Source organism: Citrobacter sp. RHBSTW-00986 (genome assembly GCF_013783065.1).
In the GTDB taxonomy this organism is placed as follows: Bacteria; Pseudomonadota; Gammaproteobacteria; order Enterobacterales; family Enterobacteriaceae; genus Citrobacter; species Citrobacter braakii.
This window is the reverse complement of the sequence record NZ_CP056200.1, coordinates 3048980-3164322: the sequence shown is the minus strand read 5'-3', so window position 1 is coordinate 3164322 and position 115343 is coordinate 3048980. Positions and strand designations below refer to the sequence as shown.

Genomic DNA, 115343 nt, shown 5'->3' with positions numbered 1-115343 from the left:
CAGGACAAGCTGCCAAAGGCTGAAATCGCCAGCCGGGTGAGTGAGATGCTAGGACTCGTGCATATGCAGGAGTTCGCCAAACGTAAGCCGCATCAGCTTTCTGGCGGTCAGCGTCAGCGCGTGGCGTTGGCGCGTAGCCTGGCGAAACGCCCGAAGCTGCTGCTGCTGGATGAGCCGATGGGGGCGCTGGATAAAAAGCTCCGTGACCGCATGCAACTGGAAGTGGTGGATATCCTTGAACGTGTCGGCGTGACCTGCGTGATGGTGACGCACGATCAGGAAGAAGCCATGACGATGGCGGGCCGCATTGCGATCATGAACCGTGGAAAATTTGTCCAGATCGGCGAGCCTGAAGAGATCTACGAGCATCCGACTACGCGTTACAGTGCAGAATTTATCGGTTCGGTTAACGTCTTTGAGGGGCTGCTGAAAGAACGTCAGGAAGATGGTCTGGTTATTGAGTCTCCAGGACTGGTACATCCGCTGAAAGTGGACGCAGACGCTTCCGTTGTCGATAACGTCCCGGTGTATGTTGCGCTGCGCCCGGAAAAAATCATGCTCTGCGAAGCCCCTCCGCCAGAGGGATATAACTTCGCGGTAGGCGAAGTGGTGCACATTGCCTATCTGGGTGATTTGTCGGTGTACCACGTACGCTTGAAAAGTGGCCAGATGCTGAGCGCTCAGTTACAAAATGAACATCGTTATCGCAAGGGATTACCAACCTGGGGTGACGAAGTCCGTTTATGTTGGGATGCGGACAGCTGTGTGGTGTTGACGGTTTAAGGAGCGAAGATGAGTACACTTGAACCTCCGGCGCGCGTGGATAACGTGGGGCGTTTCACGCTGTTTATGTCGCGACTGCAAATGAAGCACGGGCGCAAGCTGGTCATCGCGCTGCCGTATGTGTGGCTGATGCTCCTGTTTCTGCTGCCGTTTCTGATCGTCTTCAAAATCAGTTTGGCTGAAATGGCGCGGGCTATTCCGCCGTATACCGACCTCATTTCATGGGCTGACGATCAGTTATCCATCACCCTCAATTTAGGCAATTTCCTGCAACTGACGGACGATCCGCTCTATTTTGATGCGTATCTGCAATCTTTGCAGGTAGCGGGGATTTCGACTGTCTGTTGCCTGCTGTTGGGATATCCGCTGGCATGGGCGGTCGCGCACAGCAAACCCTCGACACGCAATATTCTGTTGCTGCTGGTGATCCTGCCGTCCTGGACGTCATTTTTGATTCGCGTATACGCCTGGATGGGGATCCTGAAAAATAACGGTGTCCTGAACAACGTTCTGATGTGGCTGGGCGTTATCGACCAACCGTTGACGATTCTGCACACCAATCTGGCGGTCTATATCGGTATTGTTTACGCCTATTTGCCCTTTATGGTGCTGCCGATTTATACCGCGCTGACGCGTATTGATTACTCGCTGGTGGAAGCGGCGCTGGATTTAGGTGCCCGACCGTTGAAAACCTTCTTTAGCGTGATCGTGCCGTTGACCAAGGGCGGGATTATCGCCGGGTCAATGTTGGTGTTTATCCCGGCGGTTGGGGAGTTTGTGATCCCGGAACTGCTGGGCGGCCCGGACAGCATCATGATTGGGCGTGTGCTTTGGCAGGAGTTTTTCAATAACCGTGACTGGCCGGTGGCTTCTGCCGTCGCCATTATTATGCTGCTGTTACTGATTGTGCCGATCATGTGGTTTCATAAATATCAGCAAAAAAGCGTGGGGGAACACGGATGAATAACTTACCGGTCGTTCGCTCGCCGTGGCGTATTTTTATCCTGGTACTGGGTTTTACCTTCCTGTACGCGCCGATGCTGATGTTGGTTATCTACTCGTTTAACAGCTCCAAACTGGTGACGGTCTGGGCGGGGTGGTCAACGCGTTGGTATGGTGAGCTTTTCCACGATAGCGCGATGATAAGCGCCGTCGGCATGAGCTTAACGATTGCCGCCTGTGCTGCGACGATGGCGGCAATTCTCGGTACCATCGCCGCCGTGGTGATGGTGCGCTTTGGTCGTTTTCGTGGATCAAATGGTTTCGCCTTTATGATCACCGCACCGCTGGTGATGCCGGATGTCATTACCGGTTTGTCGCTGCTTCTGCTGTTTGTGGCTTTGGCGCACGCCATCGGCTGGCCAGCGGATCGCGGTATGTTGACCATCTGGCTGGCGCACGTCACATTCTGTACAGCGTACGTGGCGGTAGTGATTTCCTCGCGTTTACGCGAACTGGATCACTCCATTGAGGAAGCGGCGATGGATCTTGGTGCCACGCCGCTGAAGGTTTTTTTCGTCATCACGCTGCCGATGATTATGCCGGCGGTGATCTCAGGGTGGTTACTGGCCTTTACGCTGTCGCTTGATGATCTGGTCATTGCCAGTTTTGTCTCTGGTCCTGGCGCCACAACGTTACCCATGCTGGTGTTCTCCAGCGTACGTATGGGGGTCAATCCGGAGATCAACGCGCTGGCGACGTTGATACTTGGCGTGGTAGGAATTATCGGATTTATCGCGTGGTATCTGATGGCGCGAACAGAAAAACAACGGATTCGCGATATCCAACGTGCAAGACGCGGCTGAAAAAACTAAAATCTGCCAACCTGTCTATACGGCGCAGCTGCGGTGGCTGCGCCGTTTTCATGGAAGACGACGCGTTGGGATTTTTTAAGAAATCATCCACATCACATGCCCGTTTAAACGTCCCTACTTTAGTGCAGGTGGCGGCGCTGGCTATTATCATGATCCGCTGTCTCGATCTGTTGATGATTTTTAATACGCTCGGGTTTCGCGGAACCAGCGAGTTTATTCATCGCAGCGTCCAGACCTGGAATTTGACGCTGGTGTTTCTGGGTAGCCTGGTGCTGCTGTTTATCGAAATTTACTGCGCATTTTCGCTGGTTAAAGGTCGGAACTGGGCACGCTGGGTCTATCTACTGACCCAGATTATCGCCAGCGTCTATCTGTGGGCGGCCTCATTGGGCTATGGATATCCGGAACTGTTCAGTATTGCGGGAGAGTCCAGACGTGAAATCCTGCATACGCTGGTGATGCAAAAATTGCCGGATATGCTGGTGTTGCTACTGCTGTTTGTTCCTGCGTCCAGCAGGCGGTTCTTCCGCTTGCAATAACGTGTATAATCTTCGCCCCCTGTTAATTTGTAGGTTTTTGTATGCAGTGCGCACTTTATGAGGCCGAACGCTGCCGCTCTTGTCAGTGGATAACGCAGCCTGTCGCCGATCAACTCTTCGCCAAAACAGCCGATCTGCAGAATCTGCTGGCCGATTATCCGGTCGGAGAATGGTGCGCGCCGGTCAGCGGCCCGGAGAGCGCTTTTCGTAATAAAGCCAAAATGGTGGTCAGCGGCAGCGTGGAAAAACCGCTGCTGGGGATGCTGCATCGTGACGGTACGCCGGAGGATTTGTGCGAGTGTCCGCTCTATCCTGAGTCTTTTGCGCCGGTGTTTGCCGCACTAAAACCGTTTATCGCCCGTGCGGGGTTGACGCCCTATAACGTGGCGCGCAAACGCGGGGAGCTGAAATATCTGCTGTTAACGGAAAGCCGGTTTGATGGCGGTATGATGCTGCGTTTTGTTCTGCGCTCCGATGCGAAACTGGCACAACTGCGTACGGCGCTGCCATGGTTACAGGCGCAGCTTCCGCAGTTAAAAGTGATCACCGCCAATATTCAACCTGTGCATATGGCGATTATGGAAGGGGAGAGCGAAATCTTCCTGACGGAACAACAGGCGCTGGCTGAACGCTTTAACGATGTGCCATTGTGGATACGCCCACAGAGCTTCTTCCAGACCAACCCCGTGGTGGCTGGGTATTTATATGCCACGGCGCGCGACTGGGTGCGTCAGCTTCCGGTTAATCACATGTGGGATCTGTTTTGCGGCGTCGGGGGTTTTGGTTTGCACTGCGCCACGCCGCAGATGAAACTGACGGGTATTGAAATTGCGCCAGAGGCCATTACCTGCGCGAAACAGTCGGCGCAGGAGCTTGGGTTGCAGAATCTGCATTTTCAGGCGCTGGATTCAACCCAGTTTGCTACCGCGCAGGGAGAAGTGCCGGACCTGGTGCTGGTGAATCCGCCTCGTCGGGGGATTGGGAAGCCGCTGTGCGATTTTCTCTCCCGCATGGCACCGCGTTTTATCGTTTACTCCAGCTGTAATGCACAAACCATGGCGAAGGATATCCGCGAGTTGCCTGGATATCGCATTGAACGCGTCCAACTTTTTGATATGTTCCCACATACCGCGCATTACGAAGTGTTAACACTGCTCAGCCGACAATAACCGACATGCCTGATGGCGCTACGCTTATCAGGCTACGCAGAGATGTTGAAATGTAGGCCGGATAAGGCGCATGCGCTGCATCCGGCAAATGCAACATGCGAAAAAAAAGCCCGTACTTGCGTACGAGCTCTTTCTCGAATATGGCGGTGAGGGGGGGATTGACTCGCTTCGCTCGCCCTTCGGGCAGCCTGTTCGCTGCGCTCTCAGTCTGTCCAACTGGCTACGCCAGTTGTCGACCCCCGGTCGGGGCTTCTCATCCCCCCGCAGGCGTGCAACATGCGAAAAAAAAGCCCGTACTTGCGTACGAGCTCTTTCTTGAATATGGCGGTGAGGGGGGGATTCGAACCCCCGATACGTTGCCGTATACACACTTTCCAGGCGTGCTCCTTCAGCCACTCGGACACCTCACCATATTGTATTGCTGCCTGACCGCTTGGGGGGCAGCGGGGCGCTACTATAGGGAGTTGCGCTAAAACGGTCAAGCAGAATTTACGTGTTAACTCTCGTTTGGTTACGCAATGTACATATTCCTCAGCCCGGACAGGCGCGGAGAATATGATTAGCGTTGCGAGTCCAGTTTTTCGCCGTTGGTCACGACTTCCTGGGCCTTGCTATAGCTCTCGATCAGCAACTGATAAGCCGGGAAGATTTTGGTATACACTTCCGCCCATTCAGCGGCGTCTTCACGGTTCCATGTCCCCTGAATTTCAGAAGCGACGGCGGCGGTATCCATCGGTATCACGCCAGCCTGAACAACACGTGCCAGGGTGATTTCCTGTGCCATTTTGCTGTAAGTACCGGAAGCGTCGATCACTGCGAAGACCTTGTAGCCCTCCGCAACCGCGCTGATGGCCGGGAAAGCCATGCACACGCTGGTGATCGTACCGGCGATAATCAGCGTCTTACGACCCGTAGCTTTGACCGCTTTCACGAAGTCTTCGTTATCCCAGGCGTTGATTTCGCCTTTACGTGCTACGTATTGAGCATGTGGCGCATTGGCATGGATCTCTGGGATCAACGGGCCGTTAGGCCCCTGCGGTACCGATGCCGTGGTAATTACCGGCATCTTCGCCAGGGTTGCTATTTTAGCCAGCGCGGCGGCACGCGCACGCAGTTCCGGCATTGGCATATCGCCGACGGTCTGGAACAGCCCACTCTGATGATCGATAAGCAGCATGACGGAATCATTCACATCGATGACCGGACGTGAACCATTAAAGTTTGCAGGACTGGACATATTCTTCTCCTTCGATTCAGATTTGGCCAAAGCGGCCGGAGTTAAAATCGCGGACGGCTTCAGCGATTTCTTGTTTCGTATTCATCACAAACGGACCGTAACCTACAATCTGCTCGTTCAACGGTTCGCCAGACAGCAGTAGCACGCTGGCGTCGCTGGTGGCTTCAATGTGTAGCGTTTTCCCCTGCTGGCTTAGCACTACCAGTTGTGCTTCGCTGGCAGGCGTGGTGCCGTTTACGGTGATATTCCCTTTTAATACCACCAGAGCGGTGCTCCACCCTTCAGACTGGGACAACGTCAGCGGATGATTACGTTGCAGGCGCATATCCCAGACGTTCAGCGGTGAAAAGGTATGTGCCGGGCCTTTCGTATCCTGATAGCTGCCCGCAATCACGCGAACGCTGCCTGCATCATCGGGCAAGGCGACGGTGGGAATAACATCGCTGCTGATGCCCTGATAACCCGGTACGGCCATTTTGTCTTTTGCCGGCAGATTGACCCACAGTTGCACCATTTCCAGTTCACCGCCCTGACGGGTAAATTCCGGGGAGTGGAACTCTTCGTGTAATATTCCTGCACCAGCGGTCATCCACTGCACATCGCCAGGGCCGATAATGCCGCCGCGACCGGTTGAATCACGGTGTTCAACTTCGCCGCTGTAAACGATAGTCACCGTCTCAAAACCGCGGTGAGGGTGTTCACCTACGCCGCGTTTTTCGTTACCCGGCGTGAACGTATGCGGACCCGCGTAATCAAGCAGCAGGAACGGGCTTAATTGCTCAGCATGAGACTGGTAAGAGAACATCGAGCGAACCGGAAATCCATCGCCAACCCAGTGTGGGCGAGGTGCGGTGTAGACGCCTGTTACTTGTTTCATATGTGTCTCCTCAGTGGCGTTGTTTTGATGTGAATAAGCTTATATTCATGACAGCGAGGTGAGTAGTAGCTAAAATAGCTCTCACTGTCTCAAAAATAGGACAATGAAATGGCAAGGCCGGATCTCAATGATTTTGCATGGTTTGTGCATGTTGTAGAGGAAGGGGGATTCGCGGCGGCGGGTCGGGCGCTTGATGAACCAAAATCAAAACTGAGCCGACGGATAGCGCAACTTGAAGAGAGGCTGGGGGTACGGCTGATTCAGCGAACCACCCGGCAATTTAACGTGACTGAAGTCGGGCAAACCTTTTACGAACACTGTAAGGCGATGCTGGTGGAGGCGCAGGCGGCGCAGGATGCCATTGCCGCGTTACAGGTTGAACCGCGTGGCGTTGTGAAGCTGACTTGTCCTGTTACGTTGCTGCATGTGCATATCGGGCCAATGCTTGCCCGTTTTATGGCACGTTATCCTGACGTATCAGTACAACTGGAGGCCACTAACCGCCGTGTTGACGTCGTTGGAGAAGGTCTGGATGTGGCGATTCGCGTCAGACCTCGGCCATTTGAGGATAGCGACCTGGTGATGCGCGTCCTGGCGGACAGAGGACATCGCTTATATGCCAGCCCGCAGTTAATTGAGCAGATGGGGGCGCTACACTCTCCGGCAGAGCTGACACTTTGGCCAGGTTTGAGTCTGGCCTCTGGTAAACATGTGCATCGTTGGGAGTTATTCGGCCCGCAGGGCGCGCGGGCGGAGGTGCATTTCACGCCGCGTATGATCACCACCGATATGCTGGCGTTACGCGAAGCCGCAGTCGCCGGCGTAGGTGTTGTTCAACTTCCACAGTTGATGGTAAAAGATCAATTAGCTGCGGGTGAGTTGGTGGCGTTGCTCGACGGTTGGGAACCTAAGCGAGAAATTATTCACGCAGTCTTTCCATCACGCAGGGGATTATTACCGTCAGTGCGCGCATTAGTGGATTTCTTAACGGAAGAATATGCGCGGATGATTGAGGATTAAATACCAGGCTTCAGCCCACAAAAAAGGCCGGTTAAACCGACCTTTTATTATCTGGACGCCATTCGGGCGTTAAAAACAATCAGCGACTACGGAAGACAATGCGGCCTTTGCTCAGGTCGTACGGGGTCAGCTCAACAGTCACTTTGTCGCCCGTCAGGATGCGGATATAGTTTTTACGCATTTTACCGGAGATGTGTGCAGTAACCACGTGACCGTTTTCTAACTCTACGCGGAACATGGTATTAGGTAACGTATCGAGAACGGTACCCTGCATTTCAATATTGTCTTCTTTGGCCATCTAATCCTCTGGGGTATCACTACCGTAATTTGAACCGGCAAGATAATGCCGAAGTTCTTTTAATAAGTAAAGATTTGTGCGTTTAAAACACAGCAAATCGGGTTTGGCGCATTACTCTATCCACACACGGCAAAGCCGCACTTAAAGCGCAACGTGTAAGGGAACGAGGAGATAAACGATAGGCGTTGCCTGACGCGAACTGTTCCTTAACGGCGGCGGGGTAATGGGCTAAACCAACTCTGCGCGACAATTATAACACCCCGACAAAAAATGTGCCGAAAACATTCACTCCTGAGGTGAAAATAACATCCTGGGAATCCAGAAATGGCTCGGTAGCCGCTGCTGGCGCAGTCTGCTCAGGTGCTCAAGGTACTCCCGACGCGGTGTTTCGACGGCGCCCAGCGAGGCTGTGTGGCTATTTAATACCTGGCAGTCGATTAATTTTCCGCCCTGACGGATAAATTCAGCGCAAAAAACAAGCAGTGCGGTTTTGGACGCATTTTCCTGACGGCTGAACATCGATTCGCCACAAAACAGCGTACCTTGCGCCACGCCATACATACCGCCCACTAATTCATTTTGTCGCCACACCTCAATTGAGTGGGCATGCCCCAGTTCGTGCAGGCGATGGTAAGCATCCACCACATCATGCGTTATCCAGGTGCCTTCTTCCCGGTCATTCGCGCAGCCTTCAATCACCTGACCAAACGCGTAATTGAGCGTCACGCGATAAGGCGAATTTTTATGAAAGCGTTTCATGCTGCGGCTGAGGTGAAATTTCTCGGGCCAAAGAATGGCGCGCGGATCGGGCGACCACCAAAGGATGGGGTCGCCAGGTGAAAACCATGGGAAAATACCGCGCTGATAGGCCATCAGCAGGCGGGCAGGGCTGAGATCACCGCCAAGCGCCAACAAACCGTTAGGCTCGCGTAAAGCGCCTTCCGGTGACGGGAAGGCTATGGAATGGCGGGACAGTTGCACCAGGCGCATGACAGCGAAACTCCACTACGCGAGTTTGATCGTTCAATAATAGCTTACAGACGTTGCTTAAACTGGTAATAACGCCCCTGCCTGGCTAACAGATCTGCGTGATTACCTTGCTCAATAATTTGTCCGTTGTCCATTACTATTATTTGATCAAAACGTGACAGCCCACGCAGACGATGTGTAACCATTAATACGGTTTTGTTGCGCATGACATCGCTAATTAATTCAAGCATTTGACTTTCCGTTGTGGCATCCAACCCTTCGGTAGGTTCATCCAGCAGCATCAGCGGAGCATCGTGCAATAAGGCGCGGGCGATAGCCAGACGACGGAGCTCGCCGCCAGAAAGCTGACGACCGCCTTCGCCCAGCCAGGCGTTGAGTCCATCATCCTCAAGCAGTTTGTCCAGACCGACGCGGCACAACATCGCGGTTAAGGCGTCATCGCCGGCGTGCGGTGCCGCCAGCAACAGGTTATCGCGAAGCGTAGCGCTGAACAGATGCACGCGCTGTGGCACGACGCTGATACTCTGGCGCAGCGTGGCTTCACTAAGGGTCGCAATCGGCTGTTCGTTAATCAGGATCTCGCCACTCTGCGGATCCCATGCGCGGGTTAACAATTGCAATAACGTTGACTTACCACAGCCGGTGCGACCGAGAATCGCAATGTGTTCACCGGGGGTGGCCTGCAGGGAAAGTGTATCGAGCGCCTTTTGCGCCTGTCCTGGATAGCTGAACGACACATCGCGTAGCGTAAGGGTTACCTGCTCTGAAACCGAGGAACCCGCATCCGGGAAGGTCACTTCTGGCTGCTGTTCGGTCAGTTCGGTGATGCGCAGCGCAGAGGCAATAACCTGGCCGAGATGCTGAAACGCGCCGGTGACAGGCGCTAACGCTTCGAACGCGGCTAGTGCACAGAAGACAAACAGCGCGATCAGTGCGCCTGGCTGGGTGTTACCGCCCACGCCGCCTGAGGCCATCCATAGCATCATAATCACTGCCAGCGCGCCGACTAACAGCATGACCGCCTGCGACAACGCCGTTAATTCAGACTGGCGTCTCTGGGCTTCGTGCCACTGCAGCTCGGTGGCTTCCATTTGAGCGCGGTAGCGTTCACTGGCGCCAAAAATGGTCAATTCAGCCTGGCCCTGTAGCCAGGAGGTTAACTGCTGACGATATTGCCCACGCAGATGCGTCAGACTTTGTCCGGTGCTTTTGCCTGCATGATAAAAGAGCGGGGGCAGAATAAATAAGGTCAGCAGCATAATACCGCCGAGGGTGATAGCCAGCGTGAAATCGAGAACGCTTAGACCCAGCGTGACCACCATGATGACCACAAAAGCCCCTACCAGCGGGGAGATCACGCGCAAGTACAGATGATCGAGCGTGTCGACATCAGCCACCACGCGGTTAAGTAATTCACCCTGTCCATAACGGGACAGGCCCGCAGGAGAGAGCGGCAGTAGTTTGCTGAAGGTATAAATACGCAAATGCTGCAGCACACGGAACGTTGCGTCATGGCTGACCAGTCGTTCGAAATAACGCCCCGCGGTGCGGGTGATCGCTGCGCCGCGTACGCCTGCGGCAGGGAGCATATAGTTAAAGCTGTAAATCCCGGTGACGCCAACCACCGCAGAAGCCGACAGGAACCAACCTGAAAGCGTCAGTAAGCCAATACTTGCCAGCAGCGTGACGATCGCCAGAACGATCCCCAGCGTTAACATCCATTTGTGACGTTTATACAGCGTCAGATAAGGTAGCAAAGCGCGCATTTAGATGTCCTCCTGACGGTGAGCCAGTAATGTCGCAAAAGCCCCGTTGGCTGAGCTAAGTTCGGTCCAGGTACCTTGTTCAACGATCTGTCCGTCCTGCATCACCCAGATAGCGTCCCAGTCAGCAAGATCTTCCAACTGGTGCGTCACCATCAGCGTGGTCTGGCGGCGAGATGCCGCGTTCAACGCCTGCATCACGCGTTGTTCGCTGTGCGCATCAAGGCTGGCGGCGGGTTCGTCCAGCAGCAGTAACTGACAAGGATTGAGTAAGGCACGAGCAACGGCAACGCGCTGCGCTTGCCCGACGGAAAGTCGGGCCGCCTGATCGCCGACTGGCGTATCCACGCCCTGCGGCAGCAGCGGTAAAAACTCGCTGACCCAGGCGCTGTCGAGTGCGGCTTGTAGCTGTTCTTCGCTGGCATCGGGGCGAGCCAGCAGAACGTTTTCGCGTAACGTGGCGGCAGGAAGCTGCGGATTTTGCCCGACCCATGACAGCTGTTTACGCCAGGAATCAGGTGACAGGTCGCGAAGTTCAAAGCCGTTAATTCGCAGCGATCCCCGATAAGAGAGGAAACCGGACAGGACATTAAGCAGCGAACTTTTACCGGAACCGCTGCGTCCAACCAGCACTGCGCGTTGACCGGCTGCCAGGGTAAAGTTGAGCGGGCCGGCCAGCACTTTACCTTCCGGCGAAGTGATAATCAGATCGTGTGCCTCAATTGAAGCGGCGTCTTTCGTCGCCAGCTCAATGTCGCCACGCTCTGGATGAGCCAGCGGGGTTTCCATGAAAGTTTTCAGACTATCAGCTGCACCAACGGCTTGCGCTTTGGCGTGATAAAACGTGCCCAGATCGCGCAGGGGCTGGAAAAACTCCGGCGCCAGAATGAGCGCGAGGAAGCCTGCTGCCAGCGTGACGCCCGTCCCGTAGTGGCCGAAATCGAGCTCTCCGAGGTAGGAAAAACCGAAGTAAACCGCCACCAGCGCAATAGACAGAGAGGTAAAGAACTCAAGGACACCGGATGACAGGAACGCCAGGCGCAGGACTTCCATGGTGCGCTGGCGGAAATCTTGCGACGCAGCGCGGATGCTTTCCGTTTCGGCTTCACCGCGACCAAATATTCTTAGCGTTTCCATGCCCCGCAGACGATCGAGGAAATGACCGCTGAGGCGGGCAAGAGCCTGAAAATTGCGGCGGTTAGCATCGGCAGCGCCCATACCGACCATTGCCATAAATAACGGGATCAGCGGGGCTGTTCCGAGCAGAATAAGGGCGGCTACCCAGTTTGACGGGAATACCGCCGCCACAATCAATAATGGGACGCATACGGCCAGCGCCATTTGCGGCAGATAACGTGCATAATAATCATGCATATCGTCAATCTGTTCCAGGATCAGCGTGGCCCAGCTTCCGGCCGGTTTGCCCTGTATCCAGGCCGGACCAGCCTGTTGCAGACGGTCAAGCACCTGGCGGCGAATTTCAAAGCGAATATGTTGCCCTGCGTGAAACCCGACCCGTTCGCGTAACCAGACGACCCATGCCCGCAGGATGAAAATCAATACCAGCACGATGAACGGAAGCAGCAGCGCCTCTCGGGGAATATTGGCCATGATCATATGGTCCAGAATGCGGGCCATGAGCCAGGCCTGAGCGACGATTAACAGACCACTCACGAACCCCAACAGGCGTGAAATGTTCAGCCATCGTTGGGAAATTACACTTTGCTGTTTTAACCAGCGGGTCAGCTCTTTTTGACGGGTTTTATTCATTGCACGCTTAGCAGGTGAGTTATTGGAATTTTTGGGCAGGGCAATGTTACAACGAGGCAAAAATAAAGGCGACTTATAGTCGCCTTTTTTACTTTTGTTACTGATTTGTAAAACTTATTTGCAAGCGTCCGCCAGACCGTCGAGATAACGTTCTGCATCAAGCGCGGCCATACAGCCTGTGCCCGCAGAGGTGATCGCCTGGCGATAAATATGATCCATCACGTCACCGGCTGCGAAGACCCCCGGAATGCTGGTTTGTGTGGCATTACCGTGAATACCGGACTGAACTTTGATGTAGCCGTTTTCCAGTTCAAGCTGACCGTCGAAAATGGCAGTATTCGGGCTGTGACCGATAGCGACAAACAATCCGGCAACGTCAAGTGACTCCACATTGTCAGTGTTTTGCGTATCGCGCAGGCGCAGCCCGGTTACGCCCATTTGATCACCGGTTACTTCTTCCAGCGTGCGGTGGGTGTGCAGCACGATGTTGCCGTTTTCAACTTTATCCATCAAACGCTTGATGAGAATTTTCTCAGCGCGGAAACTGTCGCGACGGTGAATCAAATGCACTTCAGATGCGATATTCGCCAGATACAGTGCTTCTTCAACCGCAGTGTTGCCACCGCCAATCACCGCAACTTTTTGGTTACGGTAGAAGAAACCGTCGCAGGTTGCGCAGGCGGAAACGCCGCGGCCTTTGAATGCTTCTTCTGAAGGCAGGCCCAGGTAACGTGCTGATGCGCCGGTAGCGATGATCAGTGCGTCACAGGTGTACTCTCCGCTATCGCCGGTCAGACGGAAAGGGCGGTTTTGCAGATCAACTTTGCTGATGTGATCAAAAATGATTTCTGTATCAAATTTGGTCGCATGTTCGTGCATACGCTCCATCAGCAGCGGGCCAGTGAGATCGTGCGGATCGCCAGGCCAGTTTTCCACTTCTGTTGTTGTGGTCAGTTGACCACCTTTTTCCATACCGGTAATCAGTACCGGTTGCAGGTTAGCGCGTGCAGCGTAGACCGCAGCGGTATATCCCGCAGGGCCTGAGCCCAGAATAAGAAGTTTACTGTGTTTGGTTGCGCCCATGAGATCCCCATTGTTGTTGGCAGGCAATGAGCAGGATTGTAGGGAATTTACAGGCGTAAAAAAAGAGTATGGCGATTTTGTTAACAATATGTGTAATAGAAGAAACCGATGAGCGGGGGAATTAGTCGTAATACTATAACGATTTCTACTAAAAATCGGTCAGTTATAAGGTGATAAAATGACGATTTTCCATCACTGCGAATGAATAACTGGCATGTTGTACTAAAAATCGATGTTTTGCTTTGACAATCACCTGCTGTTTTGCGAAAACAGTCAAGGAAGAAAAAAAATGTGTCATGTATGTGCTGCATAATCATGCATGTAGATACCATGTTTACCGTGTTAGCGAAATCTACGCATGGTGTGGACAGATGCCATTCGTGATGTCGATAGCCGCCGACAGGCAACGGTCTTCTCACCATAAGCCCAGGCATTACAAACCGAAAATCCCTCTGGGTTGCGGTTTATTTTGATGGGTAGCGACTCTGAACAGTGATGTTGGTAGAGTCAGGCAGGAGTAGGGAAGGAATACAGAGAGACAATAATAATGGTAGATAGTAAGAAGCGCCCTGGCAAAGATCTCGACCGTATCGATCGTAACATTCTTAATGAGCTGCAAAAGGATGGGCGTATTTCTAACGTCGAGCTTTCTAAACGTGTGGGACTTTCACCAACGCCCTGCCTTGAGCGTGTGCGTCGGTTGGAAAGACAGGGTTTTATTCAGGGCTATACAGCGCTGTTAAACCCGCATTATCTGGATGCATCACTTCTGGTTTTTGTTGAGATTACTCTGAATCGTGGCGCCCCGGATGTGTTTGAGCAATTTAACTCTGCAGTACAAAAACTTGAAGAAATTCAAGAGTGTCATTTGGTTTCCGGTGATTTCGACTATTTGTTGAAAACACGCGTACCGGATATGTCGGCGTACCGTAAGCTGTTGGGGGAAACCCTGCTGCGTCTGCCGGGCGTGAATGACACACGTACTTATGTCGTAATGGAAGAAGTCAAACAGAGCAATCGTCTGGTAATTAAGACGCGCTAACACGGAACAGGTGCAAAATCGACGCAGTTTGATTACACTCCTGTTAATCCATACAGCAACAGTGCCGGGGCAACCCGGTGCTGTTGTCCGTTTTAGCATCGGGCAGGAAAAGCCTGAAACCTGGAGAGCCGTTTTTGAGCCAGGAATACACTGAAGACAAAGACGTCACATTGACGAAGTTAAGCAGCGGGCGCCGACTCCTGGAAGCGCTACTGATCCTTATTGCCCTTTTTGCCGTCTGGTTGATGGCTGCCTTACTCAGCTTTAACCCTTCGGATCCCAGTTGGTCGCAAACCGCGTGGCACGAACCTATCCATAATCTGGGGGGAATACCCGGAGCATGGCTGGCAGACACACTGTTCTTTATTTTTGGCGTCATGGCCTACACCATTCCCGTCATCATTGTCGGCGGCTGCTGGTTTGCATGGCGACACCAGGCCAGCGACGAATACGTCGATTATTTTGCCGTTTCGCTGCGTATTATTGGCGTTCTGGCGCTGATCCTTACCTCCTGCGGGCTTGCCGCAATCAATGCCGATGACATTTGGTATTTCGCCTCTGGCGGCGTGATCGGCAGCCTGCTCAGCACCACGTTGCAACCATTACTGCACAGTAGCGGCGGTACGCTGACGCTATTGTGCATTTGGGCTGCGGGATTAACGTTGTTTACCGGCTGGTCATGGGTGAGCATTGCGGAAAAACTGGGTGGCTGGTTACTCAATATCCTGACGTTTGCCAGCAACCGTACCCGCCGCGACGATACCTGGGTCGATGACGAAGAATATGAAGATGAAGATGAGTCTTTCGACGCCGCTGATGGCAAACCTCATGAATCGCGTCGGGCGCGTATTCTGCGCGGTGCGTTAGCGCGCCGTAAGCGTCTGGCGGAGAAATTTACCAACCCGCTTGGCCGTCATACTGATGCTGCGCTGTTTTCCGGCAAACGCATGGATGATGAAGACGAAATTGAATACAGCGCTCGTGGCGTTGTTGCCGATCCTAACGATGTGCTGTTCTCCGGTAATCGTGCGACGCTGCCTGAATATGACGAACTTGACCCACTGCTGAATGGCCATTCGGTGACAGAGCCAGTTGCCGTCGCAGCGGCAGCGACAACGGCAGCTCAGGCCTGGAGCGCACCGGTTGATCCGCTGCTGCAAACATCGCCAGTGACCAATACGGTTATGGAACAACCGGCCCCAGCCGTAGCCTGGCAAGCCGTGCCTGGTCCGCAAACCGGTGATGCGGTGATTGCGCCAGCGCCTGAGGGTTATCCTCAGCCAGCTCACTACGCACAGCCACCGGTGCAGCAGCAGTATGAACCATGGCAGCAGCCGGTTGTGGAAGAAAGTCCGCAGCCGCAGGAATTTACCGCGGAGCACAACTGGCAGCCGGAACCTGCATATCAGCCGGATCCCGTGCAGCCGCCTGTTTATCAGCCGGAATCAACCTTTCAACAAAACGCCGCGTTCCAGCAGCCTGCGGTTGAACAACCGCCTGTAGTGGAACCTGAGCCGGTAGTTGAAGAGGTTAAACCGACTCGTCCGCCACTCTACTATTTTGAAGAAGTTGAAGAGAAACGTGCACGTGAGCGCGAGCAACTGGCCGCCTGGTATCAGCCGATTCCAGAGCCTGTTCAGGAGCCTGAACGTGTTAAGCCGTCTATGCCGACGGCAGCATCCATACCGCCCGTTGAGTCAGTTGCTGCCGTTGCGCCGCTTGCCGCCGGGGTGAAAAACGCCGCTTTAGGGGCGGGTGCGGCTGCCGCAGCACCTGTCTTTAGTCTTGCAGGTAGCGGTGCGCCGCGTCCACAGGTAAAAGAGGGGATTGGTCCGCAGTTACCGCGTCCGAATCGTGTGCGCGTGCCTACTCGTCGGGAGCTGGCGTCGTATGGCATAAAACTGCCGTCACAACGTATGGCTGAAGAGAAAGCGCGCGAAGAGCATCTTGATACAGATGCGTACAGTGACGAAGAAATTGACGCAATGCAGCAAGATGAGCTGGCGCGTCAGTTCGCCCAGTCGCAGCAGCACCGCTATGGCGACGAGTATCAGGATGATGCCAGTCAGACTGATGATGATTCAGCCGCAGAAGCGGAACTGGCTCGCCAGTTTGCCTCTTCCCAGCAGCAGCGCTATTCCGGTGAACAGCCTGCCGGGGCGAATCCGTTCTCGCTTGATGACTTTGAATTCTCTCCAATGAAAACGCTGGTGGATGATGGTCCGCATGAGCCGCTATTTACTCCAGGCGTAATGCCGGAGTCTGCACCGCAGTACCAGCAGCCTGTCGCACCACAACAGCATTACCAGCAACCGGCGCAGCCTGTCGCACCACAGCAGCATTATCAGCAGTCAGCGCAGCCAGTCGCACCGCAGCAGCATTATCAGCAACCGGCGCAGCCTGTCGCACCGCAGCAGCATTATCAGCAACCGGCGCAGCCTGTCGCACCGCAGCAGCATTATCAGCAACCGGCGCAGCCTGTTACACCGCCGCCGCAGGATAGTCTGATCCATCCGCTCCTGATGCGTAATGGCGACAGTCGTCCGGCGCACCGTCCAAGTACGCCGTTGCCATCGTTGGATCTGCTCACGCCGCCGCCGAGTGAGGTTGAGCCGATAGATACTTTTGCTCTGGAGCAAATGGCTCGTCTGGTGGAGGCTCGTCTGGCGGACTTCCGCATTAAAGCCGATGTGGTGAACTACTCACCTGGTCCGGTTATTACTCGCTTTGAGCTTAATCTTGCTCCTGGAGTTAAAGCGGCGCGAATTTCCAACCTGTCGCGAGATCTGGCGCGTTCATTGTCGACCGCAGCGGTACGCGTGGTCGAGGTCATTCCGGGCAAACCGTATGTCGGGCTGGAGTTACCCAACAAAAAACGTCAAACCGTTTATCTGCGCGAAGTGTTGGATAACGCCAAATTCCGTGATAACTCATCTCCGCTGACCGTGGTACTGGGTAAAGATATTGCGGGCGAACCGGTGGTTGCCGATCTGGCGAAAATGCCGCACCTGCTGGTGGCAGGGACAACCGGTTCCGGTAAGTCGGTTGGGGTGAACGCCATGATCCTCAGCATGTTATACAAGGCGCAGCCGGAAGACGTTCGCTTTATCATGATTGACCCGAAAATGCTGGAACTGTCGGTTTATGAAGGCATTCCGCATTTGCTGACTGAAGTTGTGACCGACATGAAAGATGCTGCCAACGCCCTGCGCTGGAGCGTCAATGAAATGGAACGTCGCTACAAGCTGATGTCGGCGCTTGGCGTACGTAACCTTGCCGGTTATAACGAAAAAATTGCTGAAGCCGCCCGTATGGGGCGTCCGATTCCGGACCCGTACTGGAAGCCGGGCGACAGTATGGATGTTCAGCATCCGGTGCTGGAAAAACTGCCGTATATCGTTGTGCTGGTGGATGAATTCGCCGACCTGATGATGACCGTGGGTAAAAAGGTGGAAGAACTGATTGCTCGTCTGGCGCAAAAAGCGCGTGCGGCGGGGATCCACCTGGTGCTGGCGACCCAGCGACCGTCGGTTGACGTTATCACTGGTCTGATTAAAGCGAACATCCCAACGCGTATCGCCTTTACTGTGTCCAGTAAAATTGACTCGCGTACCATCCTTGACCAGGGCGGAGCGGAATCGCTGTTGGGTATGGGTGACATGCTTTATTCCGCACCAAACTCAACGATCCCTGTGCGTGTACACGGCGCCTTTGTACGTGATGAAGAAGTTCACGCTGTGGTTCAGGACTGGAAAGCGCGCGGTCGTCCACAATACGTTGACGGCATTACGTCTGACAGCGAAAGCGAAGGCGGCGGTGGCGGCTTTGATGGTGGCGAAGAGTTAGATCCGCTGTTCGATCAGGCGGTAAACTTTGTCACTCAGAAACGCAAAGCCTCAATCTCCGGCGTCCAGCGTCAGTTCCGTATCGGTTACAACCGAGCGGCGCGTATCATCGAACAGATGGAAGCGCAGGGAATTGTCAGCGAGCAAGGGCATAATGGTAATCGTGAAGTGCTGGCTCCACCGCCCTTCGAATGATTGCAAAGTTAAGTAATTCAGTATTTTCTACTTTCCTCATGCTGATTTTTGGCCTGAAATGGATAGCAGAGGGATCTCCCCGTTGGGAGTGACGTATTTTGAGGAATAACGATGAAAAGAATCGCAATCACCTGTGCATTATTGTCGAGCTTTGTGGTGAGCAGCGTCTGGGCAGATGCTGCCAGCGACCTGAAAAGCCGCCTGGATAAAGTCAGTAGCTTCCATGCCAGCTTTACTCAGAAGGTCACGGACGGTAGCGGTGCGGCGGTGCAGGAAGGTCAGGGTGACTTATGGGTTAAACGTCCTAATCTGTTTAACTGGCATATGACGCAGCCTGACGAGAGCATCCTGGTTTCCGATGGTAAAACACTGTGGTTCTTTAACCCGTTTGTTGAGCAGGCGACTGCGACATGGCTGAAAGACGCCACGGGCAACACGCCGTTCATGCTGATTGCGCGTAACCAGGCCAGCGACTGGCAGCAGTACAATATTAAGCAAAATGGCGATGATTTCGTGCTGACACCAAAAACCAGCAGCGGTAACCTTAAGCAGTTTACTATCAATGTTGGGCGTGACGGGACGATCCACCAGTTCAGCGCCGTTGAACAAGACGATCAGCGCAGCAGCTATCAGCTGAAATCTCAGCAGAATGGTGCGATTGAACCCTCTAAATTCACCTTTACCCCGCCGCAAGGTGTAACGGTTGACGATCAACGTAAGTAGAGGCGTGTGAGTGAGCAATCTGTCGCTCGACTTTTCTGATAATACTTTTCAGCCGCTGGCCGCGCGTATGCGGCCAGAAAATTTAGCGCAGTATATCGGCCAGCAGCATCTGCTGGCTGCGGGCAAACCCTTGCCGCGCGCCATCGAGGCCGGGCATCTGCACTCCATGATTTTATGGGGACCGCCGGGGACCGGGAAAACGACGCTTGCCGAAGTTATTGCCCGTTACGCTAACGCCGATGTCGAACGAATTTCGGCAGTTACGTCTGGCGTTAAAGAAATTCGTGAAGCGATTGAGCGTGCGCGTCAGAACCGTAACGCGGGTCGACGCACGATCCTGTTCGTGGACGAAGTTCACCGTTTTAATAAAAGCCAACAGGATGCGTTTTTACCGCATATTGAAGACGGTACCATTACGTTTATTGGCGCCACCACTGAAAACCCCTCGTTTGAGCTCAACTCGGCGCTGTTGTCGCGTGCACGCGTTTATCTACTGAAATCGTTAACTTCCGATGACATTGAACAGGTGCTGGACCAGGCGATGTCAGACAAAGCGCGTGGTTATGGCGGCCAGGATATTGTTCTGCCGCCAGAAACGCGTCGGGCTATTGCCGAACTGGTTAATGGTGACGCGCGGCGGGCGCTGAATACGCTGGAAATGATGGCCGATATGGCCGAAGTTGATGATTCCGGCAAGCGCGTATTGAAACCAGAATTGCTCACCGAAATTGCCGGTGAACGTAGTGCGCGTTTCGATAATAAAGGCGATCGTTTTTACGATCTCATCTCCGCATTACACAAGTCGGTACGTGGAAGCGCCCCAGATGCGGCGCTTTATTGGTATGCGCGAATTATTACCGCTGGTGGCGATCCGCTGTACGTTGCCCGTCGCTGTCTGGCGATTGCCTCAGAAGATGTCGGCAATGCCGATCCCCGCGCCATGCAGGTGGCGATTTCCGCATGGGACTGTTTTACCCGCGTGGGACCCGCGGAAGGCGAACGCGCGATTGCTCAGGCGATTGTTTATCTGGCCTGTGCGCCTAAGAGTAATGCGGTTTACACCGCCTTCAAAGCCGCGCTGTCTGATGCCCGCGAACGTCCGGATTACGACGTGCCGGTTCACCTGCGCAATGCGCCGACTAAGCTGATGAAAGAGATGGGCTACGGTCAGGAGTATCGTTATGCCCATGATGAGCCTAATGCCTATGCCGCCGGAGAAGAGTACTTCCCGCAGGAAATGGCACAAACGCGCTATTATCGCCCCACAAACAGAGGTCTTGAAGGCAAGATTGGCGAAAAGCTCGCCTGGCTCGCCGGACAGGATCAAAATAGCCCTATAAAACGCTACCGTTAGTGTTATCGTTGCGGTAATGTTGTCTCTGTATCCCTGTGACCGCAGGCTGTGGTCACTTTCTCCTATTTTAATTCGATAAGCACAGGATAAGCATGCTCGATCCCAATCTGCTGCGTAATGAGCCAGACGCAGTCGCAGAAAAACTGGCAAGCCGGGGCTTTAAGCTGGATGTAGATAAGCTGCGCGCTCTTGAAGAGCGTCGTAAAGTTCTGCAGGTACAAACTGAAAACCTGCAGGCAGAGCGTAACTCGCGATCGAAATCCATCGGCCAGGCAAAAGCGCGCGGGGAAGATATCGAGTCTTTACGTCTGGAAGTGAACAAACTGGGCGAAGAGCTGGATGCCGCGAAAGCTGAACTTGATACCTTACAGGCCGAGATCCGCGACATTGCGCTGACTATTCCTAACCTGCCAGCGGACGATGTTCCGGTGGGTAAAGATGAAAATGACAACGTCGAAGTCAGCCGCTGGGGTACTCCGCGTGAGTTTGATTTCGAAGTGCGCGATCACGTTACCCTGGGTGAAATGCACACGGGTCTTGATTTCGCCGCTGCGGTTAAGCTGACCGGCTCTCGTTTCGTGGTCATGAAAGGGCAGATTGCGCGTATGCACCGTGCGCTGTCTCAGTTCATGCTGGATCTGCATACTGAACAGCATGGCTATAGCGAAAACTACGTCCCGTATCTGGTTAACCATGACACGCTGTACGGTACAGGCCAACTGCCGAAATTCGCTGGCGATCTGTTCCATACCCGTCCGCTGGATGAAGAAGCTGATAGCAGCAACTATGCGCTGATCCCAACGGCAGAAGTTCCGCTGACCAACCTGGTGCGCGACGAAATCATCGATGAAGATGCGCTGCCGATCAAAATGACTGCGCATACGCCGTGCTTCCGTTCTGAAGCAGGTTCTTACGGTCGTGACACGCGTGGTCTGATCCGTATGCACCAGTTCGATAAAGTTGAGATGGTGCAGATTGTTCGCCCGGAAGATTCGATGGACGCGCTGGAAGAGATGACCGGCCATGCCGAGAAGGTCCTGCAACTACTGGGGCTGCCGTATCGCAAAATTATCCTGTGCACTGGCGACATGGGCTTCGGCGCATGCAAAACTTACGATCTGGAAGTGTGGATCCCGGCGCAGAACACCTATCGCGAAATCTCCTCTTGCTCCAACGTGTGGGATTTCCAGGCTCGTCGTATGCAGGCGCGTTGCCGCAGCAAATCCGACAAAAAGACTCGTTTAGTGCATACTCTGAACGGTTCCGGTCTGGCGGTTGGGCGTACGCTGGTTGCGGTGATGGAAAACTATCAGCAGGTTGATGGCCGCATTCAGGTTCCGGAAGTATTACGTCCGTACATGAATGGCCTAGAATTCATCGGTTAAGCTACCTTTCTCTGCTAAAAAAGCGCCTCAGGGCGCTTTTTTTATGCCCGCTTGACGTCGGACAATAACGACTACTCCCATAGGGGTAATACTGACTTCGAATGAAAGTCAGTATTTTTCTCTGTCTTTTAGCAAATTCAGTTTCTACCAGCCCGTATATCGATATTAACGTTATATAAAAAACTATACATCGAATATTTGTATTTTGTTTATTGTGAGCAGCAGAGTGAGCCACTATGAAAACTAAGATCCCCGATGCCGTGCTGGCAGCTGAGGTTACTCGCCGCGGTTTGGTGAAAACGACGGCGATAGGCGGACTGGCGGTGGCCAGTAGCGCGTTTACCCTGCCATTTACCCGTATTGCAAATGCTGCAGAAGCCCTTAATCCGACACCGATTAATGAGAAAGTGATCTGGAGCGCGTGTACGGTAAACTGCGGCAGCCGCTGCCCGCTGCGTATGCATGTGGTCGACGGTGAAATAAAGTATGTCGAAACCGACAACACCGGCGATGACAACTATGACGGTCTGCACCAGGTACGCGCCTGTCTGCGTGGTCGATCCATGCGTCGCCGAGTCTATAATCCCGATCGTCTGAAATACCCGATGAAACGCGTTGGTAAGCGTGGCGAAGGAAAATTTGAGCGCATCAGTTGGGATGAAGCCTACGACATCATTGCCAGCAATATGCAGCGTCTTATCAAAGACTACGGCAATGAGTCTATCTACCTGAACTACGGTACCGGTACGCTGGGTGGCACTATGACGCGCTCGTGGCCGCCGGGTAAAACTCTGGTGGCACGGTTGATGAACTGCTGCGGCGGCTATCTTAATCACTACGGTGACTACTCTTCAGCGCAAATCGCTGCCGGGTTGAACTATACCTACGGCGGCTGGGCTGACGGTAACAGCCCGTCCGACATTGAAAACAGCAAGCTGGTGGTTCTGTTCGGTAATAACCCTGGTGAAACCCGTATGAGCGGGGGTGGGGTAACTTATTACCTTGAACAGGCGCGACAGAAATCCAATGCCCGCATGATCATTATCGATCCCCGTTATACGGATACCGGTGCGGGGGCGTGAAGATGAATGGATCCCGATCCGTCCTGGTACTGATGCGGCGCTGGTCAATGGTCTGGCGTATGTCCTGATCACCGAAAACATGGTTGACCAACCGTTCCTCGACAAATACTGCGTGGGTTACGACGAGAAAACCTTACCGGCCGACGCGCCGAAGAACGGTCACTATAAGGCGTATATTCTTGGGCAGGGTAAGGATGGCATTGCCAAGACCCCGGAGTGGGCGGCGCAGATTACCGGTATTCCCGCTGAACGTATCGTCAAACTGGCGCGTGAAATAGGTAGCGCTAAACCGGCATACATCAGCCAGGGGTGGGGGCCGCAGCGTCATGCTAACGGTGAAATAGCGACCCGCGCCATTTCTATGCTCGCTATCCTGACCGGTAACGTTGGGATCAACGGCGGCAACAGCGGGGCGCGTGAGGGCTCATACAGTTTGCCGTTTGAGCGTATGCCAACGCTGGAAAACCCTGTTGAAACCAGCATCTCGATGTTCATGTGGACGGACGCGATTGAGCGAGGCCCGGAGATGACGGCCCTGCGCGACGGCGTACGCGGCAAAGACAAGCTCGATGTTCCTATTAAGATGATCTGGAACTATGCCGGTAACTGTCTGATTAACCAACACTCTGATATTAACCGCACGCATGAAATCCTCCAGGACGAGAAGAAGTGCGAGATGATCGTCGTCATCGACTGTCATATGACTTCCTCGGCGAAATACGCAGACATTTTGCTGCCGGACTGCACTGCCTCCGAACAGATGGATTTTGCGCTGGATGCCTCATGCGGGAACATGTCCTATGTGATTTTCACCGATCAGGCGATCAAACCACGCTTCGAATGCAAGACTATCTACCAGATGACCAGCGAGCTGGCGAAGCGCCTTGGCGTTGAGCAGCAGTTTACAGAAGGTCGTACTCAGGAAGAGTGGATGCGCCATCTGTATGAGCAGTCGCGCAAAGCGATTCCTGAACTGCCTACATTTGAAGAATTCCGTCAGCAAGGGATCTTTAAACAGCGCGATCCGCAAGGGCATCATGTGGCGTATAAGGCGTTCCGAGAAGATCCTAAAGCCAATCCGCTGACCACGCCGTCAGGTAAGATCGAAATTTATTCGCAGCAGCTTGCCGAGATCGCGGCAACCTGGGAACTGCCGGAAGGTGATGTAATCGATCCGCTACCGATTTATACCCCAGGCTTTGAAAGCTTAAACGATCCGCTGGTGGAGAAATTCCCTTTGCAGCTGACCGGCTTCCACTATAAGTCTCGCGTTCACTCGACCTATGGCAACGTCGATGTCCTGAAAGCATCCTGCCGCCAGGAAATGTGGATCAACCCGATGGATGCGCAGCGACGCGGTATTAACAACGGCGACAAGGTACGTATCTTTAACGATCGTGGTGAAGTGCATATCGAGGCGAAAGTGACGCCACGTATGATGCCCGGCGTGGTGGCATTGGGCGAAGGGGCCTGGTATGACCCGGATGCAAAACGCGTGGATCAGGGCGGTTGTATTAACGTCCTGACGACCCAGCGTCCGTCTCCTCTCGCAAAGGGGAATCCGTCACACACGAACCTTGTTCAGGTTGAAAAAGCGTAAGGAGTAACCGATGACAACCCAGTATGGATTTTTTATTGATTCCAGCCGTTGCACCGGTTGCAAAACCTGCGAACTGTAGATTCAATTGGTCAACGCAACAGTTATGTGAAAACATGGGGTTGCGGAGGTTTTTTGAATGAGACGAACATTTACAGCAGAGGAAAAAGCCTCTGTTTTTGAACTATGGAAGAACGGAACAGGCTTCAGTGAAATAGCGAATATCCTGGGTTCAAAACCCGGAACGATCTTCACTATGTTAAGGGATACTGGCGGCATAAAACCCCATGAGCGTAAGCGGGCTGTAGCTCACCTGACACTGTCTGAGCGCGAGGAGATACGAGCTGGTTTGTCAGCCAAAATGAGCATTCGTGCGATAGCTACTGCGCTGAATCGCAGTCCTTCGACGATCTCACGTGAAGTTCAGCGTAATCGGGGCAGACGCTATTACAAAGCTGTTGATGCTAATAACCGAGCCAACAGAATGGCGAAAAGGCCAAAACCGTGCTTACTGGATCAAAATTTGCCATTGCGAAAGCTTGTTCTGGAAAAGCTGGAGATGAAATGGTCTCCAGAGCAAATATCAGGATGGTTAAGGCGAACAAAACCACGTCAAAAAACGCTGCGAATATCACCTGAGACAATTTATAAAACGCTGTACTTTCGTAGCCGTGAAGCGCTACACCACCTGAATATACAGCATCTGCGACGGTCGCATAGCCTTCGCCATGGCAGGCGTCATACCCGCAAAGGCGAAAGAGGTACGATTAACATAGTGAACGGAACACCAATTCACGAACGTTCCCGAAATATCGATAACAGACGCTCTCTGGGGCATTGGGAGGGCGATTTAGTCTCAGGTACAAAAAACTCTCATATAGCCACACTTGTAGACCGAAAATCACGTTATACGATCATCCTTAGACTCAGGGGCAAAGATTCTGTCTCAGTAAATCAGGCTCTTACCGACAAATTCCTGAGTTTACCGTCAGAACTCAGAAAATCACTGACATGGGACAGAGGAATGGAACTGGCCAGACATCTAGAATTTACTGTCAGCACCGGCGTTAAAGTTTACTTCTGCGATCCTCAGAGTCCTTGGCAGCGGGGAACAAATGAGAACACAAATGGGCTAATTCGGCAGTACTTTCCTAAAAAGACATGTCTTGCCCAATATACTCAACATGAACTAGATCTGGTTGCTGCTCAGCTAAACAACAGACCGAGAAAGACACTGAAGTTCAAAACACCGAAAGAGATAATTGAAAGGGGTGTTGCATTGACAGATTGAATCTACAACGCTCAATTTTGCCTTTTTGATGCAGCATGGCGTACTGAGCAGCAACCGCATGACCTTTGCTCATGACCACGCGAGCGCGAGGGGCGCAGGAGAAGTCCACCTCTTGATCGTAAATCCAGGTCAGAATGTCGATGATGGACAATGCACCGCCAGGATGGCCAATGCCTGATTCATAAATCATGGTGACAATATCCCGGCGAGCAGCCAGTGCATGGGATTTCAATTCGTCAATATTCATGTTCATTCCTTATCAGGGCAACATTTTGCCGATGTAATAAACCACTAAGCCGAGGGCGACAAAATCTGTCTCAGGGAAGCTAGTACCGGACAATCCCACCGATTCCATGATGGGATAGATGAGTGCCGGGCCAATACCAATTAATATGCCAGTGACAAAGCTACCGGCGATGGCCCCTTTCCAGCCTCCTGACGCATTACCGAAGACGGCGGCGGTAGCACCAATGAAGAAGTAGGGGATGGCGACGGGGATAATGACCGTTTGCCCAATTAATGCGAGTACCCCCATAACCACCAATCCACCCACAAAGGAAGAGATGAAACCTAAAACGGTGGCGGTTGGGGCATACGGAAAGACGACTGGGCAATCCAGTGCGGGTTTGGCGTTCGGGATAAATTTTTCAGAGATGCCCAGAAATGCCGGGACTATTTCTGACAACAGCAAGCGAACGCCGGTGATGATGATATAAAGCGATGCGGTAAACGTGAGTGACTGGAATAGCGGATAAACCAGCCAATGCATTCCACCGGCGGCGGCCGTTACCGCTTCTTCGCCTGCGGCAAGCGCCGCGATGTAATAGAAAATACTGACAGAGATGGACACGGAGACGATGTAGTCTTTAAAAATCCCCAACCATCCGGGAAGATTTAGCTTTTCTGTTGACTGCTTAGGATCACCCACTTTCGAACCGATCCATCCCGATAGCGCGTAGGCCAGAGTAACGTAATGACCCATCGCGATTTCATCATTACCGGTAATCTTACGCATCCACGGCTGAGCGATAGCTGGATAGACACAGGCCGCAAGCCCCAGCAGTATGGAGCCGACGATAATTGTTGTTACATCGCTGTAGCCAAGCGCCTTAAGCGTAACGGTTAAGAGGGCAGACAGATACAGATTATGTTGACCCGTTAGGAAGATGTATTTGAACGGCGTTACGCGGGCAAAAAACAAGTTCCAGCCGAAACCAACGACCATGATGAGTGAAACGCACATGGCAAACTTGGTTTGTGCCAGCCCTGTTAACGCTTCGGCTAACGGCATCACTCCTTTCAGACCGAATCCATCGCTGAATAAGGTCTGAAAATTACCTAAGGATGTCACCGCAATCCCTGCTCCGCCGGCAAATACCAGAAATCCGACGATGGTTTTAAAGGTACCAGAAAGCACTTTTTCGATGGGTTTACGCTGGATAAGCAAACCAATTAGCGCAATAAAGCCAACTAAAAGTGGGGTTACACCCAAAATGTCGAATACAATGAACTTTAGGAGATCCATATTTCCCCCGGAGAGGTTAGTTGTTTTGAACAACGCTAGTGAGCGCAGATTCCATTTCTTCGCTGTTCATCAGATCGGTGATACCGATTGCTCTGAACCCGGCGGCTTCTACCTCATCGGTCAGGTCGCTCATGGTGATCACGAAGTCGATGTTTTGCCAGGTTCGTAGCCCTGACAGGACATCGTGTTCAAGATCGATATCCCAGCCATGTTTATCGATGACTTTTTGGGCTTTGATTTTCAGCATTAGCGAACTGCCCATACCGGTACGACAGACGATTAGACCTTTCATTAGACGTTCTCCTGTTTGTAAAAATAATTATTTTTAATTATCATTGGTGCGATAAAAATTATTATCGCAAAGCCGGGCAAAGTATGTGACAGCATTTGCATTTTGTGCAAAAAGGCGAAAAATGAGTCAGATAGATACTAATTTATTGATTAACATAAGAAATGGGGCTTCAGAGCTTAGTCCGATCCTGGAAAAGGTAGGGCGTTTTATCACTGAAAATCCTGATTTTGTGATGCGGCATACGATAACCGAGCTGGCCGATTCTATTGATACCAGTGAGGGGAGCATCACTCGTTTTTGCCGCGCCTTTGGTTTTAAGGGGTTTTCTGATTTCAGAACGGCTCTTGCACTGGAGCAAGGAGCTGCACGGCCGAATGATGGAGGAAGTGAGGAGACGGCGGCGGTACTGGCGAGCGTTTGTGACAGTAATGCCATCATCGACAGCAAAGAGTTGCAGGCGGTTGCGACCTGGTTAAATCAGCTCAGTAATATTGCAATTTATTCGGTAGGTACTGCGGTGCCGGTGGCGTTATTCCTGCAAATCAATCTGGTGCAGATGGGGAAAATAGCCAGTTATATCGACCGATTTTATCCGGCGGCTATCTCTCCGTTGGCGGACAGCCAAAAAACAGGGATTATCGTTATTCATACAGAACAAGTCTCTACCGATATGATGCAGTCGCTGACGCTAGCGAAGGAACAAGGCATAAAAATTCTCTCGTTAACTCGCGGATCGTTTGCGCCATTAAATCGGCTTTCTGACTGGAATTTGCAGGCGGCGGTTGCGTTACAGGGGGAAGGTGAGTCTGGTTTTGCTGAAATTGCTGGTGCGATGATGGTGGCGGATCGCATACTCAGTGCTCTGGAAGAGCAGGATGAGCGTTACGTGCAGTGTCGTAAAGCACACCAGAAACGTATTTTCTCTATTGAAAGCGTGACCAATAAACTTTCAGAATATTTTATGTCGTAGGCATCGAACGTTGGCGTCGCGCTACTCAAGCAGAGCGCTGCGACGCCGTGGTCGTCATACCTTAGTACATTACTTTATGACCATACTGCTCAAGAATGCCTTTCACGCGCTCCATGGTCTCTTTCTTCGGTGGCTTAACACCGTCAAGTTTGTACTCTTCACCCATTGCCACCCATTTGTGTTTGCCCAGCTCATGGTATGGCAGCAGTTCGATTTTCTCTACGTTGCCCATATCGCGGGTAAACTCGCCCAGGCGGTGCGCGGAGTCGTCATCGTCAGACCAGCCAGGCACAACGACGTAGCGGATCCACACCTTGATGTCTTTATTGGACAGGTAACGTGCGAACTCAAGCGTACGATGGTTAGATACGCCCACCAGATTCTGATGGATTTCATCATTCATCTGTTTGAGATCGAGCATCACCAGGTCAGTGACTTCCAGCAATTCATCAATCACCGGATCGTAGCGGCGAACAAAACCGTTGGTATCCAGACAGGTATGAATACCTTCTTTTTTACAGGCACGAAACCAGTCGCGTACAAATTCAGCTTGCAGGATAGCTTCGCCACCGGACGCTGTCACACCGCCACCGGAGGCGTTCATAAAGTGGCGGTAGGTCACGACCTCTTTCATTAACTCGTCGACGGTGACTTCTTTGCCGCCGTGCGTATCCCATGTGTCACGGTTATGACAATACAGGCAGCGCATCAGGCAGCCCTGGAAGAAGGTAATAAAACGGATGCCCGGGCCATCAACAGTGCCACAGGATTCAAAGGAGTGAATGCGACCAATAACTGACATTGCGGTGTTTCTCCAGGTGTGGCCCATCCGGGGCCAGTGTTAGTGCACAGTTATTAACTGTGTCGAGTCTGTTTTGGCTGCTATCCATAAGTATAGATAGCTGACAAAGCAGGCTATTAAAAAGGCCCCACTTACGTGGAGCCTTTATTGTACGCTTTTTAAAGTACGATTTCAGTCAAAACCAATTACATGGTCTGAGTGAAGGTACGAGTAATAACGTCCTGCTGCTGTTCTTTAGTCAGGGAGTTAAAACGTACTGCGTAGCCAGAAACACGGATGGTCAGCTGCGGATATTTTTCCGGATGTTCCATCGCATCCAGCAGCATTTCACGGTTCATGACGTTCACGTTCAGGTGCTGACCACCTTCGATGGACGCTTCGTGGTGGAAGTAACCATCCATCAGACCAGCCAGGTTGGTCTTACGAACTTCGTCATCTTTACCCAGTGCGTTCGGAACGATAGAGAAGGTGTAAGAGATACCATCTTTAGCGTAAGCAAACGGCAGTTTAGCAACGGAAGTCAGAGAGGCAACAGCACCTTTCTGGTCACGACCGTGCATTGGGTTAGCACCCGGTCCAAACGGCGCGCCAGCACGACGACCATCTGGGGTGTTACCGGTTTTCTTACCATAAACCACGTTAGAGGTAATGGTCAGAACAGACTGAGTCGGGATAGCGTTACGATAAGTAGTCAGTTTCTGAATTTTCTTCATGAAACGTTCTACCAGGTCAACCGCCATGTCATCAACGCGAGAGTCGTTGTTACCAAACTGCGGGTATTCGCCTTCGATTTCGAAGTCGACAGCCAGACCGTCTTCGTCACGAATCGGTTTAACTTTCGCATATTTGATTGCAGACAGGGAGTCAGCAGCAACGGACAGACCAGCGATACCACACGCCATGGTGCGGATAACGTCACGGTCGTGCAGCGCCATCAGAGAGGCTTCGTAGCTGTACTTGTCGTGCATGTAGTGGATAACGTTCAGTGCAGTGACGTACTGTTTAGCCAGCCAGTCCATGAAGTGATCCATGCGCTCCATAACTTCGTCGAAGTTCAGAACGTCGCCTTTGATCGGTTCAGATTTAGGACCAACCTGCATTTTCAGTTTTTCATCAACGCCGCCGTTGATTGCGTACAGCATGGTTTTCGCCAGGTTTGCACGCGCACCGAAGAACTGCATTTGTTTACCAACAACCATCGGGCTTACGCAGCAAGCGATAGCGTAGTCGTCGTTGTTGAAGTCCGGACGCATCAGGTCATCGTTCTCGTACTGCAGAGAAGAGGTGTCGATGGACACTTTAGCGGCGAATTTCTTGAAGTTCAGAGGCAGTTTCTCAGACCACAGAACGGTGATGTTCGGCTCCGGAGAAGGACCCATGGTGTACAGGGTATTCAGGAAGCGGAAGCTGTTTTTGGTAACCAGAGTACGGCCATCAACGCCCATACCACCGATAGATTCAGTTGCCCAAATCGGGTCACCGGAGAACAGTTCATCATATTCAGGGGTACGCAGGAAACGAACCATACGCAGTTTCATGACCAGGTGGTCAATCATTTCCTGAGCGTCTTGCTCGGTGATTTTGCCCGCTTTGATATCACGTTCGATGTAGGCATCCAGGAAGGTGGATACGCGACCGAAGGACATTGCTGCGCCGTTCTGAGATTTAACCGCGGCCAGGTAGCCGAAGTAAGTCCACTGGATAGCTTCCTGAGCGTTGGTTGCCGGACCAGAGATATCGCAGCCATATTTAGCAGCCATTTCTTTGATCTGACCCAGTGCGCGGTGCTGTTCAGCAATTTCTTCACGCAGACGGATAGTGGCTTCCAGGTTTACGCCGTTTTCCAGATCGGACTGCAGAGAGACGAACTGAGCGTATTTGTCTTTCATCAGGTAGTCGATACCGTACAGCGCAACGCGACGGTAGTCACCGATGATACGGCCACGGCCATAGGCATCTGGCAGACCAGTCAGAACACCGGATTTACGGCAGTTCAGAATGTCTTTGGTGTAAACATCGAATACGCCCTGGTTGTGGGTTTTGCGGTATTCGGTGAAGATTTTTTTCAGCATCGGGTCCAGTTCGCGATTGTACGCTTTGCAGGAACCTTCAACCATTTTGATGCCGCCAAACGGAATGATCGCACGTTTCAGCGGAGCTTCAGTCTGCAGACCAACAATTTTCTCGAGCGCTTTGTTGATGTAGCCAGCGTCGTGAGAAGTGATGGTAGAAGCAACGGAGGTGTCAAAGTCAACAGGCGCGTGAGTGCGGTTTTCCTGTTTAACGCCTTCCATCACGCTGTCCCACAGTGCAGTGGTCGCATCAGTTGCGCCAGCCAGGAAGGACTCGTCACCCTCATACGGAGTGTAGTTTTTCTGAATGAAGTCACGGACGTTTACTTCATTCTGCCAATCACCTTTGGTAAAACCTTCCCAGGCTGTGGCTAACTTTTCATTAAGCTCGGACATGTAACACCTACCTTCTTAAGTGGATTTTTTATTTACTGCGTGTAATGGGCATCATCAGATTAATGATGATCGTTACCACGCAGATAAATGACCCAGTATGTCAACCCGACCAACAAACCGCCGCCGATAATGTTGCCGATCGTAACCGGAATCAGGTTATCGGTGATGAAATTCATCACGGTCAGGTGAGAAAAATTCTCCGGAGAAGACCCAACAGCGGTCCAGAATTCCGGGGTGGCGAAATCGCGAATTACAATACCCATAGGGATCATAAACATGTTTGCGATACTGTGCTCAAAACCGCTGGCAACAAACATTGCGACCGGTAATACCATGATAAACGCTTTGTCCATCAGGCTGCGACCCGAATAGCTCATCCATACTGCCAGACACACCATCAGGTTCGCCAGGATGCCAAGACTTACCGCCTCAACAAAAGTATGGTGCACTTTGTGGTCGGCTGTTTGCAGGACGTTGAGACCCCACGCGCCGTTAGCGGTCATATACTCGCCAGAAAGCCACATGAGTAACACGAAGATCAGGGCGCCAATCAGGTTGCCGACATAAACGTTAAGCCAGTTTTTAGCCAATTGGCCCCAGGTGATGCGACCACTGGCTTTCGCTACGACAATCAGTACGGTTGAGGTGAAGAGGTCTGCACCGCAGACAACGCAGAGAATCAGCCCCAGGGAAAAGCAGATACCACCTACTAGCTTCGCCATGCCGAAAGGCATTGTGCCGGTACCGGTTGTGGCGGTGATATAGAAAACAAAGGCAATTGAAATGAATACACCGGCAGTAATTGCCAGATAGAACGTCTTAAGCGGATGTTTCGTTGCTTTATAGACGCCTGCTTCTTCGGCAACTTTGGCCATTGCAGCAGGAAGAATAAGATCAAAAGGGTTGTCAGCTTTCACACTAACTCTCTCTTTATTAAGTCGGCGACGAGATACTAACAAAGCATTATAGATGAGAATTTGATATAGATCATATCTCGCCTGGCTTATAGGCCCGTAAGGCGCATGGTTTTTATGCGATTACGGTGTAACTTGTTGATTATCCAAATAAAAATAAATTTTAAAAATTATAAAGTGAGTTGAATTTTTTCTTTCTGTCTCCTCTGGGGCGGTTAATTAAAATGGAGTAATTGAGATAAAAAACCACATTAATAAGCTAATTTTCTTAATATCAACTACTAATATTTAACCTTGTTTTTACATTTATTTTTTGATTTGACCAAAATAAAAAACAGGGCGCATTAAGCGCCCCGTAATATAGCCCAGACAATACCTTTAGCCTACTCAGCGCAGGCTGATTGTCACTATTTTGACCAATGTGCTGCTTTCGCGCGCTGCAGTTTTTCGTAAGCTTTCAGCAGAGACTGATGCGCCGGGAAAGCCTGCAGATCGCTATCAACAGTTTGAAGCCCGTAGAACGGCGCTTCGCCACTTAATGCTGCACTTGCGGCTTCAACCGCCTCGGCACCGTACATGCGAACAAACGCGTTCAGATATTGTAGCGGCAGACGATCTTCTTCCTGAGATAGCAACAGCAGCGTTTGCAGACAGCGGTAGTAGTTGGCACGTTCAGCGCTAAAGACAGAGGCGTTGAATTCCATCGTCCATTCTGTCCAGACCAGCGCCTGCTCCAGGTCGCCGCCGGCCAGCGCCAGCATCACTTTAAGCTCGCCAATGCGCAGGGTGTACCAACCGTTATCCGCACCGGTTGCCAGACCGAGCAGCTCGCGTACGCGGGTGAAGTCGTCAAAGCCTTCCTCATCCAGTTGTTCGATCAGATTGAGATAGTCTTCTTTATCCCATTCACTGCCCGGGAGCGAGAGAATAGTGTCACGCAGATGGGCGCCCATGGCGTTGTTGGCTAACCACAGATCTTCAGCCGGATAGATGTCAGACATTCCCGGAACAATAATGCGGCACGCGTAAACGCTCAGGTGCTCGTAGTCGGCGATATACACTTCTTTATCTTCAGCATTGAAGATGGCCATCAGGGTGGCGAACTCTTCTTCGGTGGTACCGGAGAAATTCCAGTCAACGAACGGATAGTCAGCATCCTGCTTGAACAGATCCCAGGAGATCAGGCCGCTGGAATCGATGAAGTGGGTTTCAAGGTTAGTGTGTTCAGCCACTTCTTCGTCGTCAAAGGTTGGTGGGGTGAAGACATCAAGATCTTTCAGACCACGGCCCTGCAGCAGTTCAGTGACAGTACGCTCCAGCGCAACGCCGAAATCCGGGTGCGCACCGAAGGAGGCAAAGCAGGTACCATTGGCCGGGTTGAACAGGACAACGCAAATCACCGGATACTTGCCGCCCAGCGAGCCATCGTAGGCGAAAATTGGGAAACCTTCCGCTTCCAGTTTGGCGATGGACTCCACCACTGCCGGGTAGCGCGCCATGACTTCGGCCGGGATTTCCGGCAGGCTGATGCTTTCCGCAATAATACGGTTCTTCACATGACGCTCAAAGACTTCAGACAGGCCCTGAACGCGCGCTTCGTTACGGGTGTTACCCGCAGACATGCCGTTAGAAACGTACAGGTTGCCAATAATGTTCATCGGAATATAGACGGTCTGGTTATCCGACTGACGGGTAAACGGTAGGCCGCAGACCCCACGTTCTTCATTACCGGATTGCAGATCGATAAGCATGCTGCCAGTCAGTTCGTTGTCTGGATCGTAAAACGCACGCAGACGAGCATCCAGCAGACCTTCTGGTACGTCGTCTTCTTCAGTCAACGGGAACCATTTTTCGTTCGGATAATGCACGAATGGGCCGTTGGCGATGGTTTCACCCAGCCAGAAATCCGCAAAGAAATAGTTAGTCGACAGACGCTCAAAATATTCGCCCAGCGCGGAAGCCAGCGCCGCTTTTTTCGTCGCGCCTTTACCGTTGGTGAAGCACAGCGCGCATTCTTTGTCGCGAATATGTACAGACCAGACGTTAGGGACGGGATTCAACCACGAGGCTTCTTCAATTTGAAAACCAAGGTCGAGCAATTTTTGCTGGAAGCGAGCGATGGAGTCTTCCAGAGCGGCATCTTTGCCGGGGATAAATGTATGCGTCATGAAAATCACTTTTGTCGTACGGAAAGCGCGCAATGATACGGGTTTTAAATGAATGGCGCTATCGTCGCCGGAGTTCAGACGTAAATAAAAGTATTAGCTATGCTTTCCTACAGCCAACCACGTTTAGAGCATAATAATGAAAGCTTTCGATTTACACCGAATGGTACTGGATAAGGTGCCCATGGATTTTCTGGGAGAAGTTGCTCTGCGCAGCCTCTATACCTTTATATTGGTTTTTCTGTTTTTAAAAATCACCGGACGTCGCGGCGTACGCCAGATGTCGCTTTTTGAAGTGCTGATCATCCTTACGCTGGGGTCCGCGGCGGGAGACGTGGCATTTTATGATGATGTCCCGATGCTGCCGGTGCTGGTGGTCTTTATTACGCTTGCCGTGCTGTATCGGCTGGTTATGTGGCTGATGGCGCATAGCGAGAAAATGGAGGATTTGCTGGAGGGCAAGCCCGTTGTGATCATTGAGGACGGCGAGCTGGCATGGTCGAAGCTCAATAGCGCCAATATGACGGAATTCGAATTCTTTATGGAATTGCGTTTGAACGGCGTGGAGCAATTGGGACAGGTGAGACTGGCCATCCTGGAGACAAATGGGCAAATCAGCGTCTATTTCTTTGCCGATGAAGACGTAAAGCCGGGGCTCAGTATTTTGCCTAAACGTTGTACACAGCGATTTAAAGTGATACCTGAGGCTGGGGACTATGCCTGTATACGGTGTAGTGAAGTGGTGCAAATGAACGCCGGAGATCATCAATTATGTCCACGCTGTGCAAATCCAGAATGGTCGAAGGCCAGTCGGGCAAAACGGGTCACCTGACAGCGAAAATCTCGGTTTTTACCCGTCAATCCGATAGATTCTGTTGTGTGACCAATGACACATTTTTACCCTGGCCAGTTTTACCCATTGCGGCGCGTGTCACTGAATGATAAAACCGATATCCACAGGAATAACTTATACCAATGTCTGTCACCGGATTATCGCCAATGACAGGATGTTGATTGGACAACAACACAACGTGGTGAGGGGAAATGGCTCAGGTCTTCAATTTTAGTTCAGGTCCGGCAATGTTACCGGCAGAAGTACTTAAACTGGCTCAACAGGATCTTCGCGACTGGAACGGTCTTGGCACGTCGGTGATGGAAATTAGCCACCGTGGCAAAGAATTCATCCAGGTCGCAGAGGAAGCGGAGCAGGATTTTCGCGATCTTCTCAGCATCCCCTCCAACTATAAAGTGTTGTTCTGCCATGGCGGTGGGCGCGGGCAGTTCGCGGGTATCCCGTTAAATATTCTGGGTGACAAAACCACGGCGGATTACGTTGATGCCGGTTATTGGGCCGCCAGCGCAATTAAAGAAGCGAAAAAATACTGTGCGCCAAACGTTATCGACGCCAAAGTCACCGTTGACGGACTGCGTGCTGTTAAGCCAATGAGCGAATGGCAGCTTTCTGACAACGCGGCGTATTTGCACTATTGCCCGAATGAAACCATTGATGGCATTGCGATCGATGAAACGCCGAATTTTGCCAGCAATGTGGTGGTTACGGCGGATCTGTCCTCTACCATTCTTTCCGCACCTCTTGACGTGAGCCGTTATGGCGTAATTTATGCCGGGGCGCAGAAAAACATCGGCCCGGCCGGGCTGACCATTGTCATCGTACGTGAAGATTTGCTGGGTAAGGCTCATGTGTCATGCCCGTCAATCCTCGACTATACCGTGCTGAATGACAACGACTCCATGTTCAACACACCGCCAACCTTTGCCTGGTATCTGTCTGGCCTGGTCTTTAAATGGCTGAAAGAGCAGGGCGGTGTTAACGCGATGGATAAAATTAACCAGCAAAAAGCGCAACTGCTGTACGGCGTAATCGATAACAGCGATTTCTACCGTAACGACGTGGCAAAATCGAACCGTTCACGCATGAACGTACCGTTCCAGCTTGCTGACAGCGCACTGGATAAACTCTTCCTGGAAGAGTCTTTTGCTGCGGGTCTGCACGCGTTGAAAGGGCACCGTGTGGTCGGCGGTATGCGCGCGTCCATCTACAATGCAATGCCGCTAGAAGGTGTAAAAGCGCTGACCGATTTCATGGTCGATTTCGAGCGCCGCCGCGGTTAATCTGCTGTATTTTCATCCCCACAGCCAGTCTGTGGGGTTTTTATGTCTGTTTTTGAGAGTCGAGTTTCATGGAATCCCTGACGTTACAACCCATTGCGCGGGTGGATGGCACCATCAATCTGCCTGGATCCAAAAGTGTTTCTAACCGCGCTTTGCTGCTGGCTGCATTAGCAAATGGCACCACTGTCCTGACCAACCTGCTGGACAGCGATGATGTCCGCCATATGCTTAATGCTCTGAATGCGTTAGGAATTAGCTATACCCTTTCTGCCGACCGTACGCGTTGCGAGATTATCGGCAATGGCGGCGCGCTGCATGCCGAAGGCGCAGTGGAACTGTTCCTTGGCAATGCCGGAACCGCAATGCGCCCGCTGGCCGCTGCGCTATGTCTGGGCAGCAATGACATCGTGTTGACGGGCGAGCCGCGCATGAAAGAGCGCCCGATTGGCCATCTGGTTGATGCGTTACGCCAGGGCGGGGCCAACATTGAATACCTGGAGCAAGAAAACTATCCGCCTTTACGTCTGCGCGGTGGCTTTACCGGAGGACAGGTTGAGGTAGACGGCAGCGTGTCCAGCCAGTTCCTGACTGCGCTGCTGATGACTGCGCCACTGGCGCCGCAGGATACGACGATCGCCATTAAAGGCGAGCTGGTATCTAAACCTTACATTGATATCACACTGAACCTGATGAAAACGTTTGGTGTTGAAATTGAGAATCAGAACTACCAGCGCTTTCTTGTGCAGGGTCAGCAGCAGTATCAGTCACCGGGTGCATATCTGGTTGAAGGCGATGCTTCTTCCGCTTCCTATTTTCTCGCAGCGGGAGCAATTAAAGGCGGTACGGTAAAAGTCACCGGGATTGGCCGCAACAGTATGCAGGGTGATATCCGCTTCGCTGATGTGCTGGAAAAAATGGGCGCGACCATTACCTGGGGCGATGACTTTATTGCCTGTACTCACGGTGAGCTGAACGCGGTAGACATGGATATGAACCATATTCCCGATGCCGCGATGACCATCGCCACGGCAGCGCTGTTCGCTAAAGGCACCACGACCTTACGTAACATCTATAACTGGCGCGTCAAAGAGACCGACCGCCTGTTCGCGATGGCGACCGAGTTGCGTAAAGTGGGTGCGATCGTTGAAGAGGGCGAAGACTATATTCGCGTTACACCACCGGCGACGTTACAGTTTGCGGAGATCGCGACCTACAACGATCACCGCATGGCGATGTGTTTCTCGCTGGTGGCGTTGTCTGACACGCCGGTGACCATTCTGGACCCTAAATGTACCGCCAAAACCTTCCCGGATTATTTCGAACAGTTGGCGCGTATTAGTACACCTGCCTGATCCTCACATCTGACGATCGCGCTCCGCATATTCGTGAGCGCATCGCTGCAGATAAAAAGTAAATCAGTGTCATCTTCCGGGCTGGTTTCTCGCCAGCCCGCTATAATTGCGCAATTCTTCCTCACATCGTTACAGACTAATCGGGTTTTTACACTCTGTGTTAACGATTATTAGCGTTGGCGCGTATAATGCGCGGCGTTCACGTTAACGTATGCCCGTTTAAGGAGAAAAAGATGACGGCAATTGCCCCGGTTATTACCATTGATGGCCCAAGTGGTGCAGGAAAAGGCACCTTGTGCAAGGCAATGGCGGAAGCATTGCAATGGCATCTGTTAGATTCAGGCGCGATCTACCGCGTACTGGCGCTCGCAGCGTTGCATCACCATGTTGATGTCACATCTGAAGATGCTCTGGTACCGCTTGCCTCACACCTGGATGTGCGTTTTATCTCAACGGACGGCAACCTGGAAGTCATTCTGGAAGGTGAAGATGTCAGCGGCGAAATCCGCACCCAGGAAGTAGCGAATGCCGCATCTCAGGTCGCTGCGTTTCCTCGCGTACGCGAAGCGCTGTTACGCCGCCAACGCGCGTTTCGTGAAGCGCCCGGCCTGATTGCCGACGGACGAGACATGGGGACCGTGGTGTTCCCGGATGCACCAGTGAAAATTTTCCTGGACGCCTCCTCGCAAGAACGTGCGCATAGACGTATGCTACAGTTGCAGGAAAAGGGCTTTAGTGTTAACTTTGAACGCCTTTTGGCCGAGATCGAAGAACGCGATTTCCGCGATCGTAACCGTGCTGTAGCGCCGCTGGTTCCCGCTGCTGATGCTTTAGTTTTGGATTCAACCCGATTAAGCATTGAGCAAGTGATTGAAAAAGCGTTACAATACGCGCGCCAAAAACTGGCACTCGCTTAAGTGCGACCGAATTTGTAGTACCCCCGTTGCAATGGATTGACAGCGGGTATGTTAAACAACCCCATCCGGCATGGAGCCAGGTGGACGTTAAATATGAAACCTGAAGATTAAACATGACTGAATCTTTTGCTCAACTGTTTGAAGAATCCTTAAAAGAAATCGAAACCCGTCCGGGTTCCATCGTTCGTGGTGTTGTTGTTGCTATCGACAAAGACGTAGTACTGGTTGACGCTGGTCTGAAATCTGAGTCCGCCATTCCGGCAGAGCAGTTCAAAAACGCCCAGGGCGAGTTGGAAATCCAGGTTGGTGACGAAGTTGACGTTGCTCTGGATGCAGTAGAAGACGGCTTCGGTGAAACCCTGCTGTCCCGTGAAAAAGCTAAACGTCACGAAGCTTGGATCACGCTGGAAAAAGCTTACGAAGAAGCTGCAACCGTTACTGGTGTTATCAATGGCAAAGTCAAGGGTGGCTTCACTGTTGAGCTGAATGGTATTCGCGCGTTCCTGCCGGGTTCCCTGGTAGACGTTCGTCCGGTCCGCGACACGCTGCACCTGGAAGGCAAAGAGCTTGAATTCAAAGTAATCAAGCTGGATCAGAAGCGTAACAACGTTGTTGTTTCCCGTCGTGCCGTTATCGAATCCGAAAACAGCGCAGAACGCGATCAGCTGCTGGAAAACCTGCAGGAAGGCATGGAAGTTAAAGGTATCGTTAAGAACCTCACTGACTACGGTGCATTCGTTGATCTGGGTGGCGTTGACGGCCTGCTGCACATCACCGACATGGCATGGAAACGCGTTAAGCATCCGAGCGAAATCGTAAACGTTGGCGACGAAATCACTGTTAAAGTGCTGAAGTTCGACCGCGAGCGTACTCGTGTATCTCTGGGCCTGAAACAGCTGGGCGAAGATCCATGGGTAGCTATCGCTAAGCGTTATCCGGAAGGTACCAAACTGACTGGTCGCGTGACCAACCTGACCGACTACGGCTGCTTCGTTGAAATCGAAGAAGGCGTTGAAGGCCTGGTTCACGTTTCCGAAATGGATTGGACCAACAAAAACATCCACCCGTCCAAAGTTGTTAACGTTGGCGATGTAGTGGAAGTTATGGTTCTGGATATCGACGAAGAACGTCGTCGTATCTCCCTGGGTCTGAAGCAGTGCAAAAACAACCCATGGCAGCAGTTCGCGGAAACCCACAACAAGGGCGACCGTGTTGAAGGTAAAATCAAGTCTATCACTGACTTCGGTATCTTCATCGGCCTGGACGGCGGCATCGACGGCCTGGTTCACCTGTCTGACATCTCCTGGAACGTTGCAGGCGAAGAAGCAGTTCGTGAATACAAAAAAGGCGACGAAATCGCAGCTGTTGTTCTGCAGGTTGACGCAGAGCGTGAGCGTATCTCTCTGGGCGTTAAACAGCTCGCAGAAGATCCGTTCAACAACTGGGTTGCACTGAATAAGAAAGGCGCAATCGTAAACGGTAAAGTCACTGCAGTTGATGCTAAAGGCGCAACCGTAGAACTGGCTGACGGCGTTGAAGGTTACCTGCGCGCTTCTGAAGCTTCCCGCGACCGCGTTGAAGATGCAACTCTGGTTCTGAGCGTAGGCGACGACGTTGAAGCTAAATTCACCGGCGTTGATCGTAAGAACCGCGCAATCAGCCTGTCTGTTCGTGCTAAAGACGAAGCTGATGAGAAAGATGCAATCGCAACTGTTAACAAACAGGAAGATGCTAACTTCTCTAACAACGCAATGGCTGAAGCTTTCAAAGCAGCTAAAGGCGAGTAATATCGAGTGCTCCTAAATCCTTTGTGCTGTTAACAGCACAAAGGGCGACGAGTAGCTTGACAGATTACAGGATTCGTCCTGTAATCAATGACAAAGGGCGGCTAAGGCCGCCCTTAATCAATGCAGCAGCTAATTATGCCTTTAAGGAACCGGAGGAATCATGACCAAGTCAGAATTGATTGAAAGACTTGCAACCCAGCAACCTCATATTCCCGCGAAAGCGGTTGAAGATGCAGTTAAAGAGATGCTGGAACATATGGCCTCGACTCTTGCGCAGGGCGAGCGTATTGAAATCCGCGGTTTCGGCAGTTTCTCTTTGCATTACCGCGCACCGCGCACCGGACGTAATCCGAAGACCGGCGATAAAGTGGACCTGGAAGGAAAATACGTTCCGCACTTTAAACCAGGTAAAGAACTGCGCGATCGCGCCAATATTTACGGTTAAGTTTTTAGCGAGACTTAACGCCGAGAAAAGCACCCGCATGGGTGCTTTTTTCATTTCTGCCAACCCATCCTGGAATCTCCATCCCAGTTAATTTGCACGTTACAAGCGCCGCTAAATGTTAGCGGAATGCATACCGTATAACGCTAAATTGGCACCAGACAACCGTCGAACATTACTGCACACTTCCTGCTACAGGGAGGTGACTGATGAAAATAACAACGGTTAGTACGAGTGCATTATTCGGCATTCTCCCGCTTATGCTATTACCTGCGTTACCTGACATGCTGTGCATCGGCGTTATATTTGGTCTGGCAATTCTGCTCTGTCTTATTTCTCACAGCCCTGTACGTTTCGCCGGATTAACCCTGCTATTTTTTCTTTGGGGAGTTCAGGCTGCGAAAGATGCGCTGTGGGCCGGTAATACGCTGCCTGCAAAAAGTCAGCAGGCCATCGTGCGGATAACCGGAACCGATAATATGACAACGCACTACGGCCAGATCACGCATCTGCAGGGGAAGCGGGTATTTCCTGCTATCGGAATTACTCTGTATGGGCAGTACCTACCCGGCAACGTTTGTGCGGGCCAGACATGGGCGATGACGTTGAAGGTTCGTGCTATACACGGTCAATTGAACGAGGGCGGGTTTGATAGCCAGCGTTACGCATTGGCGCAGCACCAGCTGCTGACGGGAAGATTTTTGCAGGCTTCGGTTATCACACAACAATGCAGTTTGCGTTCGCGGTATCTCTCCTCGTTGAAAAGCGCGCTCGCTGACTATCCCTGGCAGCAGGTTATACTGGGCCTGGGAATGGGGGAGCGCTTGTCCGTGTTACAAGCGGTGAAAACCATTATGCGTGATACCGGTACGGCCCATTTGATGGCTATCTCCGGGCTGCATATTGCATTTGCCGCACTTCTGGCAGCAGGATTAATTCGCGCGGGGCAATTTTTTATGCCAACCAGATGGATTTGCTGGCAGGTTCCGTTAGTTGGCGGGATCGTCTGCGCAACATTCTATGCCTGGTTAACAGGGCTACAGCCCCCGGCATTACGTACGGTTGTTGCGCTACTGGTCTGGGGAGGGCTAAAACTCAGCGGCAGGCAGTGGAGTGGATGGTCGGTGTGGATCTGCTGTCTGGCAGCCATTCTGGTGGTGGATCCTGTCGCCGTTCTTTCACAAAGTCTGTGGTTGTCTGCTTTTGCCGTTGCGGCGCTGCTGTTCTGGTATCAATGGGTTCCGATGCCGGATTGGCCGCTGTCTCGCGTTGGACGCCAATTTCTGGCGCTTGCTCATTTGCAATTGGGAATTACGCTCCTGCTTCTGCCTGTGCAAATCGCGATGTTTCACGGTTTTAGCCTGACCTCATTTCTGGCGAATTTGTTTGCTGTACCGCTGGTTACGTTTATTTCCGTACCATTGATATTAGCAGGCATGATCGTGCATTTAACCGGGCTGGCGATGGTTGAGTCGAACCTATGGTATTTAGCGGATCGCTCCCTCGCGCTATTATTTTGGGGGCTCAGGAGCCTGCCTGAAGGGTGGATCAATATTGATGCACGTTGGCAATGGCTTGCATTTGTACCCGGACTCCTGCTCATCGCATATCGGCTGAACGCGTGGCGAACTATACCGGTAGTTTGCGTCACTGTGCTCCTTTTACTGAGCGCCCCGTTCTGGCGAACGCTACGTACTGATGTCTGGCAAGTGCATATGCTGGACGTCGGGCAGGGACTGGCGATGGTCATTTCGCGCAATGGGAAAGCGATTCTTTACGATACCGGTCTGGCATGGCCTGAAGGCGATAGCGCGCAACAGCTGATTATTCCCTGGCTACGTTGGCACAACCTGGAGCCAGAAGGCGTTATTTTAAGCCATGAGCATATGGATCACCGGGGCGGGTTGCGTTCGCTGCAGCAAGCCTGGCCGTCGCTATGGATAAGAAGCCCATTAGGTTGGGAAGGGCATCTCCCGTGTTTACGCGGGGAGCGCTGGCAATGGCAAGGGTTAACCTTTAGTGCGCATTGGCCCGTGCGTGGAAATAAAGATCTGGGGAATAACCACTCCTGCGTGGTTAAGGTCGATGACGGGCATCAGAGTATTCTGCTGACCGGAGATATTGAGTCTCCCGCTGAACAAAAAATGCTCAGTCACTACTGGCAGCATCTGCAGTCTACGGTGATACAGGTTCCACATCATGGTAGCAATACCTCATCATCGCAGGCGCTGATTCAGCGGGTCGGCGGGCAGGCCGCGTTAGCCTCCGCATCCCGTTACAATGCCTGGCGTCTCCCGTCCAGGAAAGTGAAGCAACGTTATCGGCAACAAAATTATCAATGGTTGGATACACCCCACCAGGGGCAGATTACGCTGGATTTTTATCAAAAAAACTGGCGAATAAACAGCTTGCGGGATCAGATTTTACCTCGTTGGTATCATCAGTGGTTTGGCGTGTCGGAGGATAACGGGTAGAATATGCGGCTATTCTAACAAATGCTGGTTTTTTGAATGCATAACGATAAAGATCTCTCTACGTGGCAGACGTTTCGCCGACTATGGCCAACCATAGCGCCTTTTAAATCGGGTCTGATCGTGGCGGGTATAGCGTTAATCCTGAACGCGGCCAGCGATACCTTCATGCTATCGCTCCTTAAGCCATTACTGGATGATGGTTTTGGTAAAACGGATCGCTCGGTGCTGCAGTGGATGCCGCTGGTGGTCATTGGACTAATGGTTCTTCGCGGATTCACCAGCTATGTCTCCAGCTACTGCATCTCATGGGTATCAGGCAAAGTGGTCATGACCATGCGTCGCCGCCTGTTTGGCCATATGATGGGCATGCCGGTCTCCTATTTTGATAAACAGTCTACAGGTACGCTGTTGTCACGTATTACCTATGATTCAGAGCAGGTCGCGTCATCGTCCTCCGGCGCGCTGATCACCGTGGTACGTGAAGGGGCTTCAATTATTGGCCTGTTTATCATGATGTTCTATTACAGCTGGCAGCTGTCATTGATCCTGATTGTACTGGCGCCAATTGTTTCAGTGGCGATTCGTATAGTTTCCAAGCGTTTTCGTAGCATCAGTAAAAATATGCAAAACACCATGGGGCAGGTTACGACCAGTGCGGAGCAGATGCTAAAAGGCCACAAAGAAGTTCTGATTTTTGGTGGTCAGGAAGTCGAAACTAAACGCTTTGATAAAGTCAGCAATAAGATGCGTTTGCAGGGCATGAAGATGGTTTCCGCCTCTTCTATCTCCGATCCTATCATCCAACTGATTGCGTCTCTGGCTCTGGCCTTCGTGTTGTATGCAGCCAGTTTCCCAAGCGTAATGGAAAACCTGACTGCAGGGACAATTACGGTTGTCTTCTCGTCAATGATTGCGTTGATGCGTCCGTTGAAATCGCTGACCAACGTCAACGCACAGTTCCAGCGCGGTATGGCGGCCTGCCAGACCTTATTTACGATTCTGGATAGCGAGCAGGAAAAAGATGAAGGTACGCGCGAAATCGAACGCGCTACCGGCAATCTCGAGTTCCGCAACGTGACATTCACCTATCCGGGACGTGAAGTACCAGCGCTGCGCAACATCAACCTGAATATCCCAGCGGGGAAAACCGTTGCCCTGGTTGGCCGTTCAGGTTCAGGGAAATCCACCATCGCCAGCTTGATCACGCGCTTCTATGATATTGATGAAGGGCAGATTCTAATGGACGGACACGATCTACGTGAATATACCCTGGCATCCCTGCGCGATCAGGTCGCGTTGGTTTCGCAGAATGTGCACCTGTTTAACGATACGGTTGCCAACAACATCGCCTACGCGCGTACCGATTTGTACAGCCGTGAGCAGATCGAAAAAGCGGCGAAAATGGCTTACGCCATGGATTTCATCAATAAGATGGACAATGGCCTGGATACGGTGATTGGCGAAAACGGCGTCCTGCTATCTGGTGGTCAACGCCAGCGTATCGCTATTGCCCGCGCCTTGTTGCGTGACAGTCCGATTCTGATCCTTGATGAAGCAACGTCGGCACTCGATACCGAGTCTGAACGCGCGATTCAGGCTGCTCTGGATGAGCTTCAGAAAAACCGTACCTCCCTGGTGATTGCTCACCGCCTTTCTACCATTGAACAGGCGGATGAAATCATCGTGGTGGAAGACGGTATTATTGTTGAGCGCGGAACCCATAGTGAGCTGATTGAGCAGCGTGGGGTGTATGCACAATTACATAAAATGCAATTCGGTCAATGATCGCTCGAATCTGGTCTGGTGAGTCGCCGCTGTGGCGACTGTTACTCCCGCTCTCCTGGCTGTATGGCCTGGTGAGTGGGGGGATCCGCTTATGTTACAAGCTTGGGATTAAACGCGCGTGGCGTGCACCAGTCCCGGTTGTGGTGGTCGGAAACCTGACCGCGGGCGGCAATGGCAAAACACCAGTGGTGATTTGGCTGGTTGAACAACTGCGTCAACGTGGGATTCGCGTGGGCGTGGTGTCGCGTGGTTATGGCGGGAAAGCGGCTGCTTACCCGCTGTTACTGACCGCAGATACCACTACGGCAGAAGCGGGTGATGAACCTGTGCTGATCGCCCAACGTACCGGCGTGCCCGTAGCGGTATCCCCGGTAAGATCGGATGCGGTCAAAGCCATTTTGGCCCAACACGATGTGCAGATGATTGTGACGGACGATGGGCTACAGCACTACCGTCTGGCGCGAGATGTTGAAATCGTGGTTATTGACGGAGAACGTCGGTTTGGCAATGGCTGGTGGCTTCCCGCGGGTCCCATGCGGGAACGCGCAGGCCGGCTTAAATCGGTGGATGCGACTATCGTTAACGGTGGCGTTGCGCAGCCAGGGGAAATCCCTATGCGACTTGAACCGGGGCAGGCCGTTAATTTACGTACGGGTGAACGCCGCGATGTGTCGCAGCTGTCCAATATTGTCGCCATGGCGGGCATTGGCCATCCACCGCGTTTTTTTGCCACGCTGGAAGCATGCGGTGCCAGCGTGCAAAAAAGTATTGCGCTGGCAGACCATCAGTCTCTGACCTACAGTGACGTCAGTGCGTTTGCAGACGCCGGGCAAACGCTGGTGATGACGGAAAAAGATGCGGTTAAGTGCCGTGCATTTGCCGATGAAAACTGGTGGTATTTACCTGTTGACGCTCATTTGTCAGGCGATCGGCCTGATATGTTGCTGGATAGCTTAATCTCGCTGACTCGCTAACTGATTCACGCTGCGGCAGCGAATCATTTATGAGGCCATAAATGTCGTTGCCGCGTCTTTCTTTGACGGATGCCCGTCATCTTCACCTTGCCGCTCAAGGGCTGCTGAAAAAAACACGCCGTCGGGCAACCCCAGCAGATATTCTTGCTACCATTTCGCGCATGTCGTTACTGCAAATCGATACCATCAATATTGTGGCGCGCAGCCCTTACCTGGTGCTGTTTAGTCGTTTGGGTGATTATTCGCCCCAGTGGCTGGATGACGCATTGCAGCGGGGCGAACTGATGGAATACTGGGCGCACGAGGCCTGCTTTTTGCCGCGTAGCGACTTTATGCTGATACGTCACCGCATGCTGGCCCCGGAGAAAATGGGCTGGAAATATAAAGCGGAGTGGATGAAAGAACATGCGCATGAGATTGAGCAACTGCTCCAGCACATCCAGCATAACGGACCAGTACGCTCTGCCGATTTTGAGCATCTGCGCAAGGGGGCCAGCGGTTGGTGGGCATGGAAACCGCATAAGCGTCATCTTGAAGGCCTGTTCACCGCCGGGAAAGTGATGGTGGTGGAACGGCGTAATTTCCAGCGAGTGTATGATTTAACCCATCGCGTCATGCCGCACTGGGATGATGAACGCGACCGGCTTTCACAGGAAGAAGCAGAAAGCCTCATGCTGGATAACAGTGCCCGCAGTCTGGGGATTTTTCGCGAACAATGGCTGGCAGACTACTATCGCCTGAAGCGTCCGGCGCTAAAAAACTGGTGCAACGTACGTGCACAGCAGCAACAGATTATTCCTGTCGATGTCGAAGGGTTAGGAACCCTGTGGCTGCATAGCCACCTTCAGCCGCTGCTGGAGCAGGCATTGACGGGTAAATTAACGGCAACGCATAGCGCAGTATTATCACCCTTTGATCCGGTGGTCTGGGATCGTAAACGGGCAGAGCAGCTATTCGATTTTAGCTATCGGCTCGAATGTTACACGCCAGCACCGAAACGTCAGTATGGTTATTTCGTCTTGCCGCTGCTGCATCGCGGGCAGTTAGTTGGGCGGATGGATGCCAAAATGCACCGCAAAACGGGCGTACTGGAAGTGATTTCGCTCTGGTTACAGGATGGCGTCAAACCTGGGGTTACTTTGCAAAAAGGATTGTTTCAGGCGATTGATGATTTTGCCCGCTGGCAGCAGGCAACACGTGTGACGCTGGGACGCTATCCTGAAGGTTTATTTGCTGATGCGCGCCATGGTTGGGAAATAGACCCAGCACGGTAAGCGATTATGTTAATATTTACGGATTCACAATCCGGTCCATCTGGAGGAACTATGGATCATCGTCTGCTTGAAATCATTGCCTGCCCGGTATGCAATGGCAAACTCTGGTTTAACCAGGAAAAACAGGAACTGATTTGTAAACTGGATAACCTTGCTTTCCCACTGCGTGATGGCATTCCCGTGTTACTGGAAACCGAAGCTCGCGTTCTGACTGCTGATGAGAGTAAATCATGAGTTTTGTGGTCATTATTCCTGCGCGTTATGCGTCCACACGTTTGCCGGGCAAGCCGCTACTGGATATCAATGGCAAGCCGATGATCGTGCATGTGCTGGAGCGTGCGCGTGAATCTGGCGCTGAACGTATTATTGTTGCGACCGATCACGAAGATGTCGCTCGCGCGGTAGAAGCGGTGGGGGGGGAAGTATGCATGACCCGCGCCGATCACCAGTCCGGTACGGAGCGTCTGGCGGAAGTCGTCGAGAAATGTGGCTTTAGCGATGATACCGTTATTGTGAACGTACAGGGTGATGAGCCGATGATCCCGGCGGTCATTATTCGCCAGGTCGCTGAGAATCTGGCACAGCGACAGGTCGGTATGGCGACCCTTGCTGCCCCGATTCACAGTGCGGAAGAGGCATTTAATCCGAATGCGGTGAAAGTCGTTCTGGACGCCGAAGGTTATGCGCTCTATTTTTCACGCGCGACCATTCCGTGGGATCGCGACCGTTTCGCTAAAAGCCTGGAAACGGTGGGTGACACCTTCCTGCGACATCTGGGTATTTACGGCTATCGCGCTGGTTTTATCCGCCGTTATGTTAACTGGCAGCCTAGCCCGCTTGAGCATATTGAAATGCTGGAGCAACTACGTGTGCTGTGGTACGGCGAAAAAATTCATGTTGCCGTCGCAAAAGAAGTACCCGGTACCGGCGTAGACACTGCCGAAGATCTTGAGCGCGTTCGCGCCGAAATGCGTTAGTTTTTCTCACGACACTCCCCCTGATGACGCGAATTTTTGGGAGGAGTGTCATATCGTTACGCTTTCCCGCCATTTTTCTTTTCATCAATTGATCTCATCCGGGTGACATCTGTCTGCACGACGCTCATTATGAAAGCAGTAGCATTTATGAGGGCAATCCGAAATGGAACAGTTGCGTGCCGAACTCAGTCATCTGTTGGGTGAAAAACTCAGTCGTATAGAATGCGTGAATGAAAAAGTGGATACGGCCCTGTGGTCACTGTACGACAGCCAGGGAAATCCGATGCCACTGATGGCGAGAAGTTTCACCACACCGGGTATGGCGCAGCAGTTGGCATGGAAAACCTCCATGCTGGCGCGCAGTGGTACGGTGCGTATGCCCGTCATTTATGGGGTCTTAACCCACGAGGAACATCCCGGTCCTGATGTGCTACTGCTTGAGCGTTTACGTGGAGTGCCGGTGGAAGCGCCTGCCCGAACGCCCGAACGTTGGGAACATTTAAAAGATCAGATCGTAGAAGGACTGCTGTCATGGCATCGGCAGGATAGTGCTGGCTGCGTGGGAATGGTGGATAACACGCAAGAGAATATCTGGCCATCCTGGTATCGTCAGCGGGTTGAGGTGCTGTGGACCACGTTAAATCAGTTCAACAATACCGGGCTAACGATGCAGGACAAGCGGATCCTGTTTCGCACGCGTGAGTGTTTGCCTGCCTTATTTGAAGGATTCAATGATAACTGCGTGCTGATCCACGGTAATTTCAGTTTACGTAGCATGCTCAAAGACGCCCGTAGCGATCAGCTTCTGGCTATGGTGGGACCGGGGTTGATGCTGTGGGCGCCAAGGGAATATGAACTGTTCCGCTTGATGGATAATGCGCTGGCGGAAAGCCTGCTTTGGCAATACCTGCAGCGCGCGCCAGTGGCGGAGTCATTCATCTGGCGGCGCTGGTTGTATGTGTTATGGGATGAAGTGACGCAATTGGTCAACACCGGACGCTTTAATCGTTCCAACTTTGACCTGGCAACGAAATCATTGCTGCCGTGGCTCGCATGATAAACATGTGAACACCTTATCAGGCAACATTCCTGTCAATGTTCCGATCCTTTCAGCCACTGCCAGATACGTCCCAGGGTTTCGTAACCAACGCGATCGCTGTGCATCAACCAGACGGGTGAGGGTATAGCGCGCTCCCACGGATTAAGCGGTGAATCAATTGCTAACTGATTGGCTGGCGCTGGCAGCGGATGCAAGCCGGCCTGCTGGAAGAAGATCATCGCCCGCGGTAAGTGGGAGGCAGAGGTTACCAGCAGGAACGGCGCATTGCCGATGGTCTTCTTTACCGCTGCGGCTTCTTCTTCGGTATCTTTGGGGTGATCCAGGGTGATGATTTCATCGGCTGGCACCCCCAGCGACTGCGCTACGCGGGCGCCAGCTTCTGCGGTACTGACGTTATTCGTCTTTGCAGCAGCGCCGGTAAAGATGAGCTTCGATCCCGGGTTTGCGCGCCATAGGCGAATACCTTCATTCAGACGTGGAAGGCTGTTGCTGATCAGATTTGAACTCGGCGCCCACAGCGGATTCCAGGTATACCCTCCGCCCAGCACCACAATATATTCCACTTTTTGCGAACCTTGCCACGTTGGATAACTGTCCTCAATCGGTTTCAACAGTCTGTCGGCGACGGGCTGTAAACTAAGGAGTAACAGTGCCAGCCAACTCAGGCTAATACACACTTTCCCTGTTTTTTGAAAGCGACTGAACCAGACCAGCGCCAGGCCAATACCCATCATAATTAGCATCAGTGGCAGCGGCAGCATCATACCGCCAATCACTTTCTTCAGCGTAAAAAGCATCCTTTTTGGTTCCTTTTTTAACCATACAGCAGGGGATCTGCAGGGATATTACACCAGGAAGGTTCATTCTCGGCGTGGGTGTGACAAAATAGCGGTTTTACTTAGTCACCCTAAAGCCAGTATGCGGAGAGCCCGATGCGGGATCGCAATTTTGATGACATTGCAGAGAAGTTTTCCCGTAACATTTACGGCACCACCAAAGGTCAATTAAGACAGGCTATCCTTTGGCAGGATCTGGATCGATTACTGGAAACGTTCGGTGAGCAAAAACTGCACATTCTGGATGCCGGTGGTGGTGAAGGGCAAACGGCCATCAAAATGGCGCAACGAGGACATTTCGTCACATTATGCGATCTGTCTGGCGAGATGATCGCCCGAGCGCAACAGGCGGCAGAGGCAAAAGGTGTGAGCGGGAACATGCATTTTATACAATGCGCCGCTCAGGATGTTGCTTCGCATTTGGAAAGCCCGGTTGATCTGATATTGTTTCATGCTGTGCTGGAGTGGGTGACAGATCCGGTCAGCGTGTTGCAGACTCTGTGGTCAGTATCGCGTCCAGGCGGCGCGCTGTCGTTAATGTTCTACAATGCTAACGGTCTGTTGATGCATAACATGGTCGCAGGGAACTTTGACTATGTGCAGGTGGGGATGCCGAAACGTAAAAAACGCACGCTTTCACCGGACTACCCACGCGATCCGGGGCAGGTCTACCAGTGGCTGGACGAGATCGGTTGGCAGATAACCGGTAAAACGGGCGTCCGTGTGTTTCATGATTATCTGCGAGATAAACATAAACAGCATGACGACTTTGAAATGTTACTTGAGTTAGAAACGCGTTATTGCCGCCAGGAACCGTATATCAGCCTTGGGCGCTATATTCATGTCACCGCGATTAAAAGTTCGGCCCGAGCCGCAGATGCAAGGATAATTTATGAGTGAATTTTCCCAGACAGTCCCCGAACTGGTTGCCTGGGCCAGAAAAAATGACTTCTCCATCTCTCTGCCGGTAGACAGACTTTCGTTCCTGCTGGCGGTCGCGACCCTGAACGGTGAGCGACTTGACGGCGAGATGAGTGAAGGTGAGTTGGTGGATGCGTTCCGCCATGTGAGTGATGCGTTTGAGCAAACCAGCGAAACCATCGGCGTACGCGCCAACAACGCGATCAACGATATGGTGCGTCAACGTCTGCTGAACCGCTTTACCAGCGAGCAGGCGGAAGGCAACGCTATATATCGTTTAACGCCATTGGGAATTGGCATCACGGATTACTACATTCGTCAGCGCGAATTCTCTACGCTGCGTCTTTCAATGCAGCTGTCGATTGTTGCTGGTGAACTAAAGCGCGCGGCGGATGCGGCAGCGGAAGGTGGCGATGAGTTCCACTGGCATCGCAACGTCTACGCGCCATTGAAATACTCGGTGGCGGAGATTTTCGACAGTATCGATCTGACCCAGCGCATCATGGATGAACAGCAGCAGCAGGTAAAAGACGACATCGCACAGTTGCTTAATAAAGACTGGCGGGCGGCGATCTCCAGCTGTGAACTGCTGCTCTCTGAAACGTCTGGTACGCTGCGTGAACTGCAGGATACGCTGGAAGCGGCGGGGGATAAGCTACAGGCTCACCTGTTACACATCCAGGACGCCACGATGACGCATGACGATTTGCATTTCGTCGATCGGCTGGTGTTTGACTTACAAAGTAAGCTCGACCGCATTATCAGTTGGGGTCAGCAGTCCATTGATTTATGGATCGGCTACGATCGTCACGTGCATAAGTTTATCCGTACCGCGATCGATATGGATAAAAACCGCGTCTTTGCCCAGCGTTTGCGCCAGTCCGTGCAGACATATTTTGACGATCCGTGGGCGCTAACCTATGCCAACGCCGATCGTCTGCTGGATATGCGTGACGAAGAGATGGTGCTGCGTGACGAAGAGGTCACCGGCGAGCTTCCGGAAGATCTGGAATATGAAGAATTTAACGAGATCCGTGAACAGTTGGCGGCGATCATCGAAGAACAGCTAGCTATCTACAAATCCAGACAAACACCACTGGATCTCGGTTTGGTCGTGCGCGAGTATCTGGCGCAATACCCACGTGCGCGTCATTTCGACGTCGCGCGCATAGTTATCGATCAGGCGGTACGCCTTGGCGTAGCGCAAGCAGACTTCACCGGACTGCCAGCCAAATGGCAGCCGATTAATGATTACGGAGCCAAGGTACAGGCGCATGTCATTGACAAATATTGAACAAGTGATGCCGGTAAAGCTGGCGCAGGCGCTGGCGAATCCGTTATTTCCGGCGCTGGACAGCGCCTTACGTTCGGGCCGCCATATCGGTCTGGATGAACTGGATAATCATGCCTTCCTGATGGATTTTCAGGAATATTTTGAAGAGTTTTACAGCCGCTATAACGTGGAATTGATCCGTGCGCCGGAAGGGTTCTTCTACCTTCGCCCGCGTTCAACGACGCTCATTCCCCGTTCGGTCCTGTCTGAACTGGACATGATGGTCGGTAAAATTCTTTGCTATCTCTATCTCAGCCCGGAACGCCTGGCGAACGAAGGGATTTTTACCCAGCAAGAGTTGTACGACGAGCTGCTAACGCTGGCTGATGAAGCGAAGCTGCTGAAACTGGTGAACAACCGTTCAACCGGTTCAGATGTTGATCGCCAGAAGCTACAGGAAAAAGTTCGTTCTTCGCTAAACCGTCTGCGCCGTTTAGGCATGGTGTGGTTTATGGGTCACGACAGCAGCAAATTCCGTATTACGGAATCAGTCTTCCGCTTTGGCGCGGACGTGCGCAGCGGTGACGATCCGCGCGAAGCGCAGCGTCGCTTAATTCGTGATGGCGAAGCGATGCCGGTCGAGAACCGCCTGCAGCTCAACGATGAGCCCGAAGAGAATCAGCCGGACAGTGGAGAAGAAGAATAATGATTGAACGCGGTAAATTTCGCTCACTTACGCTGATTAACTGGAATGGTTTTTTTGCCCGTACGTTCGACCTTGATGAACTGGTTACCACGCTGTCCGGCGGTAACGGTGCGGGTAAGTCCACCACCATGGCGGCATTTGTTACAGCGCTCATTCCGGACTTAACCCTGCTGCATTTCCGTAACACCACCGAAGCCGGTGCAACCAGTGGTTCACGTGATAAGGGCCTGCACGGTAAGTTGAAAGCGGGCGTCTGTTACTCAATGCTCGACGTCCTCAACTCGCGCCATCAGCGCGTGGTGGTGGGGGTGCGTTTGCAACAGGTTGCTGGTCGCGATCGTAAAGTGGATATCAAACCGTTTGCCATTCAGGGGCTGCCGATGTCGGTGCAGCCAACCCAACTGGTGACGGAAACGCTGAATGAACGCCAGGCGCGCGTGCTGTCCCTCTCTGAGCTGAAAGAGAAGCTTGATGAGATGGAAGGTGTGCAGTTTAAACAGTTCAACTCAATCACCGATTATCACTCACTGATGTTCGATCTGGGCATCATCGCCCGTCGTCTGCGTTCCGCGTCTGACCGTAGTAAATTCTATCGTCTGATTGAAGCCTCGCTGTACGGCGGGATCTCCAGTGCCATTACCCGTTCACTGCGTGACTACCTGCTGCCGGAAAACAGCGGCGTACGTAAAGCCTTCCAGGATATGGAAGCTGCGCTGCGTGAAAACCGCATGACGCTGGAAGCGATTCGCGTAACTCAGTCTGACCGCGATCTGTTTAAGCATTTGATCAGCGAAGCGACTAACTATGTGGCCGCGGATTATATGCGTCACGCCAACGAACGTCGTATCCATCTTGATAAAGCGCTGGAATATCGTCGTGAGCTGCATACTTCACGTAAGCAGCTGGCCGCGGAGCAGTATAAGCACGTGGATATGGCGCGCGAACTGGGCGAGCATAACGGCGCGGAAGGCGATCTGGAAGCTGATTACCAGGCCGCGAGCGATCACCTGAATCTGGTGCAAACCGCTCTGCGTCAGCAGGAAAAAATTGAACGCTACGAAGCGGATCTCGAAGAACTGCAGGTCCGTCTCGAAGAACAAAATGAGGTGGTCGCGGAAGCCGTTGACCGCCAGGATGAAAACGAAGCCCGCGCAGAAGCCGCGGAACTGGAAGTGGATGAGCTGAAAAGCCAGCTTGCCGATTATCAGCAAGCGCTGGACGTCCAGCAAACGCGAGCCATCCAATATACCCAGGCGATCCAGGCGCTGAATCGGGCGAAAGAGCTCTGCCACTTACCGGATCTGACCGCCGACAGCGCTGCTGAATGGCTGGAAACCTTCCAGGCTAAAGAGCAGGAAGCCACTGAAAAACTGCTGACGCTGGAACAAAAAATGAGCGTGGCGCAAACCGCGCACAGCCAGTTCGAACAGGCTTATCAGCTGGTGGCGGCTATCAATGGCCCGCTGGCGCGTGGTGAAGCCTGGAGCGTGGCGCGTGAACTGCTGCGGGAAGGCGTTGAACAGCGCCACCTGGCGGAACAGGTTCAGCCGTTGCGTATGCGACTCAGCGAACTGGAGCAGCGTCTGCGCGAACAGCAAGATGCCGAGCGTCTGCTGGCTGAATTCTGCAAGCGTCAGGGTAAACAGTTCGATATCGATGAGCTGGAAGCGCTGCACCAGGAACTGGAAGCACGCATCGCCGCCTTGTCGGACAGCGTCTCTTCTGCCAGCGAACAGCGTATGACGTTGCGTCAGGAGCAGGAACAACTGCAGTCTCGTATCCAGCACCTGATGAAACGTGCGCCTGTCTGGCTGGCCGCGCAGAATAGCCTGAATCAGCTTAGCGAGCAGTGTGGCGAAGAGTTTACCTCAAGCCAGGACGTGACTGAGTATCTGCAACAACTGCTGGAGCGCGAGCGTGAAGCCATTGTTGAGCGTGATGAAGTCGGTGCGCGCAAAAATGCAGTTGATGAAGAAATTGAACGTTTAAGTCAGCCGGGCGGGGCGGAAGATCAGCGTCTGAACGCGCTGGCGGAGCGCTTCGGTGGCGTTCTGCTGTCAGAAATCTATGACGACGTTAGCCTTGAAGATGCGCCGTACTTCTCTGCGCTGTACGGTCCTTCGCGTCATGCCATCGTGGTGCCGGATCTGTCGCTGATTACCGAGCAGCTTGAAGGGCTGACGGATTGTCCGGAAGATCTCTATTTCATCGAAGGGGATCCGCAGTCGTTTGATGACAGCGTTTTCAGCGTTGATGAGCTGGAAAAAGCGGTAGTGGTGAAAACCGCCGAGCGTCAGTGGCGTTATTCCCGCTTCCCGACGGTGCCGATTTTTGGCTGTGCAGCGCGCGAAAGCCGTATTGAAACCCTGCATGCCGAGCGTGAAGGGCTGTCTGAACGTTTCGCAACGCTCTCCTTTGACGTCCAGAAAACCCAGCGTCTGCATCAGGCGTTCAGTCGTTTCATTGGCAGTCATTTGTCGGTGGCGTTTGAAGCCGATCCGGAAGCGGAAATTCGCCAACTGAATGGCCGTCGCGTTGAACTGGAACGGGCGCTGACCAATCATGAAAATGATAATCAGCAAAGCCGTATGCAGTTTGAGCAGGCGAAAGAGGGGGTCTCCGCTCTTAACCGCCTTCTCCCGCGTTTGAATCTGCTGGCGGATGACACGCTGGCCGATCGCGTGGACGAAATTCGTGAGCGCCTGGATGAAGCCCAGGAAGCAGCGCGTTTTGTACAGCAACATGGCAACCAGTTAGCCAAACTGGAACCGATTGTTTCGGTCCTGCAAAATGACCCTGAGCAGTTTGAACAACTGAAGGAAGACTACGCGTATTCCCAGCAGATGCAGCGCGATGCGCGTCAGCAAGCTTTTGCTCTGACCGAAGTGGTGCAGCGCCGGGCGCACTTTAGCTATTCCGACTCTGCTGAAATGCTTAGCGGCAACAGCGATCTGAACGAAAAACTGCGTGAGCGCCTGGAACAGGCGGAAGCTGAACGTACCCGCGCCCGTGAAGCGCTACGCAGTCACGCCGCACAGTTAAGCCAGTACAACCAGGTCATGGCGTCGCTGAAAAGCTCCTATGACACCAAAAAAGAGCTGCTTAACGATTTACAACGTGAACTGCAGGATATTGGCGTTCGTGCGGACAGCGGTGCCGAAGAGCGCGCGCGTATTCGTCGTGATGAACTGCATGCGCAGCTCAGCAACAACCGTGCGCGCCGTAACCAACTGGAAAAAGCGTTGACCTTCTGCGAAGCGGAGATGGAAAACCTGACCCGCAGGCTGCGCAAGCTGGAACGTGATTATTTTGAGATGCGCGAGCAGGTGGTTACCGCGAAAGCCGGATGGTGTGCGGTGATGCGGATGGTGAAAGATAACGGCGTTGAACGCCGCCTGCACCGTCGTGAGCTGGCGTATCTTTCCGGTGATGAACTGCGCTCGATGTCGGATAAGGCGCTTGGTGCGCTGCGCCTGGCGGTTGCGGATAACGAACACCTGCGCGATGTACTGCGCATGTCTGAAGATCCAAAACGCCCAGAGCGTAAAATTCAGTTCTTTGTCGCGGTTTATCAGCATCTGCGTGAACGTATTCGCCAGGATATCATCCGTACCGATGATCCGGTTGAAGCGATCGAACAGATGGAGATTGAGCTGAGCCGTCTGACGGAAGAATTAACGTCCCGCGAACAGAAACTGGCGATCAGCTCTCGCAGCGTGGCGAATATCATTCGTAAGACCATTCAGCGCGAACAGAACCGTATTCGCATGCTGAACCAGGGGCTGCAAAGCGTGTCGTTTGGCCAGGTAAACAGCGTTCGTCTGAACGTCAACGTACGCGAGACGCATGCTACCTTGCTGGACGTACTTTCCGAACAGCATGAGCAGCACCAGGATCTGTTTAACAGCAATCGTCTGACCTTCTCTGAAGCGCTGGCGAAGTTGTATCAGCGTCTGAATCCGCAGATTGATATGGGGCAACGTACGCCGCAAACCATTGGTGAAGAGCTGCTGGATTACCGTAACTATCTGGAAATGGAAGTTGAAGTTAACCGTGGCTCTGACGGCTGGCTGCGTGCTGAATCTGGCGCGCTGTCAACCGGTGAAGCGATCGGGACCGGGATGTCTATTCTGGTGATGGTTGTGCAAAGCTGGGAAGACGAAGGGCGTAGACTGCGCGGGAAAGATATTTCTCCTTGCCGTCTGCTGTTCCTTGATGAAGCTGCGCGACTTGATGCACGCTCTATCGCGACTCTGTTTGAACTGTGCGAGCGTCTGCAAATGCAGCTGATTATCGCAGCCCCAGAAAACATTAGCCCGGAGAAAGGCACCACCTACAAACTGGTGCGTAAAGTCTTCCAGAACACCGAACACGTTCACGTGATAGGTCTGCGCGGGTTTGCGCCTCAGTTACCTGAGCCGCTGCCTGGCACCGAAGATGCCTCCTCGCAGGCAAGCTAAATAAAAGGCGGCTAAATGGCCGCCTTCTTTTTTTCCGGAAATTCTCAATAACTGGTGTAATTTCTTTAAACTTCTTTACATTAGGTTAGGCAAAAATTTTTTCATGTTTATATACTAAAGGTAAGCCTAACGCGTCACAGGCTTGCTCGTCATACTTCAGCTTGTATTGGCGTTTTACAGGTTCGGCCCCGCCAAAATAAGGGGAAGACATACGGCCTGGCTACTCAAAGTATGATAAAAAAACAGGGGGCAAGGGATGTTGCTTAATAAAATGTGTGGTCGTCGGCTGTCGGCAATTAGTTTGTGCCTGGCCGTAACATTCGCTCCACTGTTCAATGCGCAGGCCGATGAGCCTGAAATGATCCCTGGCGATAGCTCAGCGACCGTCAGTGAACAGCCAACAGCGTTATCGCAGCCGCAGGCTCAATCTTCCGCGACGGCTATCATGGCAGGTATCCAACCGCTGCCCGAGGGCGTGTCAGTTGATAAAGCCCGCGCCGAATTACAATCTCAACTTCCTGCGGGCTTCACACCGGTTTATATGAGCCAACTGGAACTGCTGTATGCCGCACGCGAAATGAAACCGATGTGGGAAAATCGTGATGCGGTAAAAGCCTTTCAGCAACAGTTAGCTGAAGTGGCGATTGCCGGCTTTCAGCCGCAGTTCACCACCTGGGTCGCTTTACTGACTGACCCGGCAGTAACCGGTCAGGCGCGAGATATCGTGCTCTCAGATGCGATGATGGGGTATCTGCACTTTATTGCCAACATCCCCGTCAAAGGTAATCGCTGGCTCTATAGCGATAAGCCCTATGCGCTGACGACGCCGCCGATTTCCGTGATCAACCAATGGCAAGTCGCGCTGGATAACGGTCAACTGACTTCGTTTGTCGCCAGCCTGGCACCGCAACATCCGCAGTACGCAGCAATGCATGAATCGCTGCTCAAGCTGGTGGGCGATACGCGGCCCTGGCCGCAACTGACCAGTACCGCGACGCTGCGTCCAGGGGAGTGGAGTAAGGATATCCCTGCGCTGCGTGAAATTTTGCGCCGTACCGGGATGCTGGAGTCTGTTGTCAGTACGGCTGCCAAAGAAGGCCGTAGCGCTTACGATCGTGAACTTGTTGACGCGGTTAAGCGTTTTCAGACGTGGCAGGGGCTTGGGGCCGATGGCGCGATTGGCCCTGCCACGCGTGACTGGCTGAACGTGACGCCCGCTCAACGTGCGGGCGTACTGGCGTTAAATATTCAGCGCTTGCGCCTGCTGCCGGGTACGCTGTCTACCGGTATCATGGTGAATATTCCTGCCTACTCGCTGGTGTATTATCAAAACGGCAATCAGGTACTGGCCTCGCGCGTTATCGTCGGACGTCCCGATCGTAAAACGCCGATGATGAGCAGTGCGCTGAATAACGTGGTCGTTAACCCGCCGTGGAATGTGCCGCCGACGCTGGCCCGGAAGGATATTCTGCCTAAGGTTTGGAATGACCCGGGGTATCTTGAGCGTCACGGCTATACCGTAATGCGCGGCTGGAACAGCAAAGAGACGATAGATCCGTGGCAGGTTGACTGGGCCACCATCACCGCCTCCAATCTGCCGTTCCGCTTCCAGCAGGCTCCGGGAGCGCGTAACTCGCTCGGACGCTATAAATTCAATATGCCGAGTTCGGACGCTATTTATCTGCACGATACGCCGAACCACACTCTGTTCCAGAAGGATTCGCGGGCGTTAAGCTCCGGCTGCGTGCGCGTGAACAAGGCATCTGAGCTGGCGAATATGCTGCTACAGGATGCGGGGTGGAATGATACGCGCATCTCGGATGCCCTGAAGCAAGGGGACACAAGGTACGTGAATATTCGCCAGAATATCCCCGTCAACCTCTACTATCTGACCGCATTTGTTGGCCCGGATGGTCGCACGCAATATCGTACAGATATTTACAATTACGATCAGACAGCGCGATCCAGTGCACAAATTGTGTCAAAAGCTGAACAATTAATCAGATAAATGAAGCAGTTCGAGGAAAATAATTGTCGTAAGTTATGCTGGAAACGGGGCGAAATGGCTGCAAGCCCCGTATTTCCTGGGGTTGGGAGCCTTGACGTGGACTACTTAGCCAGATAAGGTTTCCCGCGTGCGCTAGAGCATACATACGATAACATTGACCTTGTAGACCTTAAAACCATGGACAAATTTGACGCTAATCGCCGCAAACTGCTGGCGCTTGGTGGTATTGCCCTCGGCGCTGCCATCCTGCCTACGCCTGCGTTTGCTACACTCTCTACCCCACGTCCGCGCATTTTGACTCTGAATAACCTGCATACCGGTGAGTCAATAAAAGCAGAGTTTTTTGATGGCAGGGGCTATATTCAGGACGAATTAGCTAAACTTAATCACTTTTTCCGTGATTTTCGTGCGAATAAAGTGAAATCCATCGATCCGGGATTGTTCGATCAACTCTTCCGTCTGCAGGGCCTGCTGGGCACGCGTAAACCCGTACAGCTTATTTCTGGTTACCGCTCTATTGATACCAATAATGAATTACGTGCGCACAGCCGCGGTGTGGCAAAGAAAAGCTACCACACGAAAGGGCAGGCCATGGATTTCCATATTGAAGGCATCGCATTAAGTAATATTCGCAAAGCTGCGTTATCTATGCGCGCAGGTGGTGTAGGATACTACCCACGCAGTAACTTTGTGCATATTGACACCGGACCGGCGCGTCATTGGTGATCCATAAGCTTAATGAAACAGGAGCCGTATGAACTATCGTATTATTCCGGTCACTGCATTCGCCCAGAACTGCTCGTTAATCTGGTGTGAGCAAACCCGTCTGGCTGCGCTGGTCGATCCCGGCGGCGATGCTGAGAAAATCAAACAGGAAGTCGATACCAGTGGCCTGACGCTAATGCAGATCCTGCTCACCCATGGTCATCTTGATCACGTAGGTGCGGCGGCTGAACTGGCACAGCATTATGGTGTACCGGTTATTGGTCCGGAAAAAGAAGATGAGTTCTGGTTACAAGGACTTCCTGCTCAGAGTCGCATGTTTGGCCTGGGCGATTGTGAGCCGCTGACGCCCGATCGCTGGTTGAATGAAGGCGACCGGGTAAGCGTGGGTAACGTGACGTTGCAGGTACTGCATTGCCCGGGCCACACGCCGGGACATGTGGTCTTCTTTGATGAACAATCAAAGCTACTGATTTCTGGTGACGTGATTTTCAAAGGCGGCGTAGGGCGCAGCGATTTTCCTCGCGGAGATCATAGTCAATTGATTGATTCGATTAAACGTAAACTGTTGCCGTTGGGCGATGACGTGACGTTTATTCCGGGTCACGGCCCACTTTCGACGTTGGGCAACGAACGGCTACATAATCCGTTCCTGCAGGATGAAATGCCTGTCTGGTAACACCGCAGATAAATGAAAAAGGCCGCTATTGCGGCCTTTTTAGTACGCGATAGATTACAGTACTGCGACAATCGCTTCGCACAGCGGCGCCATGTTATCTGGCGTCATTCCTGCTACGTTCACACGTCCGGAAGCGACGGCATAGACACCAAACTCTTCACGCAGACGCAGAACCTGCTCTTTGGTCAGGCCGCTGAATGAGAACATGCCGTTCTGTTTGATGATAAAGCTGAAGTCGCGATTCGCACCTTTCTCCTGCAGCGTATTCACAAACAGCAAACGCATGCGTTGGATGCGTTGACGCATATCAGTCAGTTCCTGCTCCCAGATAGCGCGCAGGGCATCGTTGCTCAGGATGGTTGCCACAACCGACGCACCGTGTGCTGGTGGGTTGGAATAGTTGGCACGAATGACGGACTTCATCTGGCTAAACGCGCGGTCGACGGTTTCAGCATCGGCTGCAACCAGCGTACAGGCGCCTACGCGCTCATTGTACAGACCAAAGTTCTTGGAGTAGGAGCTGGCGACGATCAGCTCTTTGTGCAGCGCAGCGAATGCGCGCAGACCTTCTGCATCTTCTTCCAGACCGCGGGCAAAGCCCTGGTATGCGAAGTCAAACAGCGGCAACCAACCTTTTTCGACAGAAAGCTGAGCCAGCGTTTGCCACTGCTCCAGCGTAGGATCGATACCGGTTGGGTTATGGCAGCAGCCGTGGAATAACACCACGTCGCCAGCCTGCGCTTCGCTGAGGCTTGCCAGCAGCGCATCAAAGTCTAATGAGTGGTTCGCGGCATCGTAATAGTTGTATTCACGAACTTCCAGACCGGCAGAGTTAAAGACGCTCTTATGGTTTGGCCAGCTTGGATTGCTCACCCATACGCGTTTAGCTGAGGTGTTTTTTGCCAGGAAATCAGCGGCCACACGCAGTGCGCCAGTGCCGCCAGGGGTCTGTGCTGTACGCGCACGTTTGTCGTTGATAAGCGAACTTTCTTTACCAAACAGTAATTCCTGAGTGCAGCGACCAAACTCTGGAATACCGTCGATGCCAAGGTAATTTTTGGTGGTTTCATTTTCCAGAATATATTGCTCGGCTTTTTTAACGCTGGTCAGTACCGGCGTTTTGCCTGTCTCATCTTTATATACACCGATCCCAAGGTTTATTTTTCCTGGGCGGTCATCGGCACGAAACAAATCAGCCAGACCCAAAATGGGGTCGGCAGGAGCGGCAGTAATGTTCTCAAACATGACGAGGTTCCATAGTGATTACAGAAGGGAAGTCCGCTATCAGGTTAACGGTAGATTTACAAAATGCCAACCGTTACTGACGAAAAGCCGAGGTGTTTTTTTAAGACGCAAGAATCCGCTAGCAGAGATAAAAAAACAGGACCGAAGTCCTGTTTTTTAGGCATTTAACAAAGAGGTCTGCTATTAGAACTGGTAAACGATACCCACTGCAACGGTGTCGTCAGAGCCTACGCCCAGTTTGTTGTCAGAATCGATCTGGTTGATGATGTAATCAACATAGGTGGACATGTTTTTGTTGAAGTAGTAAGTCGCACCCACTTCGAAGTAGTTCACCAGATCTACGTCGCCGATTCCTTCGATGTCCTTACCTTTAGATTTGGTATAGGCGAGGGACGGACGCAGGCCGAAGTCGAACTGGTACTGAGCAACCAACAGGACGTCTTCAGTTTTGTTAGCATAACCGTTAGCGATACGGGTTGCGTTACGGGTTTCGCTGTAGTTCGCCGCCAGGTAGATGTTGTTAGCATCGTATTTCAAGCCGGTCGCCCACTGCTCAGCTTTGTCGCCGTGGCCACGCAGAAGTGGGTTTTGCTGGGCATCGGTACGATCAGCCGCGCCATACGCACCTACGATACCAAAGCCTTCGAATTCGTAGCTAACAGAACCGCCAACGCCATCACCGTTAGAGCGACGAACGTCATCACGCTCGTTTTTGCCCAGGTACTGAACAGCGAAGTTCAGGCCTTCAACCAAACCGAAGAAGTTAGAGTTACGGTAAGTTGCGAGACCGCCGTTACGCTGGGAGAAGAACTGGTCGGAAGCAGCAGTGTCACCACCGAATTCTGGCAGCATATCGGTGTAACCCAGTGCATCGTAAACGACGCCGTAGTTACGACCGTAATCGAAGGAGCCTGCATCACCGAATTTCAGACCGGCAAACGCCAGACGGGTTTTGTTGCCATTCTGAGCATCATCACCGCCTTCAGAGTTATTGCCACTGAACTGGTATTCCCACTGGCCGTAACCGGTCAGTTGGTCGTTAATCTGAGTTTCCCCTTTGAAACCAAGACGGGCGTAAGTCTGATCGCCATTAGGTGCGTAGGCATTGTCACCGTTGTGCTTGGAAAAATAGTGCAGACCTACTGCTTTACCGTACAGGTCTACTTTGTTGCCATCTTTGTTATAGATTTCTGCAGCGTTAGCTGCCCCGGCTACCAGCAGAGCAGGGATAACCACTGCCAGAATATTGCGCTTCATCATTATTTATTACCCTCATCGGTTTTTATATGACACCTGCCACTGCCGCCAATAATTTCCGTCAATAAAAATTTACGGAACTATTGATGAGAGTTTGGTGTCTTTATGTGTCTGACAGGCATCTTTCCATTCAAACTATCGTTTCGCTACCGTAAAAGTGCTACAAATATAAAGATTTGGTTTCAAAAAGAAAAAGTGTGTAACAAAATGTTATTTTTGTGCAACTTTGTGAACAACTTCAAATTTCAGATGTCCGTGCGCTAAAAATCACCACTTCTATTTCTATTTATATGATTTTCTTATATTTAATTTAGATAAACTCCTTTTTTCTCTGTTCTGCCATAAAGTTCATGGTTTACAGATAGCTATTTCTGGACGTCTGGAATGCCGTGCAAATGGTCAGAAAATGTACTATTTAATCAGAAAATGCTAATCCACAATAAAAGTGCTGATTTTTTTTTGTTCAAATATGTTGCGGTGAAATATTACGTAACAGGAAGGGGGAAGGCGAAGGGTTGTGTTAAACGCGGGAGGGGGATCCCAAAACGTGAAGCGGTGACAAAAAAAGCCAGCAATGCTGGCTTTTGTATCAAAAATGCAGGGTTAGAACGTGGCGTTACGCGGGGTACGCGGGAACGGAATAACGTCACGGACGTTCTGCACGCCGGTAACGTAAGCGATCAAACGCTCAAAGCCCAAACCGAAGCCGGAATGTGGAACGGTACCGTAGCGACGCAGGTCGCGATACCACCAGTAATCTTCTTTGTTCAGACCCATTTCCAGCATACGGGCATCCAGGACGTCCAGACGCTCTTCACGCTGAGAACCACCGATGATTTCACCGATTCCTGGAGCCAGGACGTCCATTGCTGCAACGGTTTTACCGTCTTCGTTAAGGCGCATATAAAACGCTTTGATATCTTTCGGGTAGTTTTTAACGACGACCGGCGCTTTAAAGTGCTCTTCAGCAAGGTAACGTTCGTGCTCAGAAGACAGATCCACACCCCAGTAAACCGGGTTTTCGAACTGTTTGCCGCATTTTTCCAGAATGCTTACCGCGTCGGTGTAATCCACCTGCGCGAAGTCAGCCTCAATGAAACGTTCCAGGCGTGAAATCGCGTCTTTGTCGACACGTTCGGCGAAGAATTTCATATCATCCGCACGCTCAGCCAGTACGGCTTTGAACGCGTACTTCAGCATCGCTTCAGCCAGGCCTGCAACATCGTTCAGGTCGGCGAAAGCCACTTCCGGTTCCAGCATCCAGAACTCTGCCAGGTGACGACTGGTATTAGAGTTTTCTGCACGGAACGTCGGGCCAAAGGTATAAATTTTGGACAGAGCACAGGCGTAGGTTTCGCCGTTCAGCTGACCGGAAACGGTCAGGAAGGCTTCTTTACCAAAGAAGTCTTTGTCGAAATCGACTTTGCCCTGATCGTTACGCGGCAGGTTTTCCAGATCCAGCGTAGACACGCGGAACATTTCACCAGCACCCTCGGTGTCGGAGGCAGTGATCAGCGGCGTGGAGACCCAAAAGAAACCCTGCTCGTGGAAGAAACGATGCAGCGCTTGCGCCAGCGTATGACGTACACGCGCGACGGCACCAATCATGTTGGTACGTGGGCGCATGTGCGCCACTTCACGCAGATACTCAATGCTGTGACGCTTAGCCGCCATTGGATAGGTATCAGGATCTTCAACCCAGCCGACTACTTCAACCTCAGTGGCCTGAATTTCAAAGCTCTGTCCTTGTCCAGGAGATGCAACGACTTTACCCGTTACGATAACTGAACAACCCGTCGTCAGGCGCAGTACGTCCTGATTGTAATTGGGCAGAGAATTATTGATGACGGCCTGTACAGGATCAAAGCAGGAACCGTCATAAACGGCGAGGAAGGAGATGCCAGCTTTTGAATCTCGGCGGGTACGCACCCATCCGCGCACGGTGACTTCGCTGTCAACGGCTACGCGGCCCTGGAGTACGTCGGCTACAGGCACAACGCTCATAATATTCTCTCTGTTAATAGTCGGATATATAAACACATGTCCACCCGTAATGGGGGGATACCTATGTTACCTGGCATCTGCAATCAGACAAGCAGAATTCGTAGCTGGAGTGAAAGATTTCGGAAATTAGCGTGAAAAGGGAGCCAAACTGGCTCCCTGAAAGGTTTAACTGGCTTTTTTAATATGCGGCAAATCGAAGGCTTTGCGTAGCGCGCGCACGAACGCTTTATCGTGGCAGATGGTTTTACCCGGGCTATCAGATAACTTCGCCACAGGTTTGCCGTTACATTCCACCAGCTTGATTACAATATTGAGCGGCTTAACCTGGGGAATATCACAGGTTAAACGTGTGCCAATACCAAAACTCAACTGCACACGAGAAGAGAAGTGGCGGTAGAGCTCAATCGCTTTTTTCAAATCGAGGTTATCTGAAAACACCAGCGTTTTGCTCAGCGGATCAATGCCCAGTTTTTCATAATGGGCGATGGCTTTTTCACCCCATTCCACCGGGTCGCCTGAGTCATGGCGTAAACCCTGATAGCGGGTCGCAAACTCGACGCCAAAGTCGCGTAAAAACGCATCCATGGTGATGCAATCGGTCAGCGCAATGCCGAGTTGGTCAGGATATTCATTTAACCAGGCGGCCAGGGCAACGCGCTGGCTGGTGGCAAGCTCAGGGCTGATTTGCTGATGAGCCTGGAACCACTCATGCGCCTGCGTGCCCATTGGGGTTAATGACAGGCGGCGGGCCAGATCGTAGTTACTGGTGCCGACAAACCAGGGCTCTCGCTGCAGGCGTTTAACAATAGCCTGCTGTACTTCACGTGAAAAACGACGACGCGTACCGAAATCCATCAGATGGAAGCGGGACATATCGACATCTTTCGTTAAAGCAGAGAATTCTACTAGTTTGCTTTCCAGCTCATCGAGTGCCTGCGGGACGCCGGATTCGGGCGAACGGTAACGGTGTACCATCTCGCTGATAACCGCTAGCAGCGGGACTTCCCACATGATCACTTCACGCCACGGCCCGGTTAAGCGGATGTTCAGCTTACCGTTATCATTGGTGACGCAAACCTGTTCCGGGTTATAGCGGAAATCACGTAACCAGGTGAGGTAATCAGCTTTAAAGAAAGGCAGGCCGGAGAGCCACTGGTACTCGTCCTCCTGCAGTCGCAGGTGTTGCATAGCATTCACCTGCTCACGAATAGAATCGGCATAAATACCGAGCAGGTCATCGCCACGGCAACGAAATTCAGCCGCTACTTGTACATCATAGTAGTGGTGAAAAACGGCTTGCTGCATATGCAACTTATAAGCGTCTGTATCCAGCAGCGAGTGCAGAACAGGAGAAGCGAATTGTGTCATAGGTGCGCAGTAGCATCCTCTCACGGGAGCGTTTAGTACAATAAACAACTAAGAAAACCGCTGGAGTATACCTTGTTTAGCGATTTATTGAACCCCGATCACACCATAAGCTGTCTTTCTGGTCGAGGGCAATTCGTGCCGCGTGTTATAAAAATGTAGCAAAAAGGGTGTTTGTGCCTGAAAAGATGAACATTCTGCGTAGCGCGATTTACGCAACAGGAATAGACTGAAGACGAGACTCTACCAAAGATGCTAAAGGTTTTTTATGACACAACAGCCACAAGCCAAATACCGTCACGACTATCGTGCGCCGGATTACCAGATTACTGATATTGACTTGACCTTTGACCTGGATGCTGAAAAAACCGTGGTCACCGCCGTGAGCCAGGCTGTCCGTCATGGCGCGTCCGATGCGCCCCTGCGCCTGAATGGCGAAGATCTGACCCTGGTGTCGATCCACGTGAACGACGAGCCGTGGGCAGAGTATAAAGAAGAAGAGGGCGCTCTGGTCATCAGTCAACTGCCGGAACGTTTTACGCTGCGTATCGTGAATGAAATTAGCCCGGCGGCCAATACCGCGCTGGAAGGACTGTACAAGTCCGGCAACGCGCTGTGCACCCAGTGTGAAGCGGAAGGGTTCCGCCATATTACCTGGTATCTCGACAGGCCGGATGTCCTGGCGCGTTTTACCACCAAAATTATCGCCGATAAAACCCAATATCCGTTCCTGCTCTCCAACGGTAACCGCGTGGCGCAGGGGGAACTGGAAAATGGTCGTCACTGGGTACAGTGGCAGGATCCGTTCCCGAAACCGTGTTATCTGTTTGCGCTGGTAGCCGGTGATTTCGACGTCCTGCGCGACACCTTTACCACCCGTTCCGGGCGTGAAGTGGCGCTGGAACTGTACGTCGATCGCGGCAACCTGGACCGCGCGCCGTGGGCGATGACCTCGCTGAAAAACTCCATGAAATGGGATGAAGAGCGCTTTGGCCTCGAATATGACCTCGACATTTATATGATTGTCGCGGTCGATTTCTTCAACATGGGGGCGATGGAGAATAAAGGTCTGAACATCTTTAACTCCAAATATGTGCTGGCACGTACCGATACCGCCACCGACAAAGACTACCTCGATATTGAGCGCGTCATCGGTCACGAATATTTCCACAACTGGACCGGCAACCGCGTGACCTGTCGCGACTGGTTCCAGTTGAGCCTGAAAGAGGGATTAACCGTGTTCCGCGATCAGGAGTTCAGTTCCGATCTCGGCTCACGCGCGGTAAACCGGATCAGCAATGTGCGCACCATGCGCGGCCTGCAGTTTGCCGAAGATGCCAGCCCAATGGCGCATCCTATCCGTCCGGATATGGTCATTGAAATGAACAACTTCTATACCCTGACCGTGTACGAAAAGGGCGCTGAAGTTATTCGTATGATCCACACCCTGCTCGGTGAGGCTAACTTCCAGAAAGGGATGCAGTTGTACTTTGAGCGTCATGACGGCAGCGCTGCAACCTGTGATGATTTCGTGCAGGCGATGGAAGATGCGTCCAACGTCGATCTTTCGCATTTCCGCCGCTGGTACAGTCAGTCCGGTACGCCGATTCTGACCGTGCGTGATGACTACAATCCATCCACTGAGCAGTACACGCTGACTATCAGCCAGCGCACGCCGGCCACGCCGGATCAGGCCGAAAAACAGCCGCTGCATATTCCTTTCGCCCTCGAGTTGTATGACAACCAAGGGAAAGTGATCCCGCTGCAAAAAGGCGGGCACCCGGTGAATTCCGTACTCAATGTCACCCAGGCTGAGCAGACGTTTGTCTTCGATAACGTCTACTTCCAGCCGGTTCCGGCACTGCTGTGCGAATTCTCCGCACCGGTAAAACTGGAATACAAATGGAGCGATCAGCAACTGACCTTCCTGATGCGTCATGCGCGTAACGATTTCTCTCGTTGGGACGCGGCGCAAAGCTTGCTGGCGACCTATATTAAGCTCAACGTAGCCCGCCATCAGCAGGGACAGCCGCTGTCCCTGCCGGTACACGTGGCCGATGCATTCCGGGCGATTTTGCTGGATGAGAAAATCGATCCGGCACTGGCGGCAGAGATTCTGACGCTGCCTTCGGTGAATGAAATTGCTGAACTGTTCGACATCATCGATCCGGTGGCAATAACGGAAGTACGTGAAGCGTTAACTCGCACGCTGGCGGCAGAACTGGCGGATGAATTCCTCGCCATCTATAACGCTAATCATCTTGATGAGTACCGCGTTGAGCATGCCGATATTGGCAAGCGTACGCTACGTAATGCCTGCCTGCGTTTCCTGGCCTTTGGCGAAACCCATCTGGCCGACACGCTGGTCAGCAAGCAGTACCGTGAAGCAAACAATATGACCGATGCGCTGGCGGCGCTGTCCGCGGCAGTCGCGGCGCAACTGCCTTGCCGCGACACGCTAATGCAGGAGTATGACGATAAGTGGCATCATGACGGTCTGGTGATGGACAAATGGTTTATCCTGCAATCCACCAGCCCGGCGAGAAACGTGCTGGAAACGGTACGTGGCTTACTGAAGCACCGTTCCTTCAGTATGAGTAACCCGAACCGAATCCGGTCTCTGATTGGCGCCTTTGCGGGCAGCAACCCGGCGGCATTCCATGCGGAAGATGGCAGCGGCTATCAGTTCCTGGTCGACATGCTGACTGAACTCAATAGCCGTAACCCGCAGGTGGCGTCACGTCTGATTGAGCCGCTGATTCGCTTAAAACGGTATGATGCAAAACGTCAGACGCAGATGCGCGCGGCGCTGGAACAGCTGAAAGGTCTGGAGAATCTCTCCGGCGATCTGTTCGAGAAGGTAACCAAAGCGTTAGCCTGAATCGTTGACCTGTCGTTTTGTAAGCCGGATTAGGCGGTAACGCCGCTATCCGGCAAAAGGCCCGGTGGCGCTTGCGCTTACTGGGCCTGATTTTTCTGAATGCTTATCCATGCTGGCGGATCGGCTGTTCCGTTTCGCTACGCTGCATTACCCGGTTCAACACTTCCGCTTCCAGCTCTGCCAGACGCACCGAACCAATCCGGCGTGGTCGCGCAATATCCACCGTTAAATCCAATCCGATTTTTCCATCTTCAATAAGCAACACGCGATCGGCCATTGCCACCGCTTCACTGACGTCATGGGTGACCAGCAGTACGGTAAAACCGTGCTCTTGCCATAAAGAGACAATCAGTTCCTGCATTTCAAGGCGGGTTAAGGCATCCAGCGCACCGAGAGGTTCATCGAGCAGCAGCAGACCGGGACGATGAATTAATGCCCGCGCCAGGGCCACGCGCTGTTTTTGTCCACCGGACAGGGCAGCAGGCCATTCCTGAGCACGATTCTCCAGCCCAACTGCGGCCAGAGCGTCCCGGGCCGCATCGCGCCAGTGACCTTTCAGACCCAGACCCACATTATCGATAACCGTCTTCCAGGGCAGCAGACGCGCATCCTGAAACATCATTCGCGTATCCTCCTGAATTTCTGCCAGCGGGGTGGTTCCGGCAAGTAATGCACCTGAGGTGGGAGACTCCAGCCCAGCCAGCAGACGCAGCAACGTGCTTTTTCCTCCTCCGCTGCGGCCAACCACGGCAACAAACTGTCCGGCCTGAATGTGCAAATCTAACTGATTGAGCACCGTATTGGCGGCGTATTGTTTCGTCACGGCACTCAGTAAAAGCGGCGTGCCTTGGTTCAAACGAGCGGTATTCATACGGTAGCCTCCTTCACATGGTAAGCCGGGTTCCAGCGCAGCCAGATTCGCTCCAGCCATTGGGCGCTGACGTCGGCAAGTTTGCCGAGCAGGGCGTAGAGAATAATGGCCACCACGACCACATCGGTTTGCAGAAATTCGCGGGCGTTCATTGCCAGGTAACCAATGCCAGCATTGGCTGAAATGGTTTCCGCGACAATAAGCGTCAACCACATCAGCCCGAGAGCAAAACGCACGCCAACCATAATCGAGGGCAGGGCGCCGGGGAGGATCACATGAATAAATAGTGAAAAACCAGACAGCCCATAGCTGCGAGCCATCTCTACCAGACCGCGATCGATATTGCGGATCCCATGCCAGGTGTTGATGTAAATCGGAAAAAGCGTGCCCAGCGCGACGAGAAAGATCTTGGCGGATTCATCAATGCCGAACCACAAAATCACCAGTGGGATCAGCGCCAGATGCGGCACGTTACGCAGCATCTGCACCGAAGTATCCAGCAGGCGTTCTCCCCACCGCGAAAGACCGCTAATCAGTCCCAGCGTCAGGCCAATCGATCCGCCGATGGAGAAGCCTACCAGCGCGCGCCAGGAGCTGATCGCCAGATGCTGCCAAAGCTCGCCGCTGGCGGAAAGCGTCCAGAAGGCTTCGACAACGCCCTCCGGAGAGGGCAGGATGCGGGTGGACAACCAGCCCATTGATGATGCGAGCTGCCAGAGCGCGACCAACCCAACCGGTAAAAACCAGGGCACGAGGCGCAGTAACCACCTGTTTTTCGGCGTTGCCATCAGCAGGCTCCTTAGCTTTGCGCGATTTTGCGTGGGATAAATTCGTTTGCCACCGCTTCGCCTTGTTGATGCTGGCGCTGCGGCTGCGGAATTTCTGGTATAGCGACATCCAGATGTGGGAACAGCAGCTCGCCAACCTTGTATGCCTCTTCCAGATGTGGATACCCGGACAACACAAAACTGTCGATTCCCAGTGCGGCATACTCGTTGATACGCGCCGCGACCGTCGGACCATCTCCGACCAGCGCGGTACCCGCGCCACCGCGCACCAGTCCTACTCCTGCCCACAGGTTCGGGCTGATTTCCAGTTTGTCGCGTTTACCGTTGTGCAGTGCAGCCATTCGCTGCTGACCAACCGAATCCGTTCTTGAGAAGGCGGCCTGGGCTTTGGCAATGGTGTCGTCATCCAGATGGGCTATCAGACGATCCGCTGCCTGCCACGCCTCTTGCGTTGTCTCCCGGACGATCACATGCAGACGAATACCAAAGCGGATCTTGCGCCCGAGCGCCGCCGCTTTGGCCCGCACCTGTTCAATCTTCTCTTTCACCTGTTCAGGCGGCTCGCCCCAGGTCAGATAGAGATCAACCTGCTCGGCAGCAAGATCTTGGGCGACATCAGACGAACCGCCGAAATAAAGCGGTGGCCGGGGTTGTTGTACAGGAGGGAAAAACAGTTTCGCGCCGCGGACATGAATGTGTTTGCCGTTGAAATCCACGGTTTCACCTTGCAGCAAACGCCGCCAGACCTGAGTGAATTCAGCAGAGGCTTCATAGCGCTCGGTGTGATCAAGGAACACGCCGTCACCCGCTAGCTCTTGTGGATCGCTGCCGGTTACCAGGTTGAACAACGCCCGGCCGTTAGAGAGTCTGTCGAGCGTCGCGGCCTGGCGGGCGGCGACCGTCGGCGAGGTTACGCTTGGACGTAGCGCGACCAGAAACTTTAATCGCTGGGTGACCGGGATCATCGACGCGGCGACCAGCCAGGCATCTTCACAGGAGCGACCGGTTGGGATCAGAACGCCAGTAAATCCCAGGCGATCGGCTGTTTGCGCAATTTGTTGCAAATAACCGTGATCGACCGGGCGCGAACCTTCTTCCGTCCCCAGATAATGACCGTCACCGTGGGTGGGTAAAAACCAGAACATGTTCAGACTCATAATTTTTCTCCTGCCTGCTGAGTGGGTTGCCAGATACGCTGGCGAATATCGATTTTTTTCGGCACCAGACGGTTGTCATAAAACAGATCGGCGGTTTGTTGTTGTAGGGCGGCAACCGAGGCGCTGACGGGCGTAATGGTGGTTGGCGGACGGTGATCCAGATAAGACGCAATTACCGGCTCGGGCAGGCCCATGGTTTTAGCCAGCAGAGTAATGCTTTGCTGGCGTTGGCTGAGAGTTAACGCATCCGCCTGGCTAAAGGTATCCAGCACGCCAAGAACAAAAGCGCTATTTTTTTCGGCATAAGGACGTGCAGCGAGATAAAACGAACCGGTCTGCTTGAGGTCTGAGCCGTCTTTCAGCACGCGCACATCACCTTGCAGTAATGCGGCCGAATAGTAGGGATCCCAGATAGCCCACGCATCGACGTTTCCTTGCTGGAAGGCCGCTCGCGCATCGGCGGGGGTCAGATAAGTCGGTTGAATATCGGTAAATTTCAACCCTGCCTGTTGCAGCGCCCGGAGCAGTAAATTGTGGGCGCTGGAACCTTTCTGGAAGGCGACTTTATGCCCTTTGAGCTGCGCAACGCTCTGGATCGGGCTATTTTTCGGCACCAGAATCACTTCGGCTTTCGGTTTGGGTGGTTCGACGCCCACATAAACCAGATCGGCTCCGGCGGCCTGGGCGAAAATTGGCGGAATGTCACCGGTACTGCCGAGATCGATACTGCCGATATTGAGTGCTTCCAACATTTGCGGTCCAGCCGGGAACTCAATCCACGAGATTTTGGTCTGTGGGTAACGTTTCTCCAGTAGCTGATGACTTTTTGCCAGCACCATGCTGACGCTTCCTTTCTGGTAGCCAATGCGCAGGGCATCCGGAGCCGATTCTGCGGCATGCACCAAGGATGACAGGGACAGCAGCCCGGTAAATGCCAGCCATGGGGTGTGACGCTTGAGCAGATTAAGCATGGGCGGCACCTCGCAGGGCGTTCAGTTGCGGGAGTTGGAGATCGCGACGATGCAACGCCAGCCAGAAAGTGTCGAGCGCACTGTCCAGGCGCTGCTGCAGGTTGGGCGTAAACTGCGGTTTATGCTGATAATCGATGACCTGCGAATCATCGGCAAACACGCCGTGCAGGATCTCCTGAGCCTTTAACGCGCTCAGCACCGGTTTCAGCGCGTAATCGACGGCCAGTAAATGCGCCACGCTGCCGCCGGTCGCCAGCGGCAAAACCACTTTTCCTTCCAGCGCCCGCTCGGGGAGTAGATCGAGCAGCGTTTTCAGTGCGCCAGAGTAAGCGGCTTTGTAGACCGGCGTTGCGACAATCAGCCCGTCTGCATCCTGCAGTTGTTCGATAAAAGTCTTCAGCGCCGGACTGTCAAAACGGGCATAGATCAGGTCTTCCGGGGCAAAGTTGTGCAGGTTCCAGTGAAAGACTTCGACATCCTGGCCGTTCAATTTTTCTCGGGCATATTCCAGCAACGCGCTGGAGCGAGAGGGAAAGCGTGGGCTTCCCGCCAGAGTGATGACGCGCATAATTTTATTCTCCCCTTATAACCAATTGTTTTCTTTTAATTAACATTGATAACAATTTGTGCAGTCTGGCAGAGAGACTTTGTTTATCGAAATGATTTATACGGGATAGAAACGTTGAAAAATGAATAAAAAGGAGGAAGCAGGAAAACGATTGCTATTTATTGCCGCAGGTCAATTCCCTTTTTGCTCGCGATCGCACATAATACGCCCCCGGTTTGCACACCGGGAATCCAGGAGAGTTCATGTACTACCCCTTCGTTCGTAAAGCCCTTTTCCAGCTCGATCCAGAGCGCGCTCATGAATTGACATTCCAGCAATTACGTCGCATTACCGGCACGCCACTCGAAGCGCTTGTCCGCCAGAAAGTACCCGCAAAACCGGTTACCTGTATGGGGCTGACGTTTAAAAATCCACTCGGGCTTGCTGCTGGACTGGATAAAGACGGGGAGTGCATTGATGCGCTCGGCGCGATGGGATTTGGTTCCATTGAGATTGGTACCGTGACGCCGCGTCCTCAGCCGGGTAATGATAAACCACGTCTGTTTCGTCTGGTCGATGCAGAAGGTTTGATCAACCGCATGGGGTTTAATAACCTGGGGGTTGATAACCTGGTTGAGAACGTCAAAAAATCGCATTTTGACGGTATTCTGGGGATTAATATTGGTAAGAATAAAGATACTCCGGTAGAGAACGGCAAAGATGACTATCTGATTTGTATGGAAAAAGTCTATGCTTATGCTGGTTATATCGCGATTAATATCTCTTCACCGAATACGCCGGGATTACGTACGCTGCAATATGGTGAGGCGCTGGATGATCTTCTGACGGCAATTAAAAATAAGCAAAATGATCTGCAAACGATCCACCATAAATATGTTCCAGTGGCGGTTAAGATCGCCCCGGATCTTTCTGTGGAAGAACTGATCCAGGTTGCTGACAGTTTAGTTCGTCATAATATTGATGGCGTAATTGCGACTAACACCACTCTCGATCGTTCTCTCGTTCAGGGAATGAAAAATTGCGATCAAATGGGCGGCCTCAGCGGTCGACCGTTACAATTAAAAAGTACAGAAATTATTCGCCAGTTGTCTCAGGAATTAAAAGGTCAGCTGCCGATTATTGGGGTTGGTGGTATCGACTCAGTAATCGCGGCGCGTGAGAAAATAGCTGCCGGTGCTTCTTTGGTACAGATTTATTCGGGCTTTATTTTTAAAGGCCCACCGTTGATTAAAGAAATCGTCACCAATATCTGAATGCTACCTTAATCACAATCCAGGGCTTTATTTCTGGCCCTGGTTGTTTTATATTCCTTTACTGTTGCTTATTTAAACATTCTGAACTTTTATTATTAAGGCAATAAACGAAGCGGCAAAAGGATACTGTCGTAATGGTGATGATTAAGGAAAGGAGAGAAACTGATGCGAATTAAACCCGACGATAACTGGCGCTGGTATTATGATGAAGAGCACGATCGTATGATGCTCGATTTGGCCAATGGCATGTTATTCCGTTCGCGTTTTGCTCGTAAAATGCTCACTCCGGATGCATTTTCTCCGTCGGGTTTTTGTGTTGATGACGCCGCGCTTTATTTTTCCTTTGAAGAAAAATGTCGCTACCTGGATTTAGCCAAAGAGCAAAAGGCGGAACTGGTGCTTAATGCGCTGGTAGCGATTCGTTACCTTAAACCGCAAATGCCAAAAAGCTGGCACTTTGTCGCACACGGTATTAACTGGTCGCCAGTCGTGGGGGATGCTGCTTGTGTGGATTTAAGCGATACGGATGAACAGGTAAACCTGTTAGTGGTTGAACCGGGTGAAAATGCCGCGCTTTGTCTGCTTGCACAACCTGGTGTGGTTATTGCCGGGCGAACAATGCAACTTGGCGACGCGATTAAAATAATGAATGACCGACTGAAACCGCAGGTTATTGCCGACAATTTCAGCCTTGAGCAGGCGGTTTAACTCTCCAGCCTGATTGTCGTTTTGGGAACGCAACTGCAGCACAGAATCGTCCCGTCATCCCCAATCGCTGATTTTTTCAGCGGACTAACTTCGCCTTCCAACAGTCGAATTCGACAGCATCCGCAAATTCCTGCCCGGCATGAATAGGGCACCCGGATACCCTGATTTTCCAGCTGTTCAAGCAATACCTGCTGATTATTTCCGCGAAAGGTCTGTCCCTGCCAGTCAATAAGTACCGTGGCATCGGGTTGTTGTTCCTGTGCTGTATCGTCTGACTCCGTCGCACCGTAAGCTCTGGCGGGACCGGTTGCCAAAATCTCTACCTCATCGCCGACGCGAATAACGCCACTGTTGCGTGCGATAAGATTCTGGCCGAAATCAACGTCGCCGTTATCCACCGCTGTCCGGAAGGTTTGCAGCGTGGCGAGCGGCTCGCCAGACGGATGTTTCTGGCCTTTTTCTGGACTAACGGTAGTGAAAATGCAGCGGCTACAGGGTTTTGCCACATCAAAAATGACGTCGCCAATGCGAATCACTTTCCAGGTGTCTTCTGCCCAGGCGTCAGCCCCCGAAACCACCAGATTGGGGCGAAACTGTTCCATTTTGACGCTTGCCGGACAGCGCTGTTGCACATCGCGCAGAGATGCTTCGTTGGCCAGCAGGTAGGGATAACCATCGGCGAAGGACAACGGAACATCAGCGTGGCGCTTCACCCGGCGTGTCAGTTGCGGACCCACCCAGCGCAACTGCACGTCACGGGAGAAAAAGCCGCTCAGCCACAGGTTGATAGCCGCTGGCGCAATACGCGCGGTAAAATGGTTTCCCCACACTTCAGTCGGCGCATCCTGGGTGGCGAAGTCTGCGAATCGCACGAGCGCGCTGCTGCCGTCTGGAGCCGTGAGATGAAGTCCATCGTGGAAAGGGGAAGGGGTAAAGCGGACCATTTGTGGGAACTGTCGGGCGGTAATGAACGTCCCGTCGGGTTCGGTAATCATAAATATACGATCCAGGGCGAGACCGCTCACGTCTGCCAGGGCGTGCGTGAGTCCAATTCCACGCATTGATTTAACCGGATGAATAAAAAGTCGGGTCAACGTTACCACTGCACAGCCCCTTGAACGAAAATAAGCCTTCAACTTTATGACATACAGCCCATATTAGCTATAATGCGCAGCAATTTTCTAGGAGTAAAAGTGACATTATGAATTCTCTGTTTGCCAGTACGGCCCGTGGGCTGGAAGAGCTGTTAAAAACTGAACTGGAAAACCTCGGCGCGCTGGAGTGTCAGGTCGTTCAGGGTGGGGTCCATTTTAAGGGCGACACGCGGCTTGTTTACCAGAGCCTGATGTGGAGCCGCCTGGCCTCGCGCATTATCCTGCCGATGGGAGAGTGCAAGGTCTACAGCGATCTTGATCTGTACCTCGGCGTTCAGGCAATCGACTGGACAGAGATATTTAATCCTGGTGCTACGTTTGCCGTCCATTTTAGCGGCCTGAACGAGACCATTCGTAACAGCCAGTACGGCGCGCTGAAGGTCAAGGATGCGATTGTCGATGCCTTTACCCGCAAAAATCTGCCGCGTCCGAATGTGGATCGTGAATCTCCGGATCTGCGAATCAATGTCTGGTTGAACAAAGATACCGCCAGCATTGCACTTGATCTGAGCGGTGACGGTTTGCATCAGCGCGGTTATCGCGATCGCGCGGGTCAGGCGCCGATTAAAGAGACGCTGGCCGCCGCTATTGTTATGCGTTCTGGCTGGCAGCCGGGCACACCGTTACTCGATCCGATGTGCGGCTCCGGCACGCTGCTGATTGAAGCGGCGATGTGGGCAACCGATCGCGCGCCGGGCCTGCATCGCGGGTACTGGGGCTTTAGCGGTTGGGCACAGCACGATGAAGCCGTCTGGCAAGAGGTTAAAGCCGAAGCTCAGGTTCGTGCGCGTAAGGGGCTTGCTGACTATACTTCGCACTTCTATGGCTCCGACAGCGATGCGCGCGTGATTGAAAAAGCGCGTAGTAACGCCCGCCGCGCAGGTATTGCCGATCTGATGACATTTGACGTTAAAGATGTCGCCAAACTGAGTAATCCACTGCCGAAGGGACCGTATGGTACGGTGATCAGTAACCCGCCCTACGGCGAACGTCTGGATAGCGAACCGGCGCTGATTGCCCTGCATAGCTTGCTGGGCCGTACGATGAAAAACCAGTTTGGCGGCTGGAATTTGTCTCTGTTCAGCGCCTCTCCGGATTTGCTCAGCAGCCTGCAATTACGTGCTGACAAGCAGTTCAAAGCGAAAAACGGTCCGCTGGATTGCGTACAGAAAAACTATCACGTTGCAGAGACCACTGCGGACAGCAAGCCAGCCACGGTCGCGGAAGATTATGCCAATCGCCTGCGCAAGAATATCAAGAAGCTGGAAAAATGGGCTCGTCAGGAAGGAATTGAATGCTATCGCCTGTATGATGCTGACCTGCCGGAATACAACGTTGCAGTGGACCGTTACGGTGAGTGGGTCGTGGTTCAGGAATACGCTCCGCCGAAGACGGTCGATGCGCAAAAAGCACGTCAACGTCTGTTCGATATCATTGCCGCAACGTTGTCGGTCCTGGAAATCGCGCCAAATAAACTGGTGCTGAAAACTCGTGAGCGGCAGAAAGGGAAGAACCAGTATCAGAAGATGAATGAGAAGGGTGAATTCATTGAGGTAAGCGAGTACAACGCGCGCCTGTGGGTCAACCTGACAGACTATCTTGATACCGGTTTGTTCCTCGATCACCGTATTGCGCGCCGTATGCTGGGCCAGATGAGTAAAGGTAAGGATTTCCTTAACCTGTTCTCCTACACCGGCAGTGCCAGCGTTCATGCCGGACTGGGCGGTGCGCGTAGTACCACGACAGTTGATATGTCGCGTACCTACCTGGAGTGGGCTGAGCGTAACCTGCGCTTGAACGGCCTGAGTGGTCGCGCTCACCGTTTAATTCAGGCCGATTGCCTGGGCTGGCTGCGCGATGCCAATGAACAGTTTGATCTGATTTTCATCGATCCGCCGACGTTCTCTAACTCAAAACGTATGGAAGACTCGTTTGATGTACAGCGCGATCATCTGGCGCTGATGAAAGATCTGAAACGTCTGCTGCGTAAAGACGGCACGATCATGTTCTCCAACAACAAGCGTGGGTTCCGTATGGATCTCGACGGTCTGGCTGAACTGGGATTAAAAGCACAAGAAATCACCCAAAAAACGCTTTCCCAGGATTTTGCCCGTAACCGCCAGATCCACAATTGCTGGCTGATTACCGCAGCCTGAAAGGATAAATAAATGTCATTGATCAGTATGCATGGTGCATGGCTGTCGTTCAGCGATGCGCCGCTTCTTGATAATGCAGAACTGCATATCGAAGATAACGAACGCGTCTGTCTGGTTGGCCGTAATGGCGCAGGTAAGTCGACGCTGATGAAGATCCTCAACCGTGAACAGGGTCTTGACGACGGGCGTATTATTTATGAGCAGGACCTGGTTGTGGCGCGTCTGCAGCAGGATCCGCCGCGTAATGTTGTGGGCAGCGTCTATGACTTCGTTGCCGAAGGTATTGAGGAACAGGCTGAATATCTGAAGCGTTATCACGATATTTCGCGCCTGGTGATGACCGATCCCAGCGACAGAAACCTGAATGAAATGGCGCGGGTTCAGGAAATGCTCGATCACCATAATCTGTGGCAGCTCGAAAGCCGCATTAATGAAGTGCTGGCGCAACTGGGACTGGATCCTAACGCCGCGCTTTCTTCGCTTTCGGGCGGCTGGCTGCGTAAGGCGGCGCTGGGCCGCGCGTTAGTGAGCAACCCGCGCGTACTGCTGCTGGATGAACCAACTAACCACCTGGATATTGAAACTATCGACTGGCTGGAAGGGTTCCTGAAATCCTTCAATGGGACAATTATTTTCATTTCCCACGACCGTTCATTTATTCGCAATATGGCGACGCGTATTGTCGATCTCGACCGCGGCAAGCTGGTGACCTATCCGGGGAACTACGATCAGTATCTGCTGGATAAAGAAGAAGCGCTGCGGGTGGAAGATCTCCAAAACGCGGAATTTGATCGCAAGCTGGCGCAGGAAGAAGTCTGGATCCGTCAGGGCATCAAAGCGCGTCGTACCCGTAATGAAGGCCGCGTGCGGGCGCTGAAAGCCATGCGTCGCGAGCGTGGCGAACGTCGCGAAGTGATGGGCACGGCGAAGATGCAGGTCGAAGAGGCGAGCCGTTCTGGCAAGATTGTCTTCGAAATGGAGAATGTTGATTACCAGGTTGATGGAAAGCAACTGGTAAAAGATTTCTCCGCGCAGGTGCAACGTAGCGACAAGATTGCGCTAATTGGACCTAACGGCTGCGGTAAAACAACGCTGCTGAAGCTGATGTTAGGTCAGCTTCAGGCTGACAGCGGACGCATTCACGTCGGCACGAAGCTGGAAGTGGCGTATTTCGATCAGCACCGCGCCGAACTGGATCCGGATAAAACCGTGATGGACAACCTTGCTGAGGGTAAGCAAGAGGTGCTGGTTAACGGTAAACCTCGCCATGTGCTGGGCTATCTCCAGGATTTCCTGTTCCATCCGAAACGGGCGATGACGCCAGTACGTGCGCTCTCTGGTGGGGAACGCAATCGCCTACTGCTGGCGCGTCTTTTTCTCAAACCCAGTAATCTTTTGATTCTCGATGAACCAACGAACGATCTGGACGTCGAAACGCTGGAACTGCTTGAAGAGCTGATTGATAGCTACCAGGGCACCGTGCTGCTGGTGAGCCACGACCGTCAGTTTGTGGATAATACCGTAACCGAATGCTGGATCTTCGAAGGCGGCGGTAAAATTGGTCGTTATGTCGGCGGTTATCATGATGCCCGCAGCCAGCAATCGCAGTATGTGGCGTTTAAACAGCCAGTTGCGAAAAAAAAAGAGGAAACCGTTGCTCCTAAAGCAGAAATTGTCAAACGCAGCACGAGCAAACTAAGCTATAAACTGCAGCGCGAACTGGAGCTGCTCCCCGCGCTGCTTGAAGAACTGGAAGCTAAACTGGAAGCATTACAAGCTCAGGTAGCTGACGCCGCTTTTTTCAGTCAGCCGCATGAGCAAACGCAACAGGTATTAGCTAATCTGAACGAAGCTGAACAAGAACTTGAGCAAGCCTTTGAGCGCTGGGAGTATCTTGAGTCTTTGAAGAACGGCGCATAATTTAAAGGAGCACATATGTGCGAACATCACCATGCCGCGAAGCATATTCTGTGCTCGCAGTGTGACATGCTGGTGGCGTTACCTCGCCTTGAGCATGGTCAGAAAGCGGCATGTCCACGATGTGGCACTACGTTAACGGTTGAGTGGGACGCGCCACGGCAGCGTCCTACCGCCTATGTGTTAGCAGCATTATTTATGCTGCTTTTGTCAAACCTCTTTCCCTTTGTGAATATGAATGTTGCGGGGGTGAGCAGCGAAGTGACGCTGCTGCAAATCCCCAGCGTTCTCTTTTCGGAAGATTACGCCAGCCTCGGTACCTTCTTTATCTTATTCGTTCAGTTGGTTCCCGCTTTTTGCTTGTTGACCATTTTGCTGTTGGTGAATCGGGTTCATATGCCTGAGCGGCTTAAAACATGGCTGGCGCGTATTTTGTTTCAGTTAAAAAGCTGGGGAATGGCAGAAATTTTCCTCGCGGGCGTGCTGGTGAGCTTTGTTAAGCTGATGGCCTACGGCGATATCGGCGTGGGCAGCAGCTTCATCCCGTGGTGCATGTTTTGTATGCTCCAGTTGCGGGCTTTCCAGTGTGTGGATCGCCGTTGGCTGTGGGATGATATTGCCCCTATGCCAGCCATTAAGCAGGAATTAAAGCCTGGTGTGCCCGGCATCCGACAAGGATTGCGTTCCTGTTCCTGCTGCACCGCTATTCTTCCGGCAGACGAGCTGGTATGCCCACGCTGTCAGACGAAAGGTTATGTGCGACGTAAAAACAGTCTGCAATGGACATTGGCATTACTGTTTACGTCGATCATGCTTTATCTTCCTGCCAATATTCTGCCGATCATGATCACCGATCTGCTCGGATCAAAGCTGCCTTCAACGATACTCGAGGGCGTGGTTTTAATCTGGAGCGAAGGCTCTTACCCGGTGGCTGCGGTTATCTTTATCGCCAGTATTATGGTGCCGACGTTGAAAATGATCGCCATTGCCTGGCTGTGTTGGGATGCCAAAGGGCACGGCAAACGCGACAGTGAACGAATGCATTTAATTTACGAGGTTGTAGAATTTGTCGGTCGCTGGTCAATGATCGACGTTTTTGTAATTGCCGTACTCTCTGCGCTGGTGCGCATGGGAGGGTTAATGAACATTTATCCTGCAATGGGTGCTTTGATGTTTGCTTTAGTCGTCATTATGACAATGTTTTCTGCGATGACATTTGATCCCCGTCTGTCGTGGGACCGTGAACCAGATCATGAGGAGTCCTGACAGCATGGAATCTAAAAGTGGGGAAGCCAAAGTGCAAAAGGTAAAAAACTGGTCGCCCGTGTGGATATTCCCTATAGTCACTGCCCTCATTGGCGCGTGGGTCCTGTTTTATCACTACAGTCATCAGGGGCCACAAGTCACGCTGATTACCACCAATGCCGAAGGTATTGAAGGAGGCAAAACGACGATTAAGAGCCGCAGCGTGGATGTCGGTATCGTCGAGAGCGCAACCCTGACTGATGATTTGACCCATGTGGAAATTAAAGCTCGTCTTAACTCCGGAATGGAAAAGCTGCTGCATAAAGATTCTGTCTTTTGGGTGGTGAAGCCGCAGGTTGGGCGTGAAGGTATCAGTGGGCTCGGCACGCTATTGTCCGGGGCTTATATTGAACTGCAGCCTGGCAATAAAGGCAGCAAGCTGGAAAATTACCAACTGCTGGATTCACCGCCGCTGGCGCCGCCAGATGCGAAAGGGATCCGTGTGATTCTGGACAGCAAAAAAGCCGGTCAGTTGAGCCCGGGCGACCCGGTTCTGTTCCGTGGTTATCGTGTAGGTTCGGTTGAAACCAGCACATTTGATGCGCAAAAGCGTACGATTAGCTATCAGCTATTTATCAATGCGCCTAACGATCGTCTGGTGACCAGCAATGTGCGTTTCTGGAAGGACAGTGGGATCGCCGTGGATCTTACTTCGGCAGGTATGCGCGTGGAAATGGGCTCTCTCTCCACGCTGTTTGGCGGTGGCGTAAGTTTTGATGTGCCAGAAGGGCTGGAACAAGGCGAACCGGTCGCACAGCAGTCTGCGTTTAATCTTTATGACGACCAAAAAAGTATTCAGGATTCACTGTATACCGATCATATTGATTACCTGATGTTCTTTAAAGATTCAATTCGTGGCCTGCAGCCCGGCGCGCCACTGGAATTCCGTGGCATCCGTTTGGGTACGGTAAGTAAAGTACCTTTCTTCTCACCGAATATGCGTCAGGTCTTCAACAATGATTACCGCATTCCGGTGCTGGTACGTATCGAACCAGAACGTCTGAAGGCACAGCTGGGAGAAGATACTGATGTTGGCGCTCATCTGGCTGAATTGCTTAAACGCGGATTACGGGCATCGCTGAAAACCGGGAACCTGGTGACTGGCGCTCTGTATGTCGATCTCGACTTCTACCCGAAAGAACCGCCGATTACCGGTGTGCGCGAATTTAACGGTTATCAAATTATTCCGACCGTGAGCGGTGGTCTGGCGCAGATCCAGCAGCGACTGATGGAAGCGCTGGATAAGATTAACAATCTGCCGTTGAACCCGATGATTGAGCAGGCGACCAATACGTTGTCGGAAAGCCAGCGTACGATGAAGCATCTGCAAACCACGCTGGACAACATGAATAAGATCACGTCCAGTCAGTCGATGCAGGATCTTCCGGCGGATATGCAGAACACGCTGCGCGAACTGAACCGTAGTATGCAGGGCTTCCAGCCGGGTTCCGCCGCCTACAACAAGATGGTGGCGGATATGCAGCGTCTTGATCAGGTGCTGCGAGAACTGCAACCGGTACTGAAAACGTTGAACGATAAGAGCAATGCGCTGGTATTTGAAGCGAAGGACAAAAAAGATCCAGAGCCGAAGAGGGCGAAACAATGAAAAAGTGGCTAGTGGCGATGATGGCGGTCTGGCTGACGTCATGCAGCTCCAGCGGAGAAAATAAAAGCTATTACCAGCTTCCTATCGCGCAAGGGGGCGTACAGAGCTCAGCTAACCAGGGTAACCGTCTGCTGTGGGTTGAACAGATTGCGGTCCCGGACTATCTGGCGGGTAATGGGGTGGTTTACCAGACCAGCGATGTGCAATATGTGATAGCGAATAATAATCTCTGGGCCAGCCCATTAGATCAGCAATTGCGCAATACCCTGGTTACGAACCTCAGTATGCAGTTGCCTGGCTGGGTTGTCGCTTCGCAGCCGCTGGGAAGCACTCAGGACACGTTGAACGTTACCGTGACCGGCTTCCACGGTCGGTACGATGGTAAGGTCATCGTGAGCGGTGAATGGCTGCTGAATCACCAGGGGCAGTTGATCAAGCGTCCATTCCACATCGAAGCTGTACAGACTAAAGACGGCTACGATGAGATGGTGAAGGTTCTGGCCAACGCCTGGAGCCAGGAAGCGACGGCAATTGCTCAGGAGCTGAAACGCATCCCTTAAGCTTAAATAATTGTAAATTATGCCGCCCCTGGTTCATTGCCCGGGGCGGTTTTTTTTATTTTTTTAGCCGTGGAGATAGCTGTTCTGACAGACTATTTTTGTACAAATGATTTTGCGGGTAGCTCACAAATATGACACTGGCGTGAATTTTGCGCATTGACGAGCCTGATGTTTAGGGGTATTCGTTTTAGTGTGATTGCACACTTCGTAATCACTGTTTTCTTTTCCACCAGACCCAAAAGATGAGGGAAACGAGGCATGAAGAGACAAAAACGAGATCGCCTGGAACGGGCACATCAACGTGGATATCAGGCCGGCATTGCCGGACGCTCAAAAGAAATGTGTCCCTATCAGACGCTGAATCAGAGGTCATACTGGCTGGGAGGCTGGCGAGAAGCCATGGGGGATAGGGTTTTAATGGCCTGATTCTGTCTCTTTAGATAAAAGAAACCTCCGCAGAGCGGAGGTTTCGCCTTTTTGCCCACCAGACAAAACGAATAGACGTTAATGTCTGGCTGCTAAGCTGACCTTGATTAGAACGCGGAAGTGTCCTGGAACAGACCCACTTTCAGATCGTTTGCGGTATAGATCAGACGACCATCAACCAGCACTTCACCATCAGCCAAGCCCATGATCAGGCGACGATTAACGATGCGTTTGAAGTGAATGCGGTAAGTCACTTTCTTCGCAGTCGGCAGAACCTGGCCGGTGAATTTAACTTCGCCTACGCCCAGCGCGCGGCCTTTACCTTCGCCGCCCAGCCAGCCGAGATAGAATCCAACCAGCTGCCACATGGCATCCAGACCCAGGCAGCCCGGCATCACCGGATCGCCGATAAAGTGGCATCCGAAGAACCACAGGTCCGGGTTGATATCCAGTTCAGCTTCAACATAACCTTTGTCAAAGTTGCCGCCGGTTTCGGTCATCTTGATGACACGGTCCATCATCAGCATGCTTGGTGCAGGCAGTTGTGGCCCTTTTGCGCCAAACAGCTCACCGCGACCAGAGGCAAGAAGGTCTTCTTTTGTATAGGATTCGCGTTTATCTACCATGTTCTCTGTAAGCCTTATTTTATTGAAGCACGCAGGATAGCTAACACGTGTACGCTGAACAAGTCCGATCAGTTCGGAATAATCCAGTTCAGCCAACGTAGCGGCCAGGGAAAACGGTGACGACCTTCCTGCTGCGTTGCCGTAGCAATACGCTCCTGGATAGTTTGCATCAGCGTTGTTTGGCCTTCACCATCCCACACCAGATTTAATAACAGTGGCAGCGCATCGGTCACGTCGTCCACCGCCCAGATAGTGAATTTTTCTTCTTCTACGGCCTGTAGCAGAGCGGGCTGCAGGCTCAGGTGTCTGACATTCGCTGAAGGAATGATAACGCCCTGTGTGCCTGTCAGCTCACGCTGCTGACAGATGGCGAAGAAGCCTTCAATTTTCTCGTTCAGACCACCAACAGGTTGTGCCCGACCAAACTGATCGACAGAACCGGTAATGGCGATGCTTTGATTAACAGGAACGTCGGCGAGGGCGCTAATCAATGCGCAAAGTTCTGCCATGGACGCGCTGTCGCCGTCCACTTCGCTATAGGATTGCTCAAAGGTCAGCGAGGCAGAGAAGGGGATTTGCTGTTCAAGCTGGAGTTCCGACATCAGGAACGCCTGCATAATCATCATACCCTTCGCATGAATATTTCCGCCAAGCTCGGCTTTGCGCTCAATATCCGTAAATTCGCCGTCGCCAATATGAACCACACAACTGATACGAGAAGGCTCACCAAACGCGCGGGGGTGGCCAGGAAACTCAATCACCGACAGGGCGTTGATTTGGCCAATACGCTCGCCTTCCGTCTCGATCAGGATCTGTTCCTGCAGGATCTCATCCTGCATTCGTTCGGCGAGGAAACCTTCCCGCCATTCACGCTGGGTCAGCATCAGGCTGAACTGCTCAGCGTTGCAGGTTTCGCCCTCGCATAACGGGGCCACTTCTTTGAACTGTCGGGTGATCCACAGCGGGTTAAGCGGCAATGTATCCTGTTCGCCGGTATAACGAACGGCTTCACGGATCAGCACTTGCCAGGCATCAGGGGCCGGGTAGGGCAAATTGTTGCGCGTAGCGGTATGTGTTACCCACTGACACCACTGCGTCATGGTTTCGGCATCCACTATCTGCAGATTATCTTCAAACTCGCTATAAATAGCCTGCTCAGCCAACTCCGGCTCCATGTCCTGGAAGTCTGCCAGTGATTCACGTTCACCAACTAATACCACTTTGAGTTTAAGCGGCATAGGTGGAACGGAGACAGGCAGCGGGCGAGACTCATCAAAAGCTACCCAGTCAAAACGCTCGTGGCTGACAATGGCTTTCAGGCGCATCCACAGCAGCGGTTGGGCCAGTAGCGTGCGCAACGAAATAACCAGCACACCACCGTTGGCCTGATGCACAAGGCCTGGCTGTAGGGTAATTTCGCCGTTGAACTGACGCAGACAGCCAAACAGTTGTTCGGCTTCAACCCAGTCAGCGCAGACTACCTGGGTTAATGTCGCAAAATTGTCTTCTGCTGTCTCAGCTGTACGATAGCGGATAGTGTGACCGGAGATATCATAATGACCTCCGGTGAGACTTCCGGCATCCGAGTGCAGAGGCCGCGCGGCCTCTGCAATAAGGTTGATGTACTCAAGCTCTTCCGGTGCTTTTACCAGCATGAACGAAGACGTCGTCCAGTGCTGAAGAAGCTGCTCCAGCGCAAATTGTAAACGTGGCTGAGTATCACTAAGTAAGGTATCGGTGTCGTCAGTGACGTGCGGCTGTGCAAATACTTCCTGATAACTATCGGTGTCAGGAACCAGATCACGCCATGCAAGTTTCGTAATGGTCAAAGTTGATGTTTTTTAGTCTGTTGTAAAAAACGAGATTATACCGTAACCATCATCACTGCACACGTGGAAAGCGCTGTGAAACGAATGCGATGACGCGCGACAGTTCACAGGCTGGATATTCTTTTCTTCAGATGCCGAAAAAGCTGATATTCTGATAAGAGTTACACGGTAACATTGAGATCGCAATGAAATATCAACAACTTGAAAACCTTGAAAGCGGCTGGAAATGGAAGTATCTGGTGAAGAAGCATCGTGAGGGGGAGTTAATCACCCGTTACGTAGAGGCCAGCGCTGCCGAAGAAGCCGTTGATTTGTTGCTAACCCTCGAAAATGAACCGGTTCGGGTCAATACCTGGATTGAAGAACACATGAACTCTGCGCTGCTAAATCGTATGAAACAAACCATACGAGCGAGGCGTAAGCGGCACTTTAACGCGGAGCATCAGCATACGCGAAAGAAATCTATCGATCTGGAATTTATGGTCTGGCAGCGCTTAGCGGGGCTTGCGCAGCGGCGCGGCAAAACGCTTTCTGAAACTATTGTGCAACTGATTGAAGACGCAGAGCATAAAGAGAAGTACGCGAATAAAATGTCGACATTGAAGCAGGATTTACAGGCGCTGCTGGGAAAAGAATAACCACAGAATGGCTAAATGTGTTGTGTATAGGCGTGCTTTGATTGATAAAAAGTGAAAAAAAACCCCGCAAAGCGGGGTTTTTTTATAAGACGATAACTTAAGCCTGAGGCTGAGTTACAACGTCTTTGATACCTTTAACTTCGATCTCAACACGACGATCCGGAGCCAGGCAGTCGATCAGTGCAGCGCGAGCTTTCACGTTGTCACAGGTGTTGCCAGTAACCGGGTTGGATTCGCCCATGCCACGTGCAGAGATTTTGTCAGAAGGAATACCTTTAGAGATCAGGTAATCAACAACGGACTGAGCACGTTTCTCGGACAGACCCTGGTTGTAAGCGTCAGAACCGATGCGGTCAGTGAAGCCCAGAACCACTACGGAACCGTCTTTCGGATCCAGGTTGCTCAGCTGGCTGTACATCTGATCCAGAGCCTGCTGGCCTTCTGGTTTCAGAGTTGCTTTGTTGAAGTTGAACAGAACGTCAGACTTCAGAGTGAAGTGTTTGGTCTGTACTTCTGGAGCCGGAGCCGGAGCAACAACTACTGGAGCTGCTTCTTCCTGCTGACCGAAACGGTAGGAAACACCAACGCTCAACAGACCGTTATCCGGACGACCGCCAACGGTGTTCGCGTCACCGATGTTGTTGGTCCACTGGTATTCCAGACGGGTAGCGATTTCAGGAGTAATTGCATACTCTACGCCACCTGCGAATACTGGGGAAACACCAGTGTCGTGGTCTTTGAAGCCTTCGTTGTTTTTAGCGTCTGCACGCCAAACCATACCACCCAGACGGGTGTAAACGTCCAGATCGTCAGTGATTGGGTAACCCAGTTTAGCGGTCAGCTGAACGCCCTGAGCTTTGAAAGCGCCGTTATTGTAGGGATCATTGGCGGCGCCTTTGTACGGCATACGACCTAACCAGTCGTAACCCATTTCGAAACCAACGTACGGGTTAACCTGATAACCACCGAACGCACCAGCACCCAGTTGGCTTTCGTGGGTAGGACCGGAGTTGTTGATCTGGTTGTTACCAATATCATGGTACTGAGACCAGCCCAGTTTAGCACCAGTGTACCAGGTGTTATCTTTCGGAGCGGCCTGCGCCACGGTAGCGAAACCAGCCAGTGCCACTGCAATTGCGATAGCTGTCTTTTTCATTTTTTGCGCCTCGTTATCATCCAAAATTCGCCATGAATATCTCCGAAGAGAGATAACACGGTTAAATCCTTCACCCGGGGACCAGTTCAATAGTTACTCTACCGATATCTGCGGCTTATGCCGAGCACCCCTGGCGATGTAAAGTCTACAACGTAGTTGAAAACTTACAAGTGTGAAGTCCGTCAGGCATATGAAAAAAAAAGGCTTGTGTACACATTATTTAACATTTATAGATGAATAAATGTACTGAGGATTTCCTGAAAACCGCTTCAGACAGGCCTTCAGCCGGAAAACGCGTTACAGCTCAATGGCAAATTAAAACATGAAAAAAAATTCCAGGATAATTCCTAATTTTACTCAATGATACAAATTCGAGTGAATTTTTAGCCCGGAATGCTGTCTCCCCGCAAGTGTCTGAGCGCGAACAGGACGCATGATAAATCCCATCGCATTACCTTCATCTGCCGCTTTTACCAGTTCGGCATGTTCATCTTCGGTTAATTCTTCCGTCAACCAGCCGATGACGACGCTGTAGTTACCTGTGCGCAGCGCACGAACCATCGATTCCAGCGTATTGCAGGGGGAGAGCTGGCTGATTTGCATGACTTTGGTCAATGGAAGCCCGGCCGACTGCACCCACTCACGGCTTAATTTTTGCTGAGGCGTCAGCCACAACTGCCAGCGTGATTGTTGCCCTAACTGTTGCAGCAGGGGAAGCAGCAGGAGCTGCGTCATCATGGGCTGGTCCTCGCGATAGACCACTTCACTGATAAGCCCAGCGGTAGCGTTCTCTGCTGAAACGCGCGCAATGCTGCTCGATGCGGAAGAGAACGACGAAGAACGATTTGCATAACCTGAAGTGTACATAATCAATCCAGCCCTGTGAGTTACTGTATGGATATACAGTAACCCCGCCATCAATAAAGATCAACCTAATTTTCGGAAACAGGTTCGCAATTTTTAGTCATCATCACGGGAAAAATAAAATTCATCTTGCCCCATACGCATAAGTTGCCTATTTTCGTCATTAACGGATCTGCTACTGCAAATTATTTGCTTACGTTATGATTTAAAAGGATTTTTATGAAAGAAAAGTCTTATGCAAGAATCTATAAATCACAAGAATATCTGGCTTCTCTGGGAACAATTCACTACCGCTCACTGTTTGGCAGCTATAGTCTGACGGTTGGTGATACGGTCTTTGCCATGGTTGCCAGCGGTGAGTTATATCTTCGCGCCTGTGAGCAGAGCGCCCAGTACTGTGTAAAAAATTCTCCTGTCTGGCTAACATTTATCAAGCGCGGGCGTCCGGTTGTACTCAATTATTACCAGGTGAACGATACCCTGTGGCAGAACCAGCAGCAGTTAGTGTCGCTATCACAATTTTCACTCGATGCAGCCGTTAAGGAAAAACAGAGTCGCTTTGCACAACATCGCCTGCGGGAATTACCGAATATGACGTTTCATCTGGAGACCTTGCTAAATGAAGCAGGAATTAAGGATGAGGGGACATTGCGATCGCTGGGAGCTCAGATGTGCTGGTTGAAACTTCGGCAAAATAACCCTGCCTTAACGGTAAAAATACTCTATGCCCTTGAAGGAGCGGTTGACGGGGTGCATGAAGCCGCGCTCCCGGCGACGTGTCGCCAGGAGCTGGTGGAGTGGGTGAGTTCTCTTACGCCGGAACCGGGGTATTAGATGGCAGCACAGCAATTTGTTGCTGTAATCGCCGAATCTCTGGGAGCAGGGCAATCAGTAACCCAACTTGCTGTACGACCAGCGGCTCTTTACTGTCCGGACGTGGCTCGAGATGCTGAATTCGCTGCTTCAGATCTTCCAGTGCCTGGTATACGCGCTGCTCATCAGCAGGTTGATGGTGAAGCGCATCATCTACATAGCAGACGGCATCATCCAGCAATGCCAGGACGTCAGGATTGGTTAACTGCTCGCGATGTGCGCCGAGGGCGGAAATATAGCTGGTAAACGTATGGTTAAGACACAGCAAGCGGAACGCCGTTTCGCGTGTTTGGGCCGTGACATCCGGTTCACTCGACATGTTCGACACCACCGAAGCAAGTTCCGCATCACGATTGTGCGCGTCACGGCGGGCGATACGGTATGCCAGACGATTATCACGCCCCTGATGATATTGTTCGAGAATAGCATCAAGATAACGACAGTTAGCGTCAGTGGCCCGTTCAATCACTCGCGGCAGATTCCGAAAACGCCAGTCTGGCCAGATAAAGCTGACAGCAGCCCAGGCGATGGCACAGCCGATCAACGTATCGATGACGCGCGGAAGTGCAACTTCAAAACCTTCACCGAGCAGGTTAAAGCACAGCAGCACCAGCAGCGTGATAAACATGGTGGCATGCGCGTACTGGACGTTACGAAAGGCAAAAAACAACACGCCGGTGATCACCAGAAGGATCAATTGCCCTTCGAGAGAAGGTACAAACCACAGGATCGGTAACCCAATGGCGATCCCGACTAATGTGCCGATTATCCTTAGTGCCAGACGATGTCGGGTGGCGTTGTAGTTTGGCTGGCAGACAAACAGACTGGTCAACAGGATCCAGTACCCGTGGTTCATTCCGGTTATCTGGATAATGGCATAGCCGACGCAGAGCACCAGCGACATGCGAACAGCATGACGAAACAGGGCGGACTCAGGCGTGAAATTACGGCTCAGACGCAACCAGATATCACTGAACCCATGCGGGCTGTCATCGGCAAGCTGATTTTCAGACTCATTGCGCGAAAGTACCTGAGCCTGTTCGGACTCAATGGTAGCCAACTGGGCATCAATGGCCCGCAGGTTTGACAGCAAAAATCCTAACGTGTTGAGCAGATCGGCAGGCTCACCACTCGCGCGCATGCGCTCAAGTGCAGCATCAATATGGGTGAAGACGCGCTCAAAGTGCGGATCGTGCTGATAAGGCGTGCGTAATAAAATACAGCGAGACAGTTGCGAACACGCTTGCCCTTGCATCGACATCAGGCGCTGGAAGCGGAACATCACGTCGCTGTGGCGGAAATGGTCGCGCAGCGTTTGATATTGAATATGCGAGGAGCTTGCGCGTTCGTGAATATCCTGCGCCACAAAATAGTAATGTAGCGTGCGACGTGTTCCTCGCTGTCCGCGGTCGCCGCGCAGGCGGGTCAGCAGTGACACCTTTGTCTGGTTTAGAGTCGCCATCAGTTGCCCATTCGCAAGAGCTAGATCATACAACGGCGCCTGGCTTTCATCTTCTATGTCGGGATCAAAAAGACGCGATTTCAGTTCCAGATAGTGCGCTAACTGTTCATAGCTACGCGCCAGATTGTCCTGCAACGGGCGAATAGGGAACAGAAGATGTCCGGTCAGGGTTAACAGGTTGTACCAAATGGCGCCCGCGAGCAGCAGGATCGGTTGCTGATACCACTGATCGTAAAGCGAGGTGCCGAGCATCGTGTAAATGGCGATCAGCAACGCGCCAAAGGCGATGGTTGCATAGCGCTGCCCTAATCCCCCCAGCAGTATAAAGCCGCTGGTGGAAAGCGTTAACCCAAGGGCAAACAGCCATGGCCATGGGAAGAGCAGTTCGACCGAGGCCGAGGCAATGAAAAAGCACACCAGCGTGATGATCAAATTGCGCAGGCGACCTGCAAGACGATCGTCCAGGTCAGTAAGCGCGGCTGCGACCATACCCAGCGTGAGCGGGATGGTCAGCTTAACGTCACCCAGCCACCAGGGCAGCGCTGTTGTGCCGCAAAGCGCGATAAAAATCCGCACGTAGTACAGCCAGGTGCTGTTCCAGGTATAGCGTTTGAGCAGAGGACTTAACATAAAGGCCATCGGTCCTGATTATTCGAAGCGACGACGCGCGTTGGCTTCACGCGCTGCGCGAGCAACTTCAACTGACACTACCCGGCGACCCACCGGCCACAGTGCAATCGCCGCGATTTTGAAATTCGCAATGCCAACCGGGATACCAATAATCGTAATGCACTGGGCAATACCGGAGACAATGTGCATCAGGCACAACCACCAGCCGAAGAAAATCAGCCAGAAAATATTGAGCACGGTGCCTCCGGTATTCAACAGGACGTTTTTGCCCGCTGGATTAAGCTCATCGACATGAATCGCTTCGTTACCGTAGGGAAACAGCGAGAGTCGGGTAATTTCCCAGCATGAGCGGGTCAGGGGGAGAGTAAAAATCAGCACAATACTGACCAGCGTAGCCAGTAACCAGGCTAAGGTGGTGGCGAATCCCCCGAGCACAAAATTTAAAATATTCAGAACAGTACGCATAAACCCTCGGTTAACTCTGGTTTTCTGTGAATTCGGCAATTGTAACGTTTTTTTGGGCTGGAGCACGTTTTCTCTGGCGGTTACACTGATAAGCAAACCTCTTCGTGTGGATCCGCTTGAGTCTTATGGAACTGAAAGCAACTTCTCTTGGAAAACGTCTGGCACAACACCCTTACGATCGGGCCGTTATTCTCAATGCCGGGATTAAGGTTTCCGGCGATCGTCACGAGTATCTTATTCCCTTCAATCAGTTACTGGCTATTCATTGTAAACGCGGCCTGGTATGGGGTGAGCTGGAGTTTGTGCTCCCGGATGATAAGGTAGTTCGTCTTCACGGCACAGAATGGGCTGAAACCCAGCGCTTCCATCACCATTTGAATTCGCTCTGGCAGCAGTGGAGTCAGGAAATGAGCGACGTCGCTGCGGGAGTTTTACAGCAGCAGTTGGAGGCGATCGCCACCCGCACCAGTGAGAATAAATGGCTGACGCGCGAACAGACGTCAGGGCTACAGCAGCAGATCCGCCGCGCCTTTGCCGCATTGCCGCTCCCGATTAACCGGCTGGAAGAATTTGAAAATTGCCGTGAGGCGTTACGTCAATGCCAGGCATGGTTGAAGGACATTGAAGCTTGTCGCTTGCAGCACAACCAGGCGTATACCGATGCCATGCTGGAAGAACATGCCGATTTTTTCCAGCAAATTGAGTCCTCGCCGCTGAATCCGGCCCAGGCGCGGGCGGTGGTGAACGGCGAACAATCATTACTGGTTCTTGCGGGGGCCGGAAGCGGCAAAACATCCGTATTGGTCGCCCGTGCGGGCTGGCTACTTGCGCGAGGGGAAGCGGCGGCCGAACAAATCCTGCTGCTGGCGTTTGGACGCAAAGCGGCCCAGGAGATGGACGATCGCATCCGTGAACGTCTGCATACGGAAGAGATCACCGCGAGGACGTTTCATTCACTGGCGTTGCACATTATTTCGCAGGGGAGCAAAAAAGTCCCGACGGTTAGCAAGCTGGAAAATGATGTTGCTGCGCGTAGCAAACTTTTTATCACGACCTGGCGTCAACAGTGCAGTGAGAAAAAGGCACAGGCCAAAGGCTGGCGGCAATGGTTAGAAGAAGAGATGCAGTGGTCTGTACCCGAAGGTAACTTCTGGGATGACGAAAAATTACAGCGCCGGCTGGCTTCCCGGCTGGATCGTTGGGTTAGCCTGATGCGTATGCATGGCGGAGCGCAGGCGGAGATGATCGCCAATGCTCCGGAGGAGATTCGCGATCTGTTCAGTAAACGCATTAAGCTAATGTCTCCCCTGCTCAAAGCCTGGAAGGGCGCCCTGAAGGATGAGAATGCCGTCGATTTTTCCGGGTTGATTCATCAGGCCATTGTCATTCTGGAAAAAGGCCGGTATATCAGTCCGTGGAAACACATTCTGGTCGACGAATTTCAGGACATTTCTCCTCAGCGAGCCGCCCTGTTAGCCGCACTGCGCAAGCAAAACTCACACACTACGCTGTTCGCCGTAGGGGATGACTGGCAGGCAATTTACCGGTTCAGCGGAGCACAGCTTTCGTTGACCACCGCATTCCAGCAAAACTTCGGCGAGGGCGACCGTTGTAATCTGGATACGACTTACCGTTTTAATAGCCGCATTGGTGAAGTCGCAAACCAGTTTATCCAGCAAAACCCTCATCAGCTTACGAAACCGCTCAACAGTTTGATGGCAGGCGATAAAAAAGCCGTCACGTTGCTCGATGAAAGCCAACTGGATCTGCTACTGGATAAGCTGTCGGGATTTGTGAAGGCAGAAGAGAGAATTCTGGTGCTGGCGCGATACCATCATCTGAAACCTGCCAGTCTGGAGAAAGCAGCTACCCGTTGGCCTAAGCTACAGCTGGATTTCATGACTATCCATGCCAGTAAGGGACAGCAGGCAGATTACGTCATTGTTGTGGGGCTTCATGATGGGAATGACGGTTTTCCCGCCCCGGCCCGCGAGTCGATTATGGAAGAGGCGTTGCTTCCGGCGGTGGAGGATTTCCCGGATGCTGAAGAGAGACGCTTGCTGTATGTGGCGCTAACGCGGGCACGGCATCGGGTATGGCTGCTGTTTAATAAAGAAACACCGTCGTGCTTTGTTGATGAGCTTAAACAACTGGATGTTCCGGTAGCAAGAAAACCCTGAATAGCAGGCGGCAATTGCCGCCTGCCCGGCGTTTATTTGAGGCGCTCTGCCAGATAGCGGGCGTAATCTGGGATCAAGATGTCCGTTGCATCGTTGAAGTTTGGCGACTGGATAATAAAATCGGCGGTCGACACGTTGGTGGCAACCGGAATGTTCCATACCGTCGCCAGACGCAGCAGGGCTTTGACATCAGGATCGTGAGGTACGGCGTTCAGCGGATCCCAGAAGAAAATCAGCACATCAATTTTCCCTTCTGAAATCAGCGCGCCCACCTGCTGGTCGCCCCCCATCGGACCGCTCAGCATGGCGTTGACGTCCATTCCCGTTGCGCGTTGGATTAAGTTTCCCGTTGTTCCTGTGGCGTACAGAACGTGCTTTTCCAGCAACGGCTGGTGGCGTTCCACCCAGCTCATCAACATCTTTTTACAGTGATCGTGTGCAACCAGCGCAATATGTTTACGCGCTGGCAATGTGCGAGTTGTTAATTCCATAGTACAGCTCCCAAGTTAACCTGGTTACAGAGTACTGGAAGCTCTTGACGCTGCAAGAGAAAGACAAAAAAAATGCGTATGCGAACATAAATGTCATGAAGGAGGCTGTTTCTGAGCCCATTGCAAAAAGTTACTTCGCGTTTGTGCGTCGGCCTGCTGGTACCAATATTTTAAGCGCTGTTCGGTCAGCGTTTGCGACTGAGGCGGCACGCGATCCAGTTCAGATACCCCGGAAAGCAGCGAGCTGTCATCGGCCATCATCGTAGCAAACTGCGGTAATGACGCATGTTTAGCCGCTTTGTTATAGCGTTCAGTTTCCATTTCATAATTCACGATTTTCGCTGTGGATGTGATTGACAAAATATCCAGCTTGACGGGGATAGGCATGGAGTCCCCATCCAGCAATTCCACGCGTGGAGCGTCATCAAAATGCGCTGTATCCCGCTCATTGTTCAGACGCGGGAGGTGAAAATTAACCTGGCTGACGAGTTGGGTATCAAAGCTGATGACCAGCGGAGGCGAAATATACAGACGTTCTTCGTGGCTGGACAAGCGAATGGTTTTTTCTACGCGAAATACGAGCTGGTGGCGACCATTTTCCAGCTCGATACTGTCGGCGCCACGCAGTAATGAGCTGGAAACTTTTTTTCCGTCCAGCACCAAAAGGTCAATATCATTAGACAGGCGTAATGAGGTAGCAAAAACGGTTACCGGCAAACACAGGGCAATTAAGGCTGTCACAATGCCGGCTTTCATAGGTTTCTCCTGTCCAGAAAATAGCTGCAAACATGTATCTAAATTTTTCGATAATCACGTTTACTAACATATAGACATATTTTTGAGTTTAGCTCTCATACGCCAGTATGGGATGAATGGTTGCGGGGGCAGGTTTGTCGTACACTTTGTTAAACAGCCTGGAGGAAAACGATGAAAGAGACCGATATTGCTGGCATTTTGACATCTACCCGCACGATTGCACTGGTTGGCGCAAGCGATAAACCCGATCGCCCAAGCTATCGCGTGATGAAGTATTTACTCGATCAGGGCTATCACGTTATTCCCGTTTCACCGAAGGTTGCCGGGAAAATGCTGCTGGGGCAGCAGGGCTATGCAACGCTGGCGGATGTGCCAGAGAAAGTGGATATGGTCGATGTCTTCCGTAATTCTGAAGCGGCGTGGGGCGTCGCTCAGGAGGCTATCGCCATTGGCGCGAAGACGCTATGGATGCAGCTTGGCGTAATTAACGAGCAGGCGGCCGTGCTGGCGCGTGATGCGGGGCTGACGGTGGTGATGGATCGTTGCCCGGCGATTGAGATCCCGCGACTGGGACTGGCGAAGTAAAGTTTGACTGTCGCCGGATGAAACGCACAGGCCCGATAAGCGAAGCGCCATCGGGCCTGTGTTAGTATCAATTACGCAGGCGCGGAGCCTGAAGCTGTTTACGGATTGTGCGCGCCAGTTCATCCATTGACGGTTGCTCCGGATGTTCTTCCTGTAGCTCGCTACTCAGTTGCGCTTCGGCCAGATACGTATGCACTGGCAGACCATTATCGTCTTCCATCACCACGTGATACCAGGGAGCGGCGCGAAGTTCGCTGTTAACCGCCAACTCATCGGCTGACGGCTCATCAAGCGAATATTCCGGGTCGATATCCACGACCACTCCGAGGTAACCTAACAGGGAATGGCGGACCTGCTGGCCGATACCGAATTTGCTGGCAATCATAGTCACCTCCCGGGAAATAGATACCCTCTATGTAAGGGTAATATTCCACTTTTCAAGTTACATGATGCGACAGGCAAACCCTTTCAGATACAGCCCTTCCGGGTAGGTAGCGATCACCGGATGATCGGCGGCCTGACGGAACTGCTCTATAAATTGTACATCACGACCAGCATCTATTGCGGCATCAGCGATGATTTTCTGAAATAAATCGGTCGTCATCAGCCCGGAGCAGGAAAATGTCAGCAGTACGCCGCCTGGGTTCAGCAACTGAATAGCCAGCATATTGATGTCCTTATAACCGCGGCAGGCGCCCATCAACTGGCTTTTGTTTTCGACAAATTTCGGCGGATCCATCACGATGACATCAAATTTCTCACCGCGATCGCGATAGGCGCGCAGCAGTTTGAACACGTCATCACGCACGAACTCGGCTTTACTCAGATCCAGCTTGTTCAGTTCCACGTTCTGGCGGGCAATATCGAGTGCTTCCTGAGAGGTGTCGACGCTGACCACCTGACGGCATCCGCCCATTAATGCTGAGACCGCAAAGCCGCCGGTATAGGAGAAACAGTTCAGGACACGCTGGTTTTCCACATAACGACGCGTCGCCAGGCGGCTATCGCGTTGATCGAGGTAATAGCCGGTTTTGTGACCGTGCTGAATATCAACCAGCAGCTTCATCCCGTGCTCTTCGATAGGCAGCAGAGCAGGCGGCAGTTCGCCCGTGACGGGCCCTTGGGTCAGCGCCATACCTTCTTTTTTACGCACGGCCACATCGCTACGGTCATAAATAGCGCAGTCCGGGAAAACAATTTGCAGAGCACTAATCAGCGCGGCGCGTTGGTATTCAGCACCCGCGCTGAGCAACTGTAATACCAGGAAGTTGCCGAAGCGGTCAATAGTGACACCTGGCAGGCCGTCGGATTCTCCGGCGATCAGACGGTAGCTGTCTAGACCGTCCTTTTTCGCCAGCCAGTCACGCCATGTCAGCGCCTTCTGCAGACGACGGGTAAAGAAATCAATGTCGATGGATTCAGACTTATCGAAGGTCCAGACGCGCGCACGGATCTGCGACGCCGGAGAAAACGCACCGCGCGCTAACCATTTCCCCTGGTGGTCAACAATATCAACGGTTTCACCGAGGTTGGCTTTACCTTCCATACGTGCGACAGCACCGGAAAATACCCATGGATGGCGGCGAAGTAATGATTTTTCGCGCCCCTTGGCTAACACTAAACGAGGATAATGTGGAATTGTAGATTCAGTCATGCGGAGCAACCTCTCACAAACAGTGACGCGGGTTGGATGAAAGTACCAACCTGAAACCATTAAAATAAAATGGCGCGTAGAGTAGCACAGATGGTGAGGTCAATCATCAGCGTCTGGCGCTACTGCATGATGGTATGGCGGGACCTCTGCTTATCGAGCGACGGTTTAATCTCACTGAACAGGTGCGACAACTTATTCAGTTATCCCCTGCTAATCTATGGACAGCTCAGGAGATTGCCGGTCATCTGTCCATCGGTACCTGTTCTTTCATTTATGTTGATAAGGAGAACCGCAATGTCGAAAGTCTGCATCATCGCCTGGGTCTATGGCCGGGTTCAGGGGGTAGGATTTCGCTACACCACCCAGCATGAAGCGCAACGGCTGGGGTTGACCGGCTATGCGAAGAATATGGATGACGGCAGCGTAGAAGTTGTCGCCTGTGGTGAAAGCGAGCGGGTGGAACAACTGATGAAGTGGTTGAAAGCCGGGGGACCGCGCAGCGCCAGGGTTGATCGGGTTCTCAGCGAACCGCACCGCCCTGGCGACGAGCTAAAGGGATTTAGTATCCGCTATTAAATACATTTCACCGGTTTCGGCAGGCCGGCAATTTTAGTTGCCTGCTTAGCTGGGCCTTTCGGAAACAGGCGATAGAGATAACGGCTGTTGCCTTTTTCTTCGCCAAACTTGTTGGCCATCGCTTTTACCAGCATGCGGATAGCGGGGGAGGTATTAAACTCCAGATAAAACTCGCGAACGAAACGCACCACTTCCCAGTGTTCGGGGGAGAGAACGATACCTTCGTTTTCGGCGATTTTCTCCGCTAGCGGCTCGCTCCATTGCGTGGTGTCTTTCAGATAGCCTTCGCTATCGGTCTCAATTTCATGGCCTGCAAAAATGAACATAGTGCTCTGTCGATAAAGTAAAAACCGCCCTTAGTTTAGCAAATAAGGGGCGGCGTGAGAAACCTCGACCTACAGAAGAAGCTGTAGCAGATTGTTGGCATTAAGCTTCTTCAGCGCGTTGCATTTATACGTCGAAACCTGTTTTTCGCTAATCTGCGTCATATGCGCAACATGTTTTACCGATTGACCGTTAACCAGCCTGTCGAGAACATTGAACTCCATGCCAGTCAGGCAGCAATTCAGACTGCGTACCCGACGGGGCTCTTTAGCAAGCAGATACGCAGCATCCACGACGGCAATTCTGTCATCAATGATATGTAAGGTCAGCGTGGTAAAACGCTTTCGTAAATGCGTGGCCAGTGCCCAGCCTTTTTCATTGCACACCAGATAAACCGTTCCCTCCCAGCGCCTGGCCTCCAGTTGAAGCAGAATGTCGACTAGCGCCAGATGCGTCCTCGCGACGGAAAAGCGGCAACGCACAACGAGGGTGTCGCAGGCCAACAGCGAACGGCGCCACTGTAACGCGCCGCTCTCAACTTGAGTGTGAGCGTTACGGCGCAGAAGGGCGTAGCGCAACCCTTCGGCATAAAAACGATTATTATCAAGAATGACGTAATTCACGGCGGCCTCTTTATAACGTACTGGGTGTGTAGATGATGCGTAGCGTGCCGGTGTAATCCCCGGCGTTTTTACTGCTGGCTGCAAACGCTGGGGTTTTCAGAACAATAGGGGCAGGTACGCACAGTACGCTCTCACGTCCGCCGGGCAGGACGACCTGACGCAGATGCTGCGGATCGTTGGTGCCTTGCCAGACTAGGGTTTTACCGTTGGCGACGGTTTCGGTTGCGCCCGTGACGGGATTAGTGACGAAAACCTGATAGTCGAGACGATCCCGCGCATCGGTCTGACTTCCGCCGCGTCGCCGGATTGAAAATGCCTCTTCAGCACGGTCCGTTGAGGGGAGTCCGTCGTCCTCAAACCGAAGATAAGTGCGGGTGCTGGTACTGTTTTTGCCGTCGTACAGGCACATATCCAGCGTGTTTTCACCCTGAATTTCACTGCCACCCGGCCGCCCCGGGAAGTTGGTCAGGTTGAGGTTAACGACAGGCGTTGAGTGCGGAAATGCCGGCAGATAAATCTGCTGATTACCCGGATCGACAACCTCAATGCGCATCGTGGCCTGCCAGCTAGCAATGGCGCGATAGCCTGGACATCCGGTATTGGGGTCAGCGAAGTTCCCGCCGCAGTTGCCACTATCCCATTCACGCAGGTTCTGCCTCAGCGTTGCGGTCCAGATACCCGGCAGAGCGAGCTTTTCCAGTTCGCTTTTCACGATATAGAAATCGAAGTAGGGTTCTCTGGTCCAGTTTGCAACAATCTCTGTCCCTCCCGTGATAAAACTGGGATAGGTAAAGACTTTATTATTGAAAAACATGTAGTGGTCGCCATAGACCTTAAGATCCACCGTTTTGCTGGTAAGGGCATGCGTAAAACGTAAATTGATGGCATAAGGTGTCCCCGGGTTCGCCGTGAACCAGGCCGGGGCGGTCATGCAGGCGCCAACTGCGGAGTCGGTACGGGACAGACACGTCAGAGTATTACGTCCCCACTTTTGCGGATCGGCGACATCATAGCCGCTCGGTTCATGAACCCAGATATCAAAGCGCGCGGGGGGGGGCCATGCGATCGAAACTGATATCGACGCTGGTGTTTCTTCCGGCAGGGGCCGCTGCCTGGGTCTGGCCCGCCCACAGGCTTAAAAAAAGTAAAATAATTAAGTGCTTGTTCACATCATTTCCCTTTTGTGATGTTGTCTGCATTCATGGCAGTTGGACCCGTTGGTACCGATCGTCCGGCGAGCATCAGCTGTGCCTGTTGCTGGACAGTATCCGGCAGGGCAGAGAAGGTTAATTCCCGGCAAGGGATCGACCCGACGTAACGCACGACGTCGCGCATAGTCTTTACATTCAGCTCGCACTGATAAAACTGCTGCTGACGCACCAGGTAGAGGTTATGCAGCAGAGCGTCGCTTTGAGCGCTAAACCCGCCGTTGCCAAGGTCGCTCCAGCCGTTAACGTTCAGTGGCACGCCGCCGATAAACGGCGAATGTTGCTCGTCAGTTAACTGGCCGAGCCAGGTGTAGCTTGCCGTGGTTTGCACGTCCCGGCGGAGCAGTTTGCCTGGCACCATAAACAACGTTCTGCTGCCTGAACCTTGTGTGATTTCACTGCTGGCACCCCGCGAGACATCCAGCGATTCGTTAATCGTCAACGTAGTCTGCTGATAGCCCGGCACGGCGAAGAGGGCGCGGCTATTGCCTGGAATGTCTGCACTGCCGCCGTTATCCAGCGACACGGCAATGCTCGGATCCTGGGAATCTTCCGGTGTGGCAACGTTAACCGCGATGGCTGAAGCAGGACGTCCGTCGCTCCAGCGGCCCAGCCACAGACCAGAGCGCGACAGCGCAAGCGTGGAGTTGTAATTGCCGCTGCTGCTCAGGGTATGGCGCCCATCCTGACGATCCCAGGCATCGCTGACTGTCAGGCTCCCGTTGCCATATCGTCCGCCCTGGCGCGTGTAGGCAGAGGTATTGAGTGAATCGCTGTTAATACCTGATGCGCTCAGTCCATACTCATTTTCACCACGTGCGTCGGCATACCAGTTGTGCGCCACGTTATAGCTCAGCTGGTTTTTTTCATGCTGCTGGTGCTGCCATGTCGCGCCCAGAGAGGTATAGCTTGTCGCATTGCCCTGACGGTTATGCGCCATTGATAAGCTCACACTCAGGTAGCCGCCTTTATCCCTGCCTTCGCGTGAGTCATCGTTACGCATGAAAAGGTTAATGCTGCTGTTGATGTTCAGACCGCGCGTGCTGAAAGCCGTGCTCAAGCCACCCTGCCAGGCCCGCGTGCGTGAGCGGGTCATATAAACCGACTCCCAGGGCAAGCCTGCATCGTGGCGATCGTCACTGTCCGGGAGTTCCCGACGAGAAACGTACCGTCCTTCGTTGCGGTTATCCGAATATCCCAGGCTGGCGTACCAGGTGCCGACAGGGACGGAGAACATCACCGACAGGCTTCGGTAACAGCCATTTACGGCGTCATATCCCGCGCTTCGGGTATTGCAGTTTTCCGCTGATAACGAGTTGCGATAGAAGCTCAGTGAAAAACCGTCGTTATAGCTGATTTGCTGAATATTGCCGCGTTGTCCTTCGCTGCCGTAAAGGTAGCTAAACCGGGTCGAGAGTACGCCATCGATCGGACCCGCATTGAAACCACGACTCCAGTCGAGTGCATTTTCCAGAAAACGTTGGTTTTTCTTTATCGCTGCGCCACTGGTGAGTGCCAGCGTTGGAGTGACAGGCAGGCGGACACCCGCTTGAGCGACCGCGCTACGTTCATCGTTTTGATTGTTATTGTCGGTTTCGCCCGCCTGCAGGAACCACTCGACGCGGTCAAACGGCGTAATACCGGTGCGGGTAAACGGTATCTGCTCGGTACGTGTCAGCCGGTTATTTTCATAGACGGACAGCGTCACGGTATAGCTCCCATCGGGGAACGATCGCGTGTCCAGGGTCTGAGCCCCGGCATTGAGATAAAAACTGGCCAGCAGCTGATTGCCCCGGCGGGCGTCAATACGCGCATCATGGGAAAGCAGCACGGTGATGGGGGTACCCTTTGACTGCTGAACCGGATTGATCCATGCCCTTGTCGAGCCTGTGCGCAGGCCGCGAATTTTGCCCAGCGGCAGTTGGCTGAGGTTGATATTCCCACCAGCATTACTGAACAGATCGCGGGTATCCATCTCGCCTAACTGAATATAGTACTGACGCCAGATATCCTGGCGAAACCAGGCATTGTTGACGGTTATTTCTTGTTGCTGCTGGTGCCTTGAACGCTGCCCCAGCCAGGTCCAGTCGAGATTAAAGTAGCCGTCCTGCGTCATGGCCAGCGCGCCATTGCCCTGAACAGTGGCTGACTGGTAATCCCTGTCGGCAACAAAATTGATATTCTGTTGATGGATCAACGCATTCTCAGTGCCCTGCGTAGGCTGATACCACTGGTTTTCTGTGGTCTGTTTAGGCAGAAATTTCTTGTTCAAAAACAGGCTAATGCGCGCGTTATTCTCATCATAGATAATGGCCGCGCGATGGGTATCAATGTAATCACATCCCGTTGCGGAGCCATTGCTGCTGCACGCCAGGTTGCCGTTACGGGCAAGTGGAACGGCGAGAGCTGCGGACACGGTGGCAACGAGGGCAGGAGCGTCATTAAACTGACGTTTGATAGCCGCGACCACGGTTTCGGGTGCGACAAAACTTACCGATTCAAGTGTGATATCCGTTTCAAAAAGGCCAAGCGATTCGCCATAGAGGTTAACCTCTATCCACAGACGCTGCGTTTTCGCCAGATCTTCGAAACCTGCCGGGACGGCCATCTCGGCGCAGGCGAGTTGGATGGATGCGGGTAATAAAGCAACTAAGAGGAGAGTATTTCTGTGAAACGCCATGACCAAGCCTCGACATCATCCTGACGTCAGAGGGTGGGCACCCTCTGACGTTATCCCTTATGTACTGTGGTGTTACGCACCGCCTTCCGTGGTCGTCGCCTGCGTCAGCATCAGGCTGACAACGCCGCTGTACTGACCGGTTTTCAGAATGCCTTTGGTTGTCTGAGAAATGGTCAGTGGCAGTACCGCTGAACCGTTTTCAATGCTGCCTGGGAACAGTTCAGTTCCGGTAAATTCGGCATCGGTGGTAGACAGTGTTTTATCACCCAGAATCACCGTCATCGGTACAGTCTCGTCGCCATCCATATTGGTGAGCTTAGCTGCGCTAACGAGGCGCACTTTGACATTGCTGGTGGCGGAGTTAGACCACACCTTGGTGTTCAGGCGGTAGCTTTCCAGCCCACGACCTGGCAGGTACTGCATGTCGATGCTGGCCGGCAGTGGCGTGTTATCGGCCTGAGTCATATCCAACTGTGAGTCAACGCTGGCGTTGACGGTAATATCTTTTTGAATCGCCAGCGCGCTAAAGGACGAGGCCATCGCGGCAACAATCATCAGAGGTTTAATATAGTTACGCATTGATATCTCCATATTTACAAATGAGCACCTTGGCTCTTTAAACAAACTACGTGGGTTTTTACTGTGCCGTCGTGTTATTGCACGACGGGTAAATCAGCTTCTTCAGCGGTTTTATTCACCCAGTTGAAGTAGCGGAACTTATATTTCTGACCCTGTTTCATAGTGAGCGTTTTTAATTTCCGTTCAGTGTCCGGATAAATCGTCGCGTCTTCTTTTATCCATTTACACGATGAAACAGCATCACAAATACCAATCTCTCTGAGCGGCACACGCAATGTGCCGTTGTTTTTTAACGTTCCCCGGCGAGGGTCAATCGACAGTGAAATTACGTTTTCTTCTGGAGCAATGTGGACCAGTGCGCCCCAGATCACATTGACACCTAATGTCGCCATTGCTGCAGAGGTTTCTGCCTTGCCCGGAATAATGCTGTCAGGTTGTTTTACCCCTTCAAAATAGACACGCCAGGTGGTCTCTTTTTTCGGAGGTATAAGCGATACCAGACGAACAACGCGCATCGCGCCTGCAGCCAGAGCAAATTTCTCGGGCGTAACCACCACGCCACCTTCTTTCCACGAAGCGACGTCAATTTCTTTTTCCTGGGCTGTTCCGGGATTAAGAATTTTCTTTTGCCTCACCCGAATGAACTGAATATCATCCGTTTTTGAAGCCACCTTAATTTGCGCCGCACCGGATCTGTCTACATTCAGCTCCATGGGATACACGCTCATATTGGCCATTGTCATTTCTGAGAAAAATGGCAATGACAGCGCGGCGACATAAAAGGCGGTTGTCATGCTCACTCTTTTTTTCTGTTTCACAATCAGTCTGCCTGCTCTGAGTTTAAAGGCGGCGCGTTAACACCAGGACACCGTCTGCTTTCGTATCGCTTCAGGGCAGGGAAACTTTAACCAGAACAGCGGTTTGTGAAAATTTGTATTAGTTAACTCGTTATATACAGTTTTTTATCCTGCTTTTCTGTCTTTAAGGTTGTATAGTTAAGCGAAAATACCGCGGCCAAGGATGGGAGGAAAATTCCTTCTGATGAAAAAATAAGCAGGTCAGGGGGCGGTTTTCATATCGACGTACCAGGGAATAAAAAGCATGCGGTAACAGCCGAGAATAAAAGATGTTTTTTATATGCAATAATTCGTTGTTATTTGATCCTGAAGCACATGTAATAAGTCTTGTTGGACAACCCGAGTCTGTATTAACACTTTCGGCGCCAGCCGTTCGTCTTTTACAGGAATTCATTAAACACCGAGGACGCGACTTAAGCCGGGAGGAATTGATCGCTCGCGTGTGGGAAGAATTTGGCTTTACGCCATCAGGAAATAATCTCAATAAAGCGGTAAGCGAACTGCGTAAAAGCTTCCAGTCTCTGGGAGAGGGGCACGAATTGATCGTCACTGTCCCGCGCTATGGTTTCCGTTTTGATGCTGATGTGATTTTTCAGCCTGGAGAGAAAATTCAAGCCGTTGATCCGCAACCCCCCTCAGCGCAACAAGACGTTCTGCCCCGGCGAGTATCCCTGAAAAAGTGGTTCAGAATAGGGGCATTGATTGCCGTGCCGTTGGGAGCGATCTTTTACGTTAGCCGCCCGCAGGAGATAACTGTTCCGGCGAAATTAAAGCCGGTCCAGGAAAAAATCGCGCGTTGTAGTATCTGGGTTATCGAAGATCATGGACGGCCGTTAGTGCTATCAAAATTAGCTGAGCGACTGGAGGCCAATGACGTGGCTTGCGAGCGCGAGGAGTATGCTATTTATTTTTTCAGCGCCCGTTTTTCGCTTGCAACTGCTGATGAACTGTTTATCGGGGCCTGCCCGGTCAATAAAACACGTCTGTGCAAGACCATTCGCTATAAAAACGGGGCTGGAAAATGAAAATAAGGCTTCTTTTTGGACTGGGCGGAGCCCTGGTCGGCGGCGCGCTGGCGCTGTTTTACTATTGCGGCGCGACGGGAAAAAGCGATGTGCTGGCCTGCAGCACTGAATTTAACTTTACGCGCAATGAAGGGAAAGCAAGTGAAGGTAAATGCCCTTGCTCAGTTCTATTTTCATCGGGACGGTACAGGGTTGACCACCTATAAAGGTGCGGCAAGAGCTGGCGGGCAAAATTTTATCGTTGACAGGGATGTAGACTTTACGTGGGAGCAGCGGGACGATGACAACGTCATTGTATTGACCTACACCAAAACCTGGCTTCGCCACAATGACAATACGCCGAATGCCCAATGGGGGAGTTTCGCCTATCCGACCTCACGCTACTACCTGACGATCTCTGAACTTTCACCTGCTGTGTGGCTTATTCAGGACCGGCGCTATCCTACCTATATCTGCCGGGGTCAATAAGGTATAAAAAAAGAGAATGCCATTGGCATTCTCTTTTTTCGTATCAGTGATGCTGCTTAATCGCGGCTGGCGAAGCCCAAAATGCTCAGCAGGCTGACGAAGATGTTGTACAGCGAAACGTACAGGCTGACGGTGGCACGGATATAGTTGGTTTCACCGCCACGGATGATATTACTGGTTTCAAACAGGATTGCGCCTGAAGAAATCAGAATAAACACCGCGCTGATCGCCAGATGTAAAGCCGGCAACTGCAGGAAGATATTCGCAACCATACCAATCAGCACCACCACGATCCCTGCCATCAGCATACCGCCGAGGAAAGACATGTCTTTCCGCGTGGTCAGCACGTAGGCTGAGCAGCTGAAGAAGACCAGCGCCGTACCGCCCAAAGCCATGGCGATAACATCACCCATGCCCGCAGACAGGTATGTGTTCAGGATCGGTCCCAGAATGTAGCCCAGGAAGCCGGTGAAAGCGAAAGCTGACAGAATACCAACCGGTTTATCCGCCGTTTTATAGGTCAGGAACATCAGACCATACATACCCACCAGCGTCAGGATAAGCCCCGGAGAGGGCAACATCAGTACGGTACTGGCAGTCGCAGTGAGCGCCGAAAACGCCAGCGTCAGGCTGAGCAGGAAATAGGTATTGCGCAGCACCTTATGCGTGCTGAGTAGCGATGTACGATCGCGTGAAGAACTAATAATACGATCCATGAGTCACTCTCTTATGACAGATGTAATTAATGATGGAGGATAATGAAATCAAGGGGAATGACACAGCGGTTTTACCCATCTTTACGCATTTTAACCCGCCAGGCTTAAGCATATTATTTCAACAAAAGCTCCCGAATCAGATGTTAGCACTATATGTGTAAAAATGCCTGTTAGATATCTGCCAGGTAACTGAAAAATATTGCGTTATTCCTGTTTCTCTCTGACTGTGACAGCGGTGTCTACATACAACAGAGCAATAAGGTAAAGGGAATGATTCAACATAAATCGAAGATATTGACGTTTACGCTGTTGACTGTCTGTTTGATGTCTATCAACGGCGCGGCGATGGCGGGAAATGTTCCCGCAGGAACAATTCTTGCAGAAAAACAGGAACTGGTCAGAAACAATGGCAGTGAGCCAGCGTCGCTGGATCCGCATAAAGTCGAAAGCAACGTTGAGTTTAATTTAATCAGCGATATGTTCGACGGACTGGTGGCGGTTAAGTCGGATGGGTCTATCGAACCCCGGCTGGCCGCGTCCTGGGAGAACAAAGATAACACCGTCTGGACCTTTCATTTACGTCCGGGCATAACCTGGTCAGATGGGTCTGCCATTACCGCACAGGATGTCGTCTGGAGCTGGCAGCGTCTGGTCTCACCGCAAACAGCTTCACCTTATTCCTCGTATCTGGGCAATATGCACGTAGCAAACGCCCTCGATATTGCCCAAGGGAAAAAAGATCCTGCCGATATCGGGGTCAAAGCCCTGGATGATAGCACGCTGGAAATTACCCTGACGCAGCCAACGGCGGCTTTTCTGGCGATGCTGGCGCACCCGTCACTGGTTCCGCTGGATAAAGTGCTGATCGGCCGCTTTGGTGATAAGTGGACCCGGCCAGAACATTTTGTCTGCAGCGGGGCGTACAAGTTATCGCAGTGGGTAGTCAATGAGCGCATCGTTGCCGTGCGTAACCCGCATTATTGGGACGATCGGCACACCGTCATTGATAAGGTTACTTATTTGCCCATCAGTTCAGAGTCCGCAGACGTTAACCGCTATAAGGCCGGCGAAATCGACATTGTGTATAGCGTCCCGGTCAATCAGTTCGCGCAGTTGAAAAAGACGATGGGCGATGAACTCCATGTCTCACCTCAGCTTTCAACCTATTACTATCAGTTCAATACGACCCGAGCGCCGTTTAATGACCCGCGCGTGCGCCGGGCGCTGAATATGGCGTTAGATAAAGACATCATCGCACAAAAGGTGATGGGGCAGGGGCAACGCGCGGCGTGGGTTATCAGCCAGCCGGAAATAGGGGGAGTGCAATTGCATGCGCCGGAATATGCGGCGTGGCCGCTCGAAAAACGCATTGCCGAAGCTAAGAAACTGCTGGCTGAAGCCGGTTATGGCCCTGAGCATCTGCTTAGCCTAAATCTGCTCTATAACACCTTCGAAACGCACCAGCGTATTGCCATTGCCGCATCGTCAATGTGGAAGAAAAACCTCGGCGTAGAGGCGAAGCTGCAAAATCAGGAATGGAAAACCATGCTGGATACCATGCACACCGGTAATTTTGACGTCGTGCGCTACGCATGGATCGCCGATTATGATGATGCCTCAAGTTTCCTCAATATTTTCCGTACCGGCGATAGCGAGAATACCACCAGGTACAGCAATCCCGCTTTTGATGACGCGATGCGCAAGGCGGCGAAAGCATCTTCGCTGGAGGAGCGAGGCAAATACTACCAGCAGGCTGAAGACCTTTTAGGAGAGGATGTGCCAGCGATTCCGGTTTACCACTATGTCCGCACGCATCTTGTGAAGCCGTGGGTGGGAGGATTTGCGCCAGATAACCGGGGAAATTACTACACCAAAAATATGTTCATCAAAAAACATTAAGCGCTGTAGCCAGTATTTGTGCTGAATAAACGGTCAATCTGTTGTTATTTCAGTCGATTAACAATATTTTGGCTGTTTTTCAGGCAAACAAACGCATTGGTGCTTTACAGGTCCGTTCGGGATGTTTATAGTGCGCCTCATTGGAAGCGTGGCCGAGCGGTTGAAGGCACCGGTCTTGAAAACCGGCGACCCGAAAGGGTTCTAGAGTTCGAATCTCTACGCTTCCGCCAAACATAAACCCCGAGCTATTTAATAGCTCGGGGTTTTTTCGTTTTGTGCAGTTTATGTCATGCCATCTTTCTCCAGCCTTAGTCGCGCAAGTGCAACTCAGCGCTGCTGCCCGGCGGAAAGCTGACGAACTGAATCATCTTCATATCTGGCAAGGCCTACATGAGCGAACGTCTTTTCATTCGTCGTAATATCCATAGCAGCCCCAGCATAAAGGCCAGGTAGCCCATAACGTAATATCCCTGCTGTCTTCGTTCTGCGAGCGTTGGGTCGGCTGCCCATGCCAGAAAGGCGGTGACATCCCTGGCATATTGCTCTTCCGTTTCAGCTTGTAGCGACGCCGGGTGCCATTGAATCTCTCCGCTGGTCAACGGTTTCGGCATGTTAATCACGCCGCCGGGAAAATAGCGATTAGCCTTCAGTTCGGGATCGGCAGGTTGATAACCGGTTAGCAGTGCGTAGACGTAATCTGCTCCCTGGTCCGTGTAGGGCAGAAAGGCATCCAACAGAAATTGCGGGAATCCGCGATCGTATGAGCGGGCACGTACGATATAGCTCAGGTCAACGGGAGAAGCGCCATTGTTAAGGTATCGTGCTTCCTGCTCGTTTAGATACGGCGAGATGAAGCTGTCATTTAGCGTCCCGTCTCGCTCACCAATCTGGCCGTCATCCTGAAGCTCAGGAAACTGATAGCCGCTGGCGATACTTCTTGCTTCTTCAGCCGTGAGTTCCGGACCGCCGGGTCTGGTCAACGACCGAAAGCTAAGGTGCTTTATGCCGTGACAGGCGCGACACTTCTCTTCATAAACCTGCAGGCCACGTCGAAGCTGCTCTTTATCATACTGGCCATTGATGCCGCTGAAGCTCCATTCCTGCCGTTCAGGCGTGGCTTCCTGCGCATAAGAGGAACCCAGTCCCAACAGAGAAAAGGACAGAATGCTGAATTTCAAAAGTTGTTTCATCATCAGTCCTGTTTTTCCAGAAAACGACGGCAAGGTAATACGATTAAAAACCAGGCAAACCAAATCAGAGTCGAAAGCTGCGATGCGGCACGGATCCAGCCCTCTTCGTTACGGAAACCGTCAATAAGATCGGGGCCAACCAGCGCTTTCGACCCTAACCAGCCTAAAAAGCAGGCATTAATGACCCACAGCCAGAATCCGCATTTAACCAGTTTGCTGTAATGGCGAAAACGAGCCCGGGAAGTATCAAGCCAGGGAAGGAAATAGAAAATCAGTACCGAGCTGCACATTGCGGCTAAGCCAACGAATTCATTTGGGAAGCAACGCAAAATGGAGAAGAAGGGAAGAAAATACCATTCCGGCGCAACAATCGCGGGTGTAACTGTTGGATCCGCAGGAATAAAGTTATCGGCGCTGCTCAGATAGTGCGGCGCGAAGAATAAGAACCAGGCGAAGATCATCAAAAAAAGGATGATTTTGATGGCATCAAGATCGGTAATTTTGTAATCGAACAGCAGGCTCCTGGACTCTTTCTCGCTAAACCTCTTTTTCATCGCCTGCGCAAACGCCGACTGTACGGTGCGAATATGAAAAACCGTTGCGCCGACAATCACAAAGGGAAGAATAAAGTGGAGAACAAAAAAGCGGCCAAGCATCGGCGTTCCCGGAGTATGGCTGCCGACTAAATATGCGTAAAGGGTATCACCCACTAGCGGAATGGCTTGAGCAAAGCGGGTAATTACCGTGACCGCCCAGTAGCTTTTTTGCCCCCAGATAAGGCTATAACCAAGAAATGCGGTCATCATCAGCAGGATATATAGCGTCACGCTAATCATCCACATTGTCGTCCAGGGCTTGCGGTAAACGCTGTAGTACATGCCACGAAAAATATGCAGATAACAGGCAAAGAAAAAGAGCGACGCGCCAATAGCATGCATGTTGCGTAACAGTTCTCCATGGCGAACCGCACGCATAATATGAATAATGGAGTCAAATGCCAGCTCGGCCGTCGGCACGTAAAACATTGCCAGCACGATACCCGTAAGGATCTGCACACCGAGTATAACCAGCAGGATGGCGCCGATTGCGAATACCCAGAGTCCGGCAATCGAGCGAGGAAACGGGATACGCCAGCGAAGCGAATAGACGCGCTCACTCCTCATTTCAGGCTTCCTTCGTGCCGATACGCACGGCCTGACCATCCGAATGAATAACGTAGTCCGGGATTGCCAGGTTGGTCGTCGCGGGGCCGCGCGTCACGCGCCCGGAGGTATCAAACTCTGAGCCGTGGCACGGACAGATCCAACCCACCCCTCCTGGTCGGGCGTTGGGTACGCACCCGGCATGTGGACAATACCCTTGAACCACCAGCCATTGAGGATGAGCTGCTGAGACCCGCTCGCTGTCCGGTTGTGGGTCGATAAGCGTATGCCAGTCGGCACTTCTGGCAGTAATAATCTCATCCTGGGTGCGATGGTGAATAAGAATCAGCTTTCCCTGCCATACGCGTCTGACGGTTTGTCCAGCAGCAACCCCCGCAAGAGAGACATCAATCGGTTCATTTTCCGCAAGAGTCTTCTCATCCGGACCCAGGGCCGAAACCAGCGGCCAGACGGCAGCAGCGACGCCTGCCGCGCCGACGAATTTTGTCAGTTTACACAGGCATTCCCGGCGCTGTTCCTGGATTTCGCCATCTGCAAGTTTATTCTCTGTCACCTCGTATTTCTCCCTGAGCATCGCGGATTAACGTTTGTCGATACGCGCGTAAATTTCCTGAAAGCGCTTATCAGCAATACCCGGTGCTTTGAATGCCCGATAGCTTGCTGGTAACGTGGCATCTCCAACCTTTATCAGCATCACCATGCCCTGAGCGTAATGTGGTGTACATTTGATGCCGTAAAATCCGGCATTGTCATAAGTTACTTCGATCTCTTCATCGATTTTTCCCAAAAAACCGGGATAGTTAGCCGGAGACAATTCAGCGATTGAAGCCGCGTTGTGACTCTTATGTTTACGGATAAACTTCACCGTATCCCCGGGCTGGATCTCCAGATAATCCGGCTCATAGACCATTGGTCCCGCAGACCCACGATTTTTCATCAAAACGTCGTGAGTTTGTGCGAAGGTTGAAGAGGCGAGGGCGAGTAAACATAAAACTTTCAGACTCTGTTTGAGATATTTCATCGATTCTTCCTTAAAATTCATCAGGTCTTTGATAACGGATAAAACAGTTTTCAGCGCCAGTTTCATGTTCAACAATGGCGTCGATACCAAACCAGGAATGGAGGTTTTCTCGGGTAAACACGGTGCAAGGAGTCCCCTGCATCGCCATATGCCCGGATGTCATGACGATGATGCGATCGCAGAACATCGCGGCATGATTGAGGTCGTGCAGAGCGGCAATGACTGTGAGCTTTTCACGTTTAACCAGACTAAGCAGGCCAATCTGATGTTGAATGTCGAGATGGTTGGTGGGTTCATCCATCAGTAACAACTGCGGCTGCTGCGCCAGCGCCCGGGCGATATGCAGGCGCTGTTTTTCTCCCCCGGAAAAGGTATGCCAGCATCGGTACTGTAATTCACGGAGATCGACCTTCTCCAGCATAGTTTGCACGATATCGTCATCTTTGGCGGACCAGGGCGAGAGCAGGCTAAGCCAGGGCGTCCGCCCCAGAGAAACGGCTTGTAAAGCGGTAAGACGCTCGCTGGTTTCTGCCTGTTGTTCGACCAGCGCCACCCGCTGCGCAAGGTGACGCCGCGAATAATGCTGGAGCGCCTTTTGCTGCAGGGTGATACGCCCGGAAGTTGGCTTCAGCAAACCGGCCAGCAGTGAAATCAGTGACGTTTTGCCCGAGCCGTTGGGACCGATGATGCCGACAAACTCGCCGGGCGTTACGCTGAGCGAAATATCTTCAACAATCGTCTTACCTTTTACCTTCCAGTACAAATTACAGGCTTCAATAACGACTTGCGCAGAGGCAGCGAGTGGCTGTACGAGGTTCACCGTCATTTGTTCTGGTTTC

Annotated in this window: 96 protein-coding genes, 2 tRNA genes and 6 pseudogenes (2 of these 104 running past the window's edge); 54 read left to right on the top strand and 50 right to left on the bottom strand. The window is 52.3% G+C overall.

Translation table 11 applies throughout. From position 1 onward, the window contains the following. The 5 genes in view from potG to rlmC are tightly spaced (at most 59 nt apart) and all read left to right on the top strand, a layout consistent with a single transcriptional unit that may run on beyond the window. On the top strand, positions 1-783 hold the 3' portion of the coding sequence (potG, locus tag HV345_RS15460) for a putrescine ABC transporter ATP-binding subunit PotG (RefSeq protein ID WP_181635776.1). The gene continues 351 nt to the left of window position 1, outside the view; only the last 783 of its 1134 coding nucleotides appear in the window; the start codon falls outside the window, past its left edge; it ends in the stop codon at positions 781-783. Between the two features lie 9 nt (positions 784-792). Then, the gene (gene potH / locus HV345_RS15455) at positions 793-1746 is read left to right on the top strand and encodes a putrescine ABC transporter permease PotH (RefSeq protein ID WP_016152416.1); all 954 of its coding nucleotides are present in this window, start codon (positions 793-795) and stop codon (positions 1744-1746) included. Further along, positions 1743-2588: a putrescine ABC transporter permease PotI gene (potI, locus tag HV345_RS15450; protein WP_016152417.1), complete on the top strand. Its 846-nt coding sequence runs from the start codon at positions 1743-1745 to the stop codon at positions 2586-2588. Before potH ends, potI begins: the two co-directional genes overlap by 4 nt. 59 nt (positions 2589-2647) lie before the next feature. Continuing rightward, complete coding sequence (locus HV345_RS15445; RefSeq protein ID WP_016152418.1) at positions 2648-3136, top strand: YbjO family protein; 489 nt, start codon at positions 2648-2650, stop codon at positions 3134-3136. A gap of 41 nt (positions 3137-3177) precedes the next feature. Further along, complete coding sequence (gene rlmC, locus HV345_RS15440; protein ID WP_181635775.1) at positions 3178-4305, top strand: 23S rRNA (uracil(747)-C(5))-methyltransferase RlmC; 1128 nt, start codon at positions 3178-3180, stop codon at positions 4303-4305. A 322-nt stretch (positions 4306-4627) separates the two neighbouring features. Here rlmC and HV345_RS15435 read toward each other — a convergent pair. The 3 genes from HV345_RS15435 to HV345_RS15425 all read right to left on the bottom strand — a co-directional run bounded on the left by HV345_RS15435 (position 4628) and on the right by HV345_RS15425 (position 6419). Next, positions 4628-4715: transfer RNA gene (locus tag HV345_RS15435), tRNA-Ser, on the bottom strand. A gap of 149 nt (positions 4716-4864) precedes the next feature. Continuing rightward, on the bottom strand, positions 4865-5542 hold the full coding sequence (locus tag HV345_RS15430; RefSeq protein WP_016156101.1) for an isochorismatase family protein: 678 nt from the start codon (positions 5540-5542) through the stop codon (positions 4865-4867). A gap of 16 nt (positions 5543-5558) precedes the next feature. Then, the gene (locus HV345_RS15425; RefSeq protein ID WP_181635774.1) at positions 5559-6419 is read right to left on the bottom strand and encodes a pirin family protein; all 861 of its coding nucleotides are present in this window, start codon (positions 6417-6419) and stop codon (positions 5559-5561) included. Positions 6420-6527: 108 nt separating this feature from the next. On the opposite strand from HV345_RS15425, the gene HV345_RS15420 reads away from it, so the two are divergent. Further along, complete coding sequence (locus HV345_RS15420; protein ID WP_181635773.1) at positions 6528-7439, top strand: LysR family transcriptional regulator; 912 nt, start codon at positions 6528-6530, stop codon at positions 7437-7439. 79 nt (positions 7440-7518) lie between these two features. On the opposite strand, the gene infA is transcribed toward HV345_RS15420, so the two are convergent. The 6 genes and pseudogenes from infA to trxB all read right to left on the bottom strand — a co-directional run bounded on the left by infA (position 7519) and on the right by trxB (position 13343). Then, positions 7519-7737, bottom strand: a complete 219-nt coding sequence (infA, locus tag HV345_RS15415; RefSeq protein ID WP_002211347.1) for a translation initiation factor IF-1 — start codon at positions 7735-7737, stop codon at positions 7519-7521. Continuing rightward, positions 7665-8022: pseudogene (locus HV345_RS15410) on the bottom strand (hypothetical protein). The gene infA and the pseudogene HV345_RS15410 overlap by 73 nt, the downstream one beginning before the upstream one ends. Further along, entirely contained in the window at positions 8023-8727 is a 705-nt protein-coding gene (aat, locus tag HV345_RS15405) for a leucyl/phenylalanyl-tRNA--protein transferase (protein ID WP_046274664.1), read from the bottom strand. A gap of 44 nt (positions 8728-8771) precedes the next feature. After that, positions 8772-10493 (bottom strand): cysteine/glutathione ABC transporter ATP-binding protein/permease CydC, encoded by a 1722-nt coding sequence (cydC, locus tag HV345_RS15400; RefSeq protein ID WP_181635772.1) that lies wholly within the window; start codon positions 10491-10493, stop codon positions 8772-8774. After that, positions 10494-12260, bottom strand: a complete 1767-nt coding sequence (gene cydD / locus HV345_RS15395; RefSeq protein WP_181635771.1) for a cysteine/glutathione ABC transporter permease/ATP-binding protein CydD — start codon at positions 12258-12260, stop codon at positions 10494-10496. Positions 12261-12374: 114 nt separating this feature from the next. Continuing rightward, complete coding sequence (gene trxB, locus HV345_RS15390) at positions 12375-13343, bottom strand: thioredoxin-disulfide reductase (protein WP_016152427.1); 969 nt, start codon at positions 13341-13343, stop codon at positions 12375-12377. Between the two features lie 547 nt (positions 13344-13890). On the opposite strand from trxB, the gene lrp reads away from it, so the two are divergent. The 8 genes and pseudogenes from lrp to HV345_RS15350 all read left to right on the top strand — a co-directional run bounded on the left by lrp (position 13891) and on the right by HV345_RS15350 (position 25857). Beyond that, positions 13891-14385: a leucine-responsive transcriptional regulator Lrp gene (gene lrp / locus HV345_RS15385; protein WP_002439523.1), complete on the top strand. Its 495-nt coding sequence runs from the start codon at positions 13891-13893 to the stop codon at positions 14383-14385. A gap of 134 nt (positions 14386-14519) precedes the next feature. Beyond that, entirely contained in the window at positions 14520-18425 is a 3906-nt protein-coding gene (gene ftsK, locus HV345_RS15380) for a DNA translocase FtsK (RefSeq protein WP_181635770.1), read from the top strand. Positions 18426-18536: 111 nt separating this feature from the next. After that, positions 18537-19148, top strand: coding sequence for an outer membrane lipoprotein chaperone LolA (gene lolA, locus HV345_RS15375; RefSeq protein ID WP_003831898.1), 612 nt, complete (start codon positions 18537-18539; stop codon positions 19146-19148). Between the two features lie 10 nt (positions 19149-19158). Beyond that, positions 19159-20502 carry a replication-associated recombination protein RarA gene (rarA, locus tag HV345_RS15370; RefSeq protein ID WP_016152429.1) on the top strand — a complete coding sequence of 448 codons (1344 nt, stop codon included), beginning with the start codon at positions 19159-19161 and terminating at the stop codon, positions 20500-20502. Positions 20503-20594: 92 nt separating this feature from the next. Next, a complete protein-coding gene (gene serS / locus HV345_RS15365) occupies positions 20595-21887 on the top strand; it encodes a serine--tRNA ligase (protein ID WP_181635769.1) in 1293 nt (430 codons plus the stop codon). Positions 21888-22123: 236 nt separating this feature from the next. Then, positions 22124-24569, top strand: a pseudogene (dmsA, locus tag HV345_RS15360) (dimethylsulfoxide reductase subunit A). A gap of 10 nt (positions 24570-24579) precedes the next feature. After that, positions 24580-24645 (top strand): annotated as a pseudogene (locus tag HV345_RS15355) (dimethyl sulfoxide reductase subunit B); the annotation flags it as partial. Between the two features lie 60 nt (positions 24646-24705). Next, positions 24706-25857, top strand: coding sequence for an IS30-like element IS30 family transposase (locus HV345_RS15350; protein WP_001254932.1), 1152 nt, complete (start codon positions 24706-24708; stop codon positions 25855-25857). Here the strand turns inward: HV345_RS15350 and HV345_RS15345 are convergent. The 3 genes and pseudogenes from HV345_RS15345 to HV345_RS15335 all read right to left on the bottom strand — a co-directional run. Next, positions 25841-26104 (bottom strand): annotated as a pseudogene (locus tag HV345_RS15345) (transketolase); the annotation flags it as partial. The gene HV345_RS15350 and the pseudogene HV345_RS15345 overlap by 17 nt on opposite strands. Positions 26105-26116: 12 nt before the next feature. Then, positions 26117-27382, bottom strand: a complete 1266-nt coding sequence (locus HV345_RS15340) for a PTS ascorbate transporter subunit IIC (RefSeq protein ID WP_046274698.1) — start codon at positions 27380-27382, stop codon at positions 26117-26119. A gap of 16 nt (positions 27383-27398) precedes the next feature. Beyond that, positions 27399-27674, bottom strand: a complete 276-nt coding sequence (locus tag HV345_RS15335; RefSeq protein ID WP_016152439.1) for a PTS sugar transporter subunit IIB — start codon at positions 27672-27674, stop codon at positions 27399-27401. Between the two features lie 121 nt (positions 27675-27795). Between HV345_RS15335 and HV345_RS15330 the strand changes: the two genes are divergently transcribed. Beyond that, on the top strand, positions 27796-28644 hold the full coding sequence (locus HV345_RS15330) for a MurR/RpiR family transcriptional regulator (protein ID WP_181548111.1): 849 nt from the start codon (positions 27796-27798) through the stop codon (positions 28642-28644). A gap of 61 nt (positions 28645-28705) precedes the next feature. On the opposite strand, the gene pflA is transcribed toward HV345_RS15330, so the two are convergent. The 4 genes from pflA to ycaO form a co-directional block, all read right to left on the bottom strand. After that, positions 28706-29446, bottom strand: coding sequence for a pyruvate formate lyase 1-activating protein (gene pflA / locus HV345_RS15325; protein ID WP_003035751.1), 741 nt, complete (start codon positions 29444-29446; stop codon positions 28706-28708). Between the two features lie 185 nt (positions 29447-29631). Next, the gene (pflB, locus tag HV345_RS15320; RefSeq protein WP_016152441.1) at positions 29632-31914 is read right to left on the bottom strand and encodes a formate C-acetyltransferase; all 2283 of its coding nucleotides are present in this window, start codon (positions 31912-31914) and stop codon (positions 29632-29634) included. Between the two features lie 59 nt (positions 31915-31973). Further along, on the bottom strand, positions 31974-32831 hold the full coding sequence (focA, locus tag HV345_RS15315; RefSeq protein WP_003831909.1) for a formate transporter FocA: 858 nt from the start codon (positions 32829-32831) through the stop codon (positions 31974-31976). 404 nt (positions 32832-33235) lie between these two features. Then, a complete protein-coding gene (gene ycaO, locus HV345_RS15310) occupies positions 33236-34996 on the bottom strand; it encodes a 30S ribosomal protein S12 methylthiotransferase accessory factor YcaO (protein WP_181626278.1) in 1761 nt (586 codons plus the stop codon). A gap of 136 nt (positions 34997-35132) precedes the next feature. On the opposite strand from ycaO, the gene HV345_RS15305 reads away from it, so the two are divergent. The 13 genes from HV345_RS15305 to HV345_RS15245 all read left to right on the top strand — a co-directional run bounded on the left by HV345_RS15305 (position 35133) and on the right by HV345_RS15245 (position 50165). Then, positions 35133-35825, top strand: coding sequence for a DUF421 domain-containing protein (locus HV345_RS15305; RefSeq protein ID WP_016156114.1), 693 nt, complete (start codon positions 35133-35135; stop codon positions 35823-35825). 212 nt (positions 35826-36037) lie between these two features. Next, complete coding sequence (gene serC, locus HV345_RS15300) at positions 36038-37126, top strand: 3-phosphoserine/phosphohydroxythreonine transaminase (protein WP_181626277.1); 1089 nt, start codon at positions 36038-36040, stop codon at positions 37124-37126. A gap of 68 nt (positions 37127-37194) precedes the next feature. Beyond that, a complete protein-coding gene (gene aroA, locus HV345_RS15295; RefSeq protein WP_181635768.1) occupies positions 37195-38478 on the top strand; it encodes a 3-phosphoshikimate 1-carboxyvinyltransferase in 1284 nt (427 codons plus the stop codon). Positions 38479-38711: 233 nt separating this feature from the next. Beyond that, entirely contained in the window at positions 38712-39395 is a 684-nt protein-coding gene (gene cmk, locus HV345_RS15290) for a (d)CMP kinase (protein WP_016152447.1), read from the top strand. A 113-nt stretch (positions 39396-39508) separates the two neighbouring features. Continuing rightward, complete coding sequence (gene rpsA, locus HV345_RS15285) at positions 39509-41182, top strand: 30S ribosomal protein S1 (protein ID WP_003035776.1); 1674 nt, start codon at positions 39509-39511, stop codon at positions 41180-41182. Positions 41183-41342: 160 nt separating this feature from the next. Beyond that, the gene (ihfB, locus tag HV345_RS15280) at positions 41343-41627 is read left to right on the top strand and encodes an integration host factor subunit beta (RefSeq protein ID WP_003035780.1); all 285 of its coding nucleotides are present in this window, start codon (positions 41343-41345) and stop codon (positions 41625-41627) included. A 206-nt stretch (positions 41628-41833) separates the two neighbouring features. Continuing rightward, positions 41834-44098, top strand: coding sequence for a ComEC family protein (locus HV345_RS15275; RefSeq protein ID WP_181626275.1), 2265 nt, complete (start codon positions 41834-41836; stop codon positions 44096-44098). Between the two features lie 36 nt (positions 44099-44134). Then, positions 44135-45883 (top strand): lipid A ABC transporter ATP-binding protein/permease MsbA, encoded by a 1749-nt coding sequence (gene msbA, locus HV345_RS15270; protein WP_047414130.1) that lies wholly within the window; start codon positions 44135-44137, stop codon positions 45881-45883. Beyond that, positions 45880-46857 carry a tetraacyldisaccharide 4'-kinase gene (lpxK, locus tag HV345_RS15265; RefSeq protein ID WP_181626274.1) on the top strand — a complete coding sequence of 326 codons (978 nt, stop codon included), beginning with the start codon at positions 45880-45882 and terminating at the stop codon, positions 46855-46857. The genes msbA and lpxK overlap by 4 nt, the downstream gene beginning before the upstream one ends. Positions 46858-46898: 41 nt before the next feature. After that, positions 46899-48131 (top strand): winged helix-turn-helix domain-containing protein, encoded by a 1233-nt coding sequence (locus HV345_RS15260; RefSeq protein WP_131352051.1) that lies wholly within the window; start codon positions 46899-46901, stop codon positions 48129-48131. A gap of 51 nt (positions 48132-48182) precedes the next feature. After that, the gene (gene ycaR / locus HV345_RS15255) at positions 48183-48365 is read left to right on the top strand and encodes a protein YcaR (RefSeq protein WP_003035793.1); all 183 of its coding nucleotides are present in this window, start codon (positions 48183-48185) and stop codon (positions 48363-48365) included. Then, positions 48362-49108: a 3-deoxy-manno-octulosonate cytidylyltransferase gene (gene kdsB, locus HV345_RS15250; protein ID WP_016152452.1), complete on the top strand. Its 747-nt coding sequence runs from the start codon at positions 48362-48364 to the stop codon at positions 49106-49108. The genes ycaR and kdsB overlap by 4 nt, the downstream gene beginning before the upstream one ends. Before the next feature lie 163 nt (positions 49109-49271). After that, a complete protein-coding gene (locus HV345_RS15245) occupies positions 49272-50165 on the top strand; it encodes a YcbJ family phosphotransferase (protein ID WP_016156120.1) in 894 nt (297 codons plus the stop codon). A 35-nt stretch (positions 50166-50200) separates the two neighbouring features. On the opposite strand, the gene elyC is transcribed toward HV345_RS15245, so the two are convergent. Continuing rightward, positions 50201-50965 carry an envelope biogenesis factor ElyC gene (gene elyC / locus HV345_RS15240; protein ID WP_181626272.1) on the bottom strand — a complete coding sequence of 255 codons (765 nt, stop codon included), beginning with the start codon at positions 50963-50965 and terminating at the stop codon, positions 50201-50203. Positions 50966-51100: 135 nt separating this feature from the next. Between elyC and cmoM the strand changes: the two genes are divergently transcribed. The 7 genes from cmoM (at position 51101) to HV345_RS15205 (ending at position 61774) form a co-directional block, all read left to right on the top strand. Next, complete coding sequence (gene cmoM / locus HV345_RS15235; protein WP_181626271.1) at positions 51101-51904, top strand: tRNA uridine 5-oxyacetic acid(34) methyltransferase CmoM; 804 nt, start codon at positions 51101-51103, stop codon at positions 51902-51904. Further along, entirely contained in the window at positions 51897-53219 is a 1323-nt protein-coding gene (gene mukF / locus HV345_RS15230; RefSeq protein ID WP_016156123.1) for a chromosome partition protein MukF, read from the top strand. Before cmoM ends, mukF begins: the two co-directional genes overlap by 8 nt. Continuing rightward, on the top strand, positions 53200-53904 hold the full coding sequence (gene mukE, locus HV345_RS15225) for a chromosome partition protein MukE (RefSeq protein WP_016152457.1): 705 nt from the start codon (positions 53200-53202) through the stop codon (positions 53902-53904). Before mukF ends, mukE begins: the two co-directional genes overlap by 20 nt. After that, positions 53904-58364 (top strand): chromosome partition protein MukB, encoded by a 4461-nt coding sequence (mukB, locus tag HV345_RS15220; RefSeq protein WP_181635767.1) that lies wholly within the window; start codon positions 53904-53906, stop codon positions 58362-58364. The genes mukE and mukB overlap by 1 nt, the downstream gene beginning before the upstream one ends. Before the next feature lie 256 nt (positions 58365-58620). Further along, positions 58621-60372, top strand: coding sequence for a L,D-transpeptidase (ldtD, locus tag HV345_RS15215; RefSeq protein ID WP_016152460.1), 1752 nt, complete (start codon positions 58621-58623; stop codon positions 60370-60372). A gap of 177 nt (positions 60373-60549) precedes the next feature. Beyond that, the gene (locus HV345_RS15210; protein WP_016152461.1) at positions 60550-61098 is read left to right on the top strand and encodes a YcbK family protein; all 549 of its coding nucleotides are present in this window, start codon (positions 60550-60552) and stop codon (positions 61096-61098) included. A 28-nt stretch (positions 61099-61126) separates the two neighbouring features. Continuing rightward, complete coding sequence (locus tag HV345_RS15205) at positions 61127-61774, top strand: MBL fold metallo-hydrolase (RefSeq protein ID WP_181635766.1); 648 nt, start codon at positions 61127-61129, stop codon at positions 61772-61774. Positions 61775-61828: 54 nt separating this feature from the next. On the opposite strand, the gene aspC is transcribed toward HV345_RS15205, so the two are convergent. The 4 genes from aspC to pncB form a co-directional block, all read right to left on the bottom strand. Continuing rightward, positions 61829-63019, bottom strand: a complete 1191-nt coding sequence (gene aspC, locus HV345_RS15200; RefSeq protein WP_016152462.1) for an aspartate transaminase — start codon at positions 63017-63019, stop codon at positions 61829-61831. A gap of 183 nt (positions 63020-63202) precedes the next feature. Next, positions 63203-64279, bottom strand: a complete 1077-nt coding sequence (ompF, locus tag HV345_RS15195; RefSeq protein ID WP_016156126.1) for a porin OmpF — start codon at positions 64277-64279, stop codon at positions 63203-63205. 600 nt (positions 64280-64879) lie between these two features. Next, positions 64880-66280, bottom strand: a complete 1401-nt coding sequence (gene asnS / locus HV345_RS15190) for an asparagine--tRNA ligase (protein ID WP_181635765.1) — start codon at positions 66278-66280, stop codon at positions 64880-64882. 165 nt (positions 66281-66445) lie between these two features. After that, positions 66446-67648: a nicotinate phosphoribosyltransferase gene (gene pncB / locus HV345_RS15185; protein WP_016152465.1), complete on the bottom strand. Its 1203-nt coding sequence runs from the start codon at positions 67646-67648 to the stop codon at positions 66446-66448. Between the two features lie 265 nt (positions 67649-67913). Between pncB and pepN the strand changes: the two genes are divergently transcribed. Further along, positions 67914-70526: an aminopeptidase N gene (gene pepN, locus HV345_RS15180; protein WP_181635764.1), complete on the top strand. Its 2613-nt coding sequence runs from the start codon at positions 67914-67916 to the stop codon at positions 70524-70526. Positions 70527-70629: 103 nt separating this feature from the next. Here the strand turns inward: pepN and ssuB are convergent, their stop codons facing one another. Genes ssuB through ssuE form a run of 5 tightly spaced genes read right to left on the bottom strand, consistent with a single transcriptional unit; the run spans position 70630 to position 74881 of the window. After that, the gene (gene ssuB, locus HV345_RS15175) at positions 70630-71397 is read right to left on the bottom strand and encodes an aliphatic sulfonates ABC transporter ATP-binding protein (RefSeq protein WP_101699886.1); all 768 of its coding nucleotides are present in this window, start codon (positions 71395-71397) and stop codon (positions 70630-70632) included. Further along, positions 71394-72185 carry an aliphatic sulfonate ABC transporter permease SsuC gene (gene ssuC / locus HV345_RS15170; protein ID WP_181635763.1) on the bottom strand — a complete coding sequence of 264 codons (792 nt, stop codon included), beginning with the start codon at positions 72183-72185 and terminating at the stop codon, positions 71394-71396. The genes ssuB and ssuC overlap by 4 nt, the downstream gene beginning before the upstream one ends. Positions 72186-72196: 11 nt before the next feature. Then, positions 72197-73342: an FMNH2-dependent alkanesulfonate monooxygenase gene (gene ssuD, locus HV345_RS15165; RefSeq protein WP_016156131.1), complete on the bottom strand. Its 1146-nt coding sequence runs from the start codon at positions 73340-73342 to the stop codon at positions 72197-72199. Beyond that, positions 73339-74313, bottom strand: a complete 975-nt coding sequence (locus tag HV345_RS15160; RefSeq protein WP_181635762.1) for a sulfonate ABC transporter substrate-binding protein — start codon at positions 74311-74313, stop codon at positions 73339-73341. Before HV345_RS15160 ends, ssuD begins: the two co-directional genes overlap by 4 nt. After that, positions 74306-74881 carry an NADPH-dependent FMN reductase gene (gene ssuE / locus HV345_RS15155; RefSeq protein ID WP_016152471.1) on the bottom strand — a complete coding sequence of 192 codons (576 nt, stop codon included), beginning with the start codon at positions 74879-74881 and terminating at the stop codon, positions 74306-74308. The genes HV345_RS15160 and ssuE overlap by 8 nt, the downstream gene beginning before the upstream one ends. A 242-nt stretch (positions 74882-75123) precedes the next feature. Here ssuE and pyrD point away from each other — a divergent pair, with 242 nt between their 5' ends. Together pyrD and zapC are read left to right on the top strand one after the other, a co-directional pair. Continuing rightward, entirely contained in the window at positions 75124-76134 is a 1011-nt protein-coding gene (pyrD, locus tag HV345_RS15150) for a quinone-dependent dihydroorotate dehydrogenase (RefSeq protein ID WP_019076409.1), read from the top strand. Between the two features lie 165 nt (positions 76135-76299). Then, positions 76300-76842 (top strand): cell division protein ZapC, encoded by a 543-nt coding sequence (zapC, locus tag HV345_RS15145; RefSeq protein WP_181635761.1) that lies wholly within the window; start codon positions 76300-76302, stop codon positions 76840-76842. Here the strand turns inward: zapC and HV345_RS15140 are convergent. Further along, positions 76839-77945 (bottom strand): YcbX family protein, encoded by a 1107-nt coding sequence (locus HV345_RS15140; protein ID WP_181635760.1) that lies wholly within the window; start codon positions 77943-77945, stop codon positions 76839-76841. The genes zapC and HV345_RS15140 overlap by 4 nt on opposite strands. Before the next feature lie 98 nt (positions 77946-78043). Here HV345_RS15140 and rlmKL point away from each other — a divergent pair, with 98 nt between their 5' ends. The 6 genes from rlmKL (at position 78044) to rmf (ending at position 85966) form a co-directional block, all read left to right on the top strand. Further along, the gene (rlmKL, locus tag HV345_RS15135; protein WP_016152475.1) at positions 78044-80152 is read left to right on the top strand and encodes a bifunctional 23S rRNA (guanine(2069)-N(7))-methyltransferase RlmK/23S rRNA (guanine(2445)-N(2))-methyltransferase RlmL; all 2109 of its coding nucleotides are present in this window, start codon (positions 78044-78046) and stop codon (positions 80150-80152) included. A 12-nt stretch (positions 80153-80164) separates the two neighbouring features. After that, complete coding sequence (locus HV345_RS15130) at positions 80165-82072, top strand: ABC transporter ATP-binding protein (RefSeq protein ID WP_181635759.1); 1908 nt, start codon at positions 80165-80167, stop codon at positions 82070-82072. 15 nt (positions 82073-82087) lie between these two features. Then, complete coding sequence (gene pqiA / locus HV345_RS15125) at positions 82088-83335, top strand: membrane integrity-associated transporter subunit PqiA (protein WP_016152477.1); 1248 nt, start codon at positions 82088-82090, stop codon at positions 83333-83335. 4 nt (positions 83336-83339) lie between these two features. Next, complete coding sequence (gene pqiB / locus HV345_RS15120) at positions 83340-84980, top strand: intermembrane transport protein PqiB (protein ID WP_003836843.1); 1641 nt, start codon at positions 83340-83342, stop codon at positions 84978-84980. Then, on the top strand, positions 84977-85540 hold the full coding sequence (gene pqiC / locus HV345_RS15115; RefSeq protein WP_075847055.1) for a membrane integrity-associated transporter subunit PqiC: 564 nt from the start codon (positions 84977-84979) through the stop codon (positions 85538-85540). Before pqiB ends, pqiC begins: the two co-directional genes overlap by 4 nt. 258 nt (positions 85541-85798) lie before the next feature. Further along, complete coding sequence (rmf, locus tag HV345_RS15110; protein ID WP_003035871.1) at positions 85799-85966, top strand: ribosome modulation factor; 168 nt, start codon at positions 85799-85801, stop codon at positions 85964-85966. A 107-nt stretch (positions 85967-86073) separates the two neighbouring features. Here rmf and fabA read toward each other — a convergent pair whose 3' ends face one another. Both fabA and HV345_RS15100 read right to left on the bottom strand, forming a co-directional pair. Continuing rightward, a complete protein-coding gene (gene fabA / locus HV345_RS15105) occupies positions 86074-86592 on the bottom strand; it encodes a bifunctional 3-hydroxydecanoyl-ACP dehydratase/trans-2-decenoyl-ACP isomerase (RefSeq protein WP_003035875.1) in 519 nt (172 codons plus the stop codon). Positions 86593-86660: 68 nt separating this feature from the next. Beyond that, positions 86661-88421: a Lon protease family protein gene (locus HV345_RS15100; protein WP_047414152.1), complete on the bottom strand. Its 1761-nt coding sequence runs from the start codon at positions 88419-88421 to the stop codon at positions 86661-86663. Between the two features lie 185 nt (positions 88422-88606). On the opposite strand from HV345_RS15100, the gene matP reads away from it, so the two are divergent. Continuing rightward, on the top strand, positions 88607-89059 hold the full coding sequence (gene matP, locus HV345_RS15095; protein WP_016152480.1) for a macrodomain Ter protein MatP: 453 nt from the start codon (positions 88607-88609) through the stop codon (positions 89057-89059). Positions 89060-89156: 97 nt separating this feature from the next. Here matP and ompA read toward each other — a convergent pair whose 3' ends face one another. Continuing rightward, positions 89157-90215, bottom strand: a complete 1059-nt coding sequence (ompA, locus tag HV345_RS15090; protein WP_181635758.1) for a porin OmpA — start codon at positions 90213-90215, stop codon at positions 89157-89159. A 357-nt stretch (positions 90216-90572) separates the two neighbouring features. Continuing rightward, entirely contained in the window at positions 90573-91082 is a 510-nt protein-coding gene (sulA, locus tag HV345_RS15085; RefSeq protein WP_032931135.1) for an SOS-induced cell division inhibitor SulA, read from the bottom strand. A 216-nt stretch (positions 91083-91298) separates the two neighbouring features. On the opposite strand from sulA, the gene HV345_RS15080 reads away from it, so the two are divergent. Then, complete coding sequence (locus HV345_RS15080; RefSeq protein ID WP_181635757.1) at positions 91299-91913, top strand: TfoX/Sxy family DNA transformation protein; 615 nt, start codon at positions 91299-91301, stop codon at positions 91911-91913. On the opposite strand, the gene yccS is transcribed toward HV345_RS15080, so the two are convergent. Next, positions 91891-94044 (bottom strand): YccS family putative transporter, encoded by a 2154-nt coding sequence (yccS, locus tag HV345_RS15075; protein ID WP_016152484.1) that lies wholly within the window; start codon positions 94042-94044, stop codon positions 91891-91893. The genes HV345_RS15080 and yccS overlap by 23 nt on opposite strands. Before the next feature lie 18 nt (positions 94045-94062). Then, entirely contained in the window at positions 94063-94509 is a 447-nt protein-coding gene (locus HV345_RS15070) for a YccF domain-containing protein (RefSeq protein WP_016152485.1), read from the bottom strand. A gap of 125 nt (positions 94510-94634) precedes the next feature. Between HV345_RS15070 and helD the strand changes: the two genes are divergently transcribed. Beyond that, on the top strand, positions 94635-96689 hold the full coding sequence (gene helD, locus HV345_RS15065; protein ID WP_181635756.1) for a DNA helicase IV: 2055 nt from the start codon (positions 94635-94637) through the stop codon (positions 96687-96689). 32 nt (positions 96690-96721) lie between these two features. Here helD and mgsA read toward each other — a convergent pair whose 3' ends face one another. After that, on the bottom strand, positions 96722-97180 hold the full coding sequence (mgsA, locus tag HV345_RS15060) for a methylglyoxal synthase (protein WP_016152487.1): 459 nt from the start codon (positions 97178-97180) through the stop codon (positions 96722-96724). Positions 97181-97273: 93 nt separating this feature from the next. After that, positions 97274-97936: a DUF2057 family protein gene (locus HV345_RS15055; RefSeq protein WP_016152488.1), complete on the bottom strand. Its 663-nt coding sequence runs from the start codon at positions 97934-97936 to the stop codon at positions 97274-97276. A 171-nt stretch (positions 97937-98107) separates the two neighbouring features. Here HV345_RS15055 and HV345_RS15050 point away from each other — a divergent pair, with 171 nt between their 5' ends. Continuing rightward, positions 98108-98521: a CoA-binding protein gene (locus HV345_RS15050; RefSeq protein ID WP_016152489.1), complete on the top strand. Its 414-nt coding sequence runs from the start codon at positions 98108-98110 to the stop codon at positions 98519-98521. Positions 98522-98588: 67 nt separating this feature from the next. Here HV345_RS15050 and hspQ read toward each other — a convergent pair whose 3' ends face one another. Both hspQ and rlmI read right to left on the bottom strand, forming a co-directional pair. After that, positions 98589-98906 (bottom strand): heat shock protein HspQ, encoded by a 318-nt coding sequence (hspQ, locus tag HV345_RS15045; RefSeq protein ID WP_016152490.1) that lies wholly within the window; start codon positions 98904-98906, stop codon positions 98589-98591. A 57-nt stretch (positions 98907-98963) separates the two neighbouring features. Next, positions 98964-100175 carry a 23S rRNA (cytosine(1962)-C(5))-methyltransferase RlmI gene (gene rlmI, locus HV345_RS15040; protein ID WP_181635755.1) on the bottom strand — a complete coding sequence of 404 codons (1212 nt, stop codon included), beginning with the start codon at positions 100173-100175 and terminating at the stop codon, positions 98964-98966. A gap of 113 nt (positions 100176-100288) precedes the next feature. Here rlmI and HV345_RS26470 point away from each other — a divergent pair. Both HV345_RS26470 and yccX read left to right on the top strand, forming a co-directional pair. Continuing rightward, positions 100289-100435, top strand: a pseudogene (locus tag HV345_RS26470) (AraC family transcriptional regulator); the annotation flags it as partial. Positions 100436-100469: 34 nt separating this feature from the next. Further along, complete coding sequence (yccX, locus tag HV345_RS15035) at positions 100470-100751, top strand: acylphosphatase (RefSeq protein WP_016152492.1); 282 nt, start codon at positions 100470-100472, stop codon at positions 100749-100751. Here the strand turns inward: yccX and tusE are convergent. From tusE to HV345_RS15005, 6 genes and pseudogenes are all read right to left on the bottom strand, one after another. Further along, positions 100748-101077 carry a sulfurtransferase TusE gene (gene tusE, locus HV345_RS15030; RefSeq protein ID WP_016152493.1) on the bottom strand — a complete coding sequence of 110 codons (330 nt, stop codon included), beginning with the start codon at positions 101075-101077 and terminating at the stop codon, positions 100748-100750. The two genes, yccX and tusE, sit on opposite strands and share 4 nt — an antisense overlap. Before the next feature lie 69 nt (positions 101078-101146). Continuing rightward, on the bottom strand, positions 101147-101698 hold the full coding sequence (locus tag HV345_RS15025) for a LuxR C-terminal-related transcriptional regulator (RefSeq protein WP_181626261.1): 552 nt from the start codon (positions 101696-101698) through the stop codon (positions 101147-101149). A gap of 10 nt (positions 101699-101708) precedes the next feature. Continuing rightward, positions 101709-102867: pseudogene (locus HV345_RS15020) on the bottom strand (CfaE/CblD family pilus tip adhesin). 1 nt (position 102868) lies between these two features. Beyond that, positions 102869-105586 carry a TcfC E-set like domain-containing protein gene (locus HV345_RS15015; protein ID WP_181635754.1) on the bottom strand — a complete coding sequence of 906 codons (2718 nt, stop codon included), beginning with the start codon at positions 105584-105586 and terminating at the stop codon, positions 102869-102871. Between the two features lie 72 nt (positions 105587-105658). Next, the gene (locus HV345_RS15010; RefSeq protein WP_016152497.1) at positions 105659-106165 is read right to left on the bottom strand and encodes a CS1 type fimbrial major subunit; all 507 of its coding nucleotides are present in this window, start codon (positions 106163-106165) and stop codon (positions 105659-105661) included. A gap of 74 nt (positions 106166-106239) precedes the next feature. Then, positions 106240-106983, bottom strand: a complete 744-nt coding sequence (locus HV345_RS15005; RefSeq protein ID WP_165500000.1) for a fimbrial protein — start codon at positions 106981-106983, stop codon at positions 106240-106242. Positions 106984-107291: 308 nt separating this feature from the next. Here HV345_RS15005 and HV345_RS15000 point away from each other — a divergent pair, with 308 nt between their 5' ends. Next, positions 107292-108047 (top strand): winged helix-turn-helix domain-containing protein, encoded by a 756-nt coding sequence (locus HV345_RS15000; protein WP_181635753.1) that lies wholly within the window; start codon positions 107292-107294, stop codon positions 108045-108047. A 141-nt stretch (positions 108048-108188) separates the two neighbouring features. Beyond that, positions 108189-108515 (top strand): hypothetical protein, encoded by a 327-nt coding sequence (locus tag HV345_RS14995; protein ID WP_255467561.1) that lies wholly within the window; start codon positions 108189-108191, stop codon positions 108513-108515. Between the two features lie 56 nt (positions 108516-108571). On the opposite strand, the gene yccA is transcribed toward HV345_RS14995, so the two are convergent. Next, the gene (gene yccA / locus HV345_RS14990; protein WP_016152501.1) at positions 108572-109231 is read right to left on the bottom strand and encodes an FtsH protease modulator YccA; all 660 of its coding nucleotides are present in this window, start codon (positions 109229-109231) and stop codon (positions 108572-108574) included. 270 nt (positions 109232-109501) lie between these two features. Between yccA and HV345_RS14985 the strand changes: the two genes are divergently transcribed. Both HV345_RS14985 and HV345_RS14980 read left to right on the top strand, forming a co-directional pair. After that, positions 109502-111130, top strand: a complete 1629-nt coding sequence (locus HV345_RS14985; RefSeq protein WP_181635752.1) for an ABC transporter substrate-binding protein — start codon at positions 109502-109504, stop codon at positions 111128-111130. A 142-nt stretch (positions 111131-111272) separates the two neighbouring features. Then, a tRNA-Ser gene (locus tag HV345_RS14980) sits at positions 111273-111360 on the top strand. Between the two features lie 156 nt (positions 111361-111516). On the opposite strand, the gene HV345_RS14975 is transcribed toward HV345_RS14980, so the two are convergent. The 6 genes in view from HV345_RS14975 to HV345_RS14950 are tightly spaced (at most 27 nt apart) and all read right to left on the bottom strand, a layout consistent with a single transcriptional unit that may run on beyond the window. Next, on the bottom strand, positions 111517-112320 hold the full coding sequence (locus HV345_RS14975) for a cytochrome c1 (protein WP_181636702.1): 804 nt from the start codon (positions 112318-112320) through the stop codon (positions 111517-111519). A gap of 2 nt (positions 112321-112322) precedes the next feature. Continuing rightward, a complete protein-coding gene (locus HV345_RS14970) occupies positions 112323-113483 on the bottom strand; it encodes a cytochrome b N-terminal domain-containing protein (RefSeq protein ID WP_016152558.1) in 1161 nt (386 codons plus the stop codon). A gap of 1 nt (position 113484) precedes the next feature. Continuing rightward, positions 113485-114036, bottom strand: a complete 552-nt coding sequence (gene petA, locus HV345_RS14965) for a ubiquinol-cytochrome c reductase iron-sulfur subunit (RefSeq protein ID WP_101700007.1) — start codon at positions 114034-114036, stop codon at positions 113485-113487. A gap of 27 nt (positions 114037-114063) precedes the next feature. Continuing rightward, a complete protein-coding gene (locus tag HV345_RS14960; protein WP_047501117.1) occupies positions 114064-114504 on the bottom strand; it encodes a pseudoazurin in 441 nt (146 codons plus the stop codon). 10 nt (positions 114505-114514) lie between these two features. Beyond that, positions 114515-115330, bottom strand: coding sequence for an ABC transporter ATP-binding protein (locus HV345_RS14955; protein WP_181635751.1), 816 nt, complete (start codon positions 115328-115330; stop codon positions 114515-114517). Next, positions 115327-115343, bottom strand: the 3' portion of a protein-coding gene (locus HV345_RS14950) for an iron ABC transporter permease (RefSeq protein WP_181635750.1). The gene runs 1051 nt beyond the window's last position; only the last 17 of its 1068 coding nucleotides appear in the window; the start codon falls outside the window, past its right edge — the gene reads right to left on this strand; the stop codon is at positions 115327-115329. Before HV345_RS14950 ends, HV345_RS14955 begins: the two co-directional genes overlap by 4 nt.

Excerpts from the sequence above, each read along its gene's own strand:
- ihfB (WP_003035780.1), top strand. The coding sequence starts at position 41,343 with ATGACCAAGTCAGAATTGATTGAAAGACTTGCAACCCAGCAACCTCAT.
- HV345_RS15260 (WP_131352051.1), top strand. The coding sequence starts at position 46,899 with ATGTCGTTGCCGCGTCTTTCTTTGACGGATGCCCGTCATCTTCACCTT.
- trxB (WP_016152427.1), bottom strand. The coding sequence starts at position 13,343 with ATGGGCGCAACCAAACACAGTAAACTTCTTATTCTGGGCTCAGGCCCT.
- lrp (WP_002439523.1), top strand. The coding sequence starts at position 13,891 with ATGGTAGATAGTAAGAAGCGCCCTGGCAAAGATCTCGACCGTATCGAT.
- HV345_RS15430 (WP_016156101.1), bottom strand. The coding sequence starts at position 5,542 with ATGTCCAGTCCTGCAAACTTTAATGGTTCACGTCCGGTCATCGATGTG.
- ssuD (WP_016156131.1), bottom strand. The coding sequence starts at position 73,342 with ATGAGTCTGAACATGTTCTGGTTTTTACCCACCCACGGTGACGGTCAT.
- pflB (WP_016152441.1), bottom strand. The coding sequence starts at position 31,914 with ATGTCCGAGCTTAATGAAAAGTTAGCCACAGCCTGGGAAGGTTTTACC.
- HV345_RS14955 (WP_181635751.1), bottom strand. The coding sequence starts at position 115,330 with ATGACGGTGAACCTCGTACAGCCACTCGCTGCCTCTGCGCAAGTCGTT.
- HV345_RS15055 (WP_016152488.1), bottom strand. The coding sequence starts at position 97,936 with ATGAAAGCCGGCATTGTGACAGCCTTAATTGCCCTGTGTTTGCCGGTA.
- hspQ (WP_016152490.1), bottom strand. The coding sequence starts at position 98,906 with ATGATTGCCAGCAAATTCGGTATCGGCCAGCAGGTCCGCCATTCCCTG.
- helD (WP_181635756.1), top strand. The coding sequence starts at position 94,635 with ATGGAACTGAAAGCAACTTCTCTTGGAAAACGTCTGGCACAACACCCT.
- HV345_RS15425 (WP_181635774.1), bottom strand. The coding sequence starts at position 6,419 with ATGAAACAAGTAACAGGCGTCTACACCGCACCTCGCCCACACTGGGTT.
- ycaR (WP_003035793.1), top strand. The coding sequence starts at position 48,183 with ATGGATCATCGTCTGCTTGAAATCATTGCCTGCCCGGTATGCAATGGC.
- sulA (WP_032931135.1), bottom strand. The coding sequence starts at position 91,082 with ATGTACACTTCAGGTTATGCAAATCGTTCTTCGTCGTTCTCTTCCGCA.
- msbA (WP_047414130.1), top strand. The coding sequence starts at position 44,135 with ATGCATAACGATAAAGATCTCTCTACGTGGCAGACGTTTCGCCGACTA.
- yccS (WP_016152484.1), bottom strand. The coding sequence starts at position 94,044 with ATGTTAAGTCCTCTGCTCAAACGCTATACCTGGAACAGCACCTGGCTG.
- rlmC (WP_181635775.1), top strand. The coding sequence starts at position 3,178 with ATGCAGTGCGCACTTTATGAGGCCGAACGCTGCCGCTCTTGTCAGTGG.
- tusE (WP_016152493.1), bottom strand. The coding sequence starts at position 101,077 with ATGTTCATTTTTGCAGGCCATGAAATTGAGACCGATAGCGAAGGCTAT.
- yccA (WP_016152501.1), bottom strand. The coding sequence starts at position 109,231 with ATGGATCGTATTATTAGTTCTTCACGCGATCGTACATCGCTACTCAGC.
- HV345_RS15340 (WP_046274698.1), bottom strand. The coding sequence starts at position 27,382 with ATGGATCTCCTAAAGTTCATTGTATTCGACATTTTGGGTGTAACCCCA.
- mgsA (WP_016152487.1), bottom strand. The coding sequence starts at position 97,180 with ATGGAATTAACAACTCGCACATTGCCAGCGCGTAAACATATTGCGCTG.
- HV345_RS14985 (WP_181635752.1), top strand. The coding sequence starts at position 109,502 with ATGATTCAACATAAATCGAAGATATTGACGTTTACGCTGTTGACTGTC.
- ycaO (WP_181626278.1), bottom strand. The coding sequence starts at position 34,996 with ATGACGCATACATTTATCCCCGGCAAAGATGCCGCTCTGGAAGACTCC.
- ssuE (WP_016152471.1), bottom strand. The coding sequence starts at position 74,881 with ATGCGCGTCATCACTCTGGCGGGAAGCCCACGCTTTCCCTCTCGCTCC.
- rlmKL (WP_016152475.1), top strand. The coding sequence starts at position 78,044 with ATGAATTCTCTGTTTGCCAGTACGGCCCGTGGGCTGGAAGAGCTGTTA.
- yccX (WP_016152492.1), top strand. The coding sequence starts at position 100,470 with ATGTCGAAAGTCTGCATCATCGCCTGGGTCTATGGCCGGGTTCAGGGG.
- ssuB (WP_101699886.1), bottom strand. The coding sequence starts at position 71,397 with ATGAATACCGCTCGTTTGAACCAAGGCACGCCGCTTTTACTGAGTGCC.
- HV345_RS14960 (WP_047501117.1), bottom strand. The coding sequence starts at position 114,504 with ATGAAATATCTCAAACAGAGTCTGAAAGTTTTATGTTTACTCGCCCTC.
- infA (WP_002211347.1), bottom strand. The coding sequence starts at position 7,737 with ATGGCCAAAGAAGACAATATTGAAATGCAGGGTACCGTTCTCGATACG.
- HV345_RS15205 (WP_181635766.1), top strand. The coding sequence starts at position 61,127 with ATGAACTATCGTATTATTCCGGTCACTGCATTCGCCCAGAACTGCTCG.
- ompF (WP_016156126.1), bottom strand. The coding sequence starts at position 64,279 with ATGATGAAGCGCAATATTCTGGCAGTGGTTATCCCTGCTCTGCTGGTA.
- pncB (WP_016152465.1), bottom strand. The coding sequence starts at position 67,648 with ATGACACAATTCGCTTCTCCTGTTCTGCACTCGCTGCTGGATACAGAC.
- HV345_RS15420 (WP_181635773.1), top strand. The coding sequence starts at position 6,528 with ATGGCAAGGCCGGATCTCAATGATTTTGCATGGTTTGTGCATGTTGTA.
- HV345_RS15445 (WP_016152418.1), top strand. The coding sequence starts at position 2,648 with ATGGAAGACGACGCGTTGGGATTTTTTAAGAAATCATCCACATCACAT.
- HV345_RS14970 (WP_016152558.1), bottom strand. The coding sequence starts at position 113,483 with ATGAGGAGTGAGCGCGTCTATTCGCTTCGCTGGCGTATCCCGTTTCCT.
- HV345_RS15210 (WP_016152461.1), top strand. The coding sequence starts at position 60,550 with ATGGACAAATTTGACGCTAATCGCCGCAAACTGCTGGCGCTTGGTGGT.
- ldtD (WP_016152460.1), top strand. The coding sequence starts at position 58,621 with ATGTTGCTTAATAAAATGTGTGGTCGTCGGCTGTCGGCAATTAGTTTG.
- mukF (WP_016156123.1), top strand. The coding sequence starts at position 51,897 with ATGAGTGAATTTTCCCAGACAGTCCCCGAACTGGTTGCCTGGGCCAGA.
- lolA (WP_003831898.1), top strand. The coding sequence starts at position 18,537 with ATGAAAAGAATCGCAATCACCTGTGCATTATTGTCGAGCTTTGTGGTG.
- cydC (WP_181635772.1), bottom strand. The coding sequence starts at position 10,493 with ATGCGCGCTTTGCTACCTTATCTGACGCTGTATAAACGTCACAAATGG.
- ssuC (WP_181635763.1), bottom strand. The coding sequence starts at position 72,185 with ATGGCAACGCCGAAAAACAGGTGGTTACTGCGCCTCGTGCCCTGGTTT.
- serS (WP_181635769.1), top strand. The coding sequence starts at position 20,595 with ATGCTCGATCCCAATCTGCTGCGTAATGAGCCAGACGCAGTCGCAGAA.
- HV345_RS15070 (WP_016152485.1), bottom strand. The coding sequence starts at position 94,509 with ATGCGTACTGTTCTGAATATTTTAAATTTTGTGCTCGGGGGATTCGCC.
- HV345_RS15335 (WP_016152439.1), bottom strand. The coding sequence starts at position 27,674 with ATGAAAGGTCTAATCGTCTGTCGTACCGGTATGGGCAGTTCGCTAATG.
- HV345_RS15245 (WP_016156120.1), top strand. The coding sequence starts at position 49,272 with ATGGAACAGTTGCGTGCCGAACTCAGTCATCTGTTGGGTGAAAAACTC.
- pqiC (WP_075847055.1), top strand. The coding sequence starts at position 84,977 with ATGAAAAAGTGGCTAGTGGCGATGATGGCGGTCTGGCTGACGTCATGC.
- HV345_RS15330 (WP_181548111.1), top strand. The coding sequence starts at position 27,796 with ATGAGTCAGATAGATACTAATTTATTGATTAACATAAGAAATGGGGCT.
- zapC (WP_181635761.1), top strand. The coding sequence starts at position 76,300 with ATGCGAATTAAACCCGACGATAACTGGCGCTGGTATTATGATGAAGAG.
- mukB (WP_181635767.1), top strand. The coding sequence starts at position 53,904 with ATGATTGAACGCGGTAAATTTCGCTCACTTACGCTGATTAACTGGAAT.
- cmk (WP_016152447.1), top strand. The coding sequence starts at position 38,712 with ATGACGGCAATTGCCCCGGTTATTACCATTGATGGCCCAAGTGGTGCA.
- HV345_RS15010 (WP_016152497.1), bottom strand. The coding sequence starts at position 106,165 with ATGCGTAACTATATTAAACCTCTGATGATTGTTGCCGCGATGGCCTCG.
- asnS (WP_181635765.1), bottom strand. The coding sequence starts at position 66,280 with ATGAGCGTTGTGCCTGTAGCCGACGTACTCCAGGGCCGCGTAGCCGTT.
- HV345_RS15050 (WP_016152489.1), top strand. The coding sequence starts at position 98,108 with ATGAAAGAGACCGATATTGCTGGCATTTTGACATCTACCCGCACGATT.
- HV345_RS15000 (WP_181635753.1), top strand. The coding sequence starts at position 107,292 with ATGTTTTTTATATGCAATAATTCGTTGTTATTTGATCCTGAAGCACAT.
- HV345_RS15080 (WP_181635757.1), top strand. The coding sequence starts at position 91,299 with ATGAAAGAAAAGTCTTATGCAAGAATCTATAAATCACAAGAATATCTG.
- rpsA (WP_003035776.1), top strand. The coding sequence starts at position 39,509 with ATGACTGAATCTTTTGCTCAACTGTTTGAAGAATCCTTAAAAGAAATC.
- pqiB (WP_003836843.1), top strand. The coding sequence starts at position 83,340 with ATGGAATCTAAAAGTGGGGAAGCCAAAGTGCAAAAGGTAAAAAACTGG.
- HV345_RS14975 (WP_181636702.1), bottom strand. The coding sequence starts at position 112,320 with ATGAAACAACTTTTGAAATTCAGCATTCTGTCCTTTTCTCTGTTGGGA.
- pepN (WP_181635764.1), top strand. The coding sequence starts at position 67,914 with ATGACACAACAGCCACAAGCCAAATACCGTCACGACTATCGTGCGCCG.
- aat (WP_046274664.1), bottom strand. The coding sequence starts at position 8,727 with ATGCGCCTGGTGCAACTGTCCCGCCATTCCATAGCCTTCCCGTCACCG.
- cydD (WP_181635771.1), bottom strand. The coding sequence starts at position 12,260 with ATGAATAAAACCCGTCAAAAAGAGCTGACCCGCTGGTTAAAACAGCAA.
- ompA (WP_181635758.1), bottom strand. The coding sequence starts at position 90,215 with ATGAAAAAGACAGCTATCGCAATTGCAGTGGCACTGGCTGGTTTCGCT.
- lpxK (WP_181626274.1), top strand. The coding sequence starts at position 45,880 with ATGATCGCTCGAATCTGGTCTGGTGAGTCGCCGCTGTGGCGACTGTTA.
- aspC (WP_016152462.1), bottom strand. The coding sequence starts at position 63,019 with ATGTTTGAGAACATTACTGCCGCTCCTGCCGACCCCATTTTGGGTCTG.
- elyC (WP_181626272.1), bottom strand. The coding sequence starts at position 50,965 with ATGCTTTTTACGCTGAAGAAAGTGATTGGCGGTATGATGCTGCCGCTG.
- pyrD (WP_019076409.1), top strand. The coding sequence starts at position 75,124 with ATGTACTACCCCTTCGTTCGTAAAGCCCTTTTCCAGCTCGATCCAGAG.
- potI (WP_016152417.1), top strand. The coding sequence starts at position 1,743 with ATGAATAACTTACCGGTCGTTCGCTCGCCGTGGCGTATTTTTATCCTG.
- HV345_RS15015 (WP_181635754.1), bottom strand. The coding sequence starts at position 105,586 with ATGGCGTTTCACAGAAATACTCTCCTCTTAGTTGCTTTATTACCCGCA.
- cmoM (WP_181626271.1), top strand. The coding sequence starts at position 51,101 with ATGCGGGATCGCAATTTTGATGACATTGCAGAGAAGTTTTCCCGTAAC.
- potH (WP_016152416.1), top strand. The coding sequence starts at position 793 with ATGAGTACACTTGAACCTCCGGCGCGCGTGGATAACGTGGGGCGTTTC.
- rmf (WP_003035871.1), top strand. The coding sequence starts at position 85,799 with ATGAAGAGACAAAAACGAGATCGCCTGGAACGGGCACATCAACGTGGA.
- rlmI (WP_181635755.1), bottom strand. The coding sequence starts at position 100,175 with ATGACTGAATCTACAATTCCACATTATCCTCGTTTAGTGTTAGCCAAG.
- matP (WP_016152480.1), top strand. The coding sequence starts at position 88,607 with ATGAAATATCAACAACTTGAAAACCTTGAAAGCGGCTGGAAATGGAAG.
- kdsB (WP_016152452.1), top strand. The coding sequence starts at position 48,362 with ATGAGTTTTGTGGTCATTATTCCTGCGCGTTATGCGTCCACACGTTTG.
- HV345_RS15160 (WP_181635762.1), bottom strand. The coding sequence starts at position 74,313 with ATGCTTAATCTGCTCAAGCGTCACACCCCATGGCTGGCATTTACCGGG.
- aroA (WP_181635768.1), top strand. The coding sequence starts at position 37,195 with ATGGAATCCCTGACGTTACAACCCATTGCGCGGGTGGATGGCACCATC.
- HV345_RS15350 (WP_001254932.1), top strand. The coding sequence starts at position 24,706 with ATGAGACGAACATTTACAGCAGAGGAAAAAGCCTCTGTTTTTGAACTA.
- mukE (WP_016152457.1), top strand. The coding sequence starts at position 53,200 with ATGTCATTGACAAATATTGAACAAGTGATGCCGGTAAAGCTGGCGCAG.
- HV345_RS15305 (WP_016156114.1), top strand. The coding sequence starts at position 35,133 with ATGAAAGCTTTCGATTTACACCGAATGGTACTGGATAAGGTGCCCATG.
- pqiA (WP_016152477.1), top strand. The coding sequence starts at position 82,088 with ATGTGCGAACATCACCATGCCGCGAAGCATATTCTGTGCTCGCAGTGT.
- serC (WP_181626277.1), top strand. The coding sequence starts at position 36,038 with ATGGCTCAGGTCTTCAATTTTAGTTCAGGTCCGGCAATGTTACCGGCA.
- HV345_RS15275 (WP_181626275.1), top strand. The coding sequence starts at position 41,834 with ATGAAAATAACAACGGTTAGTACGAGTGCATTATTCGGCATTCTCCCG.
- HV345_RS15130 (WP_181635759.1), top strand. The coding sequence starts at position 80,165 with ATGTCATTGATCAGTATGCATGGTGCATGGCTGTCGTTCAGCGATGCG.
- fabA (WP_003035875.1), bottom strand. The coding sequence starts at position 86,592 with ATGGTAGATAAACGCGAATCCTATACAAAAGAAGACCTTCTTGCCTCT.
- pflA (WP_003035751.1), bottom strand. The coding sequence starts at position 29,446 with ATGTCAGTTATTGGTCGCATTCACTCCTTTGAATCCTGTGGCACTGTT.